Below are 112,322 nucleotides of genomic sequence, written 5' to 3' on the forward strand. Positions count from 1 at the left end.
CGCGGGCCCCGCGGCGCCGGTGAATTCTTTTGGGGGGGGGGGGGGGCCGGGGTGGGGGGGGGGGGGGGGGCCCGCCCGCGGGGGGGGGGGCCCCCCCCCCCCCCCGGGGGGGGCCCCCCCCGCCCGTCCGCGCCCCGGTCCGCGTCCGTGATCCTCATAATGATCGTCCTGTTGTCAGTGGCTCCCGGTACGCTCGAAAGCACGATGACAGAGGACCTCTCCCCGGCCGAGCGGTACGCGGCAGCACGTAGGCGCGCTGCCGAGCAGGCCACCGCGCTCGCCTCCTTCCGCGAGATGTACGACTTCGGCCTCGACCCCTTCCAGATCGAGGCCTGTGAGTCACTCGAGGCCGGCAAGGGCGTGCTGGTGGCAGCGCCCACCGGCTCCGGCAAGACGATCGTCGGCGAGTTCGCCGTCCACCTCGCCCTCAAACAGGGCAAGAAGTGCTTCTACACGACACCCATCAAGGCGCTGTCGAACCAGAAGTACAACGACCTGTGCCGCCGCTACGGCACACAGAAGGTGGGTCTGCTCACCGGCGACAACAGCGTCAACTCCGACGCGCCGATCGTCGTGATGACCACCGAGGTCCTGCGGAACATGCTGTACGCGGGCTCGCAGACCCTCCTCGGCCTCGGCTATGTCGTCATGGACGAGGTGCACTACCTCTCCGACCGCTTCCGCGGCGCCGTCTGGGAGGAAGTGATCATCCACCTCCCCGAGTCGGTGACGCTGGTGTCGCTGTCGGCGACCGTGTCCAACGCGGAGGAGTTCGGCGACTGGCTGGACACCGTCCGCGGCGACACCGAGGTGATCGTCTCCGAGCACCGGCCCGTGCCGCTGTTCCAGCACGTGCTGGCCGGCCGCCGGATGTACGACCTGTTCGAGGAGGGCGAGGGCCACAGGAAGGCCGTCAACCCCGACCTCATGCGCCTCGCCCGCATGGAGGCCAGCCGCCCCATGTTCCAGGACCGCAGGCGGGGCCGCGCCATGCGTGAGGCCGACCGCGAGCGGGAGCGCAGACAGCGCGCCCGGGTGTGGACACCGAGCCGGCCCGAGGTCATCGAGCGGCTCGACGCGGAGGGCCTGCTGCCCGCGATCACGTTCATCTTCAGCCGCGCCGCCTGCGAGGCCGCAGTCCAGCAGTGCCTCTACGCCGGCCTCAGGCTCAACGACGAGGAGTCGCGGGAAAAGGTGCGCGCCCTCGTCGAGGAGCGCACGGCCTCCATCCCTTCCGAGGACCTGCACGTCCTCGGCTACTACGAGTGGCTGGAAGGCCTCGAGCGCGGCATAGCCGCCCACCACGCGGGCATGCTGCCGACGTTCAAGGAGGTCGTCGAGGAACTGTTCGTCCGCGGCCTGGTGAAGGCCGTGTTCGCGACCGAGACCCTCGCGCTCGGCATCAACATGCCGGCCCGCTCCGTGGTGCTGGAAAAGCTCGTCAAGTGGAACGGCGAACAGCACGCCGACATCACCCCCGGCGAGTACACCCAGCTCACCGGCCGCGCCGGCCGCCGCGGCATCGACGTCGAGGGCCACGCGGTGGTCCTGTGGCAGCGCGGCATGAGCCCCGAGCACCTCGCGGGCCTCGCCGGGACGCGCACCTACCCGCTGCGCTCCAGCTTCAAGCCGTCGTACAACATGGCCGTCAACCTGGTCGAGCAGTTCGGCCGGCACCGCTCCCGCGAACTCCTCGAGACGTCCTTCGCACAGTTCCAGGCCGACAAGTCGGTCGTCGGCATCTCCCGCCAGGTGCAGCGCAACGAAGAGGGCCTGGAGGGCTACAAGGAGGCCATGACCTGCCACCTGGGCGACTTCGAGGAGTACGCCCGGCTGCGCCGCCAGCTCAAGGACCGCGAGACCGAACTGGCCCGGCAGGGCGCCGCCCAGCGCCGCGCCGAGGCCGCCGTCGCCCTGGAGAAGCTCAAGCCCGGCGACATCATCCACGTCCCCACCGGCAAGTACGCGGGCCTGGCCCTGGTCCTCGACCCCGGCCTGCCCGCCGGCCGTTCCAACGGCCACCGGGGCCTGGAGTACCAGGACGGCCCGCGCCCGCTGGTCCTCACCGCCGAACGGCAGGTCAAGCGGCTGGCCACGATGGACTTCCCGGTGCCCGTCGAACCGCTGGAGCGGATGCGGATCCCGAAGTCCTTCAACCCCCGCTCCCCGCAGTCCCGCCGGGACCTCGCCTCCGCGCTGCGCACCAAGGCCGGGCACATCCCGCCGGAGCGGCACCGCAAGCGGCGCTCCGAGGCGGCCGACGACCGTGAGATCGCACGGCTGCGCGCCGCGCTCCGCGCCCACCCCTGCCACGGGTGCAACGACCGCGAGGACCACGCCCGCTGGGCCGAGCGCTACCACCGGCTGATGCGTGACACCAAGCAGCTGGAGCACCGTATCGAGGGCCGGACGAACACGATCGCGCGCACGTTTGACCGCATCGTGGCGTTGCTCACCGAACTGGACTACCTGCGCGGCAACGAGGTGACCGAGCACGGCAAGCGGCTCGCCCGGCTCTACGGCGAACTCGACCTGCTCGCCAGTGAGTGCCTGCGCGAGCGCGTCTGGGAGGGGCTCGCCCCCGCCGAACTCGCTGCCTGCGTCTCCGCGTTGGTGTACGAGGCCCGGGTCGGCGACGACGCGATGGCGCCGAAGCTGCCCTCGGGCAAGGCCAAGGCCGCGCTCGGTGAGATGGTGCGGATCTGGGGGCGTCTGGACGCGCTGGAGGAGGAGTTCCGCATCAGCCAGACCGAGGGCGTCGGCCAGCGCGAACCCGACCTCGGGTTCGCCTGGGCCGCGTACATGTGGGCCAGTGGGAAGGGACTGGACGAGGTCCTGAACGAGGCGGAGATGCCGGCCGGTGACTTCGTGCGGTGGTGCAAGCAGGTGATCGATGTGCTGGGGCAGATCGCGGCGGCTTCTCCTGCGGAGGGCTCGACCGTGGCCAAGGCCGCGCGCAAGGCGGTTGACCAGTTGCTGCGGGGTGTTGTCGCCTATTCGTCGGTGGGGTGAGAGTCCTCGGGCGGGTGCGGGTCCTCTGAGGTTGTTCGCGCCCACGCGGCGGAGCCGCACAATGTCACGGCCCCGCGCCCCATCAGGCGTGTCGACCCCGCGCCCCTTCAGGCCTGTCGACCCTGCCTCCGAGTCACATATGTCCGCCAGCTGCCGTACTCCGTGATGTCCTCGGTGTTGGTCAAGGCGCCGGGTTCGCACAGGAAGCCCGGGACTCGGTCGCCGTCCGCCAGTTCCACGCTGCCCAGCGTCATCGGGCGGGGCAGAGCGGTGAGCAGGCGGCCCAGGCCCTCCGCGGGCAGGCGCCAGACCTCCGTCTCGATCGCCGCTCCGCCCGCGCCGACGTGCACCAGGCCCGGCTTCGGCGGGTCCGTGCGCAGGGCGTGCAGGCGGTAGAGCGGGGCCGTGGTCGTCGTACGGTCCAGCCTGGCGCCCAGTGTCAGGAGCTGGGGGTTCATGGGCTGGCCCGACAGGTGTGCGCCCACCACGGCCACACATGTCTCCGGTTCCAGCACTCGGGCGATCCGGGCCAGCCGTTCGTCCGTGAACGCCGGGCCGATCAGCATCACGCCGAACGGCAGTCCTTTCACCTCGCCCGCTGGGACGGCCACTGCCGCCAGGTCGAACAGGTTCGTCGAGTTGGTGAAGCGGCCCAGACGGGCGTTGGCGCCCAGTGGGTCCGCGGCGACCTCGGCGAGGGTCGGGTGCCCCGGGGCGGTGGGCAGCAACAGGGCGTCCGCATCGGCCAGTTCCACCAGGGCGCGGGCCCGCAGGGCGGCCAGGTGGGCCTGGTCGGCGAAGAGCTGGTGGGCCGGGACGTCGCGGGCGCGGGTGATGATGCCGGCTACCGTGGGGTCCAGACCCTCCCCACCCTCAGCGATCAACTTGTCGACAAAGCTTCCGACCGCCGCGTAACGCTCCGCCACGAACGCGCCCTCGTACAGCATCGCGGCCGCTTCCGTGAACGGAGCCAGGTCGATGCTTCGTACCTCGGCGCCCGCGTCGGCGAGCCGGCCCACCGCGACGGCGTAGGCCTCAGCCCAGCCCTCGTCCAGTTCGCCGAGGTCGGCGAGCGGTGGGACCGCGATGCGCCACGGGCCGGGAGCCCGCTGGGGGAGCGGCGGGAGCGCGCGGTCGGGCGGTGAGGACATGTGGGCCAGGGCCTGCTCGGCCTCCGGGAGCGTACGGGCGAACACGGTCACGCAGTCGATCGAGGCGCAGGCGGGCACGACACCGGTGGTGGGGACGAGGCCGCGGGTGGGCTTCAGGCCGACGATGCCGTTGAAGGCGGCCGGGACGCGGCCCGAGCCCGCGGTGTCGGTGCCCAGGGCGAAGTCGACGATGCCCAGCGCCACCGCCACGGCCGAGCCGGAGCTGGAGCCGCCACTGACGCGGGACGGGTCGTGGGCGTTGCGTACGGCACCGTGGGGGGAGCGGGTGCCGACCAGGCCAGTGGCGAACTGGTCCAGGTTCGTGGTGCCGAGCGCCACCGCGCCGGCTGCGCGCAGGCGTGCGACGACCGGGGCGTCCTTTTCGGGTGCGTACGCGTACGCCGGGCAGCCGGCCGTGGTGGGCAGGCCCTTGACATCGATGTTGCCCTTCGCGGCGAAGAGCCTGCCGGCCAGGGGGAGGTGTTCCCCTGCGGCCACTCGGGCATCCACGGCCTGGGCTTCCGACTCCACCTCTTCCCGGGGGCGGAGGTCGATCCAGATTTCGGGGCGGTTTACCGCTTCCATCCGGGCGTATGCCTGGCGGACTCGGGTCACGGTGGACATCTGTGCTCCTGGGCTGGTGAGGGTTTGTTGGCTTGCCGCCGACGGGTGGGTGTGTGCCCACCCGTTCCGCCCTGGGGGCACCCCTGCTCGAGCGAAGCCGGGAGCTCGGGGGAGGAACGACCGGCCCCACACCACCGGGTCGCTTTCACGTTCCTGTCGGCTGCAGGGGGCCGAGGACCACCAGGGGGGTTCCCGCTTCCACCTGGGCTCCCGGCTTCGTGAGGATCTCTGTCACCACGCCCGGCATCGGCGCGTGCACCCTCGACTCCATCTTCATGGCCTCCAGGGCCAGCAGGGGCTGTCCTGCCGTCACCGCGTCTCCCGGCTCCACGTTCACCTGCCACACGGACGCGGCGAAGTCGGCCTCCACGAGCCGGCCACCCGGCGGAACCGTCACCTCGGACGGCGCCGCAGGCACGGTCGCCGTCTCTGCTCGGGCGAACTCGCCCGACGCCTCCCAGGCGGCGCGTTCCGCGGCGAAGGCGGCCTGCTGACGGGACTTGAACTCGGCGATCGACGTGGCGTTCTCGGAGAGGAACGCCTCGTACTCCGCCAGGGAGAACACGCCCTCCTCGATACGCGGCACGAAGCGGCCCGAGACGATGTCCGCGCGGAGTTCGAGCAGTTCGTCCGCGCTCACCGGGTACCACTTGATGCGGTCGAAGAAGCGGAGCAGCCACGGGGAGCCCGGCTCGAAGGCGCCCCGCTGCTGCCATCCCGACCAGACCTGTGTCGTCCGGCCCACGAACTGGTAGCCGCCGGGGCCCTCCATGCCGTAGACGCACAGGTAGGCGCCGCCGATGCCGACCGAGTTCTCGGCGGTCCAGGTGCGGGCCGGGTTGTACTTCGTGGTCACCAGGCGGTGGCGCGGATCCAGCGGTGTGGCCACCGGGGCGCCCAGGTAGACATCCCCCAGACCCAGGACCAGGTACTCGGCGTCGAAGACCGTGCGGTGGACGTCCTCCACCGATCGCAGGCCGTTGACGCGCCGGATGAACTCGATGTTCCACGGGCACCAGGGCGCGTCGTCGCGGACGCCCGCCATGTAGCGGGCGATGGCCTCACGGGTGGCCGGGTCGTCCCAGGACAGGGGGAGGTGGACCGTGCGGGACGGCACGACCAGTTCGCCGGTGGGAGGAAGAGCCGCGACCAGCTCCCTCACCAACGCGAGCAGTTCGGGCTGGGCGAGCCTGCGCGGGTCGGTCCGGATCTGGAGGGAGCGGATGCCGGGGGTGAGATCGGTGACTCCGTCCGGGCACGCCTGCGACACCGCCTCCATCAGCGCGTGCACCCGCATCCGCAGCGCCAGGTCCAGGCGCATCGGGCCGAACTCGACCAGCAGGTTGTCGTCGCCGCTGCGCCGGTACGTCACGTCGCCGTCGCGGGCCAGTATGCCGCCGTCCACGATGGCGGGCCGGGGCGTGCCGTCGTCGGCCAGCGGTGCGAAGCGGACGGTGTCTCCCGGGCGCAGCTGGCCGAGCTTCCAGCGTTCCCGGGTGGGCACCGTCGCCGGGCAGACGAAACCGCCGAGCGACGGGCCGTCCGGGCCGAGCAGGACCGGCATGTCGCCCGTGTAGTCCACGGCGCCGACCGAGTACGGCGTGTCATGGATGTTGGACGGATGCAGGCCCGCCTCGCCGCCGTCCGGGCGCGCCCAGCGCGGCTTGGGGCCGACCAGGCGTACTCCGGTGCGCGCCGAGTTGAAGTGGACCTTCCACTCGGCGGCGTAGAAGTCGTGGATGTCGTCCTCGGTGAAGAACTCCGGTGCCGCGTGGGGGCCTTCCAGGGCTCCCAGCAGCCACGACGAGGTGAAGGCCGGGCGGTCGGCGGGCGGCACCGGGGTGCCCGTCGTCACCGTGCCGCCGTGCAGGACGTCTCCCGTGCGCAGCGCCCGGCCGCCGTGGCCGCCGAACCGGCCCAGCGTGAAGGTGGCCGCGCTGCCGAGGAAGGCGGGCACGTCCAGCCCGCCGCCCGCGAACAGCACATACGTCCGCAGCCCGGGTCCGGACGGCGCCCCGATCTCCAGGACCGCGCCCGCCGGCACCGTAACCGGCTCCCACTGTGCGACCGGCGCACCGTCCACCGTGACCGGTGCGGGGGCGCCCGTGACGCACACGGTGGTGGCGTGTGTGAAGCGCAGCGTCGGGCCCTGGAGCGTGCACTCCAGGCCGGGCGCGCCCTCCGTGTTGCCGAGCGCCCGGTTGCCGAGCCGGAAGGACAGGTCGTCCATCGGGCCGCACGGGGGCACGCCGACCTGCCAGTGACCGGTGCGGCCCGGCCAGTCCTGCACGGAGGTGAGGGTTCCGGCGGCCGCGACCTCGATACGCGCGGTGGGGTCCGTGACGGTGGCGAGGGTCGCCGTGGAGTGCGTGGCCGACCGGAAGGCGTCGGCCGCGAGGGCCGCCCGGATGTGGCCCAGGTTGGTCTCGATGCCGTCGACCCGGGTGCGGGCCAGGGCCTCGTCCAGCCGCCGCAGCGCGTGCTCCCGGTCCGGACCGTAGGCGATGACCTTGGCGAGCAGGGGGTCGTAGGAGGTGGTGACCTCCGTGCCCGTCTCGATCCAGCCGTCCACGCGCACGCCCTGCGGGAACTCGACCCGGGTGAGCAGTCCGGCCCCCGGTCGGTGGTCGCGGGAGGGGTCCTCGGCGTAGAGGCGGGCCTCGACGGCGTGGCCGCGGGGCGGGCCCGGGTCCCGTACGACGCCGTGGTCGCCGCGCGCCAGGCGCAGCATCCAGCCGACCAGGTCGACTCCGTATGTCGCCTCGGTGACCGGGTGCTCGACCTGGAGGCGGGTGTTGACCTCCAGGAAGTACGCCTCCTCGCGCGCCGCGTCGTACACGAACTCGACGGTGCCGGCGGACCGGTAGCCGACGGAGGCGCACAGGTCCCGGGCGGAGTCGGCCAGTTGCCGCCGTATGCGGGGCGGCAGTCCCGGGGCCGGTGCCTCCTCCACGACCTTCTGGTTGCGGCGCTGGAGCGAGCAGTCGCGGTCGCCGAAGGTGACGACCTTCCCCGCCCCGTCGCCGAAGATCTGCACCTCGACATGGCGGGCGTGCTCGACGAGCCGCTCCAGGAAGACACCGGCCGTGGAGAAGGAGGCGGCGGCGACCCGCTGCACCCGCTCCCACGCCTCGGTCAGTTCGGCTGCGGATCGACAAGCCGACATACCGATGCCGCCACCACCGCCGGTCGCCTTGAGCATCACCGGATAGCCGATCACGTCGGCCTGGTCCAGCGCCTCCGCCAGGGAGGCGAGCAGGCCCGTGCCCGGGGCCAGCGGTACTCCCGCCGCCCGGGCCGCCGCCCGCGCGGTGTGCTTGGTGCCGAACAGCTCCAGCTGTTCGGGGGTCGGACCCACGAACACGATCCCGGCGTCCTCGCAGCGGCGCGCGAACGCCGCGTCCTCGGACAGGAAGCCGTAGCCGGGGTGGATCGCCCCCGCGCCCGTGTCCTTGGCGGCCTTCAGCACCAGGTCCGGATCGAGGTAGGACTCCTTCGCGGGCGGCGGGCCCAGCCGTACCGCCTGGTCGGCGAGACGGACGTGGGGTGCCGAGCGGTCCGCGTCGGAGTGGACCGCGACCGTGCGCAGGCCGAGCTCGCGGGCCGTGCGCAGGATCCGGACGGCGATCTCGCCCCGGTTGGCGACCAGCAGCGTGTCGAAGCTCATGCGGTGTCCCCCAGGCCGGCCTCGATCGTCATCTCCACCGCCGTCGGCTCGAAGCCGTTGCACGGGTTGTTGATCTGGGGGCAGTTGGACACGAGCACGAGGACGTCCCGCTCGGCCCGCAGGGTCAGCGAGAGGCCGGGGGCCGAGATGCCGTCGACGATGCCGAGGGTGCCGTCCTTCTCGACGGGGACGTTCATGTACCAGTTGATGTTGGAGACCAGGTCGCGCTTGCCGAGGCCGTACTTGGCGCCCTCCGCGAGGAAGTTGTCCACGCAGGCGTGCTGCGACCAGGTGTGGTGGCCGTACCGGAGCGTGTTCGACTCCTTGGAGCAGGCGCCGCCGACCGTGTCGTGGCGGCCCACGTCGTCCGCGACGACCGTCATCAGCGGGGTGTGCTCGTTGGACAGCAGCACACTGCCCGTGGTCAGGAAGATGGTGCCCTGCGCCTGGATCGTGTCGGGGGCGCTGTAGCGCACGGACGTGTCGTGCGCGTCGTAGGCGAGGAAGTCGACGGCCTGGTTGCCGTACAGGTCGGTGACGGTCAGCGTGTCGCCGGTGCGCACGACGGACGACCAGGCGGCACGGGCCGGAACGACGGTCTTCACGCTCTTCATGCGAGCCCCCTCGCGGCGAGGAATTCGGTGGTGTTCAGGAAGGCACGGCGGCCCTCGGGGGCGGCCTCCCACAGCTGGTCGCCGGGGCGGGTCGCCTCCGAGCGCCAGGCGAGGACCTCCAGCGGGGTGCACACGTAGTCCGGGCGCGGGTCGACCGGGTGGGGGACGTTGGCGATGAGCACCGTGACGTCCTGCTCGGCGCGCAGGGTGACGCTGCCGCCGGGGCCGACGGAGCCCGTGAAGTCGAGGGCGCCGTCCTCGCGGACCTCCACGCCCTGGAGGAACGACAGCGACGGCGGCAGGTCGCGCGGCTCCAGCCCGTTCTTCGCCGCGGCCAGCTTGAACAGCTCGCGTCCGGCGGGGGAGGCGGACTGCGGGGTGCCGTCCCCGTAGCGCTCGGTGTTGCGGGCGAGCGTGGAGGTGCCGCACAGGGCGTCGTGGCGCCCGGAGGTGTCGGCGACGACCGACGCGAGGACGCGGCCCTGGTCGGACAGGAGCAGCCGTCCCTCACCGAGGTACGCGTTCCACTGCACCTTGACCGTGTCGGCCACGTTCAGCCGCTCCCACGGGCGGTCGGCGACGAACAGCAGCAGATGGGCGCAGGCGTCGCCGCGCAGATCCGTCAGGCGCAACTCGGTGCCGCGGGCGAGCACCCGGTGCGTGTAGTTGCCGCCCGCCACGGTCTCCGCCCACACCAGGTGGCCCGCCTCGCAGGGCGGCGCGGGCCAGGCGTTCGCCGGCACGACGGGCATGGCCTCGGCACGGGCGCCCTCCTGTGCCCGGGCGTGGTCGCGTGCTCCGTAGGTGGTCGCTGTCGCCATCGCGGGACCTCCGGGGTCGGGTGACTGCTGCGCTGATTTCTGTCGCGTGACAGAAATTAGGCGGGGGGCGGGTCGCCGCTGTGTCCCGGGCGTTGCCGGTCGGTTTCCGGTCCCTCACCGCCGGCGCCGGGCGGGGCCGGCGTCACGCCGGGCCGAGATCGCCGTACGGCGTCATGTGCGAGGATCGACCGCATGGGAACCGGTGGTGGGCGGCGGGTCGGCAGGCCGCGGGCGGAGCGGCGGCCCGACAGCGGACTGCCGCCGCGCGACGAGCTCCTCGCGGCCGCCGCCGAGTTGTTCACCACCCACGGATATGCCGCGACCACCACGCGCGCCGTCGCGGAGCGGGCCGGGATGCGGCAGGCCTCCATGTACCACTACGTGTCCGGCAAGGAGGAACTGCTCGCCGAGCTGCTGGAGTCCACCGTCACGCCTTCGCTGTCCTGTGCGCGCGACCTGCTCGCCGACGACACCGCCCCGGCCGAGGACCGGTTGAGGGAGCTGTGCCGCACCGACGTCGAGCTGCTCTGCGGCGGCCCGCACAACCTGGGCGGCCTCTACCTGCTGCCCGAGGTGCGCTCCGAGCGGTTCGCGGGCTTCCATGCCGTGCGCGCCGAACTCAAGGACGCCTACCGGCAGTTGATCGCCGCCACCCGGGCGGGTTCCGGTCTCGCCAAGGGTGAGCTGGATCTGCGGACGGATCTGGTCTTCGGGCTGATCGAGGGCGTCATCCTGGTCCACCGCTCCGACCCGGACCGCCCGGTGTCCGTCTTCGCGGAGGCCACGGCGGACGCGGCGCTGCGCATCGCCGGAGTCTGAGGCCTTCCGCAGAGCCTCGGCGCCTCGGAGCCCCGGGGCCTCAGAGCCCCGGGGTTTTCGGGGCCTCGGGTCTCGGGCTCTCAGGTCGTCAAGTCCACTGCCTTGCAGGGGAATTCGCCTGCACGTGGGACCAGTCTCGCCTTCGCGTACGCCGTGACGGTGCGTGTTCGAATCGCAGCGCACCGTAGGAAAAATGCCGAGCGTACCCCTGTCCCGATGGGTATTTCAGGTGCTTGCCGAATATGACATGGCGATGATCCGGTCGGACTAAGCTCGCCCGCGGCGCACCGAGTTGAGGCGTATTCGTGCGTCTGTTCCCAAACATACCGAAGATCCAGTTGTCACCCCGTTTCGATCCGGTACCTACCCGTCTTTCCTCGCAAGCACCCCCGATCCAGCCGATTCAGTCTCAGAGGGCATACATGGTGAGTGTTCAATCGCCTCCCGGTGGCCGTGAACTTCCCTACACACGCGTGCTGTTGGTGCCGTTCATACTGATGTGCGCGGCGACGGGGGCCGCCGCCGTGCTCTCCGGGCCGGCCCGGACCGCCGTCGGCTGGTGCGGGGCCATCGCCACGGTCCTGGTGACCGCCGTCGCCGCCGTGGCGGTCCACCGTGAACGCGCCCTGCGTGCGCTGCGCGCCGAGTGCGCGGAGCGCACCGCCTTCCTGGAACGGCGGATCGCCTCCCAGAACGACGACCTCGACTACCTCCGCACCGAGATCGTGCCCAGAGCGGTCGCCAAGCTGCGCGAAGCCATCTCGCCCGGGCAGGTGCTCACCCAGCTCGTCGACGGCACCCCGGAGTTCCGCGGGATCCCCGACGCGCAGCGCCGGTTGCTGAAAACCGTGCTGCAGGTCATCGACCGTGAGATCGCGCGGCGCGACTCCGCACTGCGCGCCTTCGTCAACATCGCCCGCCGCGTCCAGGCCATCGTCCACCAGCAGGCCAACGAACTGCGGGAGATGGAGGAGGACCACGGCCTGACCCCGGAGGTCTTCGACGACCTGCTGCGCCTCGACCACGGAAACGCGCTCATCGGCCGCCTCGCCGACTCCATCGCCGTCATCGGCGGCGGCCGCCCCGGCCGCAAGTGGCCCGCGCCCGTGCCGCTGTACAGCTGTCTGCGCGGTGCGATGAGCCGCATCCTGGAGTACCGCCGCATCGAGCTGCACTCCATCGCCAAGGTCAACATCAGGGGCGAGTCGGTCGAGCCGATCATCCACGCCGCCGCCGAACTCCTCGACAACGCCACGCGTTACTCGCCGCCCAACACCAAGGTGCACGTCACCGCCACCGAGGTGCAGACCGGTGTCTGTGTCGAGATCGAGGACGGCGGAGTCAGCCTCAGCGGGGAGAACCGCGCCAAGGTCGAGAGGATGCTCGCCGAGGCCCAGGCCGGCGTGGACGTCCAGCAGCTCGGTGAGGCCCCGCGCCTGGGCCTGGCCGTCGTCGGCCGCCTGTCGTCCATGTTCAACATGGAGGTCTCGCTGCGGAAGTCGGCGTACGGCGGTGTCCGCGCCATCCTCGTCGTCCCGAACGACATGACGACCACCGACCCCGCCCCCGGGCAGGCCCACGGCGTCGGCATCACCTCCATTCCGACCCTGGACAACGACGGCGTCGAGGGCCCCAAGCGCAAGGACAAGCCCCGCCGCCCCACCACCGGGCCCCGGGTCAGGGAGCGGCTGTCCCTGGAGGACGACGTCCCCGTGGTCACCGAGTGGACGGCGGGCGGCCTGCCGCAGCGCCGCAGCCGGGTGAAGATCCCGCTGAGCCAGCAGATCGCCGAGGCGGCCGCCGCGGAAGCCGCCGCCCAGGCCATCCAGGCCAGGAGCCACGCGCCCGTCAGGCCGGAGCGCGAACGCAAGAAGAAGGACGAGCCGCCGCCCGGCATGTGGGTGGAGGCGTTCTTCGCCGGGCTCAAGGCCGACCCGGACCCGAACGCCTTCTCCTCCGGGCCACCGGACGACGACGCGCACGCAACCACCAGCACCGACGAGCCGGCCGCTGCCCAGGCCGACGACGAGGGGGACCCGAAATGATCCAGCAGCGAGGCAACCTGGACTGGTTGCTGAAGGAACTCGCCGACGGCGTGCCGGGCATCCACCAGATCGTGGTGCTCTCCGCCGACGGACTGCGCATCGCCCGCTACGGCGGCGACCCGGACGCCGCCGACCGTGTCGCCGCGGCCTGCGCCGGACTGCAGAGCCTGGCCGGGGCGGTCGCGGCCGAGATGCCGGACAGCGACGGCCGGATGCGCATGGTCATCATCGAGATCGACGGCGGCTACTTCTACATGATGGAGGCCGGCCCGAACGCCTACCTGGCGGTGCTCTCCGACGTGGTGGCCGAGGCCGGCCTGATGAGCAACCGCATGCGCGATCTCGTCATCCGCATCGGCGACCACCTGACGAGTCCGCCGCGACGGACCGGGCAGACCGTATGACTCCTCCGCAACGGCGCCGGCGCCATCCCCAGGAACAGCTCCCCCCGGAGCCTGTCACCGAAGGCGGCGCGGCGGAAGGCGAGGGGAAGCAGCCCGAGCGGCTGTACATCCTCGCCGGCGCGGCCGACGGGGGCGAACGGGCCCCCATCGACCTGGTCACCCTGATCGTGACCGGCGCCGACCCGCCGCCCGCCGCCACGCCGGAGCAGTCGGCGCTGCTCCGGCTCTGCCAGACCCCCCTGTCCGTGGCCGAGATCTCGGCCTACCTCAGTCTGCCGTTCAGTGTGGTGACCATGCTGATCACCGACCTGCTGGCGGCCGAACTGGTCCAGGCGCGCGCCCCGATCGTCCGGCAGGCGGTGCCCGACCGTTCCCTCCTCGAAGCGGTGATGCATGGACTTCAAAAGCTCTGACACCGTCCCGGGGCCACCCCCCGAGGACCACCTGCCGCACACCACGCAGGCCGCGGTCAAGATCGTCATCGTGGGCGGGTTCGGGGTCGGCAAGACCACCATGGTCGGTTCCGTCAGCGAGATCAGGCCGCTGACGACCGAGGAGACCATGACCCAGGCGGGCATCGGAGTCGACGACAACTACGGCTCCGACAGCAAGACGGCCACCACCGTGGCCATGGACTTCGGCCGGATCAGCATCACGGAGCAGCTGGTGCTGTACCTGTTCGGCACCCCGGGCCAGGAACGCTTCTGGTTCCTGTGGAACGGCCTGTTCGAGGGCGCGCTCGGGGCCGTCGTCCTGCTCGACACCCGCCGCCTCGAGGTCAGCTTCGATGTCATCGGCCGGCTGGAGGAGCGCGGTGTGCCCTTCGTGGTCGCCGTCAACTCCTTTCCCGACGCACCCCGTTACCCCATTGAGGAGCTGCGCGGGGCACTCGATCTGCCCCTCGAGATCCCGATCATGGAGTGTGACGCCCGGCGCCGGGCCTCCAGCCGTGAGGTCCTGATGACGCTGATGCGCTTCCTGCACTCCCTGGCGATGCGCCGCGCCCCCGTGTGAGGGCCCCGCGCCCCCGCGCGAAGGCGCTCATGCCATTGCGTGAAGGCGCTCGTGGCCCCCGTGAAGGTGCCCGTGCCCCCGCGTGAAGGCGCCCGTGCCTCCGCAGTGAAGGCGATCGCGACCGCGCGAGAGCGCCCGCGTCGCCGTCCCCATGTTTCCTGCCCAAAACCCATTCCCAAACCCATTCCCAAACCCATTCCCATCCCCACCCAAGACACAGGCTCGACCTGACGTTCCGGAGCGACCATCGTGACGCCTGAATCCCCCTCCCTGACCGGCAGCGACCACACCGGCACGGACGCCTCCTCGGCCGTCCCGCCGCCCGGGTGCCCGGCCCACGGCCTCGGCCCCGGCGGAGTGCGCCGGCTGTACGGTCCCGAAGCGGAGGACCTGGGAGCCCTGTACGAGAAACTCCGCGCCGAACACGGCCCCGTGGCGCCCGCGCTGCTCCACGACGACGTGCCGATCTGGGTGGTGCTGGGGCACGCGGAGAACCTGCACATGGTGCGCAGCCCCGCGCACTTCACCCGCGACAGCCGCATCTGGGCTCCGCTGGCGAGCGGCGAGGTCAAGCCCGACCACCCGCTGACGCCGCACTTCGCCTGGCAGCCCATCTGCTCGCACGCCGAGGGCGACGAGCATCTGCGGCTGCGCGGCGCGGTCACCGGCGCCATGTCGACCATCGACTACCGGGGCCTGCGCCGGTTCATCAACCGCGCGACGCAGTACCTCGTCAACCGCTTCTGCGAACAGGGCCGGGCCGACCTCGTCGGCCAGTTCGCCGACCACCTCCCGATGGCGGTGATGTGCGAGGTGCTCGGCATGGGCGAGGAGTACAACGACCGGATCGTGCACGCCGCCCGCGACATGCTCAAGGGCACCGATACCGCGATCGCCAGCAACCAGTACATCGTGGACGCCCTCGGCCGGCTCGTCGCCCGCCGCAGGACCGACCCCGACGACGACTTCACCACCCACCTCGTCAACCACCCCGCCCGGCTCACGGACGACGAGATCAGGGAGCACCTGCGGGTGGTCCTGATCGCCGCCTACGAGGCCACCGCCAACCTCCTCGCCAACGTGCTGCGGATGATCCTCACCGATCCGCGGTTCCGGGCGCAGCTCAGGGGCGGCCAGATGACGGTGCCCGAGGCGGTCGAGCAGTCCCTGTGGGACGAGCCGCCGTTCAGCAGCATCCTCGGCTACTTCGCCAAGCAGGACACGGAACTGGGCGGGCAGCGCATCCGCAAGGGCGACGGACTGCTCTTCGCCATCGCACCCGGCAACGTGGACCCCCGGGTGCGGCCCGACCTCTCGGCCAACATGCAGGGCAACCGCTCCCACCTCGCCTTCGGCGGCGGCCCGCACGAGTGCCCCGGCCAGGACATCGGGCGTGCCATCGCCGACACCGGCATCGACGCGCTGCTGACGCGGCTGCCCGACCTCGAACTCGACTGCGACGCGGACGACTTGCGCTGGACCGCGTCCATCGCGTCGCGGCACCTGGTGCAGCTGCCGGTGCGGTTCCAGCCGAAGCCGCCGCAGGACGTGACGCAGCAGCCCTCCCTGCGGCCGACGCCCGCGCAGCGCAGCGACTGGGAGATCACGACGGCCTCCGCTGCCGGGAGCGCCACTGCCGCCCCGGAGCCGCTGCCCGCTCCGCCCCCGCCACCTGCCGCCGTGCCGGCGCCCACGGAACCGGCCGTCGAGCCGCGGCCCCGGCCCGGACTGTGGCGCCGGATGCTGCGACGGTGGCGGGGCCGCTGAGCCGCTACCCCGCCCACGCCTCGTACGCCGACCAGGCCTTCAGCACCCGCTCGCTGACGAAGCGGTGCGCGCGCCCCGTGACCGGATCGGTGAACTCCAGCACCCGCGCCAGCAGTTGCAGCGGGCGCCGGAAGTCACCGGCCGGCACGGGGGCGGCCACCACCGGATACAGCGGGTCCCCGAGGATCGGCAGACCCAGCCCGTTCATGTGCACGCGCAGCTGATGGGTCTGCCCGGTGTACGGCAGCAGCCGGAAGCGCCCGAGCCCGGCGCGGTGCTCCAGCAGCTCGATCCGGCTGACCGCGTTGGGCTCGCCCGGCACCTCCCGGGCCGTCATCTCCCGACGCTCCTTCACGATCCGGCTGCGCACGGTGCGGGGCAGGGCGACCTCCGGGTCGTACGGGGCGACGGCCTCGTACTCCTTGGTGACGCGCCGGTCCCGGAACAGCGACTGATAGGCGCCGCGCTCCTCGGGCCGCACGGTGAACAGCACAAGCCCGGCGGTGAGCCGGTCCAGCCGGTGCGCGGCGGTCAGCGCCGGGACGCCCAGGTCGCGCCGGAGCCGGGCGAGCGCGGTCTCGGCGACATGGCTGCCGCGCGGCGTGGTGGCCAGGAAGTGCGGCTTGTCGGCGACGACGATGTGCTCGTCCCGGTACACCACGTCGACCGGGTACGGCACACGCGGCTCGTCGGGCAGCGCACGGTGGAACCAGACGTACATGCCCGGCACATACGCCGCGTCCGGGGCGACGGGCCGCCCGTCCGCCCCGACGACGAGCCCCGCCTCGAGCATCCCGTCGATGACCCCGTCCCCGGCCGCGAGTCGCGCCACGAGATGCTCTCGCACGGTGGCCCATCCCCCGTCGAACGGCAACCGCACCCGCACGGGATCGACCCCGCTGCGCTGCGGCAGGGGAGAGGGCGGTGTACGGGGTCGGCGTCTCATGGGGCTCCAGCCTACGAGGCGGCCGGAGCGGGGCGCGAAAGCCTAGGCGGTCGCCTCCTGCACAGCCGCCTCCGGTACGGGAGCCGAAGCGGAGGTCCGACTGCGGTACGTCCGGAAGGCGGCGCCGGCTGCGACCGTCGCCGTGAGGAACAGCAGCGTGAACCACCGGAAGTACCAGTGCCCGCCCGCGGGGTCGTACACGGCGGCTCGGGGCCAGGCCAGGTTGACGGTCATCAGGAGGCCGTAGAGAAGGGCGAGGGCGTTCACCGGGATGCCCCAGCGGCCCAGCGAGAACAGCGGGGCGCCCACCTCGTCCGTGCCGCCGGCCGGGAAGCCGCCGCGCAGGCGCCGTAGCAGCAGGGGGCCCGTCACCATCGCGTAGGCCAGGTACAGCATCACGATGCAGGTGGTGCCGATCGCCAGGAAGGCGTCCGGCGAGGCGAAGTTGAGCAGCAGGAGCGCGGCGGCGAGGACGCCGACCACCAGGGCGGGCGCGCTCGGCATGCCCGTGCGCGGATTGACCCGGGCGAGCCGCCGCGCGAACGGCATCCGGCCGTCGCGGGCCATGGAGAACAGCATCCGGCAGGCCGCCGTCTGGATCGCCAGCGTCGCCACCGCGATCGCCACCACCACGTCGGCGAGCAGCACCCGGCCCACCCCGTCGCCGAGGCTGCTGGTCAGGACGTAACTGAGACCGTCGGTGCCGAGCCGGCCGTCCGTAAGGCTGGGCGCGGCGAGAATGCCGCCGAGGACGATGAGCCCGCCGAGCAGGCCCGCCGCGCCGAGCGCGGTCAGGATGGTGCGCGGCGCGGTGCGGCGCGGGTTGTGGGTCTCCTCGCTCATCTCGCCGGCGCTGTCGAAGCCGATCATCACGTACGCCGCCGTGAACGAACCGACGAGCAGCGCCCCGAGCAGCCCGCCCGTGCCGGAGCCGGTGTGGAAGGTGATGCCGGGGGAGCGCCGGGAGTGGGTGAGCAGCAGCACCACGATCAGGCAGGCGCCGATGATCTCGGCGGTGACCCCGACGCGGTTGACCGCGGACATCACCCGGTTGTCGACGACGTTCACGAGCGTGGTGAGCACCAGCAGGATGACGCCGAGGACCGCCGCGTTCGCCGCACCCGTGGGCGAGGTGGGTGACGGGTCCCCGCCCACCAGCTGGAAGCCGGACCACAGCGGCGGCATCACCATCTGCAGCGCCAGCGCCGCCGCGGCGACCACGACCACCTGCCCGATGACCATGATCCAGCCGGCGAACCAGCCGAAGGTGGCGTTCGACAGGCGTGAGGACCACTGGTAGACGGCGCCGGAGATCGGATAACGGGCGGCGAGCTCGGCGAAGCACGCGGCCACCAGCACCTGGCCGACCATCACCACGGGCCAGGTCCAGAAGAAGACGGGCCCGCCGAACGCGTACCCGAACGCGAAGAACTGGAACACGGTCGTCAGGACGGAGATGAAGGAGAACCCGGCCGCGAAGGAGGCGTACCGGCCCAGGCTGCGGTGCAGTTCCTGGCGGTAGCCGAAGCGCGCCAGGTCGGCGGCTCCCTCGGGGCCCGGAGGGTCGGGGCGGACGTCGGCGGGGGCGGTGCTCGTCATGGCGGCAACCTGCTTTCGCACTGCGCGCGAGAGTTCCTGTCGGGCGACAGAAATTGCTGTCGGGCGACCGAACGTAGGGAGCACCTGTTTCACCGGCGTCACGCCGCGGTGTCGGGGCCGGACCCAAGTCCTCACGCCCTCACGAGAGCACCGACAAGGCGGCGGCACCCCGGGCATCCCCGGAGTGCCGCCGCCCTGGATGGCCGGCCGCGACGCCCTACGCGGCGGACGCGCCCTCCTGCTCCGCCTCTATACGTGCGTTCCACTCCCGCTTCGACGCCTGCCAGCCGTCCTCGTCGTGCCCGAGGCGCCAGTAGCCGGAGATGGAGAGGTCCTCGCGCGGGATCCGGTGCTCGACGCGCAGCAGCCGGCGCAGTTCCTTCACGAAACCGGCCTCGCCGTGCACGAACGCGTGCACCCGGCCTTCGGGGAACTCGAGCGCGCGCACGGCCTCGATCAGCGCCTCGCCCACCGGCCGGTCCCCACGGTGCAGCCAGACCACCTCCACATCGGAGTCGATCTTCTGCTCCTCCTCGGGGCCGGCGACCTCCACGCACGCGTGCGCCCGGGCACCGTCCGGCAGCGCCTCCAGGGCCGCCGCGATCGCGGGCAGCGCGCTCTCGTCGCCGACGAGCAGATGCCAGTCGGCGCTCGCGTCCGGGGCGTAGGCGCCGCCCGGCCCCATGAACCGCACGGTCTCGCCCGGCCGCACCCGCAACGCCCACGGCCCGGCGAGCCCCTCGTCGCCGTGGATCACGAAGTCCAGGGTCAGCTCGCGGTGCTCCGGATCCCAGGCACGCACGGTGTACGTCCGGGTCACGGGCCACTGCTCGCGCGGCAACTCCTCGCGGATGCGCTGCAGATCGAAGGGTTCCGGATAGGTGACGCCCTCGGCAGGGGGGAAGAGCAGCTTCACGTAGTGGTCGGTGCAGCCGCCCACCGCGAAGCCGGCGAGTCCCTCACCGCCGAGCACCACCCGCTGCATGTGCGGGGTCAGCCGCTGCGTGCGGACGACCTGCGCGGTGTGGGCCCTGCGCGCCTTGCCTGCGGGGCGCTCTGCCATGACGGCCTCCCGGTTCCCTGAGTTAGGTTCACCTAAGTTAGCATCTCCTGCCAGTCAACACCTCTTTCCCGACTCTCCCGTGAGAACGGGATGACACTTCCTCCCGGAACCGTCACGCCCCGAGCGTGGTGAGCAGCCGCCGCAGTGAGCCGCCCAGACCCCAGCGGGCCTGAAGGGCGTCCAGTGCGGCCGGGTCGCGCGGCGTGCGCGGCAGCGCCGTGTCGACCTCCGGCAGTGGTGCGTCCTCGGCGACCCGGACGACCGAGGGCGCGACCGCGACATACGGCCGTGCCTCGGCGAGCCGCTTGCGCTGGGCCGGTGTGAGCTTCGACGCCGGGTCGTCGACCGCGGCCATGATCCCGGCCAGGTCGCCGAACTCGGCCAGCAGCTTCGCGGCCGTCTTCTCGCCGATGCCCGGGACGCCCGGCAGCCCGTCGCTGGGGTCGCCCCGCAGCAGCGCCAGGTCCGCGTAGCCGCGCCCGTCCACGCCGTACTTCTCGCGCAGTGCCGCCTCGTCGGTGAGCTGCAGCGTGCCGACGCCCTTGACCGGGTACAGCACCCGCACCCCGCGCGCGTCGTCGACCAGCTGGTACAGGTCGCGGTCACCGGTGACGATGTCGACCGGACCCTTGGCACGCGCCGTGAACGTGCCGATCACGTCGTCCGCCTCGTACCCGGCGACGCCGACGCGCGCGATGCCCAGCGCGTCCAGGACCTCCTCGATCACCGGCACCTGCGGGGACAGCGTGTCCGGCACCTCCTCCACGTCCGGCTCCGCCTCGTGGGCCTCGGCCACGCGGTGCGCCTTGTAGGAGGGGATCAGCTCCACCCGCCAGTGCGGGCGCCAGTCCGCGTCCATGCAGGCCACCAGGTCGTCGGGGCGGTGGTCCTTCACCAGGCGGTCGATGAAGTCGAGCAGCCCGCGCACGGCGTTCACGGGCGTGCCGTCGGGGGCCTTCACGGACTCCGGAACGCCGTAGTAGGCGCGGAAGTACAGCGAGGCGGTGTCGAGGAGCATGAGCCGTCGAGTTCTCTGCGTCACGGTCCGCATCATGCCGTACGCCGCCGACAGTGCCCCTTCCGTGTGCGTTCCGTGTGCATGCGTGGCAGAAGTAAACGCCTTGTGAACTGGGCCACCCCTGCGTTTGGCCTCGAGGGACGGGGGCAGGGGCGCCTCGAAGCGATGCCGGTTGCAGTTTCAACGTTTGCAGCGGCTCGGAGGCTTCGAGACGAGAGGTACCTGTGTCTTCCAGGCTTGAGACCGAGCACCTGTACAAGGTGTTCGGCAGACGACCGGATTGGGCGGTGGAACGGCTCCGGCAGGGGGCCGACCGTGAGGAACTGCGCGCCGACGGGACCACCGCGGCTGTGATCGACGCGTCCTTCACGGTGGAGCCGGGCCAGATCTTCGTCGTCATGGGCCTGTCCGGATCCGGCAAGTCCACGCTGCTGCGCATGCTCAACGGCCTGCTCGAGCCCACCGCCGGACACGTCCGCTTCGACGGCCAGGACCTCACCGCCCTCGGCCCCCGTGAGCTGCGCGAGGTCCGCGCACGGAAGATCAGCATGGTCTTCCAGCACTTCGCGCTCTTCCCGCACCGCAGCGTCCGCGAGAACGCCGCGTACGGCCTGGAAGTGCAGGGCGTGCCCCGCGCCGAGCGCCTCAAGCGCGCCGACGAGGCGCTCGCCCTGTGCGGCCTGGCCGGCTGGGAGAAGTCGTGGCCCGACGAGCTGTCCGGCGGTATGCAGCAGCGCGTGGGCCTGGCCCGGGCGCTCGCCACGGACGCCGACCTGCTGCTGATGGACGAGTCGTTCAGCGCGCTCGACCCGCTGATCCGCCGCGACATGCAGGACCAGCTGCTGCAGCTGCAGCAGACCCTGAAGAAGACCATCGTCTTCATCACCCACGACCTCAACGAGGCCATGCGCCTGGGCGACCGCATCGCCGTGATGCGGGACGGCCGCATCGTGCAGACCGGCACCGCCGAGGACATCCTGGTCCGCCCCGCCGACGACTACGTCGCCTCCTTCACCCAGGACGTCGACCGCTCCCGGGTGCTCACCGCCGGCGCGGTCATGGACACCACGGTCACCGGCGACGACCCGGGCTGCGGCTGTGAGACCGCGACCCCCGACACCCCGTTCGCCGAGCTGTGCGCGATCAGCGCCCGGCTCTCCCATCCCGTCGGGGTGGTCGACGAGGCCAACCGGCTCATCGGCGTCGTACCTCGGGAGCGGCTGGTGAGCTTCCTGGGCAACGAGGCCGCCGGCCCCGCACCCTGCGACAACCGGCGCGACGCCCACGGCGGGAAGGTGGCCGCCCGTGCCTAGGATCCCGTTCGGCGACTGGGTCAACTCCCTGGTCGACTGGCTGCTGCACCACATGGCGTGGCTGTTCGACTTCTGCAAGACCGTCTTCCTGGGCGCCTTCGACGGCATCAACACCGTCCTGCAGGCACCCGAGCCGCTGCTGCTCGCGGGCATCTTCGCCGTGATCGCGTTCTGGCTGCGCGGCACGGCCGCCGGTGTGCTCACCTTCGCCGGCTTCGCCTTCATCGACTCCCTTCAGCTGTGGGACGACGCGATGGTGACCCTGTCGCTCGTCCTGGTCGCGACGCTGATCGCGCTCTTCGTCTCCGTGCCCGTCGGCATCTGGGCGGCCCGCTCCAGCCGGGTCGGCGGCCTTGTGCGGCCGATGCTCGACTTCATGCAGACGCTGCCCGCGATGATCTACCTCATCCCGGCGATCCTCTTCTTCGGCACCGGTGCTCCCGCCGGCATCGTGGCCACCCTGATCTTCGCCCTCGCACCCGGCGTCCGCATGACCGAGCTCGGCATCCGCCAGGTCGACAAGGAGCTGGTGGAGGCCGCGGAGGCGTTCGGGACCACCCCGCGCGACACGCTGCTGCGCGTCCAGCTGCCGCTCGCCCTGCCGACCGTGATGGCCGGCGTCAACCAGGTGATCATGCTGGGTCTGTCCATGGCGGCCATCGCCGGCATGGTCGGCACCGGCGGCCTCGGCGGCGACGTCAACGAGGCCATCGGCCAGCTCGACGTGGGCCTCGGCTCCGAGGCCGGCGTCGCCATCGTCATCCTGGCGATCTACCTGGACCGCATGACCAGCGCCCTCGGCACCCAGGTCTCCCCGCTGGGCCGCCGCGCCGCCGCCCGGCTGCGCGCCGCGCAGGGCCTGAAGATCTGGTCCTACCGGCCCCGGCCCGCCGTGGCCGTGATCGGCGTGGTCGTGCTCGCGCTGGTCGCCGGCGGCATGGGCGTCTTCGCGGGCGGCGGCAAGTCCGCCACCGCGGCCGACGCACAGAACGTCGGCCAGGGCAAGAAGATCACCATCGGCTACATCCCGTGGGACGAGGGCGTCGCCTCCACGTTCCTGTGGAAGGAGGTCCTGGAGCAGCGCGGTTTCCAGGTCGACGTCAAACAGTTCGACGCCGGTCCGCTATACACCTCGCTGGCGCAGGGCGACATCGACTTCGAGACCGACTCATGGCTGCCCACCACGCACCAGCAGTACTGGAAGAAGTACGGCAGCAGGCTCGACGACCTGGGCTCCTGGTACGGCCCGACGTCGCTGGAGCTGTCCGTGCCCTCCTATGTGAAGGGCGTCGACTCGCTGGAGGACCTCAAGGGCAAGGCCGCCACCTTCGGCGGGAAGATCACCGGCATCGAGTCCAGCGCCGGTGAGATGGGCCTGCTCAAGAGCACCGTCCTGAAGAAGTACGGCCTGGACAAGGAGTACCAGGTCGTCGACAGCTCCACGCCCGCGATGCTCGCCGAGCTCAAGCGTGCCTACGGGCAGAAGAAGCCGATCGTCGTCACGCTCTGGTCGCCGCACTGGGCGTACAACGACTACGACCTGAAGAAGCTCAAGGACCCCAAGGGCGCCTGGGGCAAGGGCGACTCGGTGCACACGCTCGCCCGCAAGGGCTTCGCCCAGGACAACCCGGTCGTCGGGACGTGGCTGAGGAACTTCAGGATGGACGAGAAGCAGCTCACCGGCCTGGAAGCCGAGATCAACAAGGCCGGCAAGGGCAGGCAGCAGGACGCCGTGCGGGCCTGGCTGAAGAAGAACCCGGGCGTCGTCGACAAGCTCGCCCCGGTGCAGAAGTCCGCGGCCGGCAGCCCGGCCGAGGCGAAGCGCCCGCTGAACGTCGCCTGGTTCCCCTGGGACGAGGACGTCGCCGTCACCTACCTGTGGAAGAACGTCCTTCAGCGGCGCGGCTACCGGCTCGACCTGAAGCAGATGGACGTCGGCCCCGTCTACACGGGACTGGCGGGCGGCGACCTCGACCTCAACTTCGACGCCTGGCTGCCGTACGCCCAGAAGAACTACTGGGACAGGACGAAGGACAGGCTCACGGACCTGGGCACCTGGTACCAGCCGACCTCCCTGGAGATCGCCGTGCCCTCCTACGTCAAGGACGTGAAGTCCCTGGAGGACCTCAAGGGCAGGGCGAGCACTTTCGGCGGAAAGATCATCGGCATCGAGCCCGGCACCGGTGAGATGAACCTGCTCAAGACGAAGGTGCTGCCCGGCTACGGCCTGGACAAGGAGTACCAGGTCGTCGACGGCTCCACACCCGCGATGCTCGCCGAGCTCGAGCGTGCCTACGCGCAGAGGAAGCCGGTCGCCGTCGTCCTGTGGTCGCCGCACTGGGCGTACAGCGAGTACAAGCTCACCAAGCTCGCGGACGACAGGAAGCTGTTCGGCGAGGGCAACACGATCCGCACCATCGCCACCCGGGCGTTCCCGGACCGGTATCCGCAGCTCACCAAGTGGATCAGGAACTTCAGGATGAGCGAGGCGGAGCTGGGCAGCCTGGAGAGCGAGATCAAGAACCGCGGCCAGGGCCATGAGGAGGCCGCCGTGGCCGCGTGGGTGCAGCGGCACCCGGACATCGTGCAGCGGATGACCCCCCAGTAACCCGCCTGGTGCCCGGGAGGACACCCCGAGCACTCCGAGGACAACGAGCCGCCCGGCGCCCTCACCGCGCCGGGCGGCTCCGTACTCCCGTACGAGCGCCGTACGAGGCCGTACGAGAAGAATCCGGACAACCCCGCAACGGCCCAATTCACCGATCGTGACCGAACGGCTCTCTTCCCTGACCGGTCGGCGACGCCTCCGGCACCTCGCCCGGGCCGCCCCGCGCCTCTGGTCAGCCGTTTCCTCGCAGGTGAGCGCGGAGTGCGCGGGGAGGCGGGACGGCTCGTCCGGTGGCGCGAACCCTGACCTTCACCACTCTTGTATATGACACCGATGTGACGGGCGCATGAAACGGTTTGCCGAACATGCGTAGGGTGCAGACAACTCAGAAGAAGCAGAGGACCGACGAGCGAGGGAGGGAGCCGGAGCGATGGGCGACCACAAAGAGCAGCCCCTTCGAGTGGGCGCAGCCGTACGGCGGCGGCGCCGCGCGCTCGAGCTCACCCTCGCCGTAGTGGCCGAGCGCAGCGGCCTGTCGGTGCCCTTCCTGAGCCAGGTGGAGAACGAGCGGGCGCGTCCCAGCCGGCCCTCCCTGGAACGGATCGCCGACGCCCTGCGGACCACCGCCGTCGACCTGCTGGCCGCGGCCGACCCGGCGTGCAGCGTGGACGTGCTGCGCGCCGACGACGAAGCCGTCCCGCCCGGGCAGGCCCGGGTGCGCCCGCTGGTGCGCGGGCACCACCAACTGCACGCGATGGAGTTCATCGGGGACCACGACGAGGGCCGCGAATTCCAGCACCGCAACGACGAGTTGATGTACGTCGTCGAGGGCGCCGTCGAAATAGAGGCGGAGGGCCGGGCGCACCGGCTCGGGCGGGGGGACACGCTGTACCTGAGCGGGGGAGTGCGGCACCGCTGGCGGGCGACCGTGCCGGACACCCGTGTGGTGGTGGTCGCGGTCGCGGACCACATCGAGGCGGTCGAGGACCGGTCCCGCCGCCGCTGACCCGCTTGCCGTCACCGCCGGGGCCGAGGAGGCAGGATGCGGGTCGTCTCACTGGTGCCGTCGCTGACCGAGGCCGTGACCGTCTCCGTGCCGGGCGCCCTGGTCGGCGCCACCGACTGGTGCACCCACCCGGCGGACCTCGACGTCGTCCGGATCGGCGGCACCAAGAACCCGAAGGTCGACCGGATCGTCGGGCTCGCCCCCGACCTGGTGCTCGCCAACGAGGAGGAGAACCGCGGACCGGACCTCGCCGCCCTGCGCGAAGCGGGCCTGAACGTCCTGGTCACCGAGGTGCGGAACGTGCCGCAGGCCTTCCGCGAGCTGGAGCGGGTGGTGGCGGCGTGCGGCGCGCCGGCCCGGCCCCGCTGGCTGGACGAGGCGGAGGCGGCCTGGTCACGGCTGCCGGAGCCGGGTACCCGGGCGACCGCCGTCGTCCCCGTCTGGCGCAGGCCCTGGATGGTGCTGGGCCGGGACACCTTCGCCGGGGACGTCCTGGCCCGGCTCGGCGTCGGCAACCTGTACGGGACACACCCGGAGCGCTATCCGAAGGTGCCCCTCCAGGAGCTGCGGGACGCCGCCCCCGACCTGGTGGTGCTGCCCGACGAGCCGTACCGCTTCACCGCCGACGACGGTCCGGAGGCATTCGAAGGGCTGCCGTGCGCACTGGTCAGCGGGCGTCACCTCACCTGGTACGGGCCCTCGTTGATCCAGGCGCCGCACGTCCTCGCCCGGGCGCTGCGAGCAGCTCGCCGCTGACGACACCCCGCCCCGTCCGGACGGCGGCGACGGCCCACGCGGCGACGAGCAGCGCGTACAGGCCGACCGCGAGCCCGTCGAAGGGGGCGAGCCCCGTGCGCCGGCCCAGCGCCTCCGCGCCGGTGGCACAGGTGCCGAGCGGGAACGTGAACGCCCACCAGGTCATGGCGAAGCCCATGCCCTGCCGTAGGGCCCGCACCACCAGCGCGGCAGCGAGCGCCAGCCACAGCAGGGCGAAGCCCATGACCGGGACGCCGTACAGCACGGCGAGGACGGCGAAGCCCTCGGCGTACGGGGCGGGCACGGCGCCGCGTGCGGCATCCGCGGCGGTGCCGGCGGCGGTGGTGGACTGGCCGAGCGGGCCCAGCACCAGGAACAGGGTCGGTGTCAGGGGAAGTGGCAGCGGTCCCGCGGTGATGAGCCGGGTCACGATCGGCGGCAGGGTCACGAGCGTGGCCAGCAGGCTCAGCCCGAACAGGGCGAGACAGGCGAGCAGCAGCGTCTCGCGGGGCCGGCCGGCGGGCAGGTGCGGGACCAGCAGCGGACCCTGCGCCGCGGAGACCATGGGGGCGACCAGGGGCAGCAGCCACACGGGGCTCGCCTGGTCGGGCTCGACGCGGTGCCGGGCGACCATCAGATAGGGCACGGCGACGGCGGCGACGAGACCGACGACAGTGCCCGCGGCGAACAGGACGGCGTCCACGGCGACGGCGGGGCCCGGCCCTGTCCAGTCCCGGCCGACGGCCAGGGTGGCGCCGCCCACGGCGAGCAGGGCCATGGCCGGACAGCCGTAGAAGGGGGCCACGGCGGGGTCGAGGAGATGGGCGCGGGCCTGGTCGCGGTGGTGGACCCAGTGCAGGGCGCGGGCGACGAGCAGGGCCGCGAGCAGGGCCGACGCCAGCGCCCAGACGGCCGTGCAGACGGTCCGCAGCCCCGGCACATGCACGGCGCCGGGCAGACCGGAGCCGGCGGTCGCCACGATCGCGGTGCCCATCACGGAGGCGTACCAGTTCGGTCCGAGGTGCCGGACGGCGGGGGCACGCCGGGGGCGGGCGGGCAGGGCGAGGGCGCTTCTCACGGATCTCGGTGAGAAGGACCGTGGGGGCCGGGCTGCGGTGACCATGCATGCACGGTCCCGCCGGGCAGTGGCCGGCACCAGGGATCACGCTTCTATGTGGGCATAAGCTGTGTTTATGGCGGAGGGTGTTGAGGCGGGGTTTCCGGGGGCGTCTCTGGCGCACCGGGTGCCGGATCTGGGCGCGCTGGAGCTGCTGCTCGCCGTGGCCCGGCTGGGCAGCCTGGGGCGGGCCGCGCGGGAGCTGGGGATCACCCAGCCGGCGGCCAGCAGCCGCATCCGGTCGATGGAGCGGCAGCTCGGGGTGGCGCTGGTGGACCGTTCGCCCCGGGGCTCCCGGCTGACGGACGCCGGGGCGCTGGTCACCGACTGGGCGCGGCGGATCGTGGAGGCGGCGGAGGCATTCGACGCGGGGGCACAGGCGCTCCGGGGCCGGCGGGACTCACGGTTGCGGGTGGCCGCGAGCATGACGATCGCGGAGTACCTGCTGCCCGGCTGGCTGATCGCCCTGCGCGCCCAGCGGCCCGACACGGCGGTGTCGCTGCTGGCCGGGAACTCGGCGGCGGTCGCGGAACGGCTGCTCGCGGACGAGGCCGACCTGGGCTTCGTGGAGGGGGTTTCCGTGCCGGCGGGCCTGGACGCGGCGGTCGTCGCCCGGGACCGGCTCATCGTCGTGACGGCGCCGGGGCACCCGTGGGTACGCCGCCGCGGGCCGCTCACGGCCGGGGAACTGGCCTCGACCCCGCTGATCCTCCGGGAGGAGGGTTCGGGCACCCGTCAGGTCCTGGCCGCGGCCCTGGGCGGCCTTGCCCGCCCCCTGCTCGAACTGTCGTCGACCACCGCGGTGAAGGCCTCGGCGGTGAGCGGCGCGGGCCCCGCGGTCCTGAGCGAACTCGCCGTGGGCGAGGAACTCTCGGCCCGCCGCCTGGTGAGCGTGCCGGTCGACGGCGTACGCCTGGACCGCGCGCTGCGAGCGGTATGGCGCACCGGGCACCGTCCGACGGGCCCGGGACGGGATCTGCTGGGGCTGACGCGGCACAGGGGGCAGGGCTGACGCCGGGAGGAGGTTTGAGGGCTGACGCGGGACGAGGCCAGGGCCGACGCGGAAGTCGAGCCTATGAGCGCAAGGACGGCGCGCGGCCTGGGGCCTTTCGTTCGGATCAGGCCGGGCTCGCGGGGTCTGATCCGAACGAAAGACCCTGGACGCGGGCGGACGCCGCCTCCACCAGCGCCCGCATCACCCGGACGTCCTCGCCCATCTCCGGGTGCCACTGCACACCCAGCACCCAGGCGGCACCCGGCACTTCGACCGCCTCCGGGGTGCCGTCCTCCGCGTACGCCGAGATCACCAGTCCGTCCCCGAGGCGGTCCACGGCCTGGTGGTGGTAGGTCGGGACCGACACCGACTCCGGCGCCACCTCCCCGTAGCGCGTGCCCGGCACCGGCTCGACCGTGTGCCCGCCGAACGCGCCCACCTGGACGACGTGCCCGTCGAGATGCTGCACGAGTGTGCCGCCCAGGGCGACGTTGAGCAGCTGCATCCCGCGGCAGATGCCGAGCAGCGGTGTGCCGGACGCGAGTGCCGCCCCGATCAGCGCCAGTTCCCAGGCGTCCCGCTCCGGCGCGGGCGGCCCGGTGCGCGGGGAGCGCTCCGCGCCGTAGCGGGCCGGGTCCACGTCCGGGCCACCCGCGATCACCACACCGTCCAGCCGGGCCACCGTCGCCGCCGCCTGCGCCGGATCGTCCGGCGGGAGCATCGCGGCGAGCCCGCCGGCCCGCTGCACGAGCCGCGGATAACCCGCCGGCAGCAGCGCCGCCTCCAGCTCCCAGACGCCCCAGCGCGCCCCGGCCTCCAGATACGTGCTCACGCCGATCAGCGGCCGTCCGGTCATACGGGCCTCCCAGAGCTCCAATGGTCAACGTTAATACCTTTACAAGTGCTCAGGCCAGGAAGCCCCGCAGCAGCGCCGCCGTCCCCGCGCAGTGCTCCCGCATCATCTCCCGCGCGCCGTCGGCGTCCCCGTCCAGCACCGCCTCCACCAGCGCCTCGTGCTGCCGCTGCGAGTGCTCCAGGTTGCGGACCAGCAGCGGGATGCAGTCCAGCAGGTCGTTCACCGACGCCCGCACGGCCGCGTACTGCGCCGTCAGCGACGGCGACCCGGCGAGTTCCGCCAGTGTGAGGTGCAGCAGCGTGTCCAGGCGCCGGTACTCCGTCAGCGGTGCGTCGTGGGTGCCGGCCAGGGCCTCCCGCAGCCGTGCCGCCTGCTCGTCGGTGAGGCCGTGCGTCGCGCACAGGCCCGCCGCTCCCACCTCCAGCACCTCGCGGAACCGCAGCACGTCCTCGATGTCGACCTTCTCGATGCGCCGGCGCAGCTCGTCCTCGCCGCCCGCGTCCACGCGCGGCAGGACGAACGTGCCGCCGTAGCGCCCGCGCCGCGACTCCACCAGGCCCTGGTCCTGGAGCACCTTCAGCACCTCGCGCAGCGTCACCCGGCTGATCCCCAGCCGCTCCGCCAGCTCACGCTCCGCGGGCAGCCGCTCGCCGCCCGGCACCAGCCCCAGGCGGACCACCTGGAGGATCTGCTCCAGCGCCTCCTCGAAGCCGTTGCCCGCCCGCACCGGCCGCAGCACCGGCGTCAACCGGTCCCGCGCGCCGGCGGGGAGGCCGCCGGGTTCCGCCTGCGACATCTGGCCGTGCCCCCTTCCCAAGCAATGGTTCTCGGAAATACCTTATGACTTCCGGCGGACCCGAAGGAGACCTCCCGTGGCAGACCGCACATCCCCGCTCGGGCTCGAGGAGCTGCACACCCTCGTCGCGGCCGGCGAGATCGACACTGTCGTCCTGGCCTTCCCCGACATGCAAGGGCGCCTCCAGGGCAAGCGGTTCGCCGCGCGCTTCTTCCTCGACGAGGTGCTGGAGCACGGCACGGAGGGCTGCAACTACCTCCTCGCCGTCGACACCGAGATGAACACGGTCGACGGTTACGACATGTCCTCCTGGGACCGCGGCTACGGCGACTTCGCCCTCCACCCGGACCTGGGCACCCTGCGCCGGGTGCCCTGGCACGAGGGCACGGCCATGGTCATCGCCGACCTCGCCTGGAACGACGGCTCACCCGTCCTCGCCGCGCCCCGCCAGGTCCTGCGCCGCCAGCTGGAGCGCCTGGCCGCCCTCGGCCACACCGCCCAGGTCGGCACCGAGCTGGAGTTCATCGTCTTCAAGGACACCTACGAGCAGGCCTGGGACGCGAACTACCGGGGCCTGACCCCGGCCAACCAGTACAACATCGACTACTCCGTGCTCGGCACGGGCCGCATCGAGCCCCTGCTGCGCCGCATCCGCAACGAGATGGCCGGCGCCGGGATGACCGTCGAGTCCGCCAAGGGCGAGTGCAACCCGGGCCAGCACGAGATCGTCTTCCGCTACGACGACGCCCTGGTGACCTGCGACCAGCACGCCATCTACAAGACCGGAGCCAAGGAGATCGCCGCCCAGGAAGGCGTCTCGATCACCTTCATGGCCAAGTACAACGAGCGTGAGGGCAACTCCTGCCACATCCACCTCTCGCTCGCCGACGAGCACGGCCACAACGCCATGGCCGGCGGGCCCGGCGACCCCGGCGGGATGTCGAAGGTCATGCGGCACTTCCTCGCCGGGCAGCTGGCCGCCCTGCGCGACTTCTCGCTGCTGTACGCGCCGAACATCAACTCCTACAAGCGCTTCCAGCCGGGATCGTTCGCCCCGACCGCGGTCGCCTGGGGGTACGACAACCGCACCTGCGCCCTGAGGGTCGTCGGACACGGACGCTCGACGCGCTTCGAGAACCGGGTCCCCGGCGGCGACGTCAACCCGCACCTGGCCGTCGCGGGGATGGTCGCGGCCGGGCTGTACGGCATCGAGCAGGAGCTGGAGCTGCCCGAGCCGTGCCCCGGCAACGCCTACACCGCCGAGTACGCGCACGTGCCCACCACACTGCGCGAGGCCGCCGAACTCTGGGAGAACAGCGCCCTCGCCAAGGCCGCCTTCGGCGACGAGGTGGTCGCGCACTACAGCAACATGGCCCGTGTCGAACTGGCCGCCTTCGACGCCGCGGTGACCGACTGGGAGCTGCGCCGCTCCTTCGAACGCATGTGAGGGGTTCTTTCGTGCCGAACGCCGTGTCGAGCGAGCTCGATCTGCAGGTGCTGAATCCGGCCACCGAGGAGGTCGTCGCCACCGTCCCCGCCGCCACCGCGGCCGACGTGGACGCCGCCGTCGTGCGGGCCGCGCGGGCGCAGTCCCGGTGGGCGGCGCTCCCGCCCGGCGACCGGGCCCGGCTGCTGCGCCGGTTCGCCCGGACCGTCGACGAACACCTCGAGGAACTGGCCGAGTCGGAGGTCCGCGAGGCGGGCCACACGATCGGCAATGCCCGCTGGGAGGCCGGCAACGTCCGTGACCTGCTCGACTACGCGGCCGGCGGAGTCGAGCGCCTGACCGGGCGCCAGATCCCCGTCCCGGGCGGCCTGGACGTCACGATCCTCGAACCGCTCGGTGTCGTGGGCGTCATCGCGCCCTGGAACTTCCCGATGCCGATCGCCGCATGGGGCGCCGCCCCGGCGCTCGCGGCGGGCAACGCGGTGCTCCTCAAGCCCGCCGAGACGACCCCGCTCACCGCACTGCGCCTGGCCGAACTGGCCCTGGAGGCGGGCCTGCCCGAAGGACTGTTCCAGGCGCTGCCCGGCCACGGCCCGGTCGCGGGTGCCGCGCTCGTCGAGCACCCGGGCGTGGCGAAGATCGTCTTCACCGGTTCGACGGCCGTGGGCAAACAGGTGCTGGCAAAGGGCTCCGCACTGCTCAAGCGCGTCACCCTCGAACTCGGCGGCAAGAGCCCCAACATCGTCTTCGCCGACGCCGACCTCGAGACCGCCGCGGCCACCGCCCCCATGTCGTTCCTCGACAACTCCGGCCAGGACTGCTGCGCGCGTACCCGTATCCTCGTCCAGCGCTCCGCCTACGACCGCTTCCTCGACCTGCTCGCCCCCGCCGTCGAGTCGGTCCTCGTCGGAGACCCGGCCGACGAGAACACACAGATGGGCCCGCTGATCTCCAGGACACAGCTGGAGCGCGTCCGCTCGTACATCCCCGCGGGCGCCGAAGGGATCCGCGGCAAGGCACCCGAGGGGCCGGGTTTCTGGTTCCCGCCGACCGTCCTCACCGGCGTCGACCCGCACGCGCGCGTGGCCGTCGAGGAGGTCTTCGGCCCGGTCGCCGTCGTCCTGCCCTTCGAGGACGAGGCCGACGCGATCCGGCTCGCCAACGACACGCCGTACGGGCTCTCCGGTTCCATCTGGACCCGGGACGTCGGCCGCGCGCTGCGCGTCTCCCAGGCCGTCCGTGCGGGCAACCTGTCCGTCAACTCCCACTCCAGCGTCCGCTACTGGACCCCCTTCGGCGGCTTCAAGCAGTCGGGGATCGGCCGCGAACTCGGCCCGGACGCCCTGACCGCCTTCACCGAGACCAAGAACGTCTTCATCAGCACGGAGGGCCCCGCACAGTGACAGTGACCTCGCAGACCTCTGACATCATCTGCCGCCGCCTGGTCGGCCGCACCGCCGTCGTCACCGGTGCCGGCAGCGGCATCGGCCTCGCCAGCGCGCGCCGCCTCGCCGCCGAGGGCGCGAACGTCGTCTGCGGCGACGTCGACGAGACCCGCGGCAAAGCCGCCGCCGAGGAGGTCGGCGGGCTGTTCGTGAAGGTCGACGTCACCGACCCCGAGCAGGTGGAGGCGCTGTTCGAGGCGGCCTACGACACCTACGGGTCCGTCGACGTCGCCTTCAACAACGCGGGGATCTCACCGCCCGACGACGACTCGATCCTCGAGACCGGCCTGGAGGCCTGGAAGCGGGTCCAGGAGGTCAACCTGACCTCCGTCTACCTGTGCTGCAAGGCCGCCATCCCCTACATGCGGCGCCAGGGCAAGGGCTCCATCATCAACACGGCCTCGTTCGTGGCCCGCATGGGCGCGGCCACCTCGCAGATCTCGTACACGGCCTCCAAGGGCGGCGTCCTCGCCATGTCCCGGGAGCTGGGCGTGCAGTTCGCGCGGGAGGGCATCCGGGTCAACGCGCTGTGCCCCGGGCCGGTCAACACCCCCCTCCTGCAGGAGCTGTTCGCCAAGGACCCCGAGCGGGCCGCGCGCCGTCTGGTGCACATCCCGGTCGGCCGGTTCGCGGAGGCGGAGGAGATCGCCGCGGCGGTCGCGTTCCTCGCCAGCGACGACTCGTCCTTCGTGAACGCCACCGACTTCCTGGTGGACGGCGGAATCGCGGGCGCGTACGTCACGCCCCTGTAGGGAGCCCGGGCCTCCTGCCTTCGGGTCACGGCGGCATCAGGGGCGGCCCAAGGGCGGCACCGGCGCCTGGCGCCGGTGCCGGTGGCGGCGTCAGAGGAAGGTGTGCCCCTCGCCGCGGTACGTCGGCACGGTCGCCGTGACCCGGTCGCCCTCGATCAGGTGGAGCGCGTCGAAACGCTCGCACAGCTCGCCCGCCTTGGCGTGCCGGAACCACACCTTGTCGCCGATGAGCAGGTCGTCGGCGGCCGAGCCCAGCAGCGGCGTCTGCACCTCGCCGGGCCCCTCCTGCGGGTCGTACTTCAGCCCCTCGGGCAGATACGGCACGGGCAGCCGGTCGGGGCCCGCGGCGCCCGACGCGGGGTAGCCGCCGCCCAGCACGGTCACCACCCCGACGCCCGGTCTGCGCACCACCGGCTGGGCGAACAGGGCGGCCGGACGGCCGCGGAACGAGGTGTAGTTGTCGAACAGCCGCGGCTGGTAGAGCCCCGAGCCCGCCGCTATCTCGGTCACCGCGTCCTCGGCGGCCGTGTACTGGACGCTGCCCGTGCCGCCACCGTTGACGAACTCCAGGTCCGGCGCCACGTCCCGGACCGCGCGCACCACTTCCGCGCGCCGCCTGCCGAGTTCCCTGCGCGCCGTGGCCTGCATCAGCCGGATGGCCCGCGACCGTACCGGACGCCCGGCCACCGCGTCGCCGACACCGGCGACATGGCCCTCGTACGCCATGATGCCCACCAGCCGGAAACCGGGCGTGCGGACCACCGTGCGGGCCATCTCGGCGACCTGTTCGGGGGAGTGCAGCGGCGAGCGGCGCGCGCCGACGCGGACCCGGCCGCCGAGCAGCTTCAGCGAGGTGTCCAACTCCAGGCAGACGCGCACCTCTTCGGTGCCGCCCCGGCGGGCGTCGTCGATGAGGCGCAGCTGGGCCGGGTCGTCGATCATCACCGAGACGGCGGCGGCGAGCTTGGGGTCGCCGGTCAGTTCGGCGAACGCCCGGCGGTCGGCCGAGGGGTAGGCCAGCAGGACGTCGTCGAAACCGGAACGGGCCAGCCACAGGGACTCGGCGAGCGTGAAGGACATGATGCCGGCGAAACCGTCCCGGGCGAGCACGCGTTCGAGCAGAGCGCGGCAGCGTACGGACTTGCTGGCCACCCGGACCGGCTTGCCGCCGGCCCGGCGGAGCAGGTCGTCGGCGTTCGCGTCGAACGCCTCCAGGTCCACGATCGCGACAGGGGCGTCGAGATGAGCGGTGGCCCGGTCGTAGCGGGCCCGGTCTGCGGCGCGGGCAGTCATGGACGCAGCCTGCCAGATGTGATTACCGCAGGGTAGGGGGACGATCCGGGCAGATGCCGCCGGTGACGTGGACCGGTTCCCGTTCGAGGCGGATCAACCCGTAGAGTGACGCGCACGTGGGCAAGCGGCTGCTCCGCTCGGGCGCGTACGCCTGGGATGGGCGCCCGCTCGCGGGGGTATGCCTGCCCAGGACGGGTCGGCGTCCGCACCACGCCCACCGGCCGTCCGCCCTGGGCGGTCGAACGCCCGGGACATCCCGGGAGGTCCGGCTACAACGAAACGGGGGGTGCATGAGCACGGAAGCGCACCGCGCCTCCATCCCTCCGCGCCCCTCGACCCCGCCCCGCCCGGCCACGCCGCCGGGTGACCCCATGACTCCGCGCCGTCCGTCGACGGCACCGGACGAGTCGGCGACTCCGTCCCGCCAGGCGACGCGCTCCGGCGCCTCCGTGCCTCAGCCGCGCCCGTCGTCCGCGCCGGGTGTCCCGCCCGCGGGTGCGAACGGCACTTCCGCGCCCGGAGGCGACCGACTTCGGCCGACGCAGCTCAACGGCTCCGCCGGAACGATCCCGCCCCGCCCGGAGCAGCCGCCCGCCGCGGCACCCCCGTCCGGTCCGCAGGCCCCGGCCGTACCGCGGCGAACGCCGCCTGCCCGCACGACCTTCCCGCCGGTCCCGCCCCGCCCCGAGCAGCCGCCGCGGAACCAGACCGCGACCGGGTCCGGCGCGGCCGGGGCCTTGGTGCGGCCCGGTACGGACGAGTTCTTCGGCCGTTCCGGTGCGCAGGCCGGCTCTCGCCGGCCGGACGTGGCGGACGCCCCCGGGCACTCCTCCGCGGCCGGGCCCTCTGCCCGTTCCGGTGCGGTCGGTGCCTCCGGCCGGACCGGTGCCGTCGAGCGGCCGTTCAGGCTCGGCACGGGCGTGCCCCAGCGGCCCGCCGGCGTCTCCGAGGGCGCACCCGGTGGTGACGGGCAACCGTCGGTGCGGCCCGCCCCCGAGTCGCGCCGGCTCGCGGACGTCCAGCGCGACCCGCACGCCGAGACCCCCGGTCCGCCCCCGCCGGCGGCCACCGCACGCTTCCCCGATGCGCCCCCGGCCGTCGGCGCCGCCCCCGCCGCGGACGCCCCCGGCATCGTGGAGACCACCGCTCGGCTGCGTCCCGTCCAGCCGGCGCGGCCCTTCGTGACCCTCGCGCAGCCCGACACCCGCGGTGTCGAACCACCAGGACCGCGGCTGCACCTGGGCGCCCGCGTCCGCCCCCGGGTCGCCGCGTCCGCCGCCTGCCTCGTCCTCGGGCTCGGACTGATCGGCGGTGCCGTGACGGGCAGTTGGCTCACCGGGGACGACTCGCCGGACGGGGCGCGGGGTGCGTACGCCGTCGCCGGAACCCTGTGGCACAGCGTCCCCGTCGACCGGCTCTTCCCGCCCACCGTCAACGGCCCGGGCGCGGGCCCCGGCGGCGCCGACCGCACCTGGACCCGTATCGCCGTCGCCCCCGACGGCGGCTGCGCGGACGCCTTCGACCCGCTCCTGCGCAAGGCCCTCGCCCCCGTCGGCTGCCTGCGCCTGCTGCGCGCCACCTACACCGACGCGACCCGCAGTCAGGTCACCACCGTCGGCCTGCTGTTCACACGGGCCGACGCCGCCGCCATGGGCGCCCTCGCCAGCCGCTTCAAGGACGAGGGCCTGGACCGCCGCACCGACCTCATGCCCCGCCCGTACGCGGCCGAGGGGACCGTCGCGGCGGGCTTCGGCGACGCCCAGCGCGCGTCCTGGACGATATCCGTCCTCACGGACGCCCCCGTCGTCGTCTACGCCGTCTCCGGCTTCGCCGACGGCCGCACCGTCACCGAACCCGAGCCGGCCGAGAACGCCATGAAGACCGGCGCCACCACGGCCCCCGCCCAGGCGGGGCTCGGCAATGACGCGGCCGGCCTCGCCGACCGTGTCGAGGCGGCCCTGCGCAAGACCTTCACCTCGGCCACGGAGAAGCCCTCATGAGCGCCCGTACGACCGGCGCACGCCTGCTCACCCTCCTCCTCACCGCCGCCCTCGCCGTGCTGCCCGCCACCGCCGCCCACGCCGACGGCATACGGGCCCAGGAGTGGGCCCTCGACGCCCTGCACATCCAGCAGGCCTGGCAGACGACCAAGGGCAAGGGCATCACCGTCGCCGTCCTCGACACCGGCGTCGACGACACCCACCCCGACCTGGCGGGCAACGTCCTGCCCACCAAGGACCTGGTCGGCTTCGGCGCCCGGCGCGGCGACCGCGCCTGGGCCCGGCACGGCACCGCCATGGCGGGCATCATCGCCGGGCACGGCCACGGCATCGGCGACACCGACGGAGTCATCGGCGTCGCCCCCCAGGCGAAGATCCTCCCCGTCCGCGTCATCCTCGAGGACGGCGACCCGGCCCGTGCGAAGGCCCGCAACACCCGCGGCAACGCCCTCGCCGAAGGCATCCGCTGGGCCGCCGACCACGGCGCCGACGTCATCAACCTCTCCCTCGGTGACGACTCCGACTCCGCGCACCCCGAAGCGGGCGAGGACGAGGCGATCCAGTACGCGCTCAAGAAGGGCACGGTCGTCGTCGCCTCGGCCGGCAACGGCGGCGAGCTCGGCGACCACACGTCGTACCCGGCGGCCTACCCGGGCGTCATCGCCGCCACCGCCGTCGACAGCGCCGGCACCCGCGCCTCCTTCTCCACCCGCCGCTGGTACGCCACGGTCAGCGCCCCCGGCGTCGACGTCGTCATCGCCGACCCGGACCGCAAGTACTACGAGGGATGGGGCACGAGCGCGGCGTCCGCCTTCGTCTCGGGCGCCGTGGCGCTCATCAAGGCCGCTCATCCGGGACTCAGCCCGGCCCAGATCAAGCAACTCCTGGAGAAGACCGCCCGCAACGCCCCCACCGGCGGCCGGGACGACGCCCGCGGCTTCGGCTTCATCGACCCCGCGGCAGCCATCAAGGCGGCGGCCGGCCTCAGACCGGACAACCTGCACCCGGCGGCGTACGGCAAGGAGTACTTCGGCTCCGGCCCGGACGCGGCAGCTGCCGCCTCGGACTCCCCGGGCTGGGCGGGCTCTCTGGCGGGCGCCCTGGGCGTGGCACTGCTGGTGGCTTCGGTACTGCTGTGGAAGAGCCGCAGAAGCACCCCGTAGGCGTCCCGCGGTGCCACGGCGCTCTCACCCGAACGCGGCCACGGCCGCCCGCGCCGCGGCCTCCACCACGGAGATCCCCTGTTCCTTCGTCGAGTGCCCGTCGGACAGCGCCGCCACCAGGTAGTCGCGTCCGCCGGCCGTGACCCGTCCGATGCTGTTGACGTCCCACAGCCCAGTCGTGCTCCGCGCCAGCCATCCGTTCTTGAGCGCCCACGCGGAGCCGTCCGCCGCCGCGGAGACCCCCCACCGCTGATCCTCGGCGATGTCGCCCATGAGCCCCCGCAGGTAGGACCGCGAGGCCTCGCTCAACTGCGAGTCCTCCTCGAAGACCTGCCGGAGCAGGGTCAGCTGATCCGCCGCCGTGGTCTGCGTGAGCCCCCACAGCGTGCCGTCACCACCGACCGTGTCCGTCAGACCGAAGCGTTCGTTCGCGCTGTCCAGGCCGTGGGCGCGCCCGATCGCGGTCCACAGCGCCGAGGCGGAGGCGTTGTCGCTGTTCTCGATCATTGTGGTGGCGTACGCCTTCTCCTGCGCGGTCAGGTGCCGGCCGGCGTCCTGCGCCTGGAGCAGCAGCGCCGCCAGGATGTCCACCTTCACGATGCTCGCCGTGTCGAAGGTGCCGTCGCCGTACGCGGCGCTCTCCCCGGAGTCCATCGAGAGGACCGCCACGGCCACGTCGGCCGTGTCCTCGACGGCCACCGACGCCATCGCCCGCTTCAGCAGCGCGTCCCGGTCCACCGAGGGTTCCGCGGCAGGTTCCACCGATGCCTCCTGGCTCGACGAGGCCGACGCCGCCGACGATACGGCGCCCGCGTCGGCGTGCGCCCGCTCCCTCAGATACACCGTCCCCGTCGCCGTACCGCCGGCCACGACGGCCGCCGCCAGCGCCGTACAGAAGAACGAACGGCGCCTACGGGCGCGGGCGCGGCGGCGACGGTGGGTTCTCGGGGACTCCATGGCCGCCGATGGTCTTCACCCGTGCTGTGCACGCCGTGGGACGGGCGTGAGAGGTGTGTCAGGAGACGCTGAGAAACCGGTGAGAGCGGTGACCGGCGTGACTCAGGGGCGCCACGACCCCGGCGAAGACCCCCCGATAGGGTCGGTGACCGTGGCGAACAAGAACATTCCCGACTCCGGCTTCTCCGACGACGACGGTTCGGCCGACCCCCGGCTGAGCGCGGCGCTCGCCGCCTGGGCCGAGGACCGCACCGCCGTGGGGCCTGTCCTCGAGGCGCTGAAGGGCGCACGGCTCCTCGTCCCCGTCGTCGCGATCCTCGGCGAGGTGGAGGAGGACGAGAAGGGGCTGCGCCGCGAGAAGACCAGCGAGATGGCCGTACCGACCCTGAAGGCCGGTGACCGCACCGCCCTGCCCGCGTTCACCTCCACGGACGCGCTGGCCCGCTGGGACCCCGAGGCCCGCCCGGTAGCCGTCCCGCTGCACCAGGCCCTGCAGGCCGCCGTGCACGAGAAGGCCGACACGATCGTGCTGGACCTGTCCGGGCCGGTGCCGTTCGAACTGACGGGCCCCGCGCTGCTGGCCCTCGCCGAGGGCCGTACGACGACCGACCCGCTCGCCGACCCGGCCGTCACCGGCGCCGTACGGGCCGCCGTGGCCGCCGAGCCCGCCGTGCTGCGCGCCTACCTCGGCCCGGGCCGGGCGGACGGTATCCTCGCGCTCGTCCTGGACCCGGCGGCGAGCCCGGCCGAGGCCGCGCGCGCCGTGGCCGAGCGGATGGCCGCCGACGACACACTGAGGGCCCGCCTGGTGCGCGGCCTCGACCTGGCAGTCATGCCGGCCGGAGCGACGCCTCCGGGCGAGCCCCTTTTCGTGCGTTCGTGAACGATCTCCGTACGGCCGCGGGTTCGCCTCAGGGCCCGTGCCAGGCCCTACGAACCCGCCATGAGCCAGACGAGAGGCCCTAGCCGTAGACCGGCCCGGTGTACTTCTCGCCCGGGCCCTGGCCCGGCTCGTCCGGGACGACCGACGCCTCGCGGAACGCCAGCTGCAGCGACTTCAGGCCGTCGCGCAGCGGCGCCGCGTGGAAGGAGCTGATCTCCGTCGCGCTCGCGTCGAGCAGCCCGGCGAGGGCGTGCACCAGCTTGCGGGCCTCGTCCAGGTCCTTGTACTTGTCGCCCTCCTCGGTGAGGCCGAGCTTCACGGCGGCGGCGCTCATCAGGTTGACGGCGACCGTCACGATCACCTCGACCGCGGGCACCTCCGCGATGTCGCGGGTCATGGCGTCGAAGTCGGGCTGCGCGGCGGAATCCGGGTATTCCGTGGGGGCCTCGGATTCCGAGGGGGAGGTGTCACTCATGCACCACACGATAGGTGCCGGACGTGCGTTCGCCTGAATTAGCCCTGGCCGACCGAAGCTGCTAGCCTTGACTGACGACCGGCCGGACACCTGGTTGCCCGGCCCACAAGTGGAGGCTCCGATCTCCCACCTGGCTGCCCCTAGGGGCGGCGGGTCACCGGTCAGGCGGCCACCACCGTTCCGTACGGACGGTGGAGTCGCCCGAAATTGCGCCCCGCGGTCCACCGCGGCGGTGCTCCGGAAAGCTCGGAGTCCCGCCTGTGTCCCGTCCGGGGCATTTTTCATGCGCCGTGATGGTTGGTCCCTATGTCAACCCAGACATACACGCGGCCGTCCGCCAGGCGGCCGTAGGTGCTACCGAGGAGGATCCATCAGCGCCGAGCCCCGCATCAACGACCGGATTCGCGTTCCCGAGGTGCGACTTGTCGGTCCCAGTGGCGAGCAGGTCGGCATCGTGCCGCTTGCCAAGGCCCTGGAGCTTGCGCAGGAGTACGACCTGGACCTGGTCGAGGTCGCGGCGAACGCCCGTCCGCCCGTGTGCAAGCTCATGGACTACGGGAAGTTCAAGTACGAGTCGGCCATGAAGGCCCGTGAGGCGCGCAAGAACCAGGCGCACACGGTCATCAAGGAGATGAAGCTCCGGCCGAAGATCGACCCGCACGACTATGACACCAAGAAGGGTCACGTCGTCCGGTTCCTCAAGCAGGGCGACAAGGTCAAGATCACGATCATGTTCCGTGGCCGCGAGCAGTCCCGTCCCGAGCTGGGCTACCGGCTGCTGCAGCGCCTCGCGGAGGACGTCCAGGACCTCGGTTTCGTGGAGTCGAACCCGAAGCAGGACGGCCGCAACATGATCATGGTTCTCGGTCCGCACAAGAAGAAGACCGAGGCGATGGCCGAGGCTCGTCAGGCGCAGGAAGCCCGCAAGGCGTCTGCGAAGGCCAACCCCGGCCGCTCGCAGAACCCCGCCGACGCCGAGACCGCCGAGGCCCCGGCCGAGGCATCCGCCGAGGCCTGATCCCGGGGCGTGAGCCCCGGGGGAGCCGGACGTACGGACGTACGACCGCCGCAGGGCGGACGTACGGACCCCGGAAAGCCCGGGACGCCAGTCCCAGGATGTAACCGATACAAGAGCGACGCTCCATCGTGCCCGGTTTAGCGACCGGGCACCGGAGCGCCACCGACGAGGAGAGAACGGCGCTATGCCGAAGAACAAGTCGCACAGCGGTGCCAGCAAGCGCTTCAAGGTCACCGGCTCCGGCAAGGTGCTCCGTGAGCGCGCCGGCAAGCGCCACCTGCTCGAGCACAAGTCGTCCCGTCTGACGCGTCGCCTCACCGGCAACGCCGAGATGGCCCCGGGTGACACCAAGAAGATCAAGAAGCTTCTCGGCAAGTGACGCCACGGCGCTCGATCTTCTGATCAGTCCGCGCCGTACGTACGTCAGGACCGGGACCCAATCGTTTCGGGCCGTGTGAGGACCACCACGGCCCCGCTACAAGGAGTTAACAAGTGGCACGCGTCAAGCGGGCAGTCAACGCCCACAAGAAGCGCCGGGCGATCCTCGAGCAGGCCTCCGGCTACCGCGGTCAGCGTTCGCGCCTGTACCGCAAGGCCAAGGAGCAGGTCACCCACTCGCTGGTCTACAACTACAACGACCGCAAGAAGCGCAAGGGCGACTTCCGTCAGCTGTGGATCCAGCGCATCAACGCCGCTGCCCGCGCCAACGGCATCACCTACAACCGCTTCATCCAGGGTCTGAAGGCCGCGAACGTCGAGGTCGACCGCAAGATCCTCGCCGAGCTGGCCGTCAACGACGCGGGTGCGTTCGCCGCGCTCGTCGAGGTCGCGCAGAAGGCCCTGCCGTCGGACGTGAACGCGCCCAAGGCTGCGTGACGCGACGGCACCGCGCCGGCTCAGGCCGACGTGACTGAACGGACCCGCAGGCTGCGAAGCCTGCGGGTCCGGTTGTGTCCGCCGTAGCCGCCGCCGGCCGGTCCCCCCGGTGCGGCACTGCGGCACGCGCTGCGCGTCGTCCCCGGCAGTTCGGCACCTCCTCACTGCCCCAAGGGCGTGGGGGCACCAGGTCCGCCGCCGCGGCTCAGCGCCGCTGCGGCGGGAACAAGTACTGAAGGTGAACAGCATGCCCTCGGCCACCCCCGAGCTCATCTCCCCCCGATCCCCCCGCGTCAGCGCCGCGCGGCGGCTGGCGAAGCGGAACTTCCGGGGCAAGGAGCGGCTGTTCCTCGCGGAGGGGCCGCAGGCCGTGCGGGAGGCCGCGGGGCACCGGAGCGGGGGCACGGCGACCCTGGTCGAGCTGTTCGCCACCCCGGACGCGGCGGAGCGGTACCCGGACATCGTGGGGGCGGCGCATGACGCCGGCGCCCGCGTCCACCTCGCCGCCGAGCAGGTCATCGCCGACATCTCCACCACCGTCACCCCGCAGGGCCTGGTCGGGATCTGCCGCTTCCTGGACACCGACTTCGACGCGATCCTCAGGGCCCGCCCTCGCCTGGTCGCCGTCCTCGCCCACGTGCGAGACCCGGGCAACGCCGGAACCGTCCTGCGCTGCGCCGACGCCGCCGGTGCCGAGGCCGTCGTCCTCACCGACGCCTCCGTCGACGTGTACAACCCCAAGGCCGTCCGCGCCTCCGTCGGCTCCCTCTTCCACCTGCCCGTCGCCGTCGGCGTCCCCGTCGAGCGGGCCGTGGGCGGGCTCCAGGACGCCGGCGTGCGCATCCTCGCGGCCGACGGCGCGGGCGACCACGACCTCGACGACGAGCTCGACAAGGGCACCATGGGAGTGCCCACCGCCTGGGTGTTCGGCAACGAGGCATGGGGACTGCCCGAGGAGACGCGGGAGCTGGCCGACGCCGTCGTCCGCGTGCCCATCCACGGAAGGGCCGAGAGCCTGAACCTCGCGACCGCCGCGGCCGTATGTCTCTATGCGTCCGCCCGTGCACAGCGCGCCCCCGGAGGGTGCCGCTCCGTCACTCCCGGCTAGTAGGGTGACGGGCTCGGGGCCCACGGCCTGACGAGAGGTGGGGTACGGGGATGAGGGTCGGCACGAGCAGAGCACCGGAGGCACGGGACGCGCACCGCGCCCCCGGGTCCCGGCACGGCGATCCCGCCGAGCTCGGCATCGACCCGGACGAGCTCCCCGACGGACTCCTCATCGCCGACGAGCACGGCCGCGTCATCTGCTTCAACGCCGCCGCCGAACGCATCACCGCCGTCCGCGCCGCCGACGCCCTCGGACAACGGCTCGACAAAGCCCTGCCATTAGAAGATCTCGAGGGGCGGCGCTGGTGGCAGCTGACCGATCCCTACGGGGGGCTCGCGATCCGTGTACGGCAGCCGGAGCGCAACCTCCTGCTGCCCGGGGGGCGCGAGGTCCTCGTCTCCGCGCGCTACGTGCGCACCCACCCCACCGGGCCCATCCGGCGCGTCGTCGTCACCCTCCGCGACACGGAGGCCCGCCGCCGTACCGAACGCAGTCACGCCGAACTGATCGCCACCGTGGCCCACGAACTGCGTTCCCCGCTCACCTCCGTCAAGGGCTTCACCGCCACCCTCCTCGCCAAGTGGGAACGCTTCACCGACGACCAGAAGCGGCTCATGCTGGAGACCGTCGACGCCGACGCCGACCGGGTCACCCGGCTCATCGCCGAACTGCTGGACATCTCACGGATCGACTCCGGGCGGCTGGAGGTGCGCCGCCAGCCCGTCGACATAGGGGCGGCCGTCGGACGGCACATCCAGGCCTACGTCGCCGCCGGCCAGCCCGCCGACCGTTTCCTGCTGCGCATCGAGCAGCCCCTGCCCGCCCTGTGGGCCGACCCCGACAAGATCGACCAGGTGCTCAGCAACCTCCTCGAAAATGCCGTGCGCCACGGGGAGGGAACCGTCACGATTGACATCACGCCCTCGGTGTCGCCCCGCGAAGGGGAGGACGTCGGCACGTCGGTCACGGTGAGCGACGAGGGCCCCGGCATCCCGGAGGAGTCCATGAACCGCGTCTTCACCCGCTTCTGGCGGGGCAGCAAGCGCGGTGGCACGGGCCTCGGGCTCTATATCGTCAAGGGCATCGTCGAGGCCCACGGCGGCACCATCACGGTCGGCCGCGCCCGCGGCGGCGGCGCCGAGTTCCGATTTACGCTGCCCGTGGGGGCACCGGCGTACCTGGCCTGAGCAACCCACGGGCGCATTCACTTTCCCCAGCCCCGTTAGACTCGGCCATTGGCACCTTTGCGTCCCAATATCCGGAGACGACTCGTCCACGAGTCGGTGACGGGGACCGTCAGCCAGCCAATCGGAAGCACGGGAAGAGATGTCGGCACCCAATAAGTCGTACGACCCTGTCGAGGTCGAGGCCTTGAAACCGGAAGAGATCGAGCGCATGCGGGACGAGGCGCTCGCCGCCTTCGCCGCCGCGGACTCCCTCGACGCGCTCCACGAGGCCAAGGTCGCCCACACCGGCCCCACCTCGCCGCTGGCTCTCGCCAACCGCGAGATCGGCGCCCTGCCCCCGCACGCCAAGGCCGACGCCGGCAAGCGCGTGGGCCAGGCCCGTGGCGCCGTGAACAAGGCCCTCGCCGGCCGCCAGGCCGAACTCGAGGCCGAGCGGGACGCCCGCGTGCTGGTCGAGGAGTCGGTGGACGTCACGCTGCCCTACGACCGCGTGCCCGCGGGCGCCCGGCACCCGCTGACCACGCTCTCGGAGCGCATCGAGGACGTCTTCGTGGCCATGGGCTACGAGGTGGCCGAGGGCCCCGAGGTCGAGGCCGAGTGGTTCAACTTCGACGCCCTGAACATCGGCCCGGACCACCCGGCCCGCGGCGAGGCCGACACCTTCTTCGTGCAGGCGCCCGACGGCGGCTCGGAGTCCGGTGTCGTGCTGCGCACCCACACCTCGCCCGTGCAGATCCGCTCCCTGCTCGACCGCGAGCTGCCGGTCTACGTGATCTGCCCCGGCCGCGTGTACCGCACGGACGAGCTGGACGCGACCCACACCCCGGTCTTCCACCAGGTCGAGCTGCTCGCGGTCGACGAGGGCCTGACCATGGCGGACCTGAAGGGCACGCTGGACCACATGGTCCAGTCGCTGTTCGGCGAGGGCATGAAGACCCGGCTGCGGCCGAACTTCTTCCCGTTCACCGAGCCGTCCGCCGAGATGGACATGGTGTGCTACGTCTGCCGCGGTGAGTCCGTCGGCAATCCCGACCGGCCCTGCCGCACCTGCTCCTCCGAGGGCTGGATCGAGCTCGGCGGCTGCGGCATGGTCAACCCGCGGGTGCTGACCGCCTGCGGTGTCGACCCGGAGAAGTACAGCGGCTTCGCCTTCGGGTTCGGCATCGAGCGGATGCTGATGTTCCGCCACAACGTCGAAGACATGCGAGACATGGTCGAGGGTGACGTCCGGTTCACCCGGCCGTTCGGGATGGAGATCTGATGCGGGTCCCGCTTTCCTGGCTGCGGGAGTACGTCGACCTGCCGGCGACTGAGACCGGGCGTGACGTCCAGGCCAAGCTCATTTCGGCCGGCCTCGAGGTGGAGACCGTCGAGCAGCTCGGCGCCGACCTCACGGGTCCGCTGGTCGTGGGCCAGGTGCTGACCATCGAGGAGCTGGAAGGCTTCAAGAAGCCGATCCGCTACTGCACCGTCGACGTCGGCAAGGCCAACGGCACCGGCGAGCCGCAGGAGATCGTCTGCGGCGCCCGTAACTTCGCCGTCGGCGACAAGGTCGTGGTGGCCCTCCCCGGCGCCGTCCTGCCCGGCGACTTCGCGATCGCCGAGCGCAAGACGTACGGCCGGATGTCGCGCGGCATGATCTGCTCCAGCGAGGAGCTGGACATGGGCGACGACGGCACCAAGGGAATCATCGTGCTGCCGCCCGGCACCGAGGTCGGCAAGGACGCGATCGAGCTGCTCGAGCTGGTCGACGAGGTGCTCGACATCGCGGTGACCGCCAACCGCGGCGACTGCCTGTCGATCCGCGGCGTCGCCCGCGAGACCGCCATCGCCTACGGCCTGCCGCTGCGCGACCCCGCGCTGCTCGACGTGCCGGCGCCGAACGCGTTCGGCCACCCGGTGAAGATCTCCGAGCCCCTCGGCTGCGACCGCTTCACCGCCCGTACGGTGACCGGCGTCGACCCCGAGGCCCGCTCCCCGATCTGGCTGCAGCGCCGGCTGCAGAAGGTCGGCATGCGCCCGATCTCGCTCGCTGTCGACATCACCAACTACGTGATGATGGAGATGGGCCAGCCGCTGCACGCCTACGACCGCAAGCTGGTCCAGGGCACGATCGGCGTGCGCCGTGCCGAGGAGGGCGAGAAGTTCACCACCCTCGACGGCGTGACGCGCACCCTGCACTCCGAGGATCTCGTCATCACCGACGACCGCGGCCCGATCGGCCTCGCGGGCGTCATGGGCGGCGCCAACACCGAGATCGCGGACCACGACGACGGCGAGAACGCCACGACTGAGATCGTCATCGAGGCCGCGCACTTCAACCAGGTCTCCATCGCCCGCACCGCGCGCCGTCACAAGCTGTCCTCCGAGGCGTCACGCCGCTTCGAGCGCGGTGTGGACCCGCTGGCCGCGCCCGCCGCCGCCCAGCGCACGGTCGACCTGCTGGTGCTGCTCGCGGGCGGTACCGCCGACGCCGGCGTCACCGAGATCATCGCGCCGTCCGCGCCGCACACCATCGCCATGCCGGCCGACCACCCGGACAAGGTCGCCGGCGTGCACTACGGCCGCGAGACCGTCGTACGCCGCCTGCAGGAGGTCGGCTGCGACGTCTACGGTCAGGACGAGCTGATCGTCACCGTGCCGTCCTGGCGGCCGGACCTGACGGAGCCGAACGACCTGGCCGAGGAAGTCATCCGGCTGGAGGGCTACGAGAACCTGCCCTCCACCCTGCCCAAGCTCCCGTCCGGGCGCGGTCTGACCCACCGGCAGCGGCTGCACCGCCGCGTCGGCCGGGCCCTGGCCGGGGCCGGCTACGTCGAGGCGCCGAACTACCCGTTCGTCAGCGAGCAGGTCTTCGACCAGTTCGCCCTGGAGGCCGACGACCCGGCCCGCCGCGTCGTCAAGCTGGTCAACCCGCTCAGCGACGAGGAGCCCGCGCTGCGCACGACGCTGCTGCCGGGCCTGCTCGGCGCGCTGCGCCGCAACGACGGCCGCGGCACGCACGACCTGGCGCTGTTCGAGACCGGGCTGGTCTTCCACCCGCGCGAGGAGCGGCGTGTGGCCGCCCACCTGCCGGTCGACCGGCGTCCCACCGACGAGGAGATCGCCGCGCTGACCGCCGTGCTGCCCGAGCAGCCGCGCCACGTGGCCGTCGTCCTGGCGGGCGCCCGCGAACAGGCCGGCTGGTGGGGCAAGGGCCGCCCGGCCGACTGGGCGGACGCGATCGAGGCCGCCCGGACCGTGGCCCGCGAGGCCGGGGCCGAGCTGATCGTCCGCAAGGGCCAGTACGGGCCGTGGCACCCGGGCCGCTGCGCCGAGCTCGCCGTCGTCACGGACGGCGCCGAGCGGGTCGTGGGCCACGCGGGCGAGCTGCACCCGCGCGTCGTGAAGGCGCTGGGGCTGCCCGAGCGCACCTGCGCGATGGAGCTGAACCTGGACGTGCTGGAGGCGGTCGGCGACGGCACTCCGCAGGCACCGGGCATCTCCACCTTCCCGGTCGCCACGCAGGACGTCGCGCTGGTCGTCGACAAGCCGGTGCCGCAGGCGGATGTCGAGGCCGCGCTGCGCGAGGGCGCCGGTGAACTCCTCGAGTCCATCCGGCTGTTCGACGTCTACGAGAACGAGGAGCAGCTGGGGGAGGGCCGCAAGTCGCTGGCGTACGCGCTGCGCTTCCGTGCGGCCGACCGGACGCTCACGGTGGACGAGGCGTCCGCCGCGCGCGACGCGGCGGTCGCGCTGGCCGCTGAGCGCACCGGGGCCGTGCTGCGGAGCTAGGCCCGGCGAGCGCCGGGGACTGCGGGTCGGGTGTCGGCCGCGGGTGGTCGGTGGCTGATCGCGCAGTTCCCCGCGCCCCTTTGGGGGCACGGGGAACTGCGCGAGAAACCACATCGGACCGCAGCCGACGAACGACCCGCGGTACCCGGCGCTCAGCCGCTCAGCCCCGCCGGCGGAGCCGTCCGCCCCGCCACGGAGTGTCGGGCAGGCGGCTGGGCGGACGGCGCCGAGCGGGCCGCCGCACTGTACGAGGGGGAGCCGGCGGCCCGGCCGGCCTCTTGCGAGGGATTTCAAGTCAAGCGGCCGGAAACTCTCCGCGACAGCGCACGCACAGCCCGGATTCGCGCACTCCGTTCACACCCCGTGTGAATCGGTTCGCACTACCCTGGCGAAACCGAGCCACCGGAGTGCACCCATGCAGCCCAACACTCTGCTCGACGCGATCCTCGACGAGGCCGGAATATCCCACGCGGGACTGGCCGCGCACGTCAACCAGGCGGGGCGGGCACGCGGCCTCGCGCTGAGGTACGAACACACGGCCGTGGCACGGTGGTTGAAGGGCCAGCGCCCGCGCGGCCAGGTGCCCGACCTGATCTGCGAGGTGCTCGCGGCCCGGCTGCACCGCCCGGTGACCCTCGACGACATCGGCCTCGGCGTGCCGGGCGAACCGGCCGCCCCGCACGGCTCCAGCCTCTCCGGGTTCGTCGAGCGCGCCACCGCCCTGTGGCGCTCCGACGAACAGCAGCGCCCCCACATCCTGGGCGCCCCGGCCGTGACCGGCACGCCCGCCGTGATGCCCGTGTGGGAGTGGGAGAACCCGCCCGAGGACGTGGACGTCTCCCGCGGCGGCCGCCACCGGGTCACCCCCGCCGACATCGACATGCTGCGCGCCGCCCGCGCCCACTACGAGCAGATGTACCGCAAGGCCGGCGGCATAGCCACCCGTGCCCGTATCGTCGGCTTCCTCAACGCCGAGACGGCCCCGCTGCTGCGTGGCGGCTACACCGACGCGACGGGCCGCCAACTGCACCGCGCCACCGGGGGACTCGTCGCGATCGCCGGTATCTGCGCGTACGACTCCGACGCCCACGGCCTCGCCCAGCGCTACTTCCACCAGGCCCTGCGCCTGGCCAAGGCCAGCGGGGACCGGGGGCTCGGCGCGTACGTCATAGCCCTGCTGGTCAACCAGTCGCTGTTCATGAGGGAGTACCGGCAGGCCGTGGCCTTCGCCGAGGCCGCGCTGCGCGCCGCGGGCAAGCAGATCACCCCGGCGCTCGCCTCCGACCTGTACGCGATGCAGGCGAAGGCGTACGCGCACCTCGGGGACGCGTCGGGCGCGCTGTCCTGCATCCGGCGGGCCGAGTCGGCCGCCGAGCGCATCCGGCGCGGCCACGAACCGGACGAGACCGGCTACGTCCAGCCCGGCCTCGTCAACGTCCAGGTCGCCGAGGCGCTGCTCAGCCTCGGCGACCTGACGGCGGCCGGGGAGCACGCCGCGGCCGCCGTCGGCACACCCGCGCACGACCGGGGCCGGGTGCATCGGCTTGCCATGCTCAGCCAGATCGAACTGCGCCAGGGCAACGCCGACAAGGCGGTGGCCACCGCTGTGGAGATGGCGCAGCAGGCGCGCGGAATGGAGTCCATGCGCCTGCGCGACAGACTCCGGGCGGTGCGCGAACACCTGGTCCGCAGCGGCTGCGCCGGAACGGCCGAGGCGGCCGAACTCATCGACGGGGCCTTGCGCGTACCGCTGTAGTCACCGCCCCACCCACTGCGTGAGAGCCGCGCGATGTCCGCCGGCACGGCCGACTGCGCCCGCCGCTGCGCCGGGCGTGCGCCGCTGTGAGCCTGCTGAGACGCCGCTCCTGCTGCGATATTGCCCCTTACTCGGCGGAAGGTGGCAGAACCATGCAGTGGACGAAACAGAACGAGCAAACTGTGTATGAAAACCGCTGGTTCAGCGTCAACCTGGCGGATGTCGAGCTGCCGGACGGCCGGCATCTCGACCACTTCCTGATACGGCTGCGGCCCGTCGCCGTGGCCACCGTCGTCAACGACGCCAACGAGGTGCTGCTGCTGTGGCGGCACCGCTTCATCACCGACAGCTGGGGGTGGGAACTCGCGGCAGGCGTCGTCGAGGACGGCGAGGACATCGCCGACGCGGCGGCCCGTGAACTCGAGGAGGAGACCGGCTGGCGGCCGGGACCTCTGCGCCATCTCATGAGCGTGGAGCCCTCCAACGGACTCACCGACGCCCGGCACCATGTCTACTGGGCGGACGAGGGCGAGTACGTCGGGCACCCCGTGGACGACTTCGAGTCGGACCGCCGGGAATGGGTTCCCCTCAAACTCGTCCCCGACATGGTCGCCCGTGGGGAGGTCCCGGCCGCCAACATGGCGGCCGCGTTACTGCTTCTTCATCACCTCAGGCTCGGGCAGGACGCGATGCCCTGAGCCCGCGCGTCCGGCGGGCTAGCGGCCCAGGGCCTGCCAGACGGCCACGACGAGCGCGCCCACCGCCGTGAGGGCGGCGACGGCGGGCAGCGGCCAGCGTGCGTGTTCCAGCGTGACGAGGCGGGTGTGCAGTTCGTCCAGCTCCTTGGCCGTCTCCTCGGTGCGATGGCTGAGCAGCGCCAGCCCACCCTCGACGCGCGTGTAGGCCACGTCGAGTCGGCGGCGTAACTCTGCGAGTTCTCCATGGACGACGGGATGCTCGGGATCGGCGGTCACAAGTCCGCTCCTTTCCGTAGTCGTCTCACATCCCTTGCATGCGCATGCTGAGTCAACTCGCCTGGTGGGCACATGAGGAGAGTGTGCGAGCGGCATATGCGGGTTCGGCGCGCACACGCCGTGTGAAGGGCGTGGGCCCGGCACCGTCGGACGGTGCCGGGCCCACGCGAGCCGGGTCTTGACGCTGGGTGGTCAGGGGTAGGTGTAGAAGCCCGAGCCGGTCTTGCGCCCCAGCCGACCCGCTTCGACCATCCGCTGCAGCAGCGGGGGAGCGGCGTACAGGGGCTCCTTGTACTCGTGGTACATCGAGTTGGCGATCGAGACGACGGTGTCCAGCCCGATCAGATCGGCGAGCTTCAGCGGGCCCATCGGGTGGGCGCAGCCCATCTCCATGCCGTTGTCGATGTCCTCGCGCCCGGCGATGCCCGACTCGAACATCCGGATCGCGGACAGCAGGTACGGCACCAGCAGCGCGTTGACGACGAAGCCCGAGCGGTCCTGGGCGCGGATGGCGTGCTTGCCGAGGAGCTTCTCCGTGAACAGCTGGGCCCGGCTCAGGGTGCCCTCGGAGGTGGTGAGCGCCGGGATCAGCTCGACGAGCTTCTGCACCGGGGCCGGGTTGAAGAAGTGGATGCCGACCACCTGGTCCGGCCGCGAGGTCGCCACGGCCAGCTTCACCAGCGGGATCGAGGAGGTGTTGGAGGCGAGGATGGCGTCCGGACGGGTCACCACCTGGTCGAGCACCTGGAAGATCTCGGTCTTCACCTGTTCGTTCTCGACGACGGCCTCGATCACCAGGTCGCGGTCCGCGAACTCGCCGAGGTCGGTGGTGAAGGTCAGGCGCGCCTGCGTCGCCTCCCGCTCCTCCTCGGAGATCTTGCCGCGCTCGGCTGCCTTGGACAGGGAGTTGAACAGGCGGGTCCGGCCGATCTCCAGGGCCTCGCCGGTGGTCTCGGCGACCTTCACGTCCAGTCCGGCGCGGGCGCACACCTCGGCGATGCCCGCGCCCATCTGGCCGCAGCCCACCACTCCGACGCGTTCGATGTCGGTCACATCGTCCCTTTCGCTGATCTACGGCTGTGGCAGGTCCGATCGGGTTCCGGTCGCCTGCTCCGATCGTGCACGTTACTCCCAAGTATCGATGATCGATCGTCCGGGTGGGAGCATGCTGGGGCACCGGGACGATCCGTGACGAGGCGGGTCCTCAGAGTACGGGGGTGTGCCGATGGGCCGCTTGTCACGCCGGGCGTTCACGGTGGCCGCACTGGCGAGCCTGGTGACGGCGGGTGACGCCGCGGCCGCGCCGCCGGGCGCGGCGGCCGGGGAGATGCGGGGCATGTGGCTGGCCTCCGTGGCCAACCGCGACTGGCCCTCGCGTCCCGGTCTGACGGCGTCCGCACAGCGCGCCGAGCTGTGCGCCCTGCTCGACGTGGCCGTGCGGCGCCGGCTGAACACGGTGTTCTTGCAGGTGCGCCCCACGGCCGACGCCCTGTGGCCCTCCCCGTACGAGCCGTGGTCCCAGTACCTGACCGGCGTCCAGGGGCGCGACCCCGGCTGGGACCCGCTCGGCACGGCCGTCACCGAGGCACACGCGCGGGGCCTGCAGCTGCACGCCTGGTTCAACCCGTACCGGATCGCCCAGCACACCGACACCTCCCGGCTCGCCGCCCGGCACCCCGCCCGGCAGCACCCCGACTGGGTCGTGGCCTACGGCGGGAAGCTCTACTACAACCCCGGGCTGCCCGAGGTCCGTGCCTTCGTCGAGGACGCGATCCTGGACGCCGTACGCCGCTACCCGGTCGACGGCGTCCACTTCGACGACTACTTCTACCCGTACCCGGTCGCCGGGGAGGACTTCGACGACGAGGGCGCGTACGAGGAGTACGGCGACGACTTCCCGAGCCGGGCCGCCTGGCGCCGGGACAACATCGACCAGCTGGTGCGCGAGACCGCGAGCCGTGTGCGGCAGACCAGACCGGCCGCGCGCTTCGGGATCAGCCCCTTCGGGGTGTGGCGCAACGCCGGCACCGACCCCCGCGGCTCGGACACCCGGGCCGGGGTGCAGACCTACGACGACCTGTACGCGGACACGCGGACCTGGGTGAGGTCGGGGTGGCTGGACTACGTCTGCCCGCAGATCTACTGGAACATCGGCTACGCCGCCGCCGACTACGCGCGACTGGTGCCCTGGTGGGCGGGTGTCGTCCAGGGCACGGACGTACAGCTCTTCGTGGGTGAGGCGCTGTACAAGGCCGGTGCGGCGGCCGAGCCCGGCGCCTGGCAGGACCCGGCCGAACTCTCCCTGCACCTCACTCTGGCCAGCCGTTACCCGCAGGTCCGCGGGCACGTCTTCTTCGCCGCCAAGGACGTGTCCCAGGACCCGATCGGCGCGATGACACGGGTGGTCGCCGACCACTACCCGCAGCCGGCGGGGCTTCCGCGCTGACCCCGGCCTCTACTGTCCGATCGGCCGGCGGGCGTCCTCCTTGTGACGGATCTCGGTGTCCGGGCCGGGTGAGCACACCCCTTCGTGCCCGTCCTGGAAGCGGACGCGGTACGGCGGGTTGCCGTCCGTGCCCATCACTTCGACGATCTCGCCGACCTTGTCGTGCTGCCCGACGATCCTGCCGTGCTGCACCAGCTTGTCGCCCACAGTTGCGCGCATCTGTTGGGCCCTCCTCGTCGCGTAGCGGGAGTGTCGGTCCCCTTTTCAAGGCGGCTCGCCTCCGGGCGGCTACAGCGCCTTCGGCTCACTCGCCGCGGCCGCGAGCCGCGGCCGGTGGCGCCGGACGTCCCGGTCCGCCCCCGCCCCGGTCAGCCCCGCGCCCGCTGGGTCATCGCGATGCACACGAGGACCGCGGCGGCCGTGAGCGGTGCGGCCGGGGTGAGGTGCTCACCGAGGAGCAGTACCGACCACACCAGTGTGAGCAGGGGCTGGGCCAACTGCAACTGACTGGCCTTGGGGATGCCGATGGCGGCCATGCCCCGGTACCAGACGACCAGCCCGAGGAACTGCGATCCGGCCGCCACCCACAGCAGCCCGGCCACGCCGTGCGCGGTGAGGTGGACCGGCTCGTACGACAGCGCCACGGCCGCGGCGGGCACGGTGAGCGGCAGGCAGAGCACCAGGGCCCAGCCGATGACCTGCCAGCCGGGCATGACCCGGGCCAGCCGGCCGCCCTCGGTGTAGCCGGCGGCGCAGATCAGCAGGGCGCCGAAGAGGTAGGCGTCCGCGCCGGTCAGCGCGCCGCCGCTCTGCTGCACGGTGAACGCGATGACGGCGGCGGCGCCGGCGAGGGCGGCGAGCCAGAAGGTGCGGGAGGGCCGGGTGCGGACGCGCAGCGCGGAGAGGAGTGCGGTGGTCAGGGGAAGCAGCCCGACGACCACGGCGGCGTGCGCGGTGGTCGAGGTCTTGAGGGCGAGGGTGGTCAGCAGCGGGAAGCCGAGCACCACGCCGGCCGCGACCACGGCGAGCCCCGCCCAGTGGGCCCGCGCGGGCACCGGCACGCGGAGCGCGAGCAGGCACCCGCCCGCGATGAGGGCGGCGAGCACACTGCGCGCGGCCACGAGCGACCAGGCGCCGAACCCTTCGAGCCCCCAGGCGGTGGCGGGAAAGGTGAGTGAGAAGGCGACGACGCCGAGGGCGGCCTGGAGGGTGCCGGTGCGGCGGCGGGCCGTGTCGGCCTCCGTGACGGCCGCAGTCACTGCTATCGCAGTAAGGGGAGTAGCGCTATCCTGAGTCCTCATGCAAGAGGGTAGCAGTGTGGCCGAACTGGTGAATTGCCTCCGGCATGAGTTGAAGCGCTACTCACCCGGAGAGAAGCTGCCGTCCAGCCGTGCGCTCATCGAGCGGTTCCGGGTGAGCCCGGTGACCGTGTCGCGCGCGCTCGCCCAGCTGGCCGCCGAGGGGCTGGTGGTCACGCGCCCCGGAGCCGGGGCCTTCCGGGCGGAGCCGCGGGCGGCGTCCCCGGCCGTGGGCGACACCGCCTGGCAGGAGGTCGCGCTCAGCGCCGATGCCTCCGCCGAGCTCGTGCCGCGCAGCGTCGACGCGTCCGGAGTGGTCGTCTCGCTGGCCGCCCCGCCCGCCGGTGTCATCGAGTTCACCGGCGGCTATCTGCACCCCTCGCTGCAGCCCGAGCGGGCCATGGCCGCGGCCCTGTCGCGCGCCGGCCGCCGCCCCGGCGTCTGGGCCCGCCCGCCCGTCGAGGGCGTCGCCGAACTGCGCGAGTGGTTCGCGCGGGGCATCGGCGGCGCGACGACCGCCGCCGACGTACTGATCACCGCGGGCGGCCAGTCGGCGCTGACCACCGCGCTACGGGCCCTCGCACCGCCCGGCGCCCCCGTCCTGGTCGAGTCGCCCACCTATCCCGGCATGCTCGCCATCGCCCGCGCGGCCGGCCTGAGGCCCGTACCCGTGCCGGTCGACGCGGGCGGGGTCAAGCCCGCCCTGCTCGCGGACGCGTTCCGCGCGACCGGCGCCCGTGTCGTCGTCTGCCAGCCGCTGTTCCAGAACCCGACCGGTGCGGTCCTCGGCCCCGAACGCCGAGGCGAGGTGCTGCGCATCGCGCGCGACGCCGGAGCGTTCGTGATCGAGGACGACTTCGTCCGCCGGCTGGTGCACGAGGACGCCGGCCCCCTGCCGCCCCCGCTGGCGGCCGAGGACCTCGACGGCGTCGTCGTGCACGTCAACTCCCTGACCAAGGCGACCTCGCCCAGCTTCCGGGTCGGCGCCCTGGCCGCCCGGGGTCCGGTCCTGGAACGGCTGCGCGCCATCCAGATCGTCGACACCTTCTTCGTGCCCCGACCCCTCCAGGAGGCCGCGCTGGAACTCGTCGGCTCGCCCGCCTGGCCCCGGCATCTGCGTGCCGTGGCCACCGAGTTGAAGCACCGCCGCGACACGATGACCGCCGCCCTGCGCCTGCATCTGCCCGAACTCGCCCTGCCGTACGTCCCGTCCGGCGGCTACCACCTCTGGGCGCGCCTGCCCGAGGGCACCGACGAGTCCGCCCTCATCGCGGGCGCCCTGCGCGCCGGCGTCGCGGTCACCCCCGGCCGCCCCTACTTCAGCGCCGAACCCCCGGCCCCGCACCTGCGGCTGAGCTTCGCGGCCGCCGCGGGAGAAGGAGAGATCGCCGAGGGCGTACGCCGCCTGCGCACGGCCTGCGACGAGGTGTCCCTGACCCGCTAGCACACGCCATCCGCCCGAATTCGTTCGACAGCACTGCCCCGACCTGCGAGTCTCCCGTCATGACAGCCACCACCGACGCGCCCGGCCTCCCGGACGGCTACGAATTCTCCGCCGACTCCGCCCGGATCGACATCGACCGCACCCACCACTGGCTCGCGACCGACGCGTACTGGGCGATCGACCGGCCCCGGGAGAAACACGAGCGCGCGGTCGCGAACTCCCTCAACTTCGGGGTGTACGACACCGCTTCGGGCGAGCAGGTGGCGTACGCGCGCGTGGTCACCGACGAGGCGTCCTTCGCCTGGCTCTGCGATGTCTACGTCGACCGTTCGGTGCGCGGCAAGGGCATCGGCACCGCCCTGGTCGGCGCCGTCCGCGACCATCTCGCCCCGCTCGGGCTGCGCCGCGTCCTCCTGGCGACGCACGATGCGCACGGGGTCTACGCCAAGCTCGGGTTCGAGCCGCTCGACCGGCCGGACCAGTGGATGGTGCATCGGTTCGACACGTCGAACAAGGTCCGTGTGTGACGTCGGCGATACCGTTGGTAACTCCTGAGTAATCCCTCTTGACCTGCGCACTTGCGCGCTCGACGATCGCCGCATGCATCTTCGGGTCACGTTCGTCGCCGCCGCGCGCAGTTCCTCGCTGCTCGCGGAGCGCTTCGAGGACGACCGGCCGCTGGACCAGGCCGGCTGGGACGAGGTGCAACGTGTCGCCCCCGACCTGGTACCGCTGGCGGCGGCCGAGCTGCGCTACTGCTCGCCCACACCACGCAGCCGGGCCACCGGGGACGCGCTCGGGTACGCGCCGCTGGTGCAACCGGCGCTGCGGGACTGCGACATGGGCCGCTGGCGCGGGTTCACGCTGGGCGAGGCGATGGCCCGGGAGCCCTCGGCGGTGGACGCCTGGCTCGCGGACCCGCGCTCCGCTCCGCACGGCGGTGAGTCGCTGCTGGCGTTCATCTCCCGCGTGGGCGGCTGGCTGGACACGCGCCCCGTGGAGGACGGCAGCCGTATCGTCGCCGTGGCGGAGCCGTCGGTGGTGCGGGCGGCCCTGGTGTACGCGCTGAGGGCGCAGCCGTCGTCGTACTGGAACATCGACGTCCGACCCCTGTCGACCGTGACCCTGGCCGGGCACGGGGGCCGCTGGAACCTGCGCCTCGAGGCCGTGTCACCTCAGCCCTCCTACCTTCCCGGAGACCGGCGCTCGCGTGTGTAGTCGGTGGTCAGGACGAGGTCCTTCGCGGGCCCGCCGACCCGCCACACCGTGCGCCAGCGGTCCTCGTCGTACACGGTGAACTCGCCTCGGTAGAGGTCTGCCGCGCACGGATGCTCGGCGACGTGGCGGCCGGTCGTGAGGTCGAGGTCGTGGAACGGGCGGCCGTCCGCGAACGCGACGTCCGAGGCGCCGGGCGAGGCGCCGGGCAGGAACAGCAGCGTCCGCTCGGCGGGCCGGGACGCACCCCGCCAGAGGAACGTGCCGGACTCGTGGTGCAGCAGACCGCCGCCCTCCCGCGGCGAGAACACCGTCGTCCCGCTGAACCGGCCTTCCTCGTCGCTCGCGAGATCCCGCACGGCACGCTCCACGTGCCAACATCCGGTCAGATGAGTCAGAACGTCCGGAACCGGCCAGAAGGCGCCCGCCGTCATCGCACTGTCTCCTCCCGTCCCCGCACGCCCCATTGACGCGATCATGCCCCCTCTCTATCTTGCCGTTCGAAGTGCTGACCAATATCCGATATTTCGAACAGCTCCCCTTGACCGGTCACGTCCACCTTCAGCGGGGTCGCCGACAAGTTCACGTACACCTTCCCGGCGAACTCGATCAGCTTCCTCAGGATCAAGCAGAGGTAGCCGCGGTCTGCGCGGGCTGCTGCCCCAGCGGCAGCAGCCCGCGCTCGGCGAAGACCTTCTTCGCGGCGAAGGTCGCGTTCAGCGCCTTCGGTATGCCGCAGTACACCGCCGAGTGCAGCAGGGCCTCGACGATCTGCTCGGGAGTGAGGCCCACGTTCAGTGCCGCGTTCACGTGCACATCGAGCTGGGCCTCGCAGCCGCCGAGCGCGGTGAGCATGCCCAGCGTCACCAGCTGACGGTCGCGGGGGGCGAGCCCGGGCCGGTCGTAGATGTCGCCGAAGGCCCAGGAGACGATCTGGTGACCGAGCTCGGGACTGATGTCGGCGAGCGAGTCGACGACCCGCTGCCCGGCCTCGCCGTCGACCTTCCTCAGGACCTCCAGGCCGTGGGCGAAACGCTCGTCACGGGTGGTGCTCTCGCTCATGTCCGCTCATCCGTTCCCGGCTGCGTGGGCATGTCGCCGAGCAGCCGTTCGTAGTGGTCGATCTTGTCGTCCAGCGCGGCCGCGTTGCGGCGCAGTGCGCGGATCCGCTCCGCCAGCTCCGCGCGGTGCTCCCGCAGCATCGCCAGCCGGTCCGTGACCGTGGCGTCCCCCTGCGCCCGCAGCCGCGCGAAGCGCTGCATGTCGGCGATCGACATGCCCGTCTCCCGCAGCCGCAGCAGGAACTCCAACCAGGCCAGGTCGGCCGCGTCGTAGCGCCGCTGGTTGCCGGTGGTCCGGCCGACCCGCTCGATCAGGCCCGCCCGCTCGTAGTAGCGCAGGGTGTCGTGCGAGAGGCCGGTGCGCTCGGCGACCTGGGCGATGGTCAGGGTCGGCTGCCGATCCTGCGGGAGGGGTTGTCCGCGGGTCATGACAAGACCGTAGAACCTGGAGCGTGCTCCAGGTCAAGCGATGCCCGGTGAGCATGCCCGGACGAGCCTGACGGGCACCGCCGCGGCCGGGGCACCGCGCCGGGTGAACCTCCGCACGACACCCGACTGAAATTCGGAATTCATTCTTTATTTCTCTGGCGGTGCCGCAACCATTCGGAAACACTGCCAGTCTAACCGGCGAATCCATGACGATCCTGGGAATGAATTCCCAGGTAGGACGCCATGCGTCCTGAATTCTCCGGAGCTTGCCGAGAATGATGTGTTCGACCCTGTTCATTGCACGTTCACCGGACGTTTCTCCGGTATTCGCGGCAGTCGCTGTATTTCCCTCAGTCGGCTCTCTTCGTGCACGTGACACCGCTCACGGGGACATACGGCGCCGACCGAACAGGAACAGGGTGTGAAGCTCACCATTCGGCACGACCGCCGGGCGCGGCTCCGGCTGCCGCGCCCGGCCGGACCCCGGCCGGCCGGCGCCCTGCTCGCCGCGGTCCTCACCACCGCCGCGTTCTGCGCGGCCGACGCCGTCGCCCGCAGCTACCCGTTCGGCCCCCGCACCCGGAGCGTCAACGACCTGGGCAACCAGTACGTCCCGTTCCACGCGCACCTGTGGGACCTGCTGCACGGAAGGGGCGACGGAGGTCTTCTCCTCAACTGGCAGTCCGGGTACGGCTCCAGCTTCCTGCCCGACCTCGGCACGTACCTCAGCAGCCCGTTCGCCCTGCTTGTGGCGTTGTTCCCGCGCGACGAGATCGACCTCGCGGTCTATGTGATCACGGTGCTGAAGACGGCGTGCGCCGGCGCCGCCATGGCCTGGCTGCTGCTCACCCTGCGTCCCGGCCGCTGGTGGGCCGCGGGGCTGCTGGGCACCTCCTACGCCCTGTGCGGCTGGAGCGTGGCGTCCGCCGTGTACAACCCGATGTGGCTCGACGGGCTCATCGCCCTGCCACTGTTGTGCCTGGTCGGCGAATGGGTGCTGAACGGACGACACCGGGTCCTCGGCGTGCTGGTCGTGGCGCTCGCCTGGACCGCCAACTTCTACACCGCGTACATGGCCACCCTCGGCGCCGGTCTGGTGCTGCTGCTCCGGCTGCTGCTCGCCGGACTTCCGCGCCGCCGGGCGCTGGGGGCGGCGGGCCGCGCCGTCCTCACCGTGGTACTCGGCATGGGCCTGGCCGCACCGTCGGTGATGGTCGTGTACTTCGGCACCAAGCACGCCTCCCCGGGCACCTACGGGCATTTCGTGCCGGTGGCGGCGCGGGACCTGCTGGCCCGACTGCTGCCGACGACGTACAACTTCAGCACGCCGGCCGTCTATGTGGGCGTCACCGCGCTACTGCTCGCCCTCGCCCTGCCGTTCCACCGGGCGGTTCCCCGGCGGGTGCGCGTGGGCTGGCCGCTCCTGGTGGCCGCGATGGTGCTGTCGATGCAGTGGGCGCCGACCCAGCTGGCCTGGCACGCCTTCACCGAGCCTCAGGGCAGTTCGTACCGCCAGGCCTTCGTCCTGTGCGCGCTGCTCGTGATCGCCGCGTGGCACTCGCTCTCGTACGGCGCGCCCGACTGGCGAGCGCTGGCCCCGGCGGGTGCGCTGCTCGCACTGATCACTGCCGTCGCGAGCCGAAGCGCTCTCGTGAAGTCCACCACCTGGTGGGTGCTGCTGTTCGCCGTCGTGGGCGCGCTCGGCGGGCTGGCCCTGCTCGGCCGCGCGGACGGTGGGCGCCGAGCAGGCAGCAGGCGCCGCACCGCACTGGCCGGGTTGGCCGTGGTGCTGCTCCTCGGCGGGCAGTTCGGCGAGGCCGCCGCCACCTCCGCCGAGGCCACCCGGCAGCGGCTCGAGCACCTGGACGACTACGCGCCCTGGGGCACGCGCCAGGAGCAGCAGGCGGAGGCGATCGCCCAGGCCGACGGCTGGCCCCGGTACCGAACCGACCCCGGCCGGGAGCAGACCGTCGCCAACGACCCGATGCTGGTGGGCGGCCAGGGCGCCCAGTACTACAGCAGCCTCACCTCCGACGTCCTCAACCGCATGCTCACCGCCCTCGGCGGCGGCTGGACCTCACGCGGCCGGAGCCTGCAGAGCCTGGACAACGCCGTCACGGACGTGATCTTCTCCGTCGGCGCGCGGGTGCACTCCCCGCCGGACCCGCATCAGTGGTGGAATCCGCGCGGCGGCGGCCCGGTGACCGTGTCCCGGCAGGAGGTACCGCCGCTGGTCACGGTCCGGTCGTCCGGCACCTTCGACCAGGCGCGGACAGGCGTGTCCGCCTTCGGGCCGTCGCCGTACCGCAACCAGGAGATGCTGCTGGGCGCCCGCGTCTACACCTTGCCCGCGCTCACCGTGCGCACGGGCGACGGGAAGCCGTCGGCCCGCAGCCACGACGACCGGCCGGGCCTGGTCGTCGAACCGCCGGCGGCCGGGAGCGCCGCAGGCAAGCCGACGATCACGGCCCGGTGCCCGGCGCGCAGCGAGGTGTACCTGTGGGCGCCGTACTACTCGGGCACCGCAACGCTCGCCGGCGCCCCGCCGGGCACGATCGGGCGGTTCACGTCCAGCCGCCCCGTCACCAGGATCGCCGCCATGCAGCGGCTCGGCGAGGCACCGGCCTCGGGCCGCGTGCGGATCGAGCTGTCGCCCGACTGGACGAGCGTCGTCCCCGACGGTGCGGTCGGCTGCCTGGACACCGCCCGGCTGCACACCACGGTGGAGGGGCTCAAGGCCACCGGCGCCACCGAGGTGACCGTCTCCGACGGCACGATCCGGGCCACGGTCCCCGCCGGCAGCAAGGGGACCGCCGTCGTCGCGGCACCCCGGATCGCAGGCTGGCGGTGCGCCGCGGGGAACGCTCCGGCCGTACCCGCGGGGAACTACCACGGGCTGATCGCCGTGCCTCTCGACGGCTCCTCCACCAGTCTCACCTGCACGTTCCATCCGCCCGGGCTGCGGCTGGGCACGGCCGTCGGGGCCACCTCGCTGCTGGCCCTGATCGTGCTCGGCGTCCTCACCGCCGTCCGGCGGCGGCGCGCCACGGGCCGACCGGCACCGCCCCCGACCACCCGACCGCTCGAGCGCACGACCCACGCTCTCTGACCGCGTCCCCAAGGGAACAGCCATGCTCATTTCGATCGTCGCACCCTGCTACAACGAGGAAGAAGTCATCGGACGCTTCCACGAGGTGGTCCAGAAGGTCGCGAACGAGCTCCTTCCGCTCGGTCACGACATGGAGTTCGTGTACGTGGACGACGGCAGCCGGGACCGCACCCTCGAAGTCCTGAAGCAGCTCGGCGAGCTCGATGCACGGGTGCGGTACGTCTCCTTCAGCCGCAACTTCGGCAAGGAGGCGGCCCTGCTCGCCGGTCTGCGCCACGCCTCGGGGGACTGCGTGGTCGTCATGGACTCGGACCTGCAGCACCCGCCGGAGCTGATCAAGCGGATGGTGGAGTTGAGCGAACAGGGCTACGACCAGGTCATCGCCAAGCGCACCAGAAGCGGTGACCGGATCACCCGCACCGTCACCGCCCGCCTGTACTACCGGCTCATCAACCGGCTCGTCGACGTGGAGCTCGTGGACGGCGTCGGCGACTTCCGTCTGCTGTCCCGGCGCGTGGTGGACGCGATCCTCGCCCTCACCGAGTACAACCGCTTCTCCAAGGGCCTGTTCGCCTGGGTGGGCTTCCCCAGCACCACCTTCGAGTACGAGAACGCCGTACGTGAGCACGGCCGCAGCTCATGGAGCTTCCGGAGCCTGCTCAACTACGGCCTCGACGGACTGCTCTCCTTCAACAACAGGCCGCTGCGCGCCGCGCTCTACCTCGGCATGGGCCTGCTGCTGTGCGCCGGGCTGTACACGGCATGGATCGTGGGCGCCGCGCTCATCCACGGTGTGCAGACACCCGGCTATGTCACGATGATCACTGCCGTCACCGCACTCGCGGGCGTGCAGATGATCATGCTCGGGGTCATCGGTGAGTACACCGGCCGTATCTACTACGAGGTGAAGGGCCGCCCGCACTTCCTGGTGAAGGCCACGAATGTGGAGCGGACGCGGGCCGGCGAGCCCCGCGGCACCGCGAAGGACCTCATTCCCTGATGGCCACCACCAGTACGCGCCCCATCATGGGGCAGGTCGTCACCTTCGCCGTGGTGGGCGTCATCAACACCATGACGTACTACGGCCTTTACCTGTTGTTCCTCACCCGTTTGCCGTACCTTGCCGCGCATATTCTCGCGTTCATCCTGAGCATGATCGGCAGCTTTTTCCTGAATGCACGCTTCACCTACCGGACGCGGCCGACCTGGAGGAAATTCCTGCTGTTCCCGCTGACGAACGCCACCAATTTCGTGATCACCACGGTGGGTGTCTACGTGATCGTCGACGTCCTGCACGCCGGGAGCCGGTTCGCCCCGCTGCTCGCCTCCGCCGCGGCGATTCCGGTGACCTTCGTCGTCTCCCGCACGATCATGCTGCCCAGGGAGCAAGGCACCGCCTGATCGCATCCGCCACGCGGCTCCATCATGGGACCCGATCTACTGGATTGCATAAACGTGCGGCGATACGTATAGTCATGCCATCCAGGAGGAGGTTCCATGACGGTACGTGCCGCAGTCGCCGGAGCGAGCGGATACGCGGGCGGAGAGGCGCTGCGCCTGCTCCTCGCGCACCCCGAGGTGGAGATCGGCGCCCTGACCGGCAACTCCAACGCCGGCCAGCGGCTCGGTGCGCTCCAGCCGCATCTGCTGCCCCTCGCCGACCGGGTGCTCGCCGAGACCACTCCAGAGGCCCTCTCCGGGCACGACGTCGTCTTCCTCGCCCTGCCCCACGGGCAGTCCGCCGCCGTCGCGGAGCGGCTCGGGCCCGACGTCCTCGTCATCGACATGGGTGCCGACTTCCGGCTGAAGGACGCGGCCGACTGGGAGCGGTTCTACGGCTCCCCGCACGCCGGGACCTGGCCCTACGGCCTCCCCGAACTGCCGGGTGCCCGCGCTGCGCTGGAGGGGTCCAAGCGCATCGCGGTACCCGGTTGCTACCCCACGGCCGCCTCCCTCGCGCTCTTCCCCGCGTACGCCGCCGGGCTCGCCGGGAACGAGGCCGTGATCGTCGCCGCCTCCGGCACCTCCGGCGCGGGCAAGGCGCCCAAGCCCCACCTGCTGGGCAGCGAGGTCATGGGGTCCATGTCCCCGTACGGCGTCGGCGGCGTCCACCGGCACACCCCCGAGATGATCCAGAACCTCAGCGCGGCCGCCGGGGAACCGGTCACCGTCTCCTTCACCCCCACCCTCGCGCCGATGCCCCGAGGCATCCTCGCCACCTGCAGCGCCAAGGCCCGTGACGGCGTCACCGCCGAGTCGCTCCGCGCCGCCTACGAGAAGGCCTTCGCCGACGAGCCCTTCGTGCACCTGCTCCCCGAGGGGCAGTGGCCGGCCACCGCGTCCGTCTACGGTTCCAACGCCGTTCAGGTGCAGGTCGCGTACGACGCCGCCGCGCACCGCATCATCGCGATCAGCGCCATCGACAATCTGACCAAGGGCACCGCGGGCGGTGCCGTGCAGAGCATGAACATCGCGCTCGGCCTCGACGAGACCACCGGGCTTTCGACGATCGGAGTCGCACCGTGAGCGTCACGGCAGCCAAGGGATTCCAGGCTGCGGGCATCGCCGCCGGAATCAAGGAGAACGGCAACCCGGACCTGGCCCTCGTGGTCAACACCGGGCCGCGCCGCGCCGCCGCGGGTGTCTTCACCTCCAACCGTGTGAAGGCCGCGCCGGTGCTGTGGTCCGAGCAGGTGCTCAAGGGCGGCCAGGTCTCGGCGGTCGTCCTCAACTCCGGCGGCGCCAACGCCTGCACCGGCCCGAAGGGCTTCCAGGACACCCACGCCACCGCCGAGAAGGTGGCCGAGGTGCTCGGCCGGGGCGCCATCGAGGTCGCCGTCTGCTCCACCGGCCTCATCGGTGTGCTGCTGCCCATGGACAAGCTGCTCCCGGGCGTGGAGACCGCCGCTGCCCAGCTCTCCGAGCACGGTGGCGAGAAAGCCGCCATCGCCATCAAGACCACCGACACCGTCCACAAGACGTCCGTCGTGACCAAGGACGGCTGGAGTGTCGGCGGCATGGCCAAGGGCGCCGGAATGCTCGCCCCGGGCCTCGCCACCATGCTCGTCGTCCTCACCACCGACGCCGACCTCGACAGCGAGACCCTGGACAAGGCCCTGCGCGCCGCCACCAAGGTCACCTTCGACCGCGTCGACTCCGACGGCTGCATGTCCACCAACGACACCGTGCTGCTGCTCGCCTCGGGCGCGTCCGGGATCGCCCCCGAGTACGACGAGTTCGCCGAGGCCGTGCGCGAGGTCTGCGCCGACCTCGGCCGGCAGCTCATCGGCGACGCCGAGGGCGCCAGCAAGGACATCAAGGTGGAGGTGATCAACGCCGCGAGCGAGGAGGACGCCGTCGAGGTGGGCCGCTCCATCGCCCGCAACAACCTCCTGAAGTGCGCCATCCACGGCGAGGACCCCAACTGGGGCCGCGTCCTGTCCGCCATCGGCACCACCCGGGCCGCCTTCGAACCCGACCAGCTCAACGTCGCCATCAACGGCGTGTGGGTGTGCAAGAACGGCTCGGTCGGCGAGGACCGCGAACTGGTCGACATGCGCTACCGCGAGGTCCACATCGTGGCCGACCTCGCCGCCGGCGCCGAGACCGCCACCATCTGGACCAACGACCTCACCGCCGACTACGTCCACGAGAACAGCGCGTACTCCTCATGAGCGACACTTCTCCCAAGACCGGCACGACGCGCAAACACACCGCGCTGCCCAAGGCCAAGATCCTCATCGAGGCGCTGCCCTGGCTGACCCGTCACCACGGCAAGATCGTCGTCATCAAGTTCGGCGGCAATGCCATGGTGAACGAGGAGCTGAAGGCCGCGTTCGCGCAGGACGTCGTCTTCCTGCGGCACGCCGGCCTCAAGCCGGTCGTCGTGCACGGAGGCGGCCCCCAGATCAGCGCCGCCCTCGACCGGCACGGCATCGTCAGCGAGTTCAAGGCGGGCCTGAGGGTCACCACCGAGGACGCCATGGACGTCGTACGGATGGTGCTTGCCGGGCAGGTGCAGCGCGAACTGGTCGGGCTGCTCAACCAGCACGGCCCGTTGGCCGTCGGCCTCACCGGCGAGGACGCGCACACCATCACCGCGACCAAGCACACGCCCGAGATCGACGGCAAGTCCGTCGACATCGGACGGGTGGGCGAGATCACCCAGATCGACACGGGCGCGATCGAGGCCCTGCTCGCCGACGGCCGTATCCCGGTCGTCTCCTCCATCGCCCGCAGTCAGGACGACGGACATGTCTACAACGTCAATGCTGATACGGCGGCTGCGGCACTCGCTGCGGCACTGGGCGCCGAGACCCTCATGGTCCTCACCGACGTCGAGGGCCTCTACGAGGACTGGCCGAACTCCGACGAGGTGATCAGCCGTCTGACCGCCTCCCAACTGGAGAAGCTGCTGCCGGAGTTGTCCTCCGGCATGGTTCCGAAGATGGAGGGCTGTCTGCACGCAGTGCGGGGCGGCGTCAACACCGCCCGCGTCATCGACGGCCGGGTCCAGCACTCGATCCTGCTGGAGATCTTCACCGACGAAGGCATCGGCACGATGGTCGTGCCCGACGAGAAGCCGGACGAACAGGGGGAGTCGTGAGCAACGAGGAACTGACCGCGCGGTGGCAGGGCGCGCTCATGAACAACTACGGCACCCCACGGCTGCCCCTCGTCCGTGGTGAGGGCGCCGTGTTGTGGGACGCCGACGGCAACCGGTACCTCGACTTCGTCGGCGGCATCGCGGTCAACGCGCTCGGCCATGCCCACCCCGCGGTCGTCGAGGCCGTGAGCAAGCAGATCGCCTCCCTCGGCCACGTCTCCAACCTGTTCATCGCCGAACCGCCCGTCGCCCTCGCCGAACGGCTCCTGCAGCTGTTCGGACGCGACGGCAAGGTCTTCTTCTGCAACTCGGGTGCAGAGGCCAACGAGGGCGCCTTCAAGATCGGCCGGCTGACGGGCCGCCGGCACATGGTCGCCACCCTGGGCGGCTTCCACGGCCGCACCATGGGCTCCCTCGCGCTGACCGGCCAGCCCGGCAAGCAGGAGCCGTTCCTGCCGCTGCCCGGCGACGTCACCCACGTCCCCTACGGCGACGCGCAGGCCCTGGCCGCCGCGGTCACCGAGGAGACGGCACTCGTCGTCATCGAGCCGATCCAGGGTGAGAACGGGGTCGTGGTCCCGCCCGCCGGATACCTGAAGGCGGCCCGCGCGATCACCGCCGCCACCGGGGCGCTGCTCGTGCTCGACGAGGTCCAGACCGGCGTCGGCCGTACCGGGCACTGGTTCGAGTACCAGGCCCACGAGGGTGTCCTGCCGGACGTCGTCACCCTCGCCAAGGGCCTCGGCGGCGGACTGCCGCTGGGCGCCACCGTCGCCTTCGGCCGCGCCGCGGAGCTGCTCCAGCCGGGCCAGCACGGCACGACCTTCGGCGGCAACCCGGTCGCGTGTGCCGCCGGTCTCGCCGTGCTCGACACCATCGCGGCCGAGGGCCTGCTGGAGAACGTCAAGCGGCAGAGCGAGAAGCTGCGCGACGGAATCGAGTCTCTGGGCCACCCGTTGATCGAACATGTCCGGGGCGCGGGCCTTCTGCTGGGTATCGTGCTCACCGAGCCGCTCGCCCCGCAGGTGCAGCAGGCGGCTCAGGACGCCGGCTTCCTGGTGAACGCGCCCGCCCCGAACGTCGTACGGCTGATGCCGCCGCTGAACCTCGGCGACGACGAGGTTCAGGCGTTGCTCCAGGCGCTTCCCGGTGTCCTTCAGGCAGTGGACCCAGCGAATGGGGACGGACGATCCGGAGAATGAGACGACGATGAGTCAGGCGCAGGACCACGAGCACACGGGGCCCGCCGTGCCGCAGACCCGCACCGCACGACACCGCCGGATCGTGGACATCCTCAACCGGCAACCGGTGCGCTCCCAGAGCCAGTTGGCGAAACTCCTCGCCGACGACGGGCTGAGCGTCACGCAGGCGACGCTCTCCCGGGACCTGGACGAGCTCAACGCGGTGAAGATCCGCAACACCGACGGCGACCTCATCTACGCGGTTCCCAGCGAGGGCGGCTTCCGCACCCCGCGGGCCCCGCTCGGGGAGTCGGCCAAGGAGGAGCGGATGCGGCGCCTGTCCCAGGAACTGCTGATCTCCGCGGAGGCCTCCGCGAACCTCGTGGTCCTGCGTACCCCTCCGGGGGCAGCGCAGTTCCTGGCGTCGGCGATCGACCAGGCGGAACTGCACGACATCCTGGGCACGATCGCGGGGGACGACACGGTGCTGCTGATCAGCCGCGAGCCCACGGGAGGGCAGGCGCTGGCGGACCACTTGCTGCGGCTGGCGCAGAACGGGCACTGAGGTGCGACTGCGAGCGCACCGGCGCCGGGGCTGGGCGGGGGCGGGTCGCACCGCCGGGCGCTGACGGGGTGCCTCTCGCGAACTCTTCGAACAGGGGGTACTCCAGTGCCCACCCGTGCCGCCCCTGGGGGCCCCAGGCGCCGTCAAGGCTCTGGGGGAGGCACGAGTGCCCGCAGCCGGGTCACCCCAGCCGCGCCGCGAGACCCCCTGTGCACCGCACCTCGTCACCGGCGGTGATCAGCAGCGCCTCCACGTCCGGCAGTGACTCCAGCCACGCCAGCCCCGCCCGTGACCCCATCGCGAACGCCGCCGTGGCCCACGCGTCCGCCCAGGTCAGGCTGGGACCCACCACCGTCACCGCCACCAGGTCGGTCACCGCGGAGCGCCCCGTGCGCGGGTCCACGATGTGCGCGCCGCGCTCCGCGGTCCCCGACGTGGCCACGGCAAGCTCCTCCGCTCCGGCCGCGGACACCACCGCCGCCAGTCCGCCGGGCCGCAGCGGATCCGACACGCCGACCCGCCAGGGCCGGTGCGGTTCCGGCATGCCGTACATCTGCACGTCCCCGCCGCCGTTCACGCTCACGCCGCTCGCCCCGGCCGCCGCCAGGCGCCGGGCCGCCCGTTCCACCGCCCAGCCCTTCACGATCCCGGTCGGATCGATCCGGCCCGCGAAGCGGGTGCTGAACCAGCCGTCGCTGACCTGCTCCGCCTCCGCTCCCAGGGCGAGCACCTCGGCCACCTCCGGGTCGCAGTCCTCCGCACTCACCTCACCGCGGGCCAGCCGCGATATCTGGCTGTCCTCGCGGTAGGGGCTGAACACCTCGTCAACCCGGTGGAGATGGGCGATCGCCGCCTCGAGCGCGGCCCGTACGGCCTCGGGTTCCCCGCCGCGCACGTCGAAGGAGAAGACGGTGCCCATCACCTCCTCCGCGTGACGCAGCGCGGGCGGTGCCCCGGGGTCGGTCATCTGGTCCGCCACTCAGCCACCGGCCTTGTCCAGGGCCGACTGCAGGGACTGCTTGTATCCGGTGCTGGTATAGGTCGCGCCGGAGACCGCGTCGATGTTCGCACCCTGTGCGCTCACCGCCTCCTGGTTGAGTTTGGGGACGGCCATGGCGGTCTTCTGGTCGCTGAGCCCGCCCTTGGGCGCCTGCACTGCCTCGGCCTTGGTGATCTTGCCGCCGCTCACGGTCACGCGGACCTGGACGGGGCCGTACTGCGTCTGCGCCACGTTACCGGTGACCGTACGCGCCTGGGCCGCCGCCCCCGAGGACCCCGACGCCCCGGAACCGCCCCCGGACCCGGACGAGGACCCGCCACCGGAGGTGGACTTCGCCTTGTCGAGCGCCGACTGCAGGGACTGCTTGTACCCGCCGCTCGTGTACGTGGCGCCGGAGACCGCGTCGATCTGCGCGCTCTGCGCGGCAACCGCCTCCTGGTTGAGTTTGGGGACGGCCATGGCGGTCTTCTGGTCGCTGAGCCCGCCCTTGGGCGCCTGCACCGCCTCGGCCTTGGTGATCTTGCCGCCGCTCACGGTCACGCGGACCTGCACCGGGCCGTACTGCGTCTTGGCCACCTCACCGGTGACGGTCCGGGTGCCGGTCTGCTGTCCGCTGCCGCCCTGCGGCGACTCCTGGGCGGCGGCGGTCTGCTGCGGTGCCGCACCGCCCGCCGCCTGGGCCGAGGCGGGACCCGAGGCCGGCTTCAGGGACAGCAGCAGCACGATCCCGGACACGGTGGCGGCGGTGGCGAGCACGACACGCCGCACGGGGTGGCTCTTCCTCATCTTCTTCCAGGCTCCTGATTTCCCGTCGCTCACATCTCGAACGACTCGTGATGGATGCGGCGGGCGGGGACCCCCGCGCCGCGCAGTGCTTCGTACACCTGCTGCGCGAAGCCGGGCGGCCCGCACATGAAGACGTCGTGGCGGTCGATGTCCGGCAGCTTCCGGCTCAGGGTCTCCGCCGAGATGTCCGGACGCTCCCCGTCCGGGCTGTTGACCGCGTACATCAGCCGGGCGCCGCGCTCCTCCGCGATCTGCGCCAGCTCGTCCCACAGGGCCAGATCCTGGGTGGTGTTGGCGCGGTAGAGGAGGGTGATGTCGCCGGGGGCGCCCGGCAGCGTCTCGAACAGGGCCCGCATCGGCGTGATGCCGACACCGCCGGCCACCAGCAGCACCTTGCCCCGGCTGCGCCGGTCGGCGGTCAGCGCCCCGTACGGGCCCTCCGCCCACACCCGCGTCCCGGGCTCGAGGTCCCGCAGCGCGGAGCTGTGGTCGCCGATCGCCTTCACCGTGATGCGGAGCATGTTCGGGCGGGGCGCCGCCGACAGCGAGTACGGGTGCGAGCTGAACCGCATCCCGGGCGCGAGGAACCGCCAGCGGAAGAACTGCCCGGCCTCCGCGCCCATCCGGTGCAGCTTCCGCCCGCTCATCAGCACCGAGACCACCCCGGGCGTCTCCTCGACGACCGCCTCCACGCGCAGCCGGTGCCGCAGGTTGAGCCGGATCGGCGTGATGATCCGGTACCAGAGCACCAGCGCGGTCACCGACCCGTACAGCGCGTACCAGGCGGTCTTCGCCTCCGGCTGCACGGCGAACTCGTTGCCCGTCGACAGCTGGTGCCAGAACGACAGGTACGTGGCCGCGTAGGTGAGCAGATGGACGTGGTACCAGAGGTCGTAGGAGATCCTGCGCCGGACCGGGCCGATCGAGAGCAGGCCGATGAGGACCAGCAGGCTCGTGCCGACGGTGGCCTTGCCCACGTCCGGCAGCTGGTCGATCGAGTCGATGGTCTGCTGGACGATCCCACCGAGCCCCTTGCCGCTCTGCAGGGCGTAGCCCCACATGGTCAGGAACAGGTGGGCGAGGACCAGGCAGATGGTGTACCGGCCGGTCATGGCGTGCCAGCGGGCGACCCGGTCGGAGCCCACCCTGCGCTCCAGCGCGGGCACCCGGGCCATCTGCAGCACCACGAGGGCCATCAGATAGCCGGCGAGCAGGCCGGTGATCCGCCCCGCGTTGAGGATTCTGCTGTTGTTGTCGGCGATGGACGGCGTGTTCATCCACCACAGCCAGATGACGCCCGCCGCGCCCGCCCAGACGGCGAGCAGCAGCGGGACGGCGGGGGAGCGGCGTGGGCGGATGGCGCGCATCGTCTGGCGCCGCGCGGCGCGGCCACCGGCGATCGTGGACACGGTCTCCTCCGTGATCCTTCATGGGACGGGTGAGGCCAGTGGCCCCCTTGGCCCTGAGGTACGTGGCGGAGCCGCCGTGCGTTCAACCCTTCACGGAGTCCAGCGCCGACTGGAGTGACTGCTGGTAACCCTGGCTCGTGTAAGTGGCGCCGGAGACCACGTCGATGTTCGCGCTCTGCGCCGTAAGCGCCTCCCGGGTCAGCTGCGGGACGGCGTAGCTGTTGATCTCCTGGTCCCTCGGACTGTCCTGCGGGTAGGTGACCGCCGTGACGTCGGTGAGCTTGCCGTTCGTCACCGTGATCCGGACCTGGACGGGGCCGTAGCGGGTCTGGACGGAGTCCCCGGTGACGGTCTTGGTGCCGGTCGTGGCCGATCCGCTCGACCCACTCGACCCGCTGGAATCGGTGGACCCCCCGGACCCGGCCGACACGCCCGCACTGCTCGACGGCGCGGGCGCGGCCACGGCGATGCCGGGCGACGAGTGCGGTTTCATCGACAGCAGCAGCACCATCCCGGAGACGGTCGCGGCGCTCGCCAGCACGATCCGGCGCAGCGGGCTCTTCCTCTTCAACGCGTGCATGACTGCCTCACAGCTCGAACGACTCGTGGTGGATACGGCGGTCGGGGACCCCTGCCGCCCGCAGCGCCTCGTACATGTCCTCCGCGAACGCGGGCGGGCCGCACAGGTACACGTCGTGGTCGGCGAGCTCGGGCACCGCGCCGTGCAGCGCGCCGGGGGTCAGGCGGGGCCGCGAGCCGTCCGCGCCGTTGAGGGCGTACAGCACCTGCGCGCCGCGCCGGCGGGCTATGTACTCCAGCTCGCCGCCCAGCGCCAGGTCCTCCGCCGAGCGCGCCCGGTACAGCAGCGTCACCTCGCCCGGCAGCGTCTCGAACAGGGCGCGCAGCGGGGTGACGCCGACGCCGCCCGCGATCAGCAGGGACCTGCCGGTGGTCTGCCGGTCGGCCGTCAGCGACCCGTACGGGCCCTCCGCCCACACCCGGGTGCCCGGCCGCAGCAGGGCCACCGAGGTGCTGTGGTCCCCGAGCGCCTTGACGGTGATGCGCAGCTGGGTGCGGCGGGGCGGCGCCGACAGCGAGTACGGCGTGGACGTCCAGCGCAGCCCGTCCGTGAGGAACCGCCAGCGGAAGAACTGCCCCGGCTCGGCGCCCAGTTCGTCCAGGTGCCGGCCGCGCATGACGACCGACCACACGCCCGGCGCCTCCTGGTGCACCGACTCCACGCGCAGCCGGTGGCGCAGGTTCAGCCGCACCGGGGTGAGGAGCCGGAACCAGACCACCAGGGCCGCGACGCCCAGGTAGAGCGCGTACCAGGCGGCCTGCGCGACCGAGTTCCCGGTGAACTCGGCGCCCAGTGCCAGCTGATGACCGAAGGCGAGGAACACCGCCGCATACGTCAGCAGGTGCACGTAGTACCAGAACTCGTGGCTGACCTTGCGGCGCACGGCCCGAGCCGAGGTGATCCCGACGGCGAACAGGACGACCGTGCCGATGGCGGCCTTCAGCATCTCCGGGTAGTCCAGGACCACCGTGACCGTCTCGTGCACGAGCGAGGCCCGGTCCTGGGCGGCGTACCCGGTCAGGATCAGCACGATGTGCGCGACGAGCAGACAGACCGTGTACCGCCCGGCCATGGCGTGCCAGCGAGCCACCCGGTCCGAGCCGATCCGCCGCTCGAGGAGCGGCACCCGGGCCATCAGGCCCACGAGCACCGCGCAGGAGTACCCGCACAGCAGCCCCGCGATCCGCCCGGCCCCGGTCAGCCAGCCCGCCGTGCCCACTACCGAGCCGGTGCTCCGCCACCACAGGGCGACCACGGCGGCGGCTCCGGCCCACAGCAGGGCCAGCAGGGGGGCCGCCGGAGAGCGCCGGACGACCGGCGACAAAGGTGGCGCCTGCTGTCGGTGGACCGTGGTCATGATCTGTTCCTTTCGGACGTTTCGACGCCGCAACTGTGCAGGCGGAACCTCTGAGGCGGCTCTGAGGAGTCTGAGCCAGCGCTGAAGACGGCGGCGGAGAAGCGCCCTGGTCAGGGAAGTCGCCCCGGGCGCCCCGGGGCACTCATAGGGAACTCAGAGCGGCCCGCGTCCTCGGCCGCTGCCGTCAGGAGGGATCCTGGTAAGCGCGATGAACACTCCCCGCTCCGGCCGCCCCGCCCTCGCCCGCCCCGACGGCACGCCCCTGCGCGTCCTCGTCGTCGACGACGACCCCGACCTCGCCGAGGTGCTGTCCGGGGCGCTGCGCTACGAGGGCTGGGAGGTGCGCACCGCCGGTGACGGCGCCTTGGCCGTCGCCGAGGCCCGTGACCTGATGCCCGACGCCGTCGTCCTGGACGTGATGCTCCCCGACACCGACGGCTTCGCCGTGCTGCGGGAGCTCCACCATGTGAAACCGGACGTATGTGTGCTCTTCCTCACCGCCCGCGACGCCGTCGAGGACCGCATCGCCGGGATCACGGCGGGCGGCGACGACTACGTGACCAAGCCGTTCAGCCTGGAGGAGGTCGTCGCGCGGCTGCGTGGCCTGCTGCGCCGCGCCGGCATGGCCCGGCAGCTGGAGGAGGGGCCCCGGCTGACCGTGGGCGACCTGGTCATGGACGAGGAGGCCCGCGAGGTCACCCGGGCCGGCGAGCTGATCGAGCTGTCACCGACCGAGTTCGAGCTGCTGCGCTTCCTGATGCGCAACCCGCGGCGCGTCCTCAGCAAGGCCCAGATCCTCGACCGGGTCTGGTCCTACGACTTCGGCGGCCAGGCCCATGTCGTCGAGCTGTACATCTCCTACCTGCGCAAGAAGGTGGACGCGGGCCGCGAGCCCATGATCCACACGGTCCGCGGGGCCGGCTACGTGCTCAAGCCGGTGGCCCGGTGAGGGCCCGGCTGCGCGAAGCGGTGGCGCGCCTGCCCAGGCCGCGCACTCTGCGGGCCAGGCTCACCGCGGGACTCGTCCTGCTGCTGGCGCTCAGTTGCGCCGCCGTCGGGGTGGCCGCCGTGATCGAGCTGAACGGTTTCCTCACCGGCCGGCTGGACCAGCAGCTGCGGGACGTCGGCCCGCGCTTCGCGGCGAGCCTGGAGCACGGCGTCAAACCGTCGGACCACGACGGTGACGAGCACGCCGACACACGCCAACAGTCCTCCGGCACCTTCGGCGCCCGGCTGGTCGGCGACAGCGTCACCAACGTGGGACTGGTGCACCCCGGCAGCGACAGCACCGATCTCAGCGCCCCGCTGAGCACAGGGGACGAGCGCACGCTCGCCGCGGTGCCCGTGGACGGCAGGGGCCACAGCGTCTGCCTGTCCTCCCTCGGCGACTACCGCCTGGTGGCGACCGGCGGACTGGACGGTGACGTACTGATCACCGGGCTGCCGCTCGAGCCGGTGGACGCGGCGGTGCACCGCCTGGAACTGGTCGCCGCGGTCGTCTTCGGCGCCGCCCTCGCGGTCACCGGCGTCGCGGGCGCCGTCTGGGTGCGCTGGTCCCTGCGCCCGCTCAGCCGGGTCGCCGCGACCGCCACCCGGGTCAGCGAACTCCCGCTCGCCAGCGGCGAGGTGGCGTTGCCGCCGCGCGCGCCCGAGAGCGACCCGCGCAGCGAGGTGGGCCGGGTCGCCGGCGCCTTCAACCGCATGCTCGGCCATGTCGAGGACGCGCTCACCAAGCGGCACGCCAGTGAGGAGAGGCTGCGCAGTTTCGCCGCCGACGCCAGCCACGAGTTGCGCACGCCGGTCGCCTCGGTCCGGGGGCACGCCGAGCTGGCGCTGCTGCATCCGGGTCCGGTGCCGCCGCAGGTGACCCGCGCCCTGGAACGGATCGCCGCGGAGTCCGGGCGCATGGGCGAGATGGTGGACGATCTGCTGCTGCTGGCCCGCCTGGACGCGGGCCGCCCCCTGGAGCGGCGTCCTGTCGACCTCACCCGGCTGGTCCTCGACGCGGTCACGGACGCGCGGGCCGCGGGTCCCGGCCACGGCTGGACGATGGAGCTGCCGGAGGAGCCGCTGACGGTGACGGGTGACGCGCACCGCCTCCACCAGGTGCTGGCGAACCTGTTGGCCAACGCGCGTTTGCACACACCTGCCGGCACCAAGGTGACCGTGTCCCTGAAGACGGACGGCACGACAGCCGTCCTCACGGTCCACGACGACGGACCGGGAGTCCCCGCCGAGATCCAGCCGGGGGTCTTCGAACGCTTCACCCGCGCCGAACACCGCCGTCGCCCGGAACACCAGGGCGGCGGAGCGGGCCTGGGCCTGTCCATCGTGGCGGCGGTGACGGAGGCGCACGGGGGGAGCGTGGGTCTGAAGAGCCGCCCGGGGGCGACGACCTTCACGGTGCGCCTGCCCGCCGACGGCCCGGACCGCTCTAGTAGCGGGTGATCGCGGTCGTCCCGCTCGCGGTCCCGATCGCGATGTGCGGCCGGCGCCCGGGATCCGCCCACGTCAGGATCCGCTCCATCGCGTCCTCCGGCACCGACACACACCCCTCCGTCGCTCCCTTGCCGTTGACGTGCAGGAAGATGCCGGCGCCGCGGCCCCGCACCGGCAGGCGGTAGTTGAACCCGATGACGAGGGCGTAATCGTACTGCGGGTCGTACGCGATCAGGTGTTCCGACTCGGAGGCGCGGCAGTCGGCCGGGAGGGGCTCCGTCCAGCGGTTGTAGGAGAGCGAGTCGTTGTCCTGGCACCACCAGGTGTCCTGACGCACCCGCCGGTACGGCGCCCTCGCACCCGAGGGCGCGGCCTTGATGCCGAACGCGAACGGCAGGTCGTACAGGCCCGTCGGTGTCGTGCTCGTGCCCTGCCGGCGTGAGCCGCCCTCCACGAGCCCCTTCGCCCCGAACCGCGCGGGTGCCGAGCCCCGCTTCACCCACCGCCCGCCGCTGCGGTCCCACCAGCTGACCGTGCCCGAGGTCGCTCCGGTCGTGACGGCCTCCGCGGTGATCAGCTGGGTCCCGCCGCCGGTGTCGGCCATCCGTTCGGGCAGCGGGGCGTCCTCGGCGGGGTCCGGTGCGGCACCGAGCAGGAGGAGGGAGGCGGAGGCGAGAGCGGCGACGACACCGGGGCGCATGCCTCAGAACGTAGACGGAGGCAGGGGCAACGGCAGGCCCGGCAGGCCGTCCATACTCGTTCGGACGTGTTCTTTCCTCCGGAAGTACTCATCGAGGGAGGCGTCGTCCTCGCGCGCGAAGCGCTTGGCGTGCAGGTCGCGGTCCTCTTCATAGGCCATGAAGGGCACCGCGTAGCCACAGGTGTCCCGGATGAGCTCGGCGGTCACGACGATGACGGCGCGCAGACCGTGCAGGGTGGGGTCGATGTCGGGGAAACGCGTGAGCAGTTCCTTGAAGCGGGGGTCGTCGCGGAAGACCGGCTCGCCGCGGCCGTGTACGCGCACGATGTTCGGCGGGCCCTGGAAGGCGCACCACATGAGGGTGATCCGGCCGTTCTCGCGCAGGTGCGCGATCGTCTCGGCGTTGCTTCCGGCGAAGTCCAGATACGCCACGGTGCGTTCGTCGAGCACGGCGAACGAGCCCTTGAGGCCCTTGGGGGAGAGGTTGACCGTGCCGTCGGCCGACAGCGGAGCGGTCGCGGTGAAGAACAGGGGTTGTGCCTCGATGAACGTGCGCAGTCTGCCGTCCATGCGCTCATAGGTCTTTCCCATGTCCACGAGTATCGGGGCACATCGTTCGACTGTCTAAGGAATTCGCCGGTATGATCGGCGATCGCCTCGAACGGCGGTGTCCGGTCGCTCGTGGCCGCCCCGGCCGGCGCGCGGGGCGGCCACGACGCCTGTCACGTCACTTGGTGAGCGTGCAGGCGGCCAGTGAGTCCAGGCCCTGCGGCTTGGCGGACGTCCGGCCGATCGCGATGGCGATGCGGTCGATGGTGGACTTCCGCTTGTCCGCCAGCGGGCCGAGGATCGCGTTCTGGACGAAGTTCGGTCCGCCCTGGCCCACCGAGGAGGCGAGCCGCTTGTCGGCCTCGTCGATCTGGGTGTTGAGCAGGGTCAGGTTGCGGTCGACCTCGGCCTGGGCGGAGGCGGGGATCGCGGGCAGCTTCGACTTGACGTCGGGGCAGGAGATGGTGCCCGCGGCGCTGGTGCCGCCGGCGGCGTTCCCGTTGTTGCCGGCATTCCCCTTGCCCGCGTTCCCGTTGCTGTTCCCGCCGGCCTGCTGGGTCGCCGTCGCGCCCGGCGCGGCGGTGTTCGTGCCGCCGCCGCTCGCGGCGCCGCCGGCGTTGAGGGTGCACGGCGCCAGCGCGTCCAGTCCCTGCGGCTTGGCGGCGGTGCGGCCGATCGCCGTCGCGATGCGGTTGATCGTCGCCACCCGCTTGTCCTTGAGGGGACCGAGGATCGCGTTGTTGACGAAGTTGGGACCGCCCTGGCCCACGGTGTCCACCAGGCGCTTGTTGGCCTCCGCGATCTGGGTGTCGAGCAACTGGAGGTTGCGTTCCACCTCGGCCTGGGCGGATGCGGGGATCGTGGGGAGCTGTGACTTCACGTCCTGGCAGGTGATCGTGCCGGGCCCTGCCGCCAGGGTCCGGGCGCCGTTGCCCTTGGACGTCTCCCCGGCGAGGGCGGAACCGGCGATGACCGCGCCGGAGAGCACCACTGCGGCGGCGCCGCCGATGATCGCCACGCGGCGCTTGTTGTACTTCGGAAGAGCCCTGGACATGAAGATGCCTCACTCGGGTCGGGGTGACTGCTGTGACGAACACGGCGGTCACTGGCGTGACTGCTGTGAGAACGCGGCGCCTGCGTTCGGCGAGAGATACGGGAAAGCGATTGCTCCCGTTCAACGGGTCGCAAAGAGCGGGTCGCACGGCAGGTCGCGAGCGCGCCGCATTGACGAATCATGCAGAGTTCTGCATACTCATGCATGTCAGCGAGCGCAGTGTGAGGAGAACCCCGTGACCGAGCGCGTCGTACTCGCCTACTCGGGCGGTCTGGACACCTCCGTCGCCATCGGCTGGATCGCCGAGGAGACGGGCGCCGAGGTCATCGCCGTCGCGGTGGACGTCGGCCAGGGCGGCGAGGACCTGGACGTCATCCGCAAGCGCGCGCTCGCCTGCGGTGCCGTGGAGGCCGAGGTCGCGGACGCCAAGGACGAGTTCGCCGAGGAGTACTGCCTCCCGGCGATCAAGGCCAACGCCCTCTACATGGACCGCTACCCGCTGGTCTCCGCGCTGTCCCGGCCGACGATCGTCAAGCACCTCGTCGCCGCCGCGAAGAAGCACGGCGCCACCACGGTCGCCCACGGCTGCACCGGCAAGGGCAACGACCAGGTCCGCTTCGAGGCCGGCATCGTCGCCCTCGCACCGGACCTGAAGTGCATCGCCCCGGTCCGGGACTACGCGATGACCCGCGACAAGGCCATCGCGTTCTGCGAGGAGAAGAACCTCCCCATCGCGACCACCAAGAAGTCCCCGTACTCCATCGACCAGAACGTCTTCGGCCGCGCCGTCGAGACGGGCTTCCTCGAGGACATCTGGAACGCCCCGATCGAGGACATCTACGAGTACACCTCCGACCCGGCCACCCCGCGCGAGGCCGACGAGGTGATCATCACCTTCAAGGAGGGTGTCCCGGTCGCCGTCGACGGCAGGCCCGTCACCGTCCTGCAGGCCGTCCAGCAGCTCAACGAGCGCGCCGGCGCCCAGGGCATCGGCCGGATCGACATGGTCGAGGACCGCCTCGTGGGCATCAAGTCCCGCGAGGTGTACGAGGCTCCGGGCGCGATCGCGCTCATCACGGCCCACCAGGAGCTGGAGAACGTCACCGTCGAGCGTGAACTCGCCCGCTACAAGCGGCAGGTCGAGCAGCGCTGGGGCGAACTGGTCTACGACGGCCAGTGGTTCTCCCCGCTCAAGCGCGCCCTGGACGGCTTCATCGACGAGGCCAACCGGCATGTCTCCGGCGACATCCGGATGACCCTGCACGGCGGCCGCGCGGTCGTCACCGGCCGCCGTTCGCAGGAGTCGCTGTACGACTTCAACCTCGCGACCTACGACACGGGCGACACGTTCGACCAGTCCGCGGCCAAGGGCTTCATCGACATCTACAGCCTGTCGTCGAAGATCGCGGCACGGCGTGATCTTGCAGGCGGAGCCTGACACGGATCCGGCCCGACCGGCCCACCGGGCCGACGACCGCCTCCTCACTCGCCGTGGGGAGGCGGTGGCACACCGACACCCTCTAGGAGCGACCCAAGTGAGCAGCAACACCGGTGACGTACGGCTCTGGGGCGGACGTTTCGCCGACGGCCCCGCCGAGGCCCTGGCGAAGCTGTCCGCGTCCGTCCACTTCGACTGGCGGCTCGCGCCGTACGACATCGCCGGCTCCCGGGCCCACGCGCGCGTGCTGCACAAGGCCGGGCTCCTCACGGACGACGAGCTGACGCGGATGCTGACGGGGCTCGACCGGCTCGAGGCGGACGTCGCCGACGGCTCCTTCACCGGCACGATCGCCGACGAGGACGTCCACACGGCCCTGGAGAGGGGGCTGCTGGAGCGCCTCGGCCCCGAGCTGGGCGGCAAGCTGCGCGCGGGCCGCTCCCGCAACGACCAGGTCGCCACGCTCTTCCGTATGTACCTGCGCGACCACGGCCGGGTCATCGGCGGTCTGATCGCCGACCTCCAGGACGCCCTGATCGGCCTGGCGGAGGCGCACCCGGACGTGGCGATGCCCGGCCGCACCCACCTCCAGCACGCCCAGCCGGTGCTCTTCGCGCACCACGTGCTCGCCCACGTCCAGTCGCTGTCCCGGGACGCCGAACGGCTGCGCCAGTGGGACGAGCGGACGGCTGTGTCGCCGTACGGCTCCGGTGCCCTGGCCGGGTCCTCCCTCGGCCTGGACCCGGAGGCGGTCGCCGAGGACCTGGGCTTCGAGCACGGCAGTGCGGCCAACTCCATCGACGGCACGGCCTCCCGTGACTTCGTCGCCGAGTTCGCCTTCATCGCCGCGATGATCGGCGTGAACCTCTCCCGGATCGCCGAGGAGGTCATCATCTGGAACACGAAGGAGTTCTCCTTCGTCACGCTCCACGACGCCTTCTCCACCGGCTCGTCGATCATGCCGCAGAAGAAGAACCCCGACATCGCCGAGCTGGCCCGTGGCAAGTCCGGCCGCCTGATCGGCAACCTGACGGGCCTGCTGGCGACTCTCAAGGCCCTCCCGCTCGCCTACAACCGCGACCTCCAGGAGGACAAGGAGCCGGTCTTCGACTCCATCGACCAGCTGGAGGTCCTGCTCCCTGCCTTCACCGGCATGATGGCCACGCTGACCGTGCACCGGGAGCGCATGGAGGAGCTGGCCCCGGCCGGGTTCTCGCTCGCCACCGACATCGCCGAGTGGCTGGTGAAGCAGGGCGTGCCGTTCCGGGTGGCGCACGAGGTGGCCGGTGAGTGCGTCAAGGTCGCCGAGGCCGAGGGCAACGAGCTGGACGAACTCACGGACGAGCAGTTCGCGAAGATCAGCGCCCACCTCACCCCCGAGGTACGCTCCGTCCTCAACGTCCACGGCGCTCTCGCCTCCCGCAACGGCCGCGGCGGCACGGCCCCCGAGGCGGTCGCCGTCCAGCTCGCCGAGGTCAAGGCGGACCTCGCCGCGCAGCGGAAGTGGGCCACGGCCAAGCAGGCGTAGCAGGATCTCCCTCCGAGGGCCCGGACATCGCGTCCGGGCCCTTCGTGCTGTCCGGTCGCGCTGTCGCCGCGCCCGGTAACAGATGGGTTTCAGCCACTGTCCGGATTCTTGACGTCCGTCTACTCGGAGGTAACTATTCCGGTTGCGGTCGGCATTGCCGAACAGCGGTCGGCCCATACCGAGCACGAAAGGGACATCATGCGCGGATCAAGGGGAAGAAGTGGACGGCGAGCAGCCCGGCTCCTCGCCGTCGCCGCGACCGCGGCGCTGTGCACCATCGGCCTCGCCGCTCCGGCCGACGCGGACACCGTCGACATCGCGCCACCGGGCGCCAACGACTGGTCCTGCAAGCCGGACTCGGCCCACCCGCAGCCGGTGGTCCTGGTGAACGGCACCTTCAAGACCTCGTACGAGAACTGGCTGACCCTCTCGCCCGCGCTGGTGAACGCCGGTTACTGCGTCTTCTCCTTCGACTACGGCGACATGGAGACCGCCCCCGTCCCCGACTCGGCGGCCCAGCTGCGGGACTTCGTGAACGCCGTGCTCGGTGCGACCGGCGCCAAGAAGGTCGACATCGTCGGCCACAGCCAGGGCGGCATGATGCCCCGCTACTACGTCAAGTTCCTCGGCGGTGCGACCAAGGTCGACGATCTCGTCGGCATCGTCCCGTCCAACCACGGGACCACCAACCCGCTCGCCCTCGCCGCCGGCGCCACCGTCTGCCCCTCCTGTGTCGACCAGACGGCGGGCTCGGCCTTCCTGGCGAAGCTCAACTCCGACCCGGAGACCCCGGTCGGGCCGGACTACACGGTGATCACCACCCGTGACGACGAGGTCGTGGTCCCGTACACCAGCGCCTTCCTCGACGGCCCGGCCTCCTACGTCACCGACGTTCTGCTCCAGGACCGCTGTCCGCTGGACACCACCGAACACGACCAGGCCCCCAAGTCGCCGCTCGTCGAGCAGTGGGTGCTCAACGCCCTGGACCGGAAGGGCCCGGCCGACCCGGCCTTCGAGCCGCGCTGCGTCAGCACGGGGTGAACCGGCAGGCCCTGACGGTCGGCGCGGGGTGATGCAGGCCCTGACGGTAGGCGCGGGGCGAATCGAAAGGCCCCGGTAGATTGGGACGGGTTCCCGGCCCGCCGAAAGTGCAAGGAGCCCGCCATGCCGTTCAGCCTTCCCCAAGCTCTCGGCTTCGCTCGAGCAGGGGAGACCCCAATGGCCGCCGCCACCACGGCCGCCGCGCACATCGGACTCGGACTGGCCGCCGTCGGCCGCCCGGGCTACATCAACCTCGGCCGTGACCGGGACCTTCCCGCCGACCGCACCGTCGACGCCCTGCGCGGGCGCACGCATGAACTCCTGGACGCCGCCTACGCGCAAGGCGTCCGCTACTTCGACGTGGCCCGCTCCTACGGCCGGTCGGAGGAGTTCCTAGCCGAGTGGCTGTCCGCCCGCCCCGGCATCGACGACGTGGTGGTCGGCAGCAAGTGGGGCTACACCTACACCGCGCAGTGGACCACCGACGCCGAACAGCACGAGGTCAAGGACCACGGTGTCGCCACCTACGAGCGGCAGCGCGCCGAGACCGCCGCTCTGCTCGGCGACCGGCTCGACCTCTACCAGATCCACTCCGTCACCCCTGACAGCCCGGCCCTGACCGACAAGGAACTCCACGCCCGGCTGGCCGAGGCCGCCGCGCAGGGGCTCACCATCGGTTTCTCCACCAGCGGCCCGGCGCAGGCCGACGCGATCCGCGCCGCGCTCGCCGTGACGGTCGACGGCGAGCCCCTCTTCCGTACCGTCCAGTCCACGTACAACCTGCTGGAGACCTCCGCCGAGCCCGCCCTCGCCGAGGCCCATGAGGCCGGGCTCACGGTGATCGTCAAGGAGGGCATGGCCAACGGACGGCTGGCGGACCCGTACGCGCCGGACGCCCTGAAGGCCGTGGCGGGCACGATGTCCCTCGGCTGCGACGCGGTCGCCCTGGCCGCGATCCTGCGGCGGCCCTGGGCGGGCGTCGTCCTCTCCGGCGCGGCAACCGCCGGCCAGCTCGCCTCGAACCTGCACGCCGCCGCCGTCGACCTCGACGAGGACCAGCTGGCCCGCCTCGAGACGCTCGCCGAGGACCCGCGCGCGTACTGGGAGCGGCGCGGGCAGTTGCCCTGGCGCTGACATCACGGCCGAGGTCGACGCTGGTGAGACGCGTATGCCTGGCATGAGACAATGATGTCTCATATGGTTTATGATTGTCTCATGGCCGTCGACCGTGACCACGTGCTGCGCAGCGCAGCCGCCCTGCTGACCCGCAAATCCACCGCGACCATGGACGAGGTCGCCAAGGCGGCCGGAATCAGCCGGGCCACGCTGCACCGCCACTTCGCCGGGCGGGAGGCGCTCGTGCGGGCCCTGGAGGTGCTCGGTATCGCAGAGTGCGAGGTGGCGCTGGACGTGGCCCGGCTGGACGAGGGCTCGGCGGCCGACGCCGTACGCAGGCTCGTGCGCGAGATCCAGCCCGCGGCCGGGCTGCTCGCCTTCCTCTACGGCGAGAACCAGCTGTGGGAGGGCGAGGGCCAGAACGAGGGCTGGTTGCGGATCGACACCCGGATCACCGAGGTCTTCCTGCGCGGCCGCCACAGCGGCGAGTTCCGCGTCGACCTGCCCCCTGCCTGGCTCACCGAGGCGCTGTACGGACTGATCGCCTCGTGCGCCTGGGCCGTACTGGACGGCCGTGTGGCCGCCAGGGACTTCCCCGACATGATCGCCGAGCTGTTGCTCGGCGGCGCCCTACGGAGAGAGGAGCCATGACCAGCACCCTGCAGCACGGGGGTGCCCCCTGCTCGCGCGAAGCCGGGAGCTCGGGGGAGAGGACGCCGCAGGCGGAGAAGCGCCAGGGCCGGTGGCTCGCACTCTGCGTCCTCGTGCTCGCCGTGCTGCTGGTGGCCGTGGACGCGACCGTCCTCGGCCTCGCGACCCCCTTCATCAGCGAGGACCTCAGGCCCTCGGGCACCCAGCTCCTGTGGATCGGCGACGTCTACTCCTTCGTCATCGCCGGTCTGCTCGTCTCCATGGGCAGCCTCGGTGACCGCGTCGGCCGCAAACGCCTCCTGCTCGGCGGCGCCACGGCCTTCGGCGCGACCTCCGTCCTGAACGCCTACGCCCAGTCGCCGGAGACGATGATCCTGGCCCGGGCGCTCCTCGGTGCCGCGGGCGCGACCCTGATGCCCGCCACGCTGGCCCTGATCCGCAACATCTTCCACGACCCGCGTGAGCGCAGCCTGGCCGTCGGCGTCTGGGGCGCCACCGCCTCGGCCGGCACGGCGGTCGGCCCGATCCTCGGCGGTCTGCTGCTCGAGCACTTCTGGTGGGGCTCGGTCTTCCTCATCAACCTGCCGGTGATGGCGGTGCTGGTCCTGGTCGGCATCAGGACGCTGCCCGAGTCGCGCGACCCGCACCCGGGGCCGTGGGACCTGCCGAGCGTCATCCTGTCGCTCGTCGGGATGATCGGCGTGGTGTACGCCGTCAAGGAGGCGGCCGCCCACGGATTCTCCTGGCCGGCCATGGGCGCCGGGCTCCTCGGTGCCGCCGCGCTGCACGGCTTCGTACGCCGGCAACTGACGCTGCCGGTCCCGCTGCTGGACATGCGGCTGTTCCGGCGCCGGGGCTTCAGCGGTGCGGTGCTCGCGGACCTGCTGACCGTGCTCGGCATGTCCGGACTGGTCTTCTTCCTCTCCCAGTACCTGCAACTCGTCCAGGGCATGCGCCCGTTCGAGGCGGGTCTCGCCGAACTGCCCGCCGCCGTCGGCGCGGTGGCGGCGGGCCTGGTCGCGGGCGCGGCGGCCCGGCGCTTCTCGGTACGGGCGGTGGTCTCGGGCGGGCTCGCCGCGGTGGGCCTGGCGCTGGCCGCACTCACCGTGCTCGACCGGACCACGGGCTACTCGCTGATCGGCATCGCGCTGCTGGTCGTGGGCGTCGGCGCGGGCCTGTCGTTCACCGTCACCGCCGACGTGATCCTCGCCGGCGTGCCCAAGGACCGGGCGGGCGCCGCCTCCGCGGTCTCGGAGACGGCGTACGAACTCGGCGCGGCCCTGGGCATCGCCCTGCTCGGCTCGATCGTCACAGGCACCTACCGGAACTTCCCGGCCCCGGCCGGCACCCCGGCCCAGGCACACGCGTCACTGGGCGGCGCGGTGGAAGCGGCGGCGAACCTTCCGCCGGCCACCGCCCAGGCACTGCTGACGTCGGCCCGCGAGGCGTTCGTCGAGGGCCTCAGATGGGCGACGGGTGCCGGAGCGGTGATCCTGCTGGCGACGGCGGTGGCAGCGTGGTTCCTGCTCCGTGGCCAGCGGCTGGAGAGTACGTCGTGAGCCGTCGGGGCCGCGCCCTCGCGGCTACGCCGCCTTCGCCTTCGTGGCGTACATGTCCACGTACTCCTGCCCCGAGAGCCGCATGACCTCCGTCATCACGGAATCGGTGACGGCCCGCAGCACATAGCGGTCCCGATCCATCCCCTCGTACCGGGAGAACTCCATCGGCTCACCGAACCGCACGGTGACCCGCCCGGGACGGGGCATCCCCCGCCCGCCGGGCTGCAGCTTGTCCGTGCCGATCATCGCGAACGGCACCACGGGGGCCCCGGTCATCAGCGTCAGCCGCGCGATACCGGTGCGCCCCCGGTACAGCCGCCCGTCGGGCGAGCGCGTGCCCTCCGGGTAGATGCCGAAGACCTTGCCCTCCTCCAGCACCCGGCGCCCGGTCATCAGCGCGGCCACACCGCCGCTCGCGCCGTCCCGGTCGACCGGGATCATGCCGACGCCCGTGAAGAACCAGGCCATCAGCCGGCCCTTGAGGCCCTTGCCCGTGACGTACTCGTCCTTGCCGATGAAGAACACCTGCCGCTTGGTCACGATCGGCAGCACGATGGAGTCGATGAACGTCAGGTGGTTGCCGGCCATGATGACCGGGCCGTCGGCCGGGATGTGCTCCGCGCCTTCCACCTGTGGGCGGAACATCAGGCGCATGATCGGTCCGAGCACTGCCTTGATGAGCGCGAAGCGGGACAACGGGCCCTCCGGTGTCAAGGGAAGCGGTATGAGTCTGTGCAGGTGAGGACGATACTCGTGACGACCGGCCTGGCGCACACCGGGTTCACCGAGTGGATACGCGTCATTGACGAGTGTTTACCTGCGATGGCGGTTTTGTTGCACGTTCGTCATCCGCCGGACGGGTGTGGCGCACGCCGCACCAACGGTTGACGGGCCGTCAGTCCGGGTATCCGCCAACGCCGTCACCATGCACACAGGAGGACGGCCCCCGTCCGCCGCGCGTTCCCGCACACGTCTCCCGGCCGTCACTCGTCCGCACCTACGATCGAGCCGTTTCGACGGGTGTGGCGAGAGGAACACATGAGCGCGCAGGAGTCTTACGGGCAGGGGCAGGGGCAGGGGCAGGGGCAGAGGCAGAGGCAGGGGACGGGCCGGCGGGCGCTGCTCGGGGCCGCGGTGCTCGGCGCCGGCGGAGCGGTCCTCGGACTGCCCGGCGTCGCGCGAGCGGACGCGCGGCACACGGGCGGCGGACTGAAGGGCCTGCCCGTGCCGACGATCATCGGTCACCGCGGAGCCAGCGGCTACCGCCCCGAGCACACGTTCGGCTCCTACAACCTGGCGCTCGACCTGGGCGCCGACATCGTGGAGGCCGGTGACCTGGTGCCCACCAGGGACGGCCACCTGGTGTGCCGGCACGAGCCGGAGATCGGCGGGACCACCGACGTCGCCGACCACCCCGAGTTCGCCGACCGCAGGAAGACCAAGGTCCTGGACGGTGTCTCCACCACCGGCTGGTTCACCGAGGACTTCACGCTCGCCGAGCTGAAGACGCTGCGCGCGATCGAGCGCATCCCCGCCATCCGCCGGCACAACACCCTCTACAACGGCCGCTGGGAGATCCCCACCTTCGAAGAGGTCCTGAAGTGGCAGGACGAGCAGACCCGCAAGCGCGGCAAGCAGGTGTGGATCTACCCCGAGACCAAGCACCCCACGTACTTCCGCAAGCAGGGTCTCGACATGGAGCAGTTGCTCTCCAAGGCACTGCGCAAGCACGGCAAGGACCGGAAGAACTCACCGGTCGTCATCCAGTCCTTCGAGCCGAGCAGCATCCAGCGCCTGAACAAGCTCGTCGACAATCCGCTCGTGGTGCTCCTGTCCGGCGCGAACACCCGCCCCTTCGACTTCGTCGAGTCGGGCGACCCGCGCACGGTCGCCGACCTCATCACCCCGAAGGGCCTGAAGGAGATCGCCTCCTACGCCCAGGGCATCGGCCCCACCCTCGACCTGGTCATCCCGAAGGACGCGAAGGGCAACCTCACCAAGCCCTCCACTCTGGTCGCCGACGCGCACGCCGCGGGCCTGATCCTGCACCCGTACACGATGCGCGACGAGAACACCTTCCTGCCCGCGAACTTCCAGAAGGGCACCGACCCGACGGCCTACGGCGACGTCTTCGGCGCCTTCCGGACGTACTTCGCGACCGGCATCGACGGCGTGTTCACCGACAACGCCGACACCGGCGTCCTCGCCCGCGAGGACTTCCTGCGCGGCTGAGCGGTCGACACGCGCCACGGGTACCCCGTCGAGGTGACTCCCGTCCGCCCCGGCAACCCGCCGCCGGGGCGGACGCGTCCCGTCGCGTATGAGGCACGAGATGGTCAGCACCCTGCGTCCGCTGCTCGCCGCCGAGGCGTCGGCGGAGGCGCACGCGGCCGGGATGGAGCCGAGCGATCTGGAACAGGCGGTGTGGCTACGGCTCCTGGAGCGGCTGGAGACCGACCGGCCGCTCGCCGACCCGCAGGAATGGCTGCGCCGGGCGGTGCGCCTGGAGGCACGCCGCGGCCGACGCGCCGTCCGCCTCGAACTGCCGTACAGCGGTGAGCCGGCCGACGACACCCGACCCGGCCCCGAGCAGCAGGCGCTCCTCGCGGCCCGCCGCAGGGCACTGCACGCCGCCGTACGCCGCCTGCCCGGCCGGTGTCCCCGCCTCATGGCGGCGTTGCTCTCCCCGCACGACCTGACCTACCGGGAAATCGCAGGGGAGTTGGGTATCTCACAAGGGAGTCTTGGTCCGGAACGCTCCAAATGCCTGGGATGTCTGCGGCGATTGCTCGCGGCGGAGGTTGCGGCGTCCGAACCGCGGGGATAGGAGTGAGGGACGACCGGTGATCAGGTGAGCGGGAGGCGTGCGCACATGGGCATGAGCGTGACCATCTCTGTGGCGACCGAGCAGGACGCCGAGCAGATCTTCAGGCTGCAGTACCTGTGCTTCCAGAGCGAAGCCGCGCTGTACGGCAACTACCGCATCGACCCGCTCGTCCAGACCCTGGACTCGGTCCGCGAGGAAGTCGCCTCGGACTGCGTCTTCGTGGCGCGGCTGGGCGAGGAGGTGGTCGGCTCGGTACGCGGCCGCGTGACGGAGGACGGGGCCGCGTCGATCGGCAAGCTCTGCGTCCACCCGCGGCTGCAGGGCCACGGCATCGGCGCCCGGCTGCTGCGCGCGGCTGAGGCGGCACTGGTGGAGCGGCACGGCGCGAAGAAGTTCCGCCTCAGCGCCGGGCACCGCAGCGAGGGCAACCTGCGCCTGTACCGCCGGGTCGGCTACGAGACGGTGGGCACGGCTCAGGGAGCGGACGGCGTACCGATGATCGTCCTGGAGAAGCCGGCGAGTACGTACGCCACGACGGCGTAGGGCAAGAGCGCCCCGAAAGGGGCGCGTCCCGCCGGGCTCAGGCCGCCTCAGCCTGACGCGCGGCCCCCTTACGCAACCAGTACACGGCCGACAGCGGCAGCAGCACCGGAATGAAGATGTACCCCATGCCGTAGTCCGACCACACGGTCGCGTCGGGAAACGCGGACGGCTCGACCAGGGTCCACGTCCCGACGGTGAGCACACCGACCAGTTCGGCCGCACAGCACACCAACGCCGCCCGGCGGGCCGTCTCGCCGCCGCGCACCAGCGAGTACGTGATGAATCCGTAGACGACGCCGGCGACCGCGGACAGGGAGTACGCGAGCGGAGCCTTGTCGAACTGCGTCGAGATCTGTACGACCGACCGCGACACCGCCCCGACCACCATCACCCCGTACAGCCACACCAGCAGCATGCCGGGCCCGCCGATGAGCCGCGTCCTGCCCGGCTTCTCCTGCGTGGCCGTCATCTCAGCCTCCCCAGATGTCATAGAGCCGCACCTCCAGCACGGCGAGGACCACACCGCCGGCCGCGACCGTCACCGAACCCCACCGTGTGCGCTCGGCCAGCGACATGAAGCCCGCCGCCGGTACGCACGCGAAGGCGCCCAGCAGATACGCCACGAAGATCGTCGTGCCCTGCGCCGGCTTCTCGCCCCGCGCCAGCTGGACGATGCCGACGACCAGCTGGACGAGGGCCAGCAGCGTCACCACGGCCATGCCGATGAAGTGCCAGTCCTTTGTGGGCTGATCACGGTACGCGGCCCAGCCGCACCAGGCGGCGAGCAGCAGCGCGGCGACACCGGTCGCCAGCGTCAGGGCATCAAGCATGCCGTGACCCTATTACGGGCCAAAAGCACTGATGTCCCCGCCCCCGTGGCCGGACGCGGCCCCGCCCCCGCGGCCGGCCACGACGCCGCCCCGCCGGCCGTGGCGTTGACCACAACCGGCGCGATCCGTCCGCTATTCGGACAGTCGTGTCAGGTCCCGCTCCGGCGTCTGCTTTACTTGCATCCATGACCACGACGAGCTGCCGCACTGTTGCGACCGAGGCGACCATGACGCCCGGTGCTCGTTGTATGTGTCGAATGTGCGCCTGCTAGAGGGCCCCCGCACCACCCAGAGCCTCGCGCCCCGAAGCGAGACCGCCGTGGAATGTCCGTACGCACGCGTCGTACGCGACTGACCTCCCGCGCACACGTTCTCCCCGGTTCCATCGCCCTTGCGAGAACCGTGCCGCGTTGCCATGCACGCACCCGTGCCCGGCGCACACCCACGCCCTGCACTCGACAGTGACGGAAACCCAGTGATCACCACATCGGGCCTGACCAAGGTCTACCGTTCGCGCGGCCGCGAGGTGACCGCCCTCGACGGCGTCGACCTGCACGTACGCGAGGGCGAGGTGTACGGCGTCATCGGCCAGTCCGGCGCCGGCAAGTCCTCGCTCATCCGCTGCGTCAACCTCCTGGAACGCCCCACCTCCGGCACGGTCACCGTGGCCGGACAGGACCTGACCGCGCTCGCCGGCCGCGGACCACGCGCCGGCAGGGAGCTCCGCTCGGCGCGCAGCCGGATCGGCATGGTCTTCCAGCACTTCAACCTGCTGTCCTCGCGCACTGTCCAGGACAACGTCGAGCTGCCCCTGGAGATCCTCGGCAAGTCCGGGAAGGAACGTTCCCGCAAGGCCCTCGAGCTCCTCGACCTCGTCGGTCTCGCCGACAAGGCAAAGGCCTACCCGGCCCAGCTCTCCGGCGGCCAGAAGCAGCGCGTCGGCATCGCCCGCGCCCTCGCCGGCGACCCCAAGGTGCTGCTCTCCGACGAGGCGACCAGCGCCCTCGACCCGGAGACCACCCGTTCCATCCTCCAGCTGCTGCGCGACCTCAACCGGCAGCTCGGCCTGACCGTCCTGCTCATCACCCACGAGATGGACGTCGTCAAGAGCGTCTGCGACTCGGCCGCCCTCATGGAGAAGGGCAGCATCGTCGAGTCCGGCACGGTCGGCGAACTGCTCGCCACCCCCGGCTCCCACCTGGCCTCCGCTCTCTTCCCGGTCGGCGGCCGGGCATCCGGCGACGACCGGACCGTCGTCGACGTCACCTTCCAGGGCGAGGCCGCCACGCAGCCCGTCATCTCCCAGCTGTCCCGCACCTACAACATCGACATCTCGATCCTGGGCGCCGCCATCGACACCGTCGGCGGCCTCCAGGTCGGCCGGATGCGCATCGAACTGCCCGGCCGCTACGAGGACAACGTCGTGCCGATCGGGTTCCTGCGCGAGCAGGGCCTGCAGATCGACGTGGTGGGCCAGGAGGCCCCGCTGGTGAAGGAAGGTGCCAAGTGACCTGGTCCGAGATGCAGCCCCTGCTGTCCCAGGCCTCCTGCGACACCCTCTACATGGTCGGCTGGTCCACCCTCATCGCCGTGGTCGGCGGCCTGCCGCTCGGCGTGCTGCTGGTGCTGACCGACCGTGGCGGACTGCTCCAGAACATCGTGGCCAACAAGGTCCTCGGGCAGGTCGTGAACATCGCCCGCTCGATGCCGTTCATCATCCTGATGGTCGCGCTGATGAACTTCACGCGCTGGGTCACGGGGACGACGATCGGCCGCGAGGCCGCCATCGTGCCGCTCGCCATCGGCGCCATCCCGTTCTTCGCGCGCCTCGTCGAGACGGCTGTCCGCGAGGTGGACGGTGGTCTAGTCGAGGCCGTGCAGGCGATGGGCGGCAACACCTGGACCGTCGTGCGCAAGGTCCTGGTGCCGGAGGCCCTGCCCTCCCTGATCTCGTCCGCGACCACCACCGTCGTCGCCCTCATCGGCTACTCCGCCATGGCCGGCACGGTCGGCGCCGGCGGGCTCGGCGACATCGCCATCCGCTACGGCTACCAGCGCTTCGAGACCCAGCTGATGTGGATCACCGTGGCGGTCCTGGCAGTCGTCATCTCGCTCATCCAGTTCGCCGGAGACTTCGCGGCCCGCGCCCTGCACCGCCGCGGCGGCCGCTCCGGACCGGTGCCGAAACTGCGGCTGCTGAAGGCGAAGGAGCCCGCGGCGGCCGATGTGAGCAAGGTCGCCTGAGCCACACCAGGCCCACTACCACCCGAACTCCCCGTGAACCATGACGGGGTCGCACCACCCATAAGGAAAGGCACTTTTCGTGCGTAACACCGCCAAGATCACCACCGCCGTCCTCGCCGTGGGAGCCCTCACCTTCGGGCTCAGCGCCTGCGGCTCCGGCAAGAGCAGCTCCGCCTCCTCCGGCTCCGACGGCCCGCTCATCGTCGCCGCGAGCCCCACGCCGCACGCCGAGATCCTCAACTTCGTCAAGGACAACCTGGCGAAGAAGGCGGGCCTCGACCTTCAGGTCAAGGAGTTCACCGACTACGTCACGCCGAACACGGCGACCGAGGACGGGTCCGTCGGTGCCAACTACTTCCAGAACCAGCCGTACCTCGACGACTTCAACAAGAAGAACGGCACCCACATCGTGCCCGTCGTGACGGTGCACCTGGAGCCGCTCGGCCTGTACTCCCACAAGATCAAGAAGGCCGACGAGCTGAAGAGCGGTGCGACCGTCGCCATCCCGAACGACACGGTCAACGAGGCGCGTGCGCTCAGGCTGCTCGACGCCAACGGGCTCATCACGCTCAAGAGCGGCGTGGGCAACGAGGCGACCCCGCAGGACATCGCCAAGAACCCGAAGAACCTCAAGTTCAAGGAGCTGGAGGCGGCCCAGACGCCGCGTTCCCTGGACGACGTGGACGCCGCGGTGATCAACGGCAACTACGCCATCTCCTCCGGCCTCAAGCCCGCCAAGGACGCCCTCGTCCTGGAGTCCGCGAAGAACAACCCCTACGGCAACTTCCTCGCGGTCAAGAAGGGCAACGAGAGCGACCCCCGGGTCAAGAAGCTGGCCAAGCTCCTCGTCTCGCCCGAGGTCAAGAAGTTCATCCAGGACAAGTACCAGGGATCGGTCATCGCGTCCTTCTGATCCCGTTCACCGACTGCCGTCGGCGCCGCGTACACCGCGTATCGCCACGCACGGGGTCCGCTCCCTCACCGGGTGTGGACCCCGTGGTGCGTTTCTGTGCCTCCATGCTGCATGCTGGGCAGTTCAGCAGGCCCTGACGGTTTTTCGAAGGTTACGGAGCGGCGCAATGACGAGCACCTTCCCCAACGTCTCCATCAGCACGGAGCGTTTGGTCCTGCGCCCTCTCGACGAGGACGACGTCCCCGCGCTGGCCGAGATGATGAACGACGAGCTGGTCGGCGCCTGGACCGACGTGCCCCAGCCGTTCACCGAGGAGGGCGCCCGCACCTGGATCACCGAGTACGCGCCGGCCGAGCGTGCCGCGGGCCGAGGCCTCGACCTCGCCGTCACCGAGTTCCTCACCCAGCGCCTGGTGGGCGTCATCCAGCTCACCAGGACGAACTGGCATGTGCGGTCCACCGAACTGTCGTACATCATCGCGCCCTGGGCACGCGGCGAGGGCTACGCCTCCGAAGCCGCGCTCGCGACCGCCCAATGGCTCTTCGGCGACCAGAACTTCGAGCGGATCGAACTGCGCACCGCGGCGGACAACACCGCCTCCCAGCAGGTCGCCCAGAAGATCGGCTGCATCAGCGAGGGGGTCCTGCGCAACGCCTGCATAGCGCACGTCCGTGCGGAGGACGGCACCTGGACGGACGTACGGACCGACTTCATCGTGTGGAGCCTGCTGCCGGAGGACCTCGACGGGGTCAGCGACGAGCTGGCCGACACGGGGGGTTTCACGTCGTTCCCCAACTGGAACTGACAGCGAGGGACCGCTCCCACGGACCGAGCCCGGGGCGAGTGCACCCGGCCGAACGGGATACCCTCACGGAGCCCGCCGTGCGGGCTGCCCCTGAACGACCTGCGCGAAAACCTGGAGACTGACGACGATGGCCGACCGGGTCACGGTGATCGGCTGGGACGGCTCGCCGCTGACCGCCGCGGCGCGCTCCGCCCTCGGGGCCGCCACGCTCGTCGCGGGCGCGGCCCACCACCTCGCCCTTCCCGAAGTGCCCCCGGCCGCCGAGCGCATCCGCCTCGGCTCTGTCGCCCTCGCCGCCCGCCGTATCGCCGCCCACCGCGGCACCGCCGTCGTCCTCGCCGACGGCGACCCGGGCTTCTTCGGTGTCGTACGCACCCTGCGCGCCCCCGAGTACGGCCTGGAGGTCGAAGTCGTCCCCGCCGTCTCCTCCGTGGCCGCGGCCTTCGCACGCGCCGGGATGCCCTGGGACGACGCACAGGTGGTCGTCGCACACCGCCGCACCCTGCGACGCGCGGTCAACGTATGCCGCGCCCACGCCAAAGTCGCGGTCCTCACCTCACCGGGCGCCGGACCCGCCGAGCTGGGACTGCTCCTCGACGGCGTCCACCGCACCTTCGTCATCTGCGAGGAACTGGGCACCGAACGCGAACAGGTCACCGTCGTCACCTCGGAGAAGGCCGCCGACCACACCTGGCGCGACCCCAACGTCGTCATCGTCATCGGCGGACCCGTCAGCGCGGCCGACGGCGGCTGGATCGCCGGCCGCGACCCGGGCGCCGGACCGCGCGGCTGGGCCCTGCCCGCCGAGGCGTACGGTGGGGGACTCGGCGAAGGGGAAACGGATCTGCTGCGGGCCGCCCAACTCGCCCGCCTAGGGCCCCGGGTGGGCGACCTGGTGTGGGACATCGGCAGCGGCAGCGGCGCGTTCGCGGTGGAGGCCGCCCGCTGCGGGGCCGCCGTCATCGCCGTCGACCAGGACCCCGACGCGTGCGGCCGTACCGCGGCCGCCGCACGCCACTTCGGCGTCCAGCTCCAGGTCGTGCACGGCACCGCCCCGCACATCCTGGAGAACCTGCCCGAACCGGACGTCGTCCGCGTCGGGGGCGGGGGAGCGGCGGTCGTCTCCGCCGTCGCCGACCGCCGCCCGCAGCGCATCGTCGCCCACGCCGCGACCCGCGACGCGGCCGAACTCGTCGGCAGGGACCTCACGGAGCACGGCTACGACGTCGAGTGCGCCCTGCTGCAGTCCGTCGAACTCGACACGCGGGCCTGGACGGAGAAGGAGCGGAGCGTCGCGTTCCTGCTCAGCGGCCGATTGACCGAACGCTCCCCGTGATCCGGTTGTCGTACCGGCGCGGTAGGCTGGCCGACCGTCGTACCGTACTCGGGTGATCCGGCATTCATCAGTCAATGTCCGGAAAGCGCACCTCTTTTGGGGTGGAGGCGGTACGGCCGGACCGGAGGGCGCGCAACGTGGCGCAGTCCACAGCGGGCCGTCGCGGATCACCCTGTCGCGACGGCGGGACGACCGGGACAATGCCGTTCAATGGCTTTGTCGTCATTGTGGGCGGGTCGTTCGTGCCGCTGGGCACGCACGCTCGTTCTTCACTGCGGGCGGTCGGCGCGCCGTTCCGGGCCAGCTGGTCGTAGAAGCACTAACCGATGGGCGAGGGGTACGCATGACCGACACCGGCCAGGTCCCGGGCGAGGGGCTGCCGGAGAACGCAGGCATGGTGGAGCAGCCGGGCGTCCTCGCGCCGGGCGCGTACACCTACCTCGACCCTTCCGACAGCGCTCCCGAGGACGACGACCTGCTCCTGATGCCGGGCCAGCAGGGCGCGTGGGGCAACGAGATGCCGCAGCACGCCCCGGCTCCGGCGCCGTATCCCCACGAGCCCGGTCCGCACGAGGCGGCCGGCCGGGACAGCGGCTCCATCGACGTCGGCGCGGTCCGTACGCAGCCTCCGGCGCCGGCGCCGCAGTCGGCGCCGCGCCGCCCGCTGCACCTCGGCCCGCCCATCCCGGACACCTCGGCGAGCCCGGTGCGCACGCTCTCCGACCGCGGTCCGGCGGACGCCCCGATGCGCGCCTCCGGGCCGCCCACGACCGGTCCCGAATACCTCGACGTGCCGCAGCTGGGGGACAACTCCCCGCAGGGAGCGGTCCCCTGGGGGCCTCCTCCGCAGCAGCACACCGTGCCGCCGGTGGGCCCCGAGGGGACGGCGGCAGAAACGGTCTTTCCGGCACCGGCGCCCGAGCCCGCGCCGACGGTTCAGCCGACCGCCGCGCCGGTCGCCCCGGAGGCCGCGCCCGTGACCGCCGAGACCGCGCCGGAGGCCCAGCAGGACTCCGGCCCGCTGGTCGACTCGGAGCCGCAGCAGGCGCCGCAGCCGACGCCGGAGGCCCCGCAGGCCGCGCACGCCGTGCCGGCCTCGGAGGACGCGCACGCCGTGCCGGCCCCGGAGGGCGCGCTCGGCATGCCCGAGGAAGGCCGGGCCGAGGTGGCCGACGACGCCGGACACGTCCTGCCGGACGGCGCGCCGGACGACGGCTCGCAGGGCGACGCCTGGCAGGGCGACGGCTCGCAGGGCGACGCCTGGCAGGGCGACGGCTCGCAGGGCGACGCCTGGCAGAGCGGCGGCCCGCAGGGCGACGCCTGGCAGAGCGGCGGCCCGCAGCATCCCGGAGCCGTGGCGGCGCCGGATGCCGCACCGGTGCAGGCGGGGATCCCCGCCGGGCTCGCCCCCCAGGTCCCGGACGTCGTGCCCATGGCGGATGCCACCCCGGACTTCGGGGCCGTATCGCCCGTGGACGGCGAGCCGCACTCCGGCGCGGCCGCGCCCGCGGCCGAAGCGGGGCCGGCCCAGCAGGCCGCGGAGGCCCACGTCCCGGCGCCCACCACCCACCCGACGGCTCCCGCCGAGGACCACGAACCCGTCGCCGACGCCCCGGCCGAGGAGGAGGTCCACGATCCGGGCCAGGCCCCGGCCGAGCAGGTCCACGACCCGAGCCGGACCCCGGCCGCCGCACCGGCGCCGGACGAGCACGCGATTCTGGCGGACACCGAGGCCCGGACTCCTGACACCTCCGTACCCTTCGCCGAGCCCGCGCCGCAGCAGGGCCCCGAGGAGGTGCAGCCCGAGGGCGCCGAGTCCGCGCAGGCCGGGCCGGTGGTCGGAGCCGCCCAGGCGCACGGCGAGCAGGAGGCGGGCGGCGATCCGGCCGCCGTACCCGGTGTGCCCGCCGACGCCTTCGGCGTCCCGGCCGATGCCGCCGGTGTGCAGGCCGACGCGCCCGTGGAGCCCCAGGCGGACCAGTCGTTCGGCCGCTTCGTGCCCGTCGAGGGCACCGTGCCGACCACGCCGCACCTGGCCCCCACCCCGCCGCACGCCCTGACCGTGCCGCCCCTGCCCGCCCAGGAGCAGCCGTCCGCCGAGGAATCCGCTCCGGCGGTCGCCCAGCAGGAGGAACCGGCGGTGCAGGAGCCCGTCGCCATGGTTCCCGGCCCCCGTGAGGGCGAGGCGCCCGCTTCCGAGCCGCACGCCGAGGACCCGGAGACCGTAGTCGCACAGCAGGCGGACGACCTCGACACCCGGGCCGCCGACCAGGAAGAGAGCACGGCCGCCGTGGAAGACGCACGACAGTCCACCGGCCCGGCGGCGCCCGGATACGACGACGCCGAGCGCGAGGCCGTCCTGCGCGTGATGCGCGAGCGCCGCGACATCCGCAACGGCTTCCGCAGCGACCCCATCCCGCACGACGTGCTGCTGCGCGTCCTGGAGGCCGCCCACACGGCGCCCTCCGTGGGCCACTCCCAGCCCTGGGACTTCGTCGTCATCCGCTCCGCCGAGACGCGCCGCACGATGCACGAACTGGCCATGCGCCAGCGCGAGGCGTACGCCAAGTCGCTGCCCAAGGGCCGGGCGAAGCAGTTCAAGGAACTGAAGATCGAGGCCATCCTCGACACACCGGTGAACATCGTGGTCACCGCCGACCCCACCCGGGGCGGCCGTCACACCCTCGGCCGGCACACCCAGCCGCAGATGGCGCCCTATTCCTCCGCGCTCGCCGTCGAGAACCTGTGGCTCGCGGCCCGCGCCGAGGGCCTCGGGGTCGGCTGGGTCAGCTTCTTCGACGAGCGGGAGATGGTCCGCGCCCTCGGGCTGCCCGAGCACCTGGAGGTCGTGGCGTACCTGTGCGTCGGGTACGTCGACGAGTTCCCGGAGGAGCCCGAGCTGATGCAGGCGGGCTGGTCCAAGCGCCGCCCGCTGTCCTGGGTCGTGCACGAGGAGACGTACGGCCGTCGCGCGCTGCCCGGCGAGGAGCCGCACGACCTGCTCGCCGAGACCGTCGCCGGCATCCGCCCGCTGGACGCCAAGGCGCTCGGCGAGGCCTGGGAACGGCAGAAGCGGATGACCAAGCCCGCGGGCGCCCTCGGCATGCTGGAGATCATCTCCGCGCAGCTGTCCGGCCTGTCCCGGCAGTGCCCGCCGCCGATCCCGGAGCCCGCGGCCGTCGCCATCTTCGCGGGTGACCACGGTGTGCACGCCCAGGGCGTCACCCCCTGGCCCCAGGAAGTGACGGGCCAGATGGTCGCCAACTTCCTCGGCGGCGGAGCGGTCTGCAACGCCTTCGCGGGCCAGGTCGGTGCCGAGGTCTGTGTCATCGACGTGGGCGTGGCCGCCGACCTGCCGGCCACCCCCGGCCTGCTGCCGCGCAAGGTCCGCGCCGGCACGGCCGACATGACGACCGGCCCGGCGCTCACCCGCGAGGAGGTCAAGCAGGCGATCGAGGTCGGCATCGAGACGGCCCGCGACCTGGTGGCGGCCGGGAACAAGGCACTGCTCACCGGCGAGATGGGCATCGCGAACACGACGGCCTCGGCCGCCCTGATCGCCGTCTTCACGGACACCGACCCGTCCGAGGTGACGGGCCGCGGCACCGGCATCAACGACGAGACGCTGGCCCGCAAGACCGAGGTCGTGCGCCGCGCCATCGAACTCCACCAGCCGGATCCGGCCGACCCCATCGGCGTCCTGGCGGCGTTCGGCGGCCTGGAGCACGCGGCGATGGTGGGCCTGCTGCTCGGCGGCGCGTCCCTGCGCACGCCGGTCATTCTGGACGGCGTCAGCGCGGGCGCCGCCGCCCTGGTGGCGCGCGCCATCGCCCCCGAGGTGCTCGCGGCGTGCATCGCAGGCCACCGCAGCGCGGAGCCGGGCCATGTGGCCGCCCTGAACAAACTGGGTCTTCGCCCCCTGGTCGACCTGGACCTCCGCCTGGGCGAGGGCACGGGCGCCCTGCTGGCCCTGCCGCTGGTCCAGAGCGCGGCGAGGGCGATGCACGAGGTGGCGACGTTCGACTCGGCGGGGGTCACCGAGAAGTAGCAGGACTCCACGTCCGCGTGCAGGGGTGGCTCAGCCTTCGACCAGGTGAGCCGCCCCTGATGTCCGCACCATAGAATCCGCACGTCGGGCCCCTCCAAAGCCGCAGAGGCCGCCGTCCCCACCGCCGCACGAGGAGCCGCACCTCCATGGCCGAACACCCCCCGTACCCCGTAGGGCTCCGCCTGGCCGGACGCCGCGTCGTCGTCCTCGGCGGCGGCCAGGTCGCCCAGCGCCGCCTCCCGGCGCTCATCGCGGCAGGCGCGGACATCGTCCTCGTCTCACCGGCAGCGACCCCCTCGGTCGAGGCCATGGCGGACGCGGGCGAGATCACCTGGGAGCAGCGCCCGTACGAGGACGGCGACCTCGCGGACGCCTGGTACGCCCTGATCGCCACCAGCGACCCCGATGCCAACTCCCGGGCCTCGGCGGAAGCGGAGGCGAACCGGGTGTGGTGCGTCCGCTCCGACGACGCCGACGCGGCCACCGCGTGGACCCCCGCCACCGGGCACAGCGAGGGCGTCACGGTCGCCGTGCTCACCACCGAGGCCAGGGGACGCGACCCCCGGCACACCGCCGCCATCCGTGACGCCGTGGTGGAGGGGCTGCGCGACGGCACCCTGGTCGCCCCGCACCACCGCACCCGCACCCCCGGTGTGGCGCTCGTCGGCGGCGGCCCCGGCGACCCGGACCTGATCACCGTCCGCGGGCGGCGGCTGCTCGCCGAGGCGGACGTGGTCATCGCCGACCGTCTCGGCCCCCGCGACCTGCTCGCCGAACTCCCGCCGCACGTCGAGGTGATCGACGCGGCGAAGATCCCGTACGGCCGTTTCATGGCCCAGGAGGCCATCAACAACGCGCTGATCGAGCACGCCAAGCAGGGCAAGTCGGTCGTGCGCCTGAAGGGCGGCGACCCGTACGTCTTCGGCCGCGGTATGGAGGAGGTGCAGGCGCTCGCCGAGGCGGGCATCCCTTGCACGGTCGTCCCGGGCATCTCCAGCTCGATCTCCGTGCCGGGCGCGGCCGGCATTCCCGTCACCCACCGCGGTGTCGCACACGAGTTCACGGTGGTCAGCGGGCATGTCGCCCCTGACGACGAGCGTTCGCTGGTCGACTGGCCGTCCCTGGCGAAGCTCACCGGCACGCTCGTGATCCTCATGGGTGTCGACAAGATCGGGAAGATCGCCGAGACGCTCGTCGCCCACGGCAAGGCGCCCGACACCCCCGTCGCCCTGGTCCAGGAGGGCACGACGGCCGCCCAGCGCCGGGTCGACGCGACGCTGGCGACGGTCGCGGAGACCGTGCGGGAGAAGGACGTGAAGCCCCCGGCGGTCATCGTCATCGGCGAGGTCGTGACGGTGGGGCCGAGGCCGGTCGAGTAACCCGGGGTAACACGTCCCGTTCCAGCCGTTGGCACCGTTCCTTGGACAAGGCAGTATCACCCTGTGGCCGATCTCATCACCGTTGAGGACCCCGACGACCCGCGCCTCACCGACTACACGGGTCTTACCGACGTGGAGCTGCGCCGCAAGCGCGAACCCGCCGAGGGACTGTTCATCGCCGAGGGCGAGAAGGTCATCAGACGGGCCAAGGCGGCCGGTTACGAGATGCGTTCCATGCTGCTGTCCTCGAAGTGGGTCGACGTCATGCGGGACGTCATCGACGAGCTCCCGGCCCCGGTGTACGCGGTCAGCCCGGAACTGGCCGAACAGGTCACCGGCTACCACGTGCACCGGGGTGCGCTCGCCTCCATGCAGCGCAAGCCGCTGCCGACGGCGGACGAACTCCTCGCCTCCGCCCGCCGGGTCGTGATCATGGAATCCGTGAACGACCACACCAACATCGGCGCGATCTTCCGCTCCGCCGCCGCCCTCGGCATGGACGCGGTCCTGCTGTCGCCCGACTGCGCCGACCCGCTGTACCGGCGCAGCGTGAAGGTGTCCATGGGCGCGGTCTTCTCGGTGCCGTACGCACGCCTCGACACCTGGCCGAAGGGCCTGGAGTCGGTCCGCGAGGCCGGCTTCACGCTCCTCGCGCTCACCCCTGACGAGAAGGCCAAGACCCTCGACGAGACGGCTCCGCACAAGATGGACCGGGTCGCGCTGATGCTCGGCGCGGAGGGCGACGGGCTGTCCACCCAGGCGCTGGTCGCCGCGGACGAATGGGTCCGCATCCCCATGGCCCACGGCGTCGACTCCCTCAACGTGGGCGCGGCGGCGGCGGTCGCCTTCTACGCGGTCGCCACCGGGCGTCCCCAGTCCTAGGGCCCGCCCTGCCTTCGGGTCAGCCGGGTCGGCCGCCGGTCAGCCATGTCGGCCGCCGGTCAGCTTGGCCGGCCGCCGGCCGGCCGTCTGTGGCCGGTCAGCCGTCCCGGTCGAGCGAGCTGTGGTACTGCTCGGCCATCAGGTCGCCGGTCAGGGGCGCGTACGACTGCTCCGGTCGTACGTCCTTGCGTACGCGTCCGTCGTCCATGCCGCGCGCCGGTCCCTGGCACCCCTGGGCCGCCGCGATGCCCAGCGCCACCAGCAGCGTGACCACCACGAACACGAAGATCCGCTGGCGCAGCAGCCGCGGGTTGGCCGGGCGCCGCCCCGTCCCGGTGGTGCGGGGCGCCGGCCGCCCGGCGCCGCTGCGCGATGTGGGCCGGCCGCCGGAGCGGGTCGAGGTCCCGCGCTGCGCGGGCGTCGGACGCGACCCCGGCCGGGAGCCGTTGCTGCGGGGCGGGGGAGTACCCGGCCCCTGCGGGCGGCGCACGGTGCGCTGCTCCGCGTACTGCTGCGCGAGCCGCCCCGACGGCCGGTCCGCCTCGCCACGCCGGTCGGACGGCCGCACGTCCGTGAGGCCCTGGGTCTCCCGGGCCGCGATCTCCTTGAGCCGGAGCGAGAGTTGGAGGGTGCTCGGCCGTTCGTCGGGGTCCTTCGCGAGGCAGGCGCGGACGAGCGGAGCCAGAGCGTCCGGCACGCCGTGCAGCTTGGGCTCCTCGTGCACGACGCGGTAGAGCATCACCTCGGAACTGCCGTGTCCGAAGGGCGAGTCCCCGGTCGCCGCGTACGCCAGCGTGGCGCCCAGCGCGAACACGTCCGTGGCCGGCGTGACGGCCGCCCCCCGCACCTGCTCGGGGGCGAGGAAGCCGGGCGACCCCACGGCCGTGCCGACGTGGGTGAGGGTCGAGGCACCGGTCGCCCAGGCGATGCCGAAGTCGATGATCCGGGGCCCCTTCGGGGACAGCAGGATGTTGGACGGCTTCAGATCCCGGTGCACGACCCCGGCCTCGTGCACCGCCACAAGACCCTCGGACAGGGCGGCCCCGACGGCGGCCACCTCGGCGGCCGTGAGGGGGCCCTCCTCGGCGACCTTGTCGTGCAGCGACGGCCCGGGCACGTACTGCGTGGCGAACCATGGGCGATCCGCCTCCAGATCGGCGGCCACCAGCCGCGCCGTACACCCACCACGAATCCGCCGTGCCGCCGAGACCTCACGTGCGAACCGCGACCGGAACTCCTGATCCTCCGCGAGATCCGGCCGGATCACCTTCAGCGCGACCCTCTGGCCCCGCTTGTCGGAGCCCAGGTAGACGACGCCCATCCCGCCCGCGCCGAGCCGCCGGTGAAGCCTGAACGAGCCGACGACACGCGGGTCCTCACGCCTCAGGCGCATCATCGCCATGTCCATCCCCGCTGCCCGGTCCGTTTGACGAGCCACAGCTTACGTTTCCACAGCCGGGTGCGCGCAGAGGCCGCGCCCTCTCGCCCCGATCGATTGTCAGTGCCCCGTGGGAGACTTGAGAGGTGGTCAGGACAGACGCGAGCAGGTCAGCAGTGCGCTGTCCATGATCCCAAACACCCGCTGGGGAAGGGGGATTGAACCCGTGAAGGGTGATCGTGTGGAGATAGTCGTGGACGCGGGGGACACGACGCGTACGTACGAGGTGGTGGCGAGCAGGGCGGGCCGCCGGGTGGAGACGGCGGTACGCAGGGGGGTGGTGGAAGTGAGCGAAGTCACGCGTTCCGGTACGGTCGTCCGTACCGCCCGGTTCATGGCGAACCGGGTGCTGGCGCTGGTGGAGCAGCCGGTTCCGAGGGAGGACGGCTCGGAGCAGAAGGGGCACACCGGGCGCCCCCTCCGGGAAGACCCTGAGACCTAGGACCTCGTCTCCACCCAGGGGAGTACGCCGCAGGTCATCGCTCCTCCTCGGGGAGGCCAGGGAATCGATACGAGGGCATGACGACCGGGGGTCGCCCGAAGCCTAGATTTGAGGTCAAGCGGCGGGTGCAGCACTCGTCCCCCGAGGTCAGGCACCCGCCGCTGCCAACGACAACAGCACCACGGTCAGGAGAGGGACCATGGCCCACACGGCACCGCGGACACTGATCCGCACGCAGGGGCGCAGGGCGTACGCCGCGTTCGGCACCCGCCGCCAGGGCCGCCGCCACCCCCTGGTGGCGACCGCGATGGTCCTCCCCCTGGCGGCCCTGCTCGTGTACGCCTTCGGCGGCTGGGATGCAGTGGTCACACAAGCGTCGTCCGTGGGCGTGATGCTGGGGCGCTGAGCGGCGCCCCAGGCCCGGAAGAGCGGTCCGGGCGGGGACATCCACCCATGCAACCCCGTGGGGACGGGGGTACGACGGACGGCACCAACGCCCGCGCAGCTGGGGAGCTGCGCGGGCGTTTCTTTGCGCCTGAACCGGCGCCGCTCTCGCGGACGTGGTTCTCGCCGTCGTGGTTCCTCAATTGATGGTTGCTGTGGTCTCGGGTGAAAGACCAGAGCTCCTGCCTTGTGCGTACGCTCTGGGGCGAGTGCTGTACTGCCCAGGGAGCCCCGTGACCGCCGACGTACTGCCTGCCCTGACCGCCGAGGTCCGGTGCGCGGCTCATCCGCGAGGAGGAGGCTGTGGGCATCCGGACGCCGTGCTGGCCGAGCGGGAGGACGGGACGGTCGTACGGCACGGTGGCACGGTCGCCAAGGCGCATCCCCCGGGTACGGACCTCGGGGAGCTCTCTCTCCGTCTCGGGATCGCCGCCGACCTCCCCGAGATCTTCCTGCCGCCGCTCCGCTCCGTGCCTGCCGACCTCCACGGTCGCCTGGCGACCTTCTGGCCGTACGGCACCCCCGTGGATCCCGACACTCCGGACGCCGCCCCCTGGGAGGCCGCCGCCACCCTTCTCGCCCGGCTGCACCAGGCCCCCGCCCCCACCGGTCTCCCAGCCATGCGCGGCCCCGCCAAGGCCGCCCGCGCTGTCCAGCGCCTCCGGGCCGCCGGTCCCCACCCGGCCGCCGCAAGCGTCCTGCGGGCCTGGGCCGGCCTGCCGAGCTGGGCCCGAGCCGAGGCGCCCATGCGCTCGCGCTCTCTGTGTCACGGTGACCTCCACCTCGGCCAGCTGGTACGCCACCCCGCGGAGACCGGTCCCTGGCTCCTCATCGACGTCGACGACCTGGGCCTCGGTGAACCGTCCTGGGACCTGGCCCGCCCAGCCGCCTGGTACGCCTGCGGTCTGCTCCCACCGGACGAGTGGGCCCGGTTCCTCGACGCGTACCGCCGGGCCGGCGGTCCCGCGGTCCCCTCCAGCGGCGACCCCTGGCCGGCCCTGGAGGTTCCCGCCCGCGCCCTGACCGTGCAGACGGCCGCCCGGGCCGTCGCCAAGTCCGCCGCCGCAGGCCGGGCCTTGGACGAGGTGGAACAGGCCGTGGTCGACACCTGCGCCCGAATAGCGGCGATTCCTCAGCAGTTGGGGCAGTGATGCGCGCCCTGGGTTGCAACCGTTCCGGCCGGTACCGAGTCCCTATCTGGCGAAGCCCCACCGACCGGCGAGGAGTTGAGCCGAGCATGCAGTGTCCGAAGTGTCATGCGCCGATGCACACGTACAACCGCAATGGCGTCCAGATCGAGCAGTGCAGCGGCTGTCGCGGCATCTTCCTCGACTACGGGGAGCTGGAGGCGCTCACCCGTCTGGAGGCCCAGTGGGCACAGCCCGCCCCGCCGCCCCCGCCCGCGTACCCGTCCGCTCCCGCCTGGGGCGCCCCGCACGGCGGCCACCACGAGGGCCACCACGGGGGCCACGGTCACTACGGCCACCAGCGCCACAAGAGCTTCGGTCACATGCTGTTCTCCAGCTGAGCCCATGAAGAAGCCCCCGGCCGTGTGGCCGGGGGCTTCGATGTGTGGACGATACTGGGATTGAACCAGTGACCTCTTCCGTGTCAGGGAAGCGCTCTCCCGCTGAGCTAATCGTCCTCGGGACCGCGATCCGAAGATCACGGGCAGTGCGTGCGCGATACTGGGATTGAACCAGTGACCTCTTCCGTGTCAGGGAAGCGCTCTCCCGCTGAGCTAATCGCGCGGGGATCCGAAGATCCAGTGGACGATACTGGGATTGAACCAGTGACCTCTTCCGTGTCAGGGAAGCGCTCTCCCGCTGAGCTAATCGTCCTTGGAGGTGGAGACGGGATTTGAACCCGTGTAGACGGCTTTGCAGGCCGTTGCCTCGCCTCTCGGCCACTCCACCAGGAGTGCAGGGGTTCGGGAAGATCCCCTGGTTCCTTCGAGCGGACGACGAGGCTCGAACTCGCGACCTCAACCTTGGCAAGGTTGCGCTCTACCAACTGAGCTACGTCCGCTTGTCGTTTGTCCGGTCCGCTCCCGCGTCCCGGCGACGTGTTGAACTCTAGCGGATTCCGGGGCCAGTACAAAAACGCGTTTGCGCAGCGTGCTGCCTTGCGCCTGGTCAAGGACACGGCCGGACCACCGCCAGGACACTCGCGGGCCACCGAGTGGACACCCGCCCTAGACTCGGCAACGTGCCCGACCTGCCTCCTCTCGCCCGTTTCGGCGACCGCGTCGCCACCGGTCTCCTCGATGTCACCAGTGACCCGGCCGCCCTCGACTCCACCGGCTTCTGGGCGGTCTGCGCGGACTACGAGGGGCGTCTGACCTGCGCGCGCTTCGCAGACGTACGGGAAGAGCCGGTGCCCGCGCCCGTGCCCGGTCAGTGGCGGGGACCCGAGGCCGGTGACTGGGCGTCCTCCCTCGACCGTGCCGCGTACACGGCGGGCGTGCGCCGGATCCGCGAGCACATCGCCACCGGGGAGGTCTACCAGGTGAACCTCTGCCGTGTGCTGTCGGCGCCGGTCGCGCCCGGCGCCGACGTGGACGCCCTGGCCGCCGTGCTGGCCCGCGGCAACCCCGCCCCGTATGCAGGAACGATCCGCCTGCCGGAACACGGTGTGGAGATAGCCACCGCGTCCCCCGAGCTGTTCCTGCGCCGCGCCGGCCGCACCGTCGAGTCCGGCCCGATCAAGGGCACCGCCCGCACCGAGGCGGAGCTGCTGGAGAAGGACTACGCGGAGAACGTGATGATCGTGGACCTGGTCCGCAACGACCTCGGCCGCGTCTGCGTCACCGGCAGCGTCACCGTCCCGGACCTGTGCGCCGTCGAGAAGCACCCCGGCCTCGTCCACCTCGTCTCCACGGTCCGCGGGGAGCTGCGCCCGGACGCCGGCTGGCCGGACCTGCTCGCCGCCGCCTTCCCGGCCGGCTCGATCACCGGTGCCCCCAAGTCGAGCGCGCTGCGGATCATCGACGCCCTGGAGACCGCGCGCCGCGGCCCCTACTGCGGCGGCATCGGCTGGGTCGACGCCGACCGGGGCGTGGGCGAGCTGGCCGTCGGCATCCGCACCTTCTGGATCGACCGGAGCGCCGACGGCGCGGCCGTGCTGCGGTTCGGCGCCGGCGCCGGCATCACCTGGGACTCCGACCCGGAGGGCGAATGGCGCGAGACCGAACTGAAGGCCGCCCGGCTGCTCGCGGTAGCGTCGGGGGAGTACCAGGACCTTGTGGACCTGGGGCCGCAATGACCTTCCATCCCGCGGCACACCCCCCCGGCTCCGCGGCACGGCCACGGGCCGGACGGCGCGTCGCACGACGCTTTCGCCATGATCTTGCGAGGTAGACACCAGTGAAGCTCTGGCTCGACGGCGGGCTGCAGGACATCGAGTCCGCCCGCGTCTCCGTCTTCGACCACGGACTGACCGTCGGCGACGGCGTCTTCGAGACCGTCAAGGCCGTCGAGGGCCGGGCGTTCGCACTCACCCGCCACCTCGCCCGGCTCACCCGCTCCGCCCGCGGACTCGGCCTTCCGGACCCGGACCTGGACGAGGTCCGCCGCGCCTGTGCCGCCGTCCTTGAGGCCAACCCGATGCCGCTCGGGCGCCTGCGCATCACGTACACCGGCGGCCACGGCCCCCTCGGCTCCGACCGCGGCGACCAGGGCCCCACCCTCGTCGTGGCCCTCGGGGCGACCACCCGGCGCCCCGACTCCACGGCCGTGATCACGGTGCCGTGGAGTCGTAACGAGCATGGCGCGCTGACCGGTCTGAAGACCACCTCGTACGCCGAGAACGTCGTCGCGCTCGCCCGGGCGACCGGGCAGGGCGCGACCGAGGCCCTGTTCGGCAACACGGCCGGCCGGCTCTGCGAGGGCACGGGGTCGAACGTCTTCGTCGTCCTCGACGGGGAGATCCACACCCCGCCGCTCGCCTCCGGCTGCCTCGCGGGCATCACCCGGGCCCTCACCGTGGAGTGGACCGGAGCCAAGGAGACCGATCTGCCGCTGGACGTCCTCGAGCACGCGGACGAGATCTTCCTCACATCGACGCTGCGGGACGTGCAGGCCGTGCACCGAGTGGACGGCCGGGAACTCGCCGGGGCGCCGGGGCCGGTGACCGCCAAGGCCATGCGGATCTTCGACGAGCGGTCCGGGAGCGACCTGGATCCGTGAGCGCAGGGAAAACCGGCTGACGCGGGTCGCCGCCGCGGGTAGAACACCCGTGATGACCACGACCCTGCGGCCGACCGAGCCGCTTCAGCATCACGCCGACGGTACGCGTTCACGTCGTTACCAGGTGTGCGTGAACAGCCGTCCCGTCGGCGCGATACACCTCGGCACCTCGCCGTCCCTGGGCGAGTCGGTGGCCCGCATCATCGACCTGCGCATCGAGGAGCCCGACCGCCGGCGCGGCCGGGGCACCGTGGCCGGGCTCGCCGCGGAGGAGGTGGCGCGGGGCTGGGGCTGCCGGCAGATCGAGGTCCGGGTCCCCGCCGATGCGCGCGTCGCACTGCGGCTCACCGAGACGCTCGGCTACGTCCTGCGCAACCGCGGCATGGAGAAGCGGCTCGGTGACACCCCGCCCCCGCTGCCCGCGGGCAGCCGCGCACGCCCCATGACCGAGGTGGAGTTCGCGGCCTGGCAGGAGCACCAACGGGAGCACTACGCGCGCACGTGGATCGAGCGGGGCGTGCCCGAGGCCGTGGCGCACGCCAAGGCGCGACGCGACCACGAGCAGCTGCTGCCGCAGGGGATGCGCACCGAGGGCATGACGTTCAGCGTGCTGGAGCACGAGGGCACGCACGTGGGCACCCTCTGGCTGGCCGTGCGCGAGGACATGGCGTTCGTCTTCGACGTGGAGGCCGACGCGGCCCACCGCGGGAGGGGGCACGGCCGCACGCTCCTGCTCCTGGCCGAGGCGCAGGCGCTCACCGCCGGTCGGCGGATCCTCGGACTGAACGTGTTCGCGGGCAACACCCCGGCCGAGCGCCTCTACGAGTCGCTCGGCTACCGGACGACGGAGTACGCGTTGTACAAACCGCTGCTGTAGGGCCGGGCGGGATCAGGCCCCCTGCCCGGCCAGCAGCCGGTCTGCGATCTCCTCGACCCGCTGGCGCAGTCCCTCCTGGCTCTTGCCGCCGTCGAGGCGCTCACCGCCGATCACATAGGTCGGAGTGCCGGTCACGCCGATCGCCTTGCCCTCGGCCTGGTCGGCGTCGACGATCAGGATGTGCCGGCCGTCGATCAGAGCCGTGTCGAACTCCTCGGCGTCCATGCCCAGTTCGCGGGCCACCTCGATGAGGAACGCCTCCCCCTCGCGGTCCAGCTCCTCGACCCGGCCGAGCACGGCCTCCACGTACGGCCAGCCCTGCCCCTGCGCCAGCGCCTCCTCGGCGGCCTGCGCCGCGGCGAAGGCGTGCCGGTGCTTCTCCAGCGGGAAGTGCCGCAGCCGCAGCTCCAGCCGGTCGCCGTAGCGGTCGCGCAGCGCGCGCAGATCATCCAGGGCGGTACGGCAGTCGGGGCACTGGAGTTCGCACCACACGTCCAGGACGGGGGCGGCTGCACGGGCTGGGGAGGAGTCACTCATGGTCACAGTCTCCCAGCACCCGCGACGGCCCCCAAACGGGATCTCCGCACCCGGAGGTGGAGGCGTGGAGAGCGCAGGTGAGGTCAGGGGTGGAGACGGGGCCGCACCCTGGGGAGGAGCCGACCCCCGGATGTCCCGGAGATGTCCCTGACGTGCGTCCGGACCGTGGCCCGCGGGGCGCGGTCCGGTGCAGGATGGAAAGGGCGAACCGTCCTCACCGGACCGATTCCCTCACCGGCCCCACCCCCTCACCGGACCCACCCCCTCACACGACCCACCCCCTCACACGACCGATCTCCGCTTGGAGGACCGGATGATTGCCGAGACAGTCTGTTCCGCCGTCTCCGCGGCCGGCCTCGGCATCGCCGCGGTCACGGCCTTCCGCAAGCGTTTTCTGGCCGCGGCCCGTATCGCCGCGTACGCGCTGGTGCCCATCGGCCTGGTGATGACAGGAGTGGTGGGCTGGCTCGCCGACACCGCGTTCAGTCCCACGGCCTGGGCGGGCTTCGGCGTGCTCGGGGCCGCCTGGCTGCTCTTCGCGACCACCCGGGCCGTCGAACGCAGGCGCGGCGGCACCCGCAAGGAACGCAGGGCGGCGCGTGCCGCGCGGCGGGAGGCTGCGGCTCCCTCGGCCTCCGCGCCGGCGCTCGGCACCGGGGGTCCTCCCGCGGTTCGTCCCACGGCGGGGCCCCGGGCGGCCGAGCCCGCGGACGATTTCAGCGACATCGAGGCCATCCTGAAGAAGCACGGCATATGAAGCCTCTCCCGGCGAGGACCGGACGGGAAACGAGGAAGCGGTCGGGTCGCGGCGCCCTGGCGATCAAGTAGGGGCACGTCTAGATCATCTTCGCTCCGCACCTCGCGGAATCGGCGATCACATCGTCATCCCGTGCGTGTTGATCGCACGGCGCGTGCGGGCTGCGCCATCATCACCGCGAGATGCTGGACACAACCCAGAGCGACACCGCCGGTCCTCCCAAGGATCGTCGGGGTTGTCTCTTCGCGCTTTCCCAGCCACCGCTGATGATCTTCCTTGCGGTGATCGGCTGTTTGCTGCTCATGGCATCGCTGCACGATCTGCTGCTGCTCTGAGCCGTATGCGGAGCCCCTGGCGCCACCCGCCGAGGGCTCCGTCAGCCCACCGGGTGAGCGACGAAGGCGGGCCACACGTCTGGTCACGGCGGGTGAGTGTCCGCACGCGTGGTGCGGCGGCCCCGGGAAACACATGTCAGCTGAGCGGGCCCAGGGTCAGGTACGCCCGCTGCGCGTCCGGCTTCTCGACGCCTACCACCTCGCGACTTCCCAGCCCCGCGCGGTCGGCCGCGCCCTTCCTCACCCGCGGCCGGAAAGTCCTCGCTCAGCCGGCCGCCTCCTTGCGGCGTGCCCGGTAGGCGGCCACGTGGAGGCGGTTGCCGCAGGTACGGCTGTCGCAGTAGCGCCGTGAGCGGTTGCGGGAGAGGTCCACGAAGGCGCGCCGGCAGTCGGGCGCCTCACAGCGGCGCAGCCGCTCCTGCTCCCCGGCCACCACGAAGAACGCCAGCGCCATCCCGCAGTCCGCGGCGATGTGGTCCGCCAGGGAGGCGCCGGGGGCGAAGTAGTGCACATGCCAGTCGTAGCCGTCGTGGTCGGTCAGCCGGGGCGTGGTGCCCGCCGCCGCGACCAGTTCGTTGATGAGGCCCGCCGCGGCCCGGGCGTCCGTCGCGGCGAAGACCGCGGCGAACCGTCCGCGGATCTTGCGCACGGCCGACAGGTCGAACTCCGACAGAACGCCGAGATCACTCACCGCGTGTCTGCGCGCGAAGTCGTCGAGGGCGGCGACATCCGGGAGCCCGTCAGGCTCGTCGCCCTCCGGTGTGGTGTTCACGAGGTCCACCACGAGGTCGAGCGCGCACCGGGTGTCATGGGTGATCAGCACGTGTCGCTCCCTGGCCTGGGGTCGGGCGGACGCCCGCCGATGCTGGCCGAGCCTAGCGGCTTCCCGCCCCGAGAGGAGCGCCGCAGGGTCGGCTTCGGACACGTCGCGCACCAGAGCTGGAGCGTGACTCTCCGTAGCAGGCCAGTACGCCGTCTCCGCGAGGGCTCGCGGCGACGGCGCCCGGGTGTGCCGTATGCGGTTGTCCTGACCCGAGCCGTCTCCCCGAGTGGACGGCGCCGGGTGGCGTGGCTGTCTTGCGCTAGCTCTCGGCCAGGATGTGGGAGAGCTCCGTGTCGAGATCGAAGTGGCGATGCTCCGTGCCGGGCGGCACGGCCGCATCGGTCCGCTTCAGGAACGACTCCAGTGCCCGCGCCGGGGCCTCGAGCAGGGCCTCGCCCTCCGGAGAGCTCAGGGCGATGCAGACGACGCCCTGACCGTGGCTGCGGGACGGCCAGACGCGGACGTCGCCGGTCCCTGTGGGCCGGTGCAGGCCCTCCGCGAGGAGGTCGCGGGCGAACACCCACTCGACGGTCTCCTCGGCTCCGGTGTGGAAGGTTGCGTGCACGGCGTAGGGATCGGCCGTGTCATACCGCAGTCCCGCGGGTACAGGCAGTGAGGACTCGCTCGACACAACGAGGCGCAGGTGCAGCTCGCAGCTGACCGTGGTGTTCATAAGCGCCAGGGCCTTTCGCTCAGTGTGCGCTCGGGGATTCGCACGTCGGCGAAATCGACATGCCACCTACGGTGCCGTTGTAAACCCCTCTGAGTGTTTTGCCTGTCTTTACGTAGCTCGTCCGGCCGAGACATCCTTCGCGCGATGCGGCCATTCCGGTGACCGGTTTCTCTCGGGTAGGTTTGACTGTATGAATACGCGGAGTGACGAGCGGGGTGAAGCCGCCGTGGCCGCCGAGGGGCCGAAGGCCGAGCGGGCGCTCGGTTCCAGGGCGCCGGAATTCATCAAGGCCCGACGGGCGCTGCACCTCAGCTGGCAGGTGG

General features: G+C 71.9%; 104 protein-coding genes and 5 tRNA genes (1 of these 109 running past the window's edge). 68 read left to right on the forward strand and 41 right to left on the reverse strand.

Annotated elements, in window-relative coordinates:
• Positions 1-159: 159 nt before the first annotated feature.
• Entirely contained in the window at positions 160-3,012 is a 2,853-nt protein-coding gene (locus ACFYZE_RS26660) for a DEAD/DEAH box helicase (protein WP_388998998.1), read from the forward strand.
• Positions 3,013-3,119: 107 nt separating this feature from the next.
• Here the strand turns inward: ACFYZE_RS26660 and atzF are convergent, their stop codons facing one another.
• The 4 genes from atzF to ACFYZE_RS26680 form a co-directional block, all read right to left on the reverse strand.
• Positions 3,120-4,787: an allophanate hydrolase gene (atzF, locus tag ACFYZE_RS26665; RefSeq protein ID WP_388999001.1), complete on the reverse strand. Its 1,668-nt coding sequence runs from the start codon at positions 4,785-4,787 to the stop codon at positions 3,120-3,122.
• A gap of 145 nt (positions 4,788-4,932) precedes the next feature.
• Positions 4,933-8,454 carry a 5-oxoprolinase/urea amidolyase family protein gene (locus ACFYZE_RS26670; protein WP_388999004.1) on the reverse strand — a complete coding sequence of 1,174 codons (3,522 nt, stop codon included), beginning with the start codon at positions 8,452-8,454 and terminating at the stop codon, positions 4,933-4,935.
• The gene (locus ACFYZE_RS26675; RefSeq protein ID WP_388999007.1) at positions 8,451-9,068 is read right to left on the reverse strand and encodes an urea amidolyase associated protein UAAP2; all 618 of its coding nucleotides are present in this window, start codon (positions 9,066-9,068) and stop codon (positions 8,451-8,453) included. The genes ACFYZE_RS26670 and ACFYZE_RS26675 overlap by 4 nt, the downstream gene beginning before the upstream one ends.
• Entirely contained in the window at positions 9,065-9,889 is an 825-nt protein-coding gene (locus tag ACFYZE_RS26680) for an urea amidolyase associated protein UAAP1 (RefSeq protein ID WP_388999010.1), read from the reverse strand. Before ACFYZE_RS26680 ends, ACFYZE_RS26675 begins: the two co-directional genes overlap by 4 nt.
• A 192-nt stretch (positions 9,890-10,081) precedes the next feature.
• On the opposite strand from ACFYZE_RS26680, the gene ACFYZE_RS26685 reads away from it, so the two are divergent.
• The 6 genes from ACFYZE_RS26685 (at position 10,082) to ACFYZE_RS26710 (ending at position 15,938) form a co-directional block, all read left to right on the forward strand.
• Positions 10,082-10,708 carry a TetR/AcrR family transcriptional regulator gene (locus ACFYZE_RS26685; RefSeq protein WP_388999013.1) on the forward strand — a complete coding sequence of 209 codons (627 nt, stop codon included), beginning with the start codon at positions 10,082-10,084 and terminating at the stop codon, positions 10,706-10,708.
• A gap of 422 nt (positions 10,709-11,130) precedes the next feature.
• The gene (locus ACFYZE_RS26690; protein ID WP_388999016.1) at positions 11,131-12,753 is read left to right on the forward strand and encodes an ATP-binding protein; all 1,623 of its coding nucleotides are present in this window, start codon (positions 11,131-11,133) and stop codon (positions 12,751-12,753) included.
• Positions 12,750-13,157: a roadblock/LC7 domain-containing protein gene (locus ACFYZE_RS26695; protein ID WP_388999019.1), complete on the forward strand. Its 408-nt coding sequence runs from the start codon at positions 12,750-12,752 to the stop codon at positions 13,155-13,157. The genes ACFYZE_RS26690 and ACFYZE_RS26695 overlap by 4 nt, the downstream gene beginning before the upstream one ends.
• Positions 13,154-13,570, forward strand: a complete 417-nt coding sequence (locus ACFYZE_RS26700) for a DUF742 domain-containing protein (RefSeq protein WP_388999022.1) — start codon at positions 13,154-13,156, stop codon at positions 13,568-13,570. Before ACFYZE_RS26695 ends, ACFYZE_RS26700 begins: the two co-directional genes overlap by 4 nt.
• Positions 13,551-14,171, forward strand: a complete 621-nt coding sequence (locus tag ACFYZE_RS26705) for an ATP/GTP-binding protein (protein WP_388999025.1) — start codon at positions 13,551-13,553, stop codon at positions 14,169-14,171. The genes ACFYZE_RS26700 and ACFYZE_RS26705 overlap by 20 nt, the downstream gene beginning before the upstream one ends.
• Before the next feature lie 249 nt (positions 14,172-14,420).
• Complete coding sequence (locus ACFYZE_RS26710) at positions 14,421-15,938, forward strand: cytochrome P450 (RefSeq protein ID WP_388999028.1); 1,518 nt, start codon at positions 14,421-14,423, stop codon at positions 15,936-15,938.
• Positions 15,939-15,942: 4 nt separating this feature from the next.
• On the opposite strand, the gene ACFYZE_RS26715 is transcribed toward ACFYZE_RS26710, so the two are convergent.
• The 4 genes from ACFYZE_RS26715 to ACFYZE_RS26730 form a co-directional block, all read right to left on the reverse strand.
• A complete protein-coding gene (locus ACFYZE_RS26715; protein WP_388999031.1) occupies positions 15,943-16,884 on the reverse strand; it encodes an RluA family pseudouridine synthase in 942 nt (313 codons plus the stop codon).
• A gap of 42 nt (positions 16,885-16,926) precedes the next feature.
• On the reverse strand, positions 16,927-18,483 hold the full coding sequence (locus tag ACFYZE_RS26720) for an amino acid permease (RefSeq protein WP_388999034.1): 1,557 nt from the start codon (positions 18,481-18,483) through the stop codon (positions 16,927-16,929).
• A gap of 217 nt (positions 18,484-18,700) precedes the next feature.
• Complete coding sequence (locus tag ACFYZE_RS26725) at positions 18,701-19,546, reverse strand: siderophore-interacting protein (RefSeq protein ID WP_388999037.1); 846 nt, start codon at positions 19,544-19,546, stop codon at positions 18,701-18,703.
• Positions 19,547-19,658: 112 nt separating this feature from the next.
• On the reverse strand, positions 19,659-20,597 hold the full coding sequence (locus ACFYZE_RS26730) for a 5'-3' exonuclease H3TH domain-containing protein (protein WP_388999389.1): 939 nt from the start codon (positions 20,595-20,597) through the stop codon (positions 19,659-19,661).
• 191 nt (positions 20,598-20,788) lie between these two features.
• Here ACFYZE_RS26730 and ACFYZE_RS26735 point away from each other — a divergent pair, with 191 nt between their 5' ends.
• From ACFYZE_RS26735 to ACFYZE_RS26750, 4 genes are all read left to right on the forward strand, one after another.
• On the forward strand, positions 20,789-21,877 hold the full coding sequence (locus ACFYZE_RS26735; protein ID WP_388999040.1) for a glycine betaine/L-proline ABC transporter ATP-binding protein: 1,089 nt from the start codon (positions 20,789-20,791) through the stop codon (positions 21,875-21,877).
• Entirely contained in the window at positions 21,870-24,485 is a 2,616-nt protein-coding gene (locus ACFYZE_RS26740) for an ABC transporter permease/substrate binding protein (RefSeq protein ID WP_388999043.1), read from the forward strand. Before ACFYZE_RS26735 ends, ACFYZE_RS26740 begins: the two co-directional genes overlap by 8 nt.
• 430 nt (positions 24,486-24,915) lie before the next feature.
• Positions 24,916-25,491 carry a helix-turn-helix domain-containing protein gene (locus ACFYZE_RS26745; RefSeq protein WP_103845299.1) on the forward strand — a complete coding sequence of 192 codons (576 nt, stop codon included), beginning with the start codon at positions 24,916-24,918 and terminating at the stop codon, positions 25,489-25,491.
• 36 nt (positions 25,492-25,527) lie between these two features.
• Positions 25,528-26,247, forward strand: a complete 720-nt coding sequence (locus ACFYZE_RS26750) for a helical backbone metal receptor (protein WP_388999047.1) — start codon at positions 25,528-25,530, stop codon at positions 26,245-26,247.
• On the opposite strand, the gene ACFYZE_RS26755 is transcribed toward ACFYZE_RS26750, so the two are convergent.
• Entirely contained in the window at positions 26,174-27,370 is a 1,197-nt protein-coding gene (locus ACFYZE_RS26755) for a TDT family transporter (protein WP_388999050.1), read from the reverse strand. The two genes, ACFYZE_RS26750 and ACFYZE_RS26755, sit on opposite strands and share 74 nt — an antisense overlap.
• Positions 27,371-27,440: 70 nt before the next feature.
• Between ACFYZE_RS26755 and ACFYZE_RS26760 the strand changes: the two genes are divergently transcribed.
• Entirely contained in the window at positions 27,441-28,376 is a 936-nt protein-coding gene (locus ACFYZE_RS26760) for a LysR family transcriptional regulator (protein WP_388999053.1), read from the forward strand.
• A 106-nt stretch (positions 28,377-28,482) separates the two neighbouring features.
• Here ACFYZE_RS26760 and ACFYZE_RS26765 read toward each other — a convergent pair whose 3' ends face one another.
• Together ACFYZE_RS26765 and ACFYZE_RS26770 are read right to left on the reverse strand one after the other, a co-directional pair.
• Positions 28,483-29,214, reverse strand: coding sequence for a gamma-glutamyl-gamma-aminobutyrate hydrolase family protein (locus ACFYZE_RS26765; RefSeq protein WP_388999056.1), 732 nt, complete (start codon positions 29,212-29,214; stop codon positions 28,483-28,485).
• 49 nt (positions 29,215-29,263) lie between these two features.
• Positions 29,264-30,010 carry a FadR/GntR family transcriptional regulator gene (locus tag ACFYZE_RS26770; protein ID WP_388999059.1) on the reverse strand — a complete coding sequence of 249 codons (747 nt, stop codon included), beginning with the start codon at positions 30,008-30,010 and terminating at the stop codon, positions 29,264-29,266.
• A 76-nt stretch (positions 30,011-30,086) separates the two neighbouring features.
• On the opposite strand from ACFYZE_RS26770, the gene ACFYZE_RS26775 reads away from it, so the two are divergent.
• Genes ACFYZE_RS26775 through ACFYZE_RS26785 form a run of 3 tightly spaced genes read left to right on the forward strand, consistent with a single transcriptional unit; the run spans position 30,087 to position 33,654 of the window.
• Positions 30,087-31,457, forward strand: a complete 1,371-nt coding sequence (locus ACFYZE_RS26775) for a glutamine synthetase family protein (protein WP_388999062.1) — start codon at positions 30,087-30,089, stop codon at positions 31,455-31,457.
• A gap of 23 nt (positions 31,458-31,480) precedes the next feature.
• Positions 31,481-32,860 (forward strand): aldehyde dehydrogenase family protein, encoded by a 1,380-nt coding sequence (locus ACFYZE_RS26780; protein ID WP_388999392.1) that lies wholly within the window; start codon positions 31,481-31,483, stop codon positions 32,858-32,860.
• A 2-nt stretch (positions 32,861-32,862) separates the two neighbouring features.
• On the forward strand, positions 32,863-33,654 hold the full coding sequence (locus tag ACFYZE_RS26785) for a 3-oxoacyl-ACP reductase (RefSeq protein ID WP_388999395.1): 792 nt from the start codon (positions 32,863-32,865) through the stop codon (positions 33,652-33,654).
• Positions 33,655-33,744: 90 nt separating this feature from the next.
• On the opposite strand, the gene ACFYZE_RS26790 is transcribed toward ACFYZE_RS26785, so the two are convergent.
• Positions 33,745-34,947 carry an amino acid deaminase/aldolase gene (locus ACFYZE_RS26790; protein ID WP_388999065.1) on the reverse strand — a complete coding sequence of 401 codons (1,203 nt, stop codon included), beginning with the start codon at positions 34,945-34,947 and terminating at the stop codon, positions 33,745-33,747.
• A gap of 371 nt (positions 34,948-35,318) precedes the next feature.
• Between ACFYZE_RS26790 and ACFYZE_RS26795 the strand changes: the two genes are divergently transcribed.
• Together ACFYZE_RS26795 and mycP are read left to right on the forward strand one after the other, a co-directional pair.
• Complete coding sequence (locus tag ACFYZE_RS26795) at positions 35,319-36,947, forward strand: hypothetical protein (protein WP_388999068.1); 1,629 nt, start codon at positions 35,319-35,321, stop codon at positions 36,945-36,947.
• Positions 36,944-38,110 carry a type VII secretion-associated serine protease mycosin gene (mycP, locus tag ACFYZE_RS26800; protein WP_388999071.1) on the forward strand — a complete coding sequence of 389 codons (1,167 nt, stop codon included), beginning with the start codon at positions 36,944-36,946 and terminating at the stop codon, positions 38,108-38,110. Before ACFYZE_RS26795 ends, mycP begins: the two co-directional genes overlap by 4 nt.
• A gap of 24 nt (positions 38,111-38,134) precedes the next feature.
• On the opposite strand, the gene ACFYZE_RS26805 is transcribed toward mycP, so the two are convergent.
• On the reverse strand, positions 38,135-39,067 hold the full coding sequence (locus tag ACFYZE_RS26805; protein ID WP_388999074.1) for a serine hydrolase: 933 nt from the start codon (positions 39,065-39,067) through the stop codon (positions 38,135-38,137).
• Between the two features lie 151 nt (positions 39,068-39,218).
• Between ACFYZE_RS26805 and ACFYZE_RS26810 the strand changes: the two genes are divergently transcribed.
• Positions 39,219-39,950 (forward strand): SseB family protein, encoded by a 732-nt coding sequence (locus ACFYZE_RS26810; RefSeq protein WP_388999077.1) that lies wholly within the window; start codon positions 39,219-39,221, stop codon positions 39,948-39,950.
• Between the two features lie 79 nt (positions 39,951-40,029).
• Here the strand turns inward: ACFYZE_RS26810 and ACFYZE_RS26815 are convergent, their stop codons facing one another.
• Positions 40,030-40,425 carry a DUF1844 domain-containing protein gene (locus tag ACFYZE_RS26815; protein ID WP_388999079.1) on the reverse strand — a complete coding sequence of 132 codons (396 nt, stop codon included), beginning with the start codon at positions 40,423-40,425 and terminating at the stop codon, positions 40,030-40,032.
• Positions 40,426-40,795: 370 nt separating this feature from the next.
• Here ACFYZE_RS26815 and infC point away from each other — a divergent pair, with 370 nt between their 5' ends.
• The 9 genes from infC (at position 40,796) to ACFYZE_RS26860 (ending at position 50,842) form a co-directional block, all read left to right on the forward strand.
• The gene (gene infC, locus ACFYZE_RS26820) at positions 40,796-41,443 is read left to right on the forward strand and encodes a translation initiation factor IF-3 (protein WP_103845041.1); all 648 of its coding nucleotides are present in this window, start codon (positions 40,796-40,798) and stop codon (positions 41,441-41,443) included.
• A 184-nt stretch (positions 41,444-41,627) separates the two neighbouring features.
• Positions 41,628-41,822, forward strand: a complete 195-nt coding sequence (gene rpmI / locus ACFYZE_RS26825; protein WP_103845027.1) for a 50S ribosomal protein L35 — start codon at positions 41,628-41,630, stop codon at positions 41,820-41,822.
• A 113-nt stretch (positions 41,823-41,935) separates the two neighbouring features.
• Positions 41,936-42,319, forward strand: coding sequence for a 50S ribosomal protein L20 (gene rplT / locus ACFYZE_RS26830; protein WP_004002577.1), 384 nt, complete (start codon positions 41,936-41,938; stop codon positions 42,317-42,319).
• A 247-nt stretch (positions 42,320-42,566) separates the two neighbouring features.
• A complete protein-coding gene (locus tag ACFYZE_RS26835) occupies positions 42,567-43,427 on the forward strand; it encodes a TrmH family RNA methyltransferase (RefSeq protein WP_388999082.1) in 861 nt (286 codons plus the stop codon).
• A gap of 50 nt (positions 43,428-43,477) precedes the next feature.
• The gene (locus ACFYZE_RS26840; RefSeq protein ID WP_388999085.1) at positions 43,478-44,614 is read left to right on the forward strand and encodes an ATP-binding protein; all 1,137 of its coding nucleotides are present in this window, start codon (positions 43,478-43,480) and stop codon (positions 44,612-44,614) included.
• A gap of 139 nt (positions 44,615-44,753) precedes the next feature.
• Positions 44,754-45,875 carry a phenylalanine--tRNA ligase subunit alpha gene (gene pheS / locus ACFYZE_RS26845; RefSeq protein WP_200421296.1) on the forward strand — a complete coding sequence of 374 codons (1,122 nt, stop codon included), beginning with the start codon at positions 44,754-44,756 and terminating at the stop codon, positions 45,873-45,875.
• A complete protein-coding gene (pheT, locus tag ACFYZE_RS26850; RefSeq protein WP_388999089.1) occupies positions 45,875-48,388 on the forward strand; it encodes a phenylalanine--tRNA ligase subunit beta in 2,514 nt (837 codons plus the stop codon). Before pheS ends, pheT begins: the two co-directional genes overlap by 1 nt.
• A 415-nt stretch (positions 48,389-48,803) precedes the next feature.
• Positions 48,804-50,144, forward strand: a complete 1,341-nt coding sequence (locus tag ACFYZE_RS26855; RefSeq protein ID WP_388999092.1) for a transcriptional regulator — start codon at positions 48,804-48,806, stop codon at positions 50,142-50,144.
• A 152-nt stretch (positions 50,145-50,296) separates the two neighbouring features.
• Positions 50,297-50,842 carry an NUDIX hydrolase gene (locus tag ACFYZE_RS26860; protein WP_388999095.1) on the forward strand — a complete coding sequence of 182 codons (546 nt, stop codon included), beginning with the start codon at positions 50,297-50,299 and terminating at the stop codon, positions 50,840-50,842.
• Between the two features lie 18 nt (positions 50,843-50,860).
• Here ACFYZE_RS26860 and ACFYZE_RS26865 read toward each other — a convergent pair whose 3' ends face one another.
• On the reverse strand, positions 50,861-51,118 hold the full coding sequence (locus ACFYZE_RS26865; protein WP_388999098.1) for a hypothetical protein: 258 nt from the start codon (positions 51,116-51,118) through the stop codon (positions 50,861-50,863).
• A gap of 192 nt (positions 51,119-51,310) precedes the next feature.
• Positions 51,311-52,171 (reverse strand): 3-hydroxybutyryl-CoA dehydrogenase, encoded by an 861-nt coding sequence (locus ACFYZE_RS26870; protein WP_388999101.1) that lies wholly within the window; start codon positions 52,169-52,171, stop codon positions 51,311-51,313.
• A 172-nt stretch (positions 52,172-52,343) separates the two neighbouring features.
• On the opposite strand from ACFYZE_RS26870, the gene ACFYZE_RS26875 reads away from it, so the two are divergent.
• Positions 52,344-53,564, forward strand: coding sequence for a glycoside hydrolase family 10 protein (locus tag ACFYZE_RS26875; protein ID WP_388999104.1), 1,221 nt, complete (start codon positions 52,344-52,346; stop codon positions 53,562-53,564).
• 9 nt (positions 53,565-53,573) lie between these two features.
• On the opposite strand, the gene ACFYZE_RS26880 is transcribed toward ACFYZE_RS26875, so the two are convergent.
• Together ACFYZE_RS26880 and ACFYZE_RS26885 are read right to left on the reverse strand one after the other, a co-directional pair.
• Entirely contained in the window at positions 53,574-53,783 is a 210-nt protein-coding gene (locus ACFYZE_RS26880; RefSeq protein ID WP_388999107.1) for a DUF1918 domain-containing protein, read from the reverse strand.
• A gap of 149 nt (positions 53,784-53,932) precedes the next feature.
• Positions 53,933-54,865, reverse strand: a complete 933-nt coding sequence (locus ACFYZE_RS26885) for a DMT family transporter (protein WP_388999110.1) — start codon at positions 54,863-54,865, stop codon at positions 53,933-53,935.
• On the opposite strand from ACFYZE_RS26885, the gene ACFYZE_RS26890 reads away from it, so the two are divergent.
• From ACFYZE_RS26890 to ACFYZE_RS26900, 3 genes are all read left to right on the forward strand, one after another.
• A complete protein-coding gene (locus ACFYZE_RS26890) occupies positions 54,864-56,306 on the forward strand; it encodes a PLP-dependent aminotransferase family protein (protein WP_388999113.1) in 1,443 nt (480 codons plus the stop codon). The genes ACFYZE_RS26885 and ACFYZE_RS26890 overlap by 2 nt on opposite strands.
• A 59-nt stretch (positions 56,307-56,365) precedes the next feature.
• Positions 56,366-56,833: a GNAT family N-acetyltransferase gene (locus ACFYZE_RS26895; RefSeq protein WP_388999116.1), complete on the forward strand. Its 468-nt coding sequence runs from the start codon at positions 56,366-56,368 to the stop codon at positions 56,831-56,833.
• 73 nt (positions 56,834-56,906) lie between these two features.
• Positions 56,907-57,524 (forward strand): histidine phosphatase family protein, encoded by a 618-nt coding sequence (locus ACFYZE_RS26900; RefSeq protein ID WP_388999119.1) that lies wholly within the window; start codon positions 56,907-56,909, stop codon positions 57,522-57,524.
• Here the strand turns inward: ACFYZE_RS26900 and ACFYZE_RS26905 are convergent.
• The 3 genes from ACFYZE_RS26905 to ACFYZE_RS26915 all read right to left on the reverse strand — a co-directional run bounded on the left by ACFYZE_RS26905 (position 57,491) and on the right by ACFYZE_RS26915 (position 59,011).
• Positions 57,491-57,955, reverse strand: coding sequence for a DUF6314 family protein (locus tag ACFYZE_RS26905; RefSeq protein ID WP_388999122.1), 465 nt, complete (start codon positions 57,953-57,955; stop codon positions 57,491-57,493). The two genes, ACFYZE_RS26900 and ACFYZE_RS26905, sit on opposite strands and share 34 nt — an antisense overlap.
• 190 nt (positions 57,956-58,145) lie before the next feature.
• Positions 58,146-58,583 carry a carboxymuconolactone decarboxylase family protein gene (locus tag ACFYZE_RS26910; RefSeq protein ID WP_388999126.1) on the reverse strand — a complete coding sequence of 146 codons (438 nt, stop codon included), beginning with the start codon at positions 58,581-58,583 and terminating at the stop codon, positions 58,146-58,148.
• Complete coding sequence (locus tag ACFYZE_RS26915) at positions 58,580-59,011, reverse strand: MerR family transcriptional regulator (RefSeq protein WP_388999129.1); 432 nt, start codon at positions 59,009-59,011, stop codon at positions 58,580-58,582. The genes ACFYZE_RS26910 and ACFYZE_RS26915 overlap by 4 nt, the downstream gene beginning before the upstream one ends.
• A 421-nt stretch (positions 59,012-59,432) precedes the next feature.
• On the opposite strand from ACFYZE_RS26915, the gene ACFYZE_RS26920 reads away from it, so the two are divergent.
• From ACFYZE_RS26920 to ACFYZE_RS26955, 8 genes are all read left to right on the forward strand, one after another.
• Positions 59,433-62,120, forward strand: coding sequence for a YfhO family protein (locus ACFYZE_RS26920; protein ID WP_388999132.1), 2,688 nt, complete (start codon positions 59,433-59,435; stop codon positions 62,118-62,120).
• 22 nt (positions 62,121-62,142) lie between these two features.
• Positions 62,143-63,120, forward strand: a complete 978-nt coding sequence (locus ACFYZE_RS26925; protein WP_388999135.1) for a glycosyltransferase family 2 protein — start codon at positions 62,143-62,145, stop codon at positions 63,118-63,120.
• Positions 63,120-63,521, forward strand: a complete 402-nt coding sequence (locus tag ACFYZE_RS26930) for a GtrA family protein (protein WP_388999138.1) — start codon at positions 63,120-63,122, stop codon at positions 63,519-63,521. The genes ACFYZE_RS26925 and ACFYZE_RS26930 overlap by 1 nt, the downstream gene beginning before the upstream one ends.
• A 96-nt stretch (positions 63,522-63,617) precedes the next feature.
• A complete protein-coding gene (gene argC / locus ACFYZE_RS26935) occupies positions 63,618-64,646 on the forward strand; it encodes an N-acetyl-gamma-glutamyl-phosphate reductase (protein WP_388999141.1) in 1,029 nt (342 codons plus the stop codon).
• Positions 64,643-65,794 (forward strand): bifunctional glutamate N-acetyltransferase/amino-acid acetyltransferase ArgJ, encoded by a 1,152-nt coding sequence (argJ, locus tag ACFYZE_RS26940; protein ID WP_388999144.1) that lies wholly within the window; start codon positions 64,643-64,645, stop codon positions 65,792-65,794. Before argC ends, argJ begins: the two co-directional genes overlap by 4 nt.
• Positions 65,791-66,726 carry an acetylglutamate kinase gene (gene argB, locus ACFYZE_RS26945; RefSeq protein ID WP_388999147.1) on the forward strand — a complete coding sequence of 312 codons (936 nt, stop codon included), beginning with the start codon at positions 65,791-65,793 and terminating at the stop codon, positions 66,724-66,726. Before argJ ends, argB begins: the two co-directional genes overlap by 4 nt.
• Positions 66,723-67,928, forward strand: a complete 1,206-nt coding sequence (locus ACFYZE_RS26950; protein WP_388999150.1) for an acetylornithine transaminase — start codon at positions 66,723-66,725, stop codon at positions 67,926-67,928. Before argB ends, ACFYZE_RS26950 begins: the two co-directional genes overlap by 4 nt.
• A gap of 7 nt (positions 67,929-67,935) precedes the next feature.
• Entirely contained in the window at positions 67,936-68,472 is a 537-nt protein-coding gene (locus ACFYZE_RS26955; RefSeq protein WP_388999153.1) for an arginine repressor, read from the forward strand.
• A gap of 181 nt (positions 68,473-68,653) precedes the next feature.
• On the opposite strand, the gene ACFYZE_RS26960 is transcribed toward ACFYZE_RS26955, so the two are convergent.
• From ACFYZE_RS26960 to ACFYZE_RS26980, 5 genes are all read right to left on the reverse strand, one after another.
• On the reverse strand, positions 68,654-69,439 hold the full coding sequence (locus ACFYZE_RS26960) for an FAD:protein FMN transferase (protein ID WP_388999156.1): 786 nt from the start codon (positions 69,437-69,439) through the stop codon (positions 68,654-68,656).
• 12 nt (positions 69,440-69,451) lie between these two features.
• On the reverse strand, positions 69,452-70,258 hold the full coding sequence (locus ACFYZE_RS26965) for an FMN-binding protein (RefSeq protein WP_388999159.1): 807 nt from the start codon (positions 70,256-70,258) through the stop codon (positions 69,452-69,454).
• Positions 70,259-70,287: 29 nt separating this feature from the next.
• Positions 70,288-71,625, reverse strand: coding sequence for a ferric reductase-like transmembrane domain-containing protein (locus ACFYZE_RS26970; RefSeq protein WP_388999398.1), 1,338 nt, complete (start codon positions 71,623-71,625; stop codon positions 70,288-70,290).
• A 124-nt stretch (positions 71,626-71,749) separates the two neighbouring features.
• Positions 71,750-72,247: an FMN-binding protein gene (locus tag ACFYZE_RS26975; protein WP_388999162.1), complete on the reverse strand. Its 498-nt coding sequence runs from the start codon at positions 72,245-72,247 to the stop codon at positions 71,750-71,752.
• A gap of 7 nt (positions 72,248-72,254) precedes the next feature.
• Positions 72,255-73,604 carry a ferric reductase-like transmembrane domain-containing protein gene (locus ACFYZE_RS26980; RefSeq protein WP_388999165.1) on the reverse strand — a complete coding sequence of 450 codons (1,350 nt, stop codon included), beginning with the start codon at positions 73,602-73,604 and terminating at the stop codon, positions 72,255-72,257.
• Between the two features lie 208 nt (positions 73,605-73,812).
• Between ACFYZE_RS26980 and ACFYZE_RS26985 the strand changes: the two genes are divergently transcribed.
• Positions 73,813-74,553 (forward strand): response regulator transcription factor, encoded by a 741-nt coding sequence (locus ACFYZE_RS26985; protein ID WP_388999168.1) that lies wholly within the window; start codon positions 73,813-73,815, stop codon positions 74,551-74,553.
• On the forward strand, positions 74,550-76,052 hold the full coding sequence (locus tag ACFYZE_RS26990; protein ID WP_388999171.1) for a sensor histidine kinase: 1,503 nt from the start codon (positions 74,550-74,552) through the stop codon (positions 76,050-76,052). The genes ACFYZE_RS26985 and ACFYZE_RS26990 overlap by 4 nt, the downstream gene beginning before the upstream one ends.
• On the opposite strand, the gene ACFYZE_RS26995 is transcribed toward ACFYZE_RS26990, so the two are convergent.
• The 3 genes from ACFYZE_RS26995 to ACFYZE_RS27005 all read right to left on the reverse strand — a co-directional run bounded on the left by ACFYZE_RS26995 (position 76,039) and on the right by ACFYZE_RS27005 (position 78,346).
• Positions 76,039-76,743, reverse strand: a complete 705-nt coding sequence (locus ACFYZE_RS26995; protein WP_388999173.1) for a L,D-transpeptidase — start codon at positions 76,741-76,743, stop codon at positions 76,039-76,041. The genes ACFYZE_RS26990 and ACFYZE_RS26995 overlap by 14 nt on opposite strands.
• Positions 76,744-76,746: 3 nt before the next feature.
• The gene (locus ACFYZE_RS27000) at positions 76,747-77,334 is read right to left on the reverse strand and encodes a pyridoxamine 5'-phosphate oxidase family protein (RefSeq protein ID WP_388999175.1); all 588 of its coding nucleotides are present in this window, start codon (positions 77,332-77,334) and stop codon (positions 76,747-76,749) included.
• A gap of 136 nt (positions 77,335-77,470) precedes the next feature.
• On the reverse strand, positions 77,471-78,346 hold the full coding sequence (locus ACFYZE_RS27005) for a hypothetical protein (protein WP_388999178.1): 876 nt from the start codon (positions 78,344-78,346) through the stop codon (positions 77,471-77,473).
• 235 nt (positions 78,347-78,581) lie between these two features.
• Here ACFYZE_RS27005 and ACFYZE_RS27010 point away from each other — a divergent pair, with 235 nt between their 5' ends.
• The 6 genes from ACFYZE_RS27010 (at position 78,582) to ACFYZE_RS27035 (ending at position 85,679) form a co-directional block, all read left to right on the forward strand.
• Positions 78,582-79,784, forward strand: a complete 1,203-nt coding sequence (locus ACFYZE_RS27010) for an argininosuccinate synthase (RefSeq protein ID WP_388999181.1) — start codon at positions 78,582-78,584, stop codon at positions 79,782-79,784.
• A gap of 97 nt (positions 79,785-79,881) precedes the next feature.
• Positions 79,882-81,312, forward strand: coding sequence for an argininosuccinate lyase (gene argH, locus ACFYZE_RS27015; RefSeq protein ID WP_388999184.1), 1,431 nt, complete (start codon positions 79,882-79,884; stop codon positions 81,310-81,312).
• A gap of 198 nt (positions 81,313-81,510) precedes the next feature.
• A complete protein-coding gene (locus ACFYZE_RS27020) occupies positions 81,511-82,353 on the forward strand; it encodes an alpha/beta fold hydrolase (protein WP_388999187.1) in 843 nt (280 codons plus the stop codon).
• Between the two features lie 177 nt (positions 82,354-82,530).
• The gene (locus ACFYZE_RS27025) at positions 82,531-83,487 is read left to right on the forward strand and encodes an aldo/keto reductase (RefSeq protein ID WP_388999190.1); all 957 of its coding nucleotides are present in this window, start codon (positions 82,531-82,533) and stop codon (positions 83,485-83,487) included.
• An 81-nt stretch (positions 83,488-83,568) separates the two neighbouring features.
• Positions 83,569-84,120 carry a TetR/AcrR family transcriptional regulator gene (locus ACFYZE_RS27030; RefSeq protein ID WP_388999193.1) on the forward strand — a complete coding sequence of 184 codons (552 nt, stop codon included), beginning with the start codon at positions 83,569-83,571 and terminating at the stop codon, positions 84,118-84,120.
• A complete protein-coding gene (locus ACFYZE_RS27035) occupies positions 84,117-85,679 on the forward strand; it encodes an MFS transporter (RefSeq protein ID WP_388999196.1) in 1,563 nt (520 codons plus the stop codon). The genes ACFYZE_RS27030 and ACFYZE_RS27035 overlap by 4 nt, the downstream gene beginning before the upstream one ends.
• A gap of 24 nt (positions 85,680-85,703) precedes the next feature.
• Here the strand turns inward: ACFYZE_RS27035 and ACFYZE_RS27040 are convergent, their stop codons facing one another.
• The gene (locus tag ACFYZE_RS27040; protein ID WP_388999199.1) at positions 85,704-86,393 is read right to left on the reverse strand and encodes a lysophospholipid acyltransferase family protein; all 690 of its coding nucleotides are present in this window, start codon (positions 86,391-86,393) and stop codon (positions 85,704-85,706) included.
• A 324-nt stretch (positions 86,394-86,717) separates the two neighbouring features.
• Here ACFYZE_RS27040 and ACFYZE_RS27045 point away from each other — a divergent pair, with 324 nt between their 5' ends.
• The 3 genes from ACFYZE_RS27045 (at position 86,718) to ACFYZE_RS27055 (ending at position 89,049) form a co-directional block, all read left to right on the forward strand.
• Positions 86,718-87,911, forward strand: coding sequence for a glycerophosphodiester phosphodiesterase (locus ACFYZE_RS27045; protein ID WP_388999202.1), 1,194 nt, complete (start codon positions 86,718-86,720; stop codon positions 87,909-87,911).
• Between the two features lie 88 nt (positions 87,912-87,999).
• Entirely contained in the window at positions 88,000-88,506 is a 507-nt protein-coding gene (locus ACFYZE_RS27050; protein ID WP_388999205.1) for an RNA polymerase sigma factor, read from the forward strand.
• Between the two features lie 45 nt (positions 88,507-88,551).
• The gene (locus ACFYZE_RS27055; protein WP_388999208.1) at positions 88,552-89,049 is read left to right on the forward strand and encodes a GNAT family N-acetyltransferase; all 498 of its coding nucleotides are present in this window, start codon (positions 88,552-88,554) and stop codon (positions 89,047-89,049) included.
• 37 nt (positions 89,050-89,086) lie between these two features.
• On the opposite strand, the gene ACFYZE_RS27060 is transcribed toward ACFYZE_RS27055, so the two are convergent.
• Together ACFYZE_RS27060 and ACFYZE_RS27065 are read right to left on the reverse strand one after the other, a co-directional pair.
• Positions 89,087-89,518: a hypothetical protein gene (locus ACFYZE_RS27060; RefSeq protein WP_388999211.1), complete on the reverse strand. Its 432-nt coding sequence runs from the start codon at positions 89,516-89,518 to the stop codon at positions 89,087-89,089.
• 1 nt (position 89,519) lies between these two features.
• Positions 89,520-89,879 carry a hypothetical protein gene (locus ACFYZE_RS27065; protein WP_388999214.1) on the reverse strand — a complete coding sequence of 120 codons (360 nt, stop codon included), beginning with the start codon at positions 89,877-89,879 and terminating at the stop codon, positions 89,520-89,522.
• Positions 89,880-90,354: 475 nt separating this feature from the next.
• Between ACFYZE_RS27065 and ACFYZE_RS27070 the strand changes: the two genes are divergently transcribed.
• The 8 genes from ACFYZE_RS27070 to ACFYZE_RS27105 all read left to right on the forward strand — a co-directional run bounded on the left by ACFYZE_RS27070 (position 90,355) and on the right by ACFYZE_RS27105 (position 101,486).
• On the forward strand, positions 90,355-91,389 hold the full coding sequence (locus ACFYZE_RS27070) for a methionine ABC transporter ATP-binding protein (RefSeq protein ID WP_388999217.1): 1,035 nt from the start codon (positions 90,355-90,357) through the stop codon (positions 91,387-91,389).
• On the forward strand, positions 91,386-92,123 hold the full coding sequence (locus ACFYZE_RS27075) for a methionine ABC transporter permease (RefSeq protein WP_388999220.1): 738 nt from the start codon (positions 91,386-91,388) through the stop codon (positions 92,121-92,123). The genes ACFYZE_RS27070 and ACFYZE_RS27075 overlap by 4 nt, the downstream gene beginning before the upstream one ends.
• A 79-nt stretch (positions 92,124-92,202) precedes the next feature.
• Complete coding sequence (locus ACFYZE_RS27080; RefSeq protein WP_388999223.1) at positions 92,203-93,036, forward strand: MetQ/NlpA family ABC transporter substrate-binding protein; 834 nt, start codon at positions 92,203-92,205, stop codon at positions 93,034-93,036.
• A 166-nt stretch (positions 93,037-93,202) separates the two neighbouring features.
• Positions 93,203-93,841 (forward strand): GNAT family N-acetyltransferase, encoded by a 639-nt coding sequence (locus ACFYZE_RS27085; RefSeq protein WP_388999226.1) that lies wholly within the window; start codon positions 93,203-93,205, stop codon positions 93,839-93,841.
• A gap of 127 nt (positions 93,842-93,968) precedes the next feature.
• Positions 93,969-95,177 carry a precorrin-6y C5,15-methyltransferase (decarboxylating) subunit CbiE gene (gene cbiE / locus ACFYZE_RS27090; RefSeq protein ID WP_388999228.1) on the forward strand — a complete coding sequence of 403 codons (1,209 nt, stop codon included), beginning with the start codon at positions 93,969-93,971 and terminating at the stop codon, positions 95,175-95,177.
• 343 nt (positions 95,178-95,520) lie between these two features.
• Complete coding sequence (gene cobT, locus ACFYZE_RS27095; protein ID WP_388999231.1) at positions 95,521-99,225, forward strand: nicotinate-nucleotide--dimethylbenzimidazole phosphoribosyltransferase; 3,705 nt, start codon at positions 95,521-95,523, stop codon at positions 99,223-99,225.
• A 146-nt stretch (positions 99,226-99,371) separates the two neighbouring features.
• Positions 99,372-100,604 carry a uroporphyrinogen-III C-methyltransferase gene (cobA, locus tag ACFYZE_RS27100; RefSeq protein WP_388999234.1) on the forward strand — a complete coding sequence of 411 codons (1,233 nt, stop codon included), beginning with the start codon at positions 99,372-99,374 and terminating at the stop codon, positions 100,602-100,604.
• Between the two features lie 63 nt (positions 100,605-100,667).
• Complete coding sequence (locus ACFYZE_RS27105; RefSeq protein ID WP_388999237.1) at positions 100,668-101,486, forward strand: TrmH family RNA methyltransferase; 819 nt, start codon at positions 100,668-100,670, stop codon at positions 101,484-101,486.
• A gap of 97 nt (positions 101,487-101,583) precedes the next feature.
• On the opposite strand, the gene ACFYZE_RS27110 is transcribed toward ACFYZE_RS27105, so the two are convergent.
• Positions 101,584-102,894: a serine/threonine-protein kinase gene (locus ACFYZE_RS27110; protein WP_388999400.1), complete on the reverse strand. Its 1,311-nt coding sequence runs from the start codon at positions 102,892-102,894 to the stop codon at positions 101,584-101,586.
• A 196-nt stretch (positions 102,895-103,090) separates the two neighbouring features.
• On the opposite strand from ACFYZE_RS27110, the gene ACFYZE_RS27115 reads away from it, so the two are divergent.
• The 4 genes from ACFYZE_RS27115 to ACFYZE_RS27130 all read left to right on the forward strand — a co-directional run bounded on the left by ACFYZE_RS27115 (position 103,091) and on the right by ACFYZE_RS27130 (position 105,338).
• Positions 103,091-103,366 (forward strand): hypothetical protein, encoded by a 276-nt coding sequence (locus ACFYZE_RS27115; protein WP_103840858.1) that lies wholly within the window; start codon positions 103,091-103,093, stop codon positions 103,364-103,366.
• A 199-nt stretch (positions 103,367-103,565) separates the two neighbouring features.
• Complete coding sequence (locus tag ACFYZE_RS27120) at positions 103,566-103,772, forward strand: hypothetical protein (RefSeq protein WP_103840860.1); 207 nt, start codon at positions 103,566-103,568, stop codon at positions 103,770-103,772.
• 271 nt (positions 103,773-104,043) lie between these two features.
• Positions 104,044-104,961 (forward strand): phosphotransferase family protein, encoded by a 918-nt coding sequence (locus ACFYZE_RS27125; protein ID WP_388999241.1) that lies wholly within the window; start codon positions 104,044-104,046, stop codon positions 104,959-104,961.
• Between the two features lie 86 nt (positions 104,962-105,047).
• Positions 105,048-105,338, forward strand: a complete 291-nt coding sequence (locus ACFYZE_RS27130) for a zf-TFIIB domain-containing protein (RefSeq protein WP_388999244.1) — start codon at positions 105,048-105,050, stop codon at positions 105,336-105,338.
• Between the two features lie 45 nt (positions 105,339-105,383).
• On the opposite strand, the gene ACFYZE_RS27135 is transcribed toward ACFYZE_RS27130, so the two are convergent.
• The 5 genes from ACFYZE_RS27135 to ACFYZE_RS27155 form a co-directional block, all read right to left on the reverse strand.
• Positions 105,384-105,455, reverse strand: a tRNA-Val gene (locus ACFYZE_RS27135).
• Positions 105,456-105,489: 34 nt separating this feature from the next.
• Positions 105,490-105,561: transfer RNA gene (locus tag ACFYZE_RS27140), tRNA-Val, on the reverse strand.
• Positions 105,562-105,579: 18 nt separating this feature from the next.
• Positions 105,580-105,651: transfer RNA gene (locus ACFYZE_RS27145), tRNA-Val, on the reverse strand.
• Position 105,652: 1 nt separating this feature from the next.
• Positions 105,653-105,726: transfer RNA gene (locus tag ACFYZE_RS27150), tRNA-Cys, on the reverse strand.
• 39 nt (positions 105,727-105,765) lie between these two features.
• Positions 105,766-105,838 (reverse strand) — tRNA-Gly (locus ACFYZE_RS27155).
• Between the two features lie 180 nt (positions 105,839-106,018).
• Here ACFYZE_RS27155 and ACFYZE_RS27160 point away from each other — a divergent pair.
• From ACFYZE_RS27160 to ACFYZE_RS27170, 3 genes are all read left to right on the forward strand, one after another.
• On the forward strand, positions 106,019-107,074 hold the full coding sequence (locus ACFYZE_RS27160; RefSeq protein ID WP_388999247.1) for a chorismate-binding protein: 1,056 nt from the start codon (positions 106,019-106,021) through the stop codon (positions 107,072-107,074).
• Positions 107,075-107,175: 101 nt separating this feature from the next.
• Entirely contained in the window at positions 107,176-107,997 is an 822-nt protein-coding gene (locus tag ACFYZE_RS27165; RefSeq protein ID WP_388999250.1) for an aminotransferase class IV, read from the forward strand.
• A 52-nt stretch (positions 107,998-108,049) separates the two neighbouring features.
• The gene (locus ACFYZE_RS27170; RefSeq protein WP_388999253.1) at positions 108,050-108,874 is read left to right on the forward strand and encodes a GNAT family N-acetyltransferase; all 825 of its coding nucleotides are present in this window, start codon (positions 108,050-108,052) and stop codon (positions 108,872-108,874) included.
• A gap of 12 nt (positions 108,875-108,886) precedes the next feature.
• Here ACFYZE_RS27170 and ACFYZE_RS27175 read toward each other — a convergent pair whose 3' ends face one another.
• The gene (locus tag ACFYZE_RS27175) at positions 108,887-109,411 is read right to left on the reverse strand and encodes a DsbA family protein (RefSeq protein WP_388999255.1); all 525 of its coding nucleotides are present in this window, start codon (positions 109,409-109,411) and stop codon (positions 108,887-108,889) included.
• Between the two features lie 313 nt (positions 109,412-109,724).
• Here ACFYZE_RS27175 and ACFYZE_RS27180 point away from each other — a divergent pair, with 313 nt between their 5' ends.
• Both ACFYZE_RS27180 and ACFYZE_RS27185 read left to right on the forward strand, forming a co-directional pair.
• Positions 109,725-110,168, forward strand: coding sequence for a hypothetical protein (locus ACFYZE_RS27180; protein ID WP_388999258.1), 444 nt, complete (start codon positions 109,725-109,727; stop codon positions 110,166-110,168).
• 182 nt (positions 110,169-110,350) lie between these two features.
• The gene (locus ACFYZE_RS27185) at positions 110,351-110,503 is read left to right on the forward strand and encodes a hypothetical protein (RefSeq protein WP_388999261.1); all 153 of its coding nucleotides are present in this window, start codon (positions 110,351-110,353) and stop codon (positions 110,501-110,503) included.
• 265 nt (positions 110,504-110,768) lie between these two features.
• Here ACFYZE_RS27185 and ACFYZE_RS27190 read toward each other — a convergent pair whose 3' ends face one another.
• A complete protein-coding gene (locus ACFYZE_RS27190; RefSeq protein WP_263228958.1) occupies positions 110,769-111,326 on the reverse strand; it encodes a CGNR zinc finger domain-containing protein in 558 nt (185 codons plus the stop codon).
• Between the two features lie 259 nt (positions 111,327-111,585).
• Positions 111,586-111,999, reverse strand: a complete 414-nt coding sequence (locus ACFYZE_RS27195) for an SsgA family sporulation/cell division regulator (protein ID WP_003959770.1) — start codon at positions 111,997-111,999, stop codon at positions 111,586-111,588.
• A 190-nt stretch (positions 112,000-112,189) separates the two neighbouring features.
• Between ACFYZE_RS27195 and ACFYZE_RS27200 the strand changes: the two genes are divergently transcribed.
• A protein-coding gene (locus ACFYZE_RS27200; protein ID WP_388999264.1) for a TIGR02611 family protein crosses the window boundary here: on the forward strand, positions 112,190-112,322 show its 5' end (the start). The gene runs 305 nt beyond the window's last position; only the first 133 of its 438 coding nucleotides appear in the window; its start codon is at positions 112,190-112,192; the stop codon falls past the right edge of the window.

Source organism: Streptomyces sp. NPDC001796 (genome assembly GCF_042892355.1).
In the GTDB taxonomy this organism is placed as follows: domain Bacteria; phylum Actinomycetota; class Actinomycetes; order Streptomycetales; family Streptomycetaceae; genus Streptomyces.

Excerpts from the sequence above, each read along its gene's own strand:
- ACFYZE_RS27045 (WP_388999202.1), top strand. The coding sequence starts at position 86,718 with ATGAGCGCGCAGGAGTCTTACGGGCAGGGGCAGGGGCAGGGGCAGGGG.
- ACFYZE_RS26790 (WP_388999065.1), bottom strand. The coding sequence starts at position 34,947 with ATGACTGCCCGCGCCGCAGACCGGGCCCGCTACGACCGGGCCACCGCT.
- ACFYZE_RS27020 (WP_388999187.1), top strand. The coding sequence starts at position 81,511 with ATGCGCGGATCAAGGGGAAGAAGTGGACGGCGAGCAGCCCGGCTCCTC.
- ACFYZE_RS27175 (WP_388999255.1), bottom strand. The coding sequence starts at position 109,411 with ATGAGTGACTCCTCCCCAGCCCGTGCAGCCGCCCCCGTCCTGGACGTG.
- ACFYZE_RS26675 (WP_388999007.1), bottom strand. The coding sequence starts at position 9,068 with ATGAAGAGCGTGAAGACCGTCGTTCCGGCCCGTGCCGCCTGGTCGTCC.
- ACFYZE_RS27035 (WP_388999196.1), top strand. The coding sequence starts at position 84,117 with ATGACCAGCACCCTGCAGCACGGGGGTGCCCCCTGCTCGCGCGAAGCC.
- ACFYZE_RS26860 (WP_388999095.1), top strand. The coding sequence starts at position 50,297 with ATGCAGTGGACGAAACAGAACGAGCAAACTGTGTATGAAAACCGCTGG.
- mycP (WP_388999071.1), top strand. The coding sequence starts at position 36,944 with ATGAGCGCCCGTACGACCGGCGCACGCCTGCTCACCCTCCTCCTCACC.
- atzF (WP_388999001.1), bottom strand. The coding sequence starts at position 4,787 with ATGTCCACCGTGACCCGAGTCCGCCAGGCATACGCCCGGATGGAAGCG.
- ACFYZE_RS26895 (WP_388999116.1), top strand. The coding sequence starts at position 56,366 with ATGACAGCCACCACCGACGCGCCCGGCCTCCCGGACGGCTACGAATTC.
- pheT (WP_388999089.1), top strand. The coding sequence starts at position 45,875 with ATGCGGGTCCCGCTTTCCTGGCTGCGGGAGTACGTCGACCTGCCGGCG.
- ACFYZE_RS26795 (WP_388999068.1), top strand. The coding sequence starts at position 35,319 with ATGACTCCGCGCCGTCCGTCGACGGCACCGGACGAGTCGGCGACTCCG.
- argC (WP_388999141.1), top strand. The coding sequence starts at position 63,618 with ATGACGGTACGTGCCGCAGTCGCCGGAGCGAGCGGATACGCGGGCGGA.
- ACFYZE_RS26805 (WP_388999074.1), bottom strand. The coding sequence starts at position 39,067 with ATGGAGTCCCCGAGAACCCACCGTCGCCGCCGCGCCCGCGCCCGTAGG.
- ACFYZE_RS27065 (WP_388999214.1), bottom strand. The coding sequence starts at position 89,879 with ATGCTTGATGCCCTGACGCTGGCGACCGGTGTCGCCGCGCTGCTGCTC.
- ACFYZE_RS26725 (WP_388999037.1), bottom strand. The coding sequence starts at position 19,546 with ATGGCAGAGCGCCCCGCAGGCAAGGCGCGCAGGGCCCACACCGCGCAG.
- ACFYZE_RS27005 (WP_388999178.1), bottom strand. The coding sequence starts at position 78,346 with ATGTCCAGGGCTCTTCCGAAGTACAACAAGCGCCGCGTGGCGATCATC.
- ACFYZE_RS27000 (WP_388999175.1), bottom strand. The coding sequence starts at position 77,334 with ATGGGAAAGACCTATGAGCGCATGGACGGCAGACTGCGCACGTTCATC.
- ACFYZE_RS26875 (WP_388999104.1), top strand. The coding sequence starts at position 52,344 with ATGGGCCGCTTGTCACGCCGGGCGTTCACGGTGGCCGCACTGGCGAGC.
- ACFYZE_RS27055 (WP_388999208.1), top strand. The coding sequence starts at position 88,552 with ATGGGCATGAGCGTGACCATCTCTGTGGCGACCGAGCAGGACGCCGAG.
- cbiE (WP_388999228.1), top strand. The coding sequence starts at position 93,969 with ATGGCCGACCGGGTCACGGTGATCGGCTGGGACGGCTCGCCGCTGACC.
- rpmI (WP_103845027.1), top strand. The coding sequence starts at position 41,628 with ATGCCGAAGAACAAGTCGCACAGCGGTGCCAGCAAGCGCTTCAAGGTC.
- ACFYZE_RS26955 (WP_388999153.1), top strand. The coding sequence starts at position 67,936 with ATGAGTCAGGCGCAGGACCACGAGCACACGGGGCCCGCCGTGCCGCAG.
- ACFYZE_RS26910 (WP_388999126.1), bottom strand. The coding sequence starts at position 58,583 with ATGAGCGAGAGCACCACCCGTGACGAGCGTTTCGCCCACGGCCTGGAG.
- ACFYZE_RS27030 (WP_388999193.1), top strand. The coding sequence starts at position 83,569 with ATGGCCGTCGACCGTGACCACGTGCTGCGCAGCGCAGCCGCCCTGCTG.
- ACFYZE_RS27025 (WP_388999190.1), top strand. The coding sequence starts at position 82,531 with ATGGCCGCCGCCACCACGGCCGCCGCGCACATCGGACTCGGACTGGCC.
- ACFYZE_RS26835 (WP_388999082.1), top strand. The coding sequence starts at position 42,567 with ATGCCCTCGGCCACCCCCGAGCTCATCTCCCCCCGATCCCCCCGCGTC.
- ACFYZE_RS26905 (WP_388999122.1), bottom strand. The coding sequence starts at position 57,955 with ATGACGGCGGGCGCCTTCTGGCCGGTTCCGGACGTTCTGACTCATCTG.
- ACFYZE_RS27130 (WP_388999244.1), top strand. The coding sequence starts at position 105,048 with ATGCAGTGTCCGAAGTGTCATGCGCCGATGCACACGTACAACCGCAAT.
- cobT (WP_388999231.1), top strand. The coding sequence starts at position 95,521 with ATGACCGACACCGGCCAGGTCCCGGGCGAGGGGCTGCCGGAGAACGCA.
- ACFYZE_RS26750 (WP_388999047.1), top strand. The coding sequence starts at position 25,528 with ATGCGGGTCGTCTCACTGGTGCCGTCGCTGACCGAGGCCGTGACCGTC.
- ACFYZE_RS26880 (WP_388999107.1), bottom strand. The coding sequence starts at position 53,783 with ATGCGCGCAACTGTGGGCGACAAGCTGGTGCAGCACGGCAGGATCGTC.
- ACFYZE_RS26840 (WP_388999085.1), top strand. The coding sequence starts at position 43,478 with ATGAGGGTCGGCACGAGCAGAGCACCGGAGGCACGGGACGCGCACCGC.
- ACFYZE_RS26720 (WP_388999034.1), bottom strand. The coding sequence starts at position 18,483 with ATGACGAGCACCGCCCCCGCCGACGTCCGCCCCGACCCTCCGGGCCCC.
- ACFYZE_RS26680 (WP_388999010.1), bottom strand. The coding sequence starts at position 9,889 with ATGGCGACAGCGACCACCTACGGAGCACGCGACCACGCCCGGGCACAG.
- ACFYZE_RS27180 (WP_388999258.1), top strand. The coding sequence starts at position 109,725 with ATGATTGCCGAGACAGTCTGTTCCGCCGTCTCCGCGGCCGGCCTCGGC.
- ACFYZE_RS26695 (WP_388999019.1), top strand. The coding sequence starts at position 12,750 with ATGATCCAGCAGCGAGGCAACCTGGACTGGTTGCTGAAGGAACTCGCC.
- ACFYZE_RS26915 (WP_388999129.1), bottom strand. The coding sequence starts at position 59,011 with ATGACCCGCGGACAACCCCTCCCGCAGGATCGGCAGCCGACCCTGACC.
- ACFYZE_RS26705 (WP_388999025.1), top strand. The coding sequence starts at position 13,551 with ATGGACTTCAAAAGCTCTGACACCGTCCCGGGGCCACCCCCCGAGGAC.
- ACFYZE_RS26670 (WP_388999004.1), bottom strand. The coding sequence starts at position 8,454 with ATGAGCTTCGACACGCTGCTGGTCGCCAACCGGGGCGAGATCGCCGTC.
- ACFYZE_RS26660 (WP_388998998.1), top strand. The coding sequence starts at position 160 with ATGATCGTCCTGTTGTCAGTGGCTCCCGGTACGCTCGAAAGCACGATG.
- ACFYZE_RS26885 (WP_388999110.1), bottom strand. The coding sequence starts at position 54,865 with ATGAGGACTCAGGATAGCGCTACTCCCCTTACTGCGATAGCAGTGACT.
- ACFYZE_RS26925 (WP_388999135.1), top strand. The coding sequence starts at position 62,143 with ATGCTCATTTCGATCGTCGCACCCTGCTACAACGAGGAAGAAGTCATC.
- ACFYZE_RS26960 (WP_388999156.1), bottom strand. The coding sequence starts at position 69,439 with ATGACCGACCCCGGGGCACCGCCCGCGCTGCGTCACGCGGAGGAGGTG.
- ACFYZE_RS27170 (WP_388999253.1), top strand. The coding sequence starts at position 108,050 with ATGACCACGACCCTGCGGCCGACCGAGCCGCTTCAGCATCACGCCGAC.
- ACFYZE_RS27060 (WP_388999211.1), bottom strand. The coding sequence starts at position 89,518 with ATGACGGCCACGCAGGAGAAGCCGGGCAGGACGCGGCTCATCGGCGGG.
- ACFYZE_RS26685 (WP_388999013.1), top strand. The coding sequence starts at position 10,082 with ATGGGAACCGGTGGTGGGCGGCGGGTCGGCAGGCCGCGGGCGGAGCGG.
- ACFYZE_RS26770 (WP_388999059.1), bottom strand. The coding sequence starts at position 30,010 with ATGTCGCAGGCGGAACCCGGCGGCCTCCCCGCCGGCGCGCGGGACCGG.
- ACFYZE_RS26995 (WP_388999173.1), bottom strand. The coding sequence starts at position 76,743 with ATGCGCCCCGGTGTCGTCGCCGCTCTCGCCTCCGCCTCCCTCCTCCTG.
- ACFYZE_RS27120 (WP_103840860.1), top strand. The coding sequence starts at position 103,566 with ATGGCCCACACGGCACCGCGGACACTGATCCGCACGCAGGGGCGCAGG.
- ACFYZE_RS26855 (WP_388999092.1), top strand. The coding sequence starts at position 48,804 with ATGCAGCCCAACACTCTGCTCGACGCGATCCTCGACGAGGCCGGAATA.
- ACFYZE_RS26745 (WP_103845299.1), top strand. The coding sequence starts at position 24,916 with ATGGGCGACCACAAAGAGCAGCCCCTTCGAGTGGGCGCAGCCGTACGG.
- ACFYZE_RS26730 (WP_388999389.1), bottom strand. The coding sequence starts at position 20,597 with ATGCGGACCGTGACGCAGAGAACTCGACGGCTCATGCTCCTCGACACC.
- pheS (WP_200421296.1), top strand. The coding sequence starts at position 44,754 with ATGTCGGCACCCAATAAGTCGTACGACCCTGTCGAGGTCGAGGCCTTG.
- ACFYZE_RS27185 (WP_388999261.1), top strand. The coding sequence starts at position 110,351 with ATGCTGGACACAACCCAGAGCGACACCGCCGGTCCTCCCAAGGATCGT.
- ACFYZE_RS27195 (WP_003959770.1), bottom strand. The coding sequence starts at position 111,999 with ATGAACACCACGGTCAGCTGCGAGCTGCACCTGCGCCTCGTTGTGTCG.
- ACFYZE_RS26985 (WP_388999168.1), top strand. The coding sequence starts at position 73,813 with ATGAACACTCCCCGCTCCGGCCGCCCCGCCCTCGCCCGCCCCGACGGC.
- ACFYZE_RS27110 (WP_388999400.1), bottom strand. The coding sequence starts at position 102,894 with ATGGACATGGCGATGATGCGCCTGAGGCGTGAGGACCCGCGTGTCGTC.
- cobA (WP_388999234.1), top strand. The coding sequence starts at position 99,372 with ATGGCCGAACACCCCCCGTACCCCGTAGGGCTCCGCCTGGCCGGACGC.
- ACFYZE_RS26715 (WP_388999031.1), bottom strand. The coding sequence starts at position 16,884 with ATGAGACGCCGACCCCGTACACCGCCCTCTCCCCTGCCGCAGCGCAGC.
- ACFYZE_RS26930 (WP_388999138.1), top strand. The coding sequence starts at position 63,120 with ATGGCCACCACCAGTACGCGCCCCATCATGGGGCAGGTCGTCACCTTC.
- ACFYZE_RS26965 (WP_388999159.1), bottom strand. The coding sequence starts at position 70,258 with ATGAGGAAGAGCCACCCCGTGCGGCGTGTCGTGCTCGCCACCGCCGCC.
- ACFYZE_RS26975 (WP_388999162.1), bottom strand. The coding sequence starts at position 72,247 with ATGCACGCGTTGAAGAGGAAGAGCCCGCTGCGCCGGATCGTGCTGGCG.
- ACFYZE_RS26890 (WP_388999113.1), top strand. The coding sequence starts at position 54,864 with ATGCAAGAGGGTAGCAGTGTGGCCGAACTGGTGAATTGCCTCCGGCAT.
- ACFYZE_RS26900 (WP_388999119.1), top strand. The coding sequence starts at position 56,907 with ATGCATCTTCGGGTCACGTTCGTCGCCGCCGCGCGCAGTTCCTCGCTG.
- ACFYZE_RS26755 (WP_388999050.1), bottom strand. The coding sequence starts at position 27,370 with ATGGTCACCGCAGCCCGGCCCCCACGGTCCTTCTCACCGAGATCCGTG.
- ACFYZE_RS26760 (WP_388999053.1), top strand. The coding sequence starts at position 27,441 with ATGGCGGAGGGTGTTGAGGCGGGGTTTCCGGGGGCGTCTCTGGCGCAC.
- ACFYZE_RS26970 (WP_388999398.1), bottom strand. The coding sequence starts at position 71,625 with ATGCGCGCCATCCGCCCACGCCGCTCCCCCGCCGTCCCGCTGCTGCTC.
- ACFYZE_RS26700 (WP_388999022.1), top strand. The coding sequence starts at position 13,154 with ATGACTCCTCCGCAACGGCGCCGGCGCCATCCCCAGGAACAGCTCCCC.
- ACFYZE_RS26815 (WP_388999079.1), bottom strand. The coding sequence starts at position 40,425 with ATGAGTGACACCTCCCCCTCGGAATCCGAGGCCCCCACGGAATACCCG.
- ACFYZE_RS26765 (WP_388999056.1), bottom strand. The coding sequence starts at position 29,214 with ATGACCGGACGGCCGCTGATCGGCGTGAGCACGTATCTGGAGGCCGGG.
- ACFYZE_RS27050 (WP_388999205.1), top strand. The coding sequence starts at position 88,000 with ATGAGGCACGAGATGGTCAGCACCCTGCGTCCGCTGCTCGCCGCCGAG.
- ACFYZE_RS26690 (WP_388999016.1), top strand. The coding sequence starts at position 11,131 with ATGGTGAGTGTTCAATCGCCTCCCGGTGGCCGTGAACTTCCCTACACA.
- argB (WP_388999147.1), top strand. The coding sequence starts at position 65,791 with ATGAGCGACACTTCTCCCAAGACCGGCACGACGCGCAAACACACCGCG.
- ACFYZE_RS27085 (WP_388999226.1), top strand. The coding sequence starts at position 93,203 with ATGACGAGCACCTTCCCCAACGTCTCCATCAGCACGGAGCGTTTGGTC.
- ACFYZE_RS26980 (WP_388999165.1), bottom strand. The coding sequence starts at position 73,604 with ATGACCACGGTCCACCGACAGCAGGCGCCACCTTTGTCGCCGGTCGTC.